A 113650-nucleotide genomic window follows, 5' to 3' on the forward strand; every position below is an offset into this window, starting at 1 on the left:
CTGTCCAAGGTGACCGGCGGCGGGCGCGCCTACCGTTACGGTGGCGAGGAATTCGCCCTGGTATTCGCCGCCAAGACCGCCGAAGAGTGCCTGCCGCACCTGGAGGCGGTGCGCGAGATGATCGCCAACTACGCCATCCAGTTGCGTGACCAGAACAGCCGTCCGCAGGATGATTCCGCGGGTCGCCAGCGCCGTGTCGGAGGGGCCAATACCACGGTGTCGGTAACCATCAGCATCGGCGTGGCCGAGCGCCAGGCCGAGCACCGCAACCCCGACGAAGTGCTCAAGTCCGCCGACCAGGCGCTGTACAGCGCCAAGGGCGCGGGGCGCAACTGTGTCATGACCTTCGGCCAGCAGTCGCGGCGCGGCGCCGTGCGCATGGCGTGAATTATCGTGTGACCATGTAAGACTATTCGGTCGCATGATGACCCTATGTCTCGTAAAAGTTGTTCGGTTACACTGCGGTCATCCCAGTGCCGCGGCCCCGACGGGCCGCCCCGACCCCGATAGCGAGAGGTTGTCATGGCTGAATATAAAGCGCCCCTGCGCGATATGCGCTTCGTCCTCAATGAAGTCTTCGACGTGGCCACGCTCTGGTCGCAACTGCCCGCCCTGGCCGAGGCCGTCGATGCGGACACGGCCATGGCCGTGCTGGAAGAGGCCGGCAAGGTCACCGGCAAGACCATCGCGCCGCTGAGCCGCGCCGCCGACGAAGAGGGCTGCCACTGGGACAACGGCTCGGTGCGTACCCCGGCAGGCTTCATCGAGGCCTACCAGACCTACGCCGAAGGGGGCTGGGTCGGCGTTGGCGGTGATCCGCTCTTCGGTGGCATGGGCATGCCCAAGGTCGTCTCGGCCCAGGTCGAGGAGATGGTCAACGCCTCGAGCCTGGCCTTCGGCCTGTACCCGATGCTGACCGCCGGCGCCTGCCTGTCGATCAACGCCCACGCCAGTGAAGCGCTCAAGGAACAGTACCTGCCGAACATGTACGCCGGCGTCTGGGCCGGTTCCATGTGCCTCACCGAACCCCACGCCGGTACCGACCTGGGCATCATCCGCACCAAGGCCGAACCCCAGGCTGACGGCAGCTACAAGGTCAGCGGCACCAAGATCTTCATCACCGGCGGCGAGCACGACCTCACCGAAAACATCATCCACCTGGTGCTGGCCAAGCTGCCGGATGCTCCGGCAGGCCCGAAAGGCATCTCGCTGTTCCTGGTGCCCAAGTTCCTGGTCAACCAGGACGGCAGCCTCGGCGCGCGCAACCCGGCCACTTGCGGCTCGATCGAGCACAAGATGGGCATCCAGGGCTCGGCCACCTGCGTGATGAACTTCGACGAAGCGGTCGGCTACATCGTCGGCGAGCCGAACAAGGGCCTGGCGGCCATGTTCACCATGATGAACTACGAGCGCCTGGGTGTCGGCATCCAGGGCCTGGCTTCGGCCGAGCGTTCCTACCAGAACGCCGTGGAGTACGCCCGCGACCGTCTGCAGAGCCGCGCCCCGACCGGCCCGCAGGCCAAGGACAAGGTGGCCGACCCGATCATCGTCCACCCGGACGTGCGCCGCATGCTGCTGACCATGAAGGCGCTGACCGAAGGCGGTCGCGCGTTCTCCACCTATGTGGCGATGCAGCTCGACAGCGCCAAGTACAGCGAAGACGCCGCGACCCGCAAGCGCAGCGAGGAGCTGGTGGCGCTGCTGACCCCGGTGGCCAAGGCCTTCCTCACCGACCTGGGCCTGGAGTGCACCGTGCATGGCCAGCAGGTCTTCGGTGGCCATGGCTACATCCGCGAATGGGGCCAGGAGCAGCTGGTGCGCGATGTGCGTATCACCCAGATCTACGAAGGCACCAACGGTATCCAGGCACTGGACCTGGTAGGCCGCAAGGTGGTGGCCAGCGGCGGCGCCTACTACACGCTGTTCGCCGACGAGATCCGCCAGTTCATCGCCACTGCCGGCGGCGAGCTGGGTGAATTCACCAAGCCGCTGGCGGCATCCCTTGACCAGCTCGATGAGCTGACCGCCTGGGTGCTGGACCAGGCCAAGGGCAACCCCAACGAAATCGGCGCGGCCTCGGTCGAGTACCTGCACGCATTCGGCTATGTCGCTTACGCCTACATGTGGGCATTGATGGCACGGGCGGCCAAGGCCGGTGAAGGGGATGCCGACTTCTACGGCGCCAAGCTGGGCACGGCACGGTTCTACTTCGCACGTTTGCTGCCACGGGTTCACTCGCTGGTGGCATCGGTGAAGGCGGGGAGCGAGTCGCTGTACCTGCTGGACGCTGCGCAGTTCTGACCATTTTGGGGCTGCGTTGCAGCCCATCCGGCCGGTCCGACGCCTCGGCGAGGCCGCTCCTACAAGGGGGATGCAATCCGTCTGTAGGGGCGGCCTTTTGTTTTATCAGGGCGGCGTGTTTGTAAATGGGCTGCTTTTGTAAGCTTTGGCTTACACGACGTGGTGACGTTTCGCCTCTTTCCTAAGATTGGATCCACGGTTACTCTTTCTTACATGGACGTAGCGCAGGATGCGCAATGGACAGAGCAGGACGCCTTACAAGGAAGTAGCGCAGGAAGCGCGAAAAGCTAGAACAGGGACACGAAGGATTTCCTGCCAGGACGGCGGGATGATAGGGATGTCGAAGGGAAACAGTCTGGAAAACCCCGCTTAGGCGGGGTTTTCTTTGTGCGCGTGTTTTTCAGCCGAGCACGTCCAGAGGCGAGACGCCCAGCTGACGCGGGTCGGCTTCTTCCTCCAGCAAGGTCCGCAGCAGCTCCACCGAAGCCTGCTGGCGCTGGGCATCGCGGAACACCAGGCCAACCTTGAGTGGCACCCGCGGCTCGCTCAGGGGCTTCCACAGCAGTTCCTGATCGTCCTGTGCGGCATCCTTGGCCCTGCCCGGCAGGATGGTTGCCAGCGCCGTGTGCGCCAGGCTGTCGAGGATCCCCGCCATGTTGTTCATCTCGGCCTGTACCTGGGGCCTGGCGACCCTGGCTGGCCAGTTGCGCCTTCCAGATCTGGCGGATCTGGAACTCCTCGCCGAGCATCAGCATCGGCAGCTCCGCCGCCTGGCGGATCGAGACCTTCTTGAAGTCTTTGAGCGGGTGGGTCCTGGGGATCACCAGCTGCAGTTCATCCTCGTACAGCAGCAAACCATGCAGCCCGGGCTGGCGCGGCGGCAGGTAGCTGATGCCGATGTCCAGGCCGCCATTGAGCAGGCGCCGCTCGATCTCCGACCCCGACAGTTCATAGATCTGCACCACCAGATGCGGCTGGGCCTTGCGCACCCGTTCCAGCAACTGCGGCACCAGGCTTGGCCGCACGGTCTGCAGCACGCCGATGGCCAGGGTGCGCAGCGACTGGCCCTTGAAGTTGCCCATGGCTTCATGGGCCCGTTGCAGGCCGTCGAGCAGGGGCACGGCATGGTTGTACAGGGTGTGGGCGGCCAGCGTGGGCAGCAGGCGCTTGTTGCTGCGTTCGAACAGGCTCAGGTCAAGGCTGTGTTCCAGTTGGCGGATCTGCTGCGACAGTGCCGGCTGTGACAGTGACAGACGCTCGGCGGCACGGCCCACATGGCCCTCTTCGTAGACCGCGACGAAGTAACGCAGTTGGCGAAAATCCATAAGTGATACTTATCGAAAAAGCTGGAAAAACGAAATGGCCGGGAACCGACCGCAAGCCTAGTCTATCGCCGTATTCCAAAGGGTTACAGCGGCTATTCAGGCGATTGTTACCCCGGATGAAAAACACTTTTGATAGGCAAGGCAAAATATCCGATTCCGGCGCCAGACCGGAACCTTGACCGCCCACCCGTGATTGGCCGGAGCCCTGATGAACCTGTTCAACCTGCGCCGTTCGGCGCCCGCCGTCGCCGAGCCCAAGCGTGCTCCGGTGATCGAGCCGGCCGGCGCGCAGCTCTCCCGCGAGCGGCTGATGCCCAGCACCGAGCGTGCGCCGCAGGTGTTCGTGCGTGGTCAGGGTTCCTGGCTGTGGGACAGCGAGGGGCACGCCTACCTGGACTTCACCCAGGGCTGCGCGGTCAACAGCCTGGGCCACAGCCCGAGCGTGCTGGTCAAGGCGCTGGGCAACCAGGCCCAGGCGCTGATCAATCCCGGCGCCGGCTATCACAGCCGCGGCCTGCTGAGCCTGGTCGAGCTATTGTGCCAGCGTACCGGCAGCGACCAGGCCTACCTGCTCAACAGCGGTGCAGAAGCCTGCGAGGGCGCGATCAAGCTGGCGCGCAAGTGGGGCCAGCTGCACCGCAACGGCGCCTATCACATCATCACCGCCAGCCAGGGCTGCCATGGTCGCACCCTGGGGGCCTTGTCGGCCTCCGACCCGCTGCCGTGCAACCGCTGCGAGCCCGGCCTGCCGGGCTTCAGCAAGGTGCCGTTCAACGACCTGGCGGCGCTGCACGCGGCGGTCGACTCGCGCACCGTGGCGATCATGCTCGAGCCGATCCAGGGAGAGGCCGGCGTGATTCCGGCCACCCGTGATTACCTCCAGGGTGTCGAGCGCCTGTGCCGTGAGCTGGGCATCCTGCTGATCCTCGATGAAGTACAGACAGGTGTAGGACGCTGCGGCGCCCTATTGGCAGAAGAGTCCTACGGCGTACGGGCCGACATCATCACCCTCGGCAAGGGCCTGGGCGGCGGCGTGCCCCTGGCGGCGCTGCTGGCCCGTGGCCGCGCCTGCTGCGCCGAACCGGGCGAGCTGGAAGGCAGCCACCATGGCAACGCGCTGATGAGCGCCGCCGGGCTGGCCGTGTTGCAGACCGTGCTGGAGGCGGGCTTCTTCGAGCAGGTGCTGGACAGTGGCCGGCACCTGCGCGATGGCCTGAGCCGCCTGGCGGGTCGCTACGGCCAGGGCGAGGTGCGTGGCGAGGGGCTGCTGTGGGGCCTGCAACTGCGTGAAGACAGCGCGGCGCAATTGGTCGAGGCCGCGCTGCAGGAGGGCTTGCTGCTCAATGCGCCGCAGGCCGACGTGGTGCGGTTCTCGCCGGCGCTGACCGTGAGCAAGGGCAATATCGACGAGATGCTCCTGCGCCTGGCCCGGGCCTTCGCCCGCCTGCATGCCCAGCAGCATAACCGCCGCGAAGTGCCGGCCTGACCGGTTGCTCCGGCGAACAGAATTTCAACGAACCGTCTGGCGTTCCTGCGCATCGCCCCTGGCCTGAAATACATGGCCCGGGGCGTTTTTTTTGCCCGGTGGAACCTCTGCCAGGCACGGCTAGTCTGTGTTGATACACCCTCAAGGAGCGCAGCACATGGACTTCATCCGCATCATCATCGCCATCATCCTGCCGCCGCTGGGCGTGTTCCTCCAGGTGGGGTTCGGTGGCGCGTTCTGGTTGAATATCCTGCTGACCTTGCTGGGTTATATCCCCGGGATCGTGCACGCGGTGTATATCATCGCCAAGCGCTGAAGACTCCCGCCGGGGACACGCGGACCGCTGTAGGAGCGGCCTTGTGTCGCGAAAGGGCTGCAAAGCAGCCCCAGGATCTCAGCGACAAGGCAGATATCGCCGGGGCCGCTTCGCGGCCCTTTCGCGACACAAGGCCGCTCCTACAGGGATGGCGTTGCCTGGGCTAGCAACCGGCAGTAGAACTTCCACTCTTGCTCAAGCGCATGCGCCAGGTTCGCCGCCTGGCGAAAACCATGCCGCTCGCCCGCGTAGAAATGCCCCTCGGCCGCAATGCCATTGGCCTTGAGCGCTTCAAGCATGCTGCGGGTCTGCTCCGGCACCACCACCGCGTCCAGCTCACCCTGGAAGAAGATCACCGGTACCTTGATCCGCCCGGCGTGCAACAGCGGCGTGCGCTGGCGATAACGCTCGGCATCGCGCCGGGGGTCGCCGATCAGCCAGTCCAGGTAGTCGCCTTCGAACTTGTGGGTAGCCCGGCCCAGCGCCTCGGGGTCGCTGACACCGTACAGGCTGGCGCCGCCGCAGAAGACATCGCGAAAGGCCAAGGCGCACAGGGTGGTGTAGCCGCCGGCGCTACCGCCACGAATGAAGGCCTGGTCAGGGTCGATCAGGCCCTGGCCGGCAAGATAGGCGACCGCCGCGCAGGCATCTTCCACATCACTCGCTCCCCAGTTCAGGTGCAGTGCCTGGCGGTAGACGCGACCATAGCCGCTGCTGCCCCGGTAGTTGAGGTCGGCGACGGCAAAGCCGCGCTGAGTCCAGTACTGGATGCGCGGGTCGAGCACCGGGTAGCAGGCCGAAGTCGGGCCGCCGTGAATGAACACCACCAGCGGCGATGGCCCATCCGAGCCTTGCATGGCCGGGTAGAAGAATCCGTTGGCCTCGCCTTCGCCACTGGCGTAACGGATCGGCTGTGGGAGGCTGATGTCCTCGGCGGGCAGCACCTCGGCGCCACCTGCCAGCACCTGGACTTCGTGGCTGCGCCGGTCGATGGCGATCACGGCCGCTGGGCTGATCGGCGAGGCGGATACGGCGTAGAGCTGTCCGTCATCCAGCGCCAGGCTACGGAAACGCGTGTACGCACTGGCATAACGCTCCACTTCGCCATCGGCGCGGCGCAGCCCCAGTTGCCCGAAACCGTCCTCGAACCAGCTGGCCAGATAGCTGGCGGGGCCAAGGGCCAGCCAGGTGCTGGCGCCCAGTTGCCAGGGGGCGGCGGCATGGTCGGCGAGCGCGGCGGGCAGGCGTTGCCAGTGGCCGTCGAGTTCGCCCCAGGGCTGCCAGAAACCGTCGCGGTCGGACAGGCAATACAAGCGGCCTTGTTCGTCGAAGCGTGGCTGTTGCAGCGATTCGTCCTGCCCGGCGATGCAGCGTGCCGGGCCCCAGGCGCCAGACGGTTCGCGTTCCCGGCACATCAGGCGGGTGACGGTCCAGGGTTGGGCCGGGCGGTCCCACTCGATCCAGGCCAGGCGTTCCCCATCGTGGCTCAGCGTGGGCGAGGCGTAGAAGTCGGCCCCTTCGGCCAGGATTTGTCGATGCTCCGGCGAGAGGCTCACCAGGCGATGCACGACCTGTTCGCCATGCTGCTCTTCGACGGCCAGCACCTGGCCGGCCTGCCACTGCACATCGCCATAGCGGCAGTCGTCGGCGTGGGTAAGCGGGCGCGGTGGGCTGCCATCCAGGGCCTGCAGGTAGACCTGTTGGTCCTTTTCGTTGACGAATACCAGCCCGTCGTCGCCCAGGCAGAAGCTGCCGCCACCGTACTCATAGACCCGGCTGCGCACACTGAATCCGTCCGGGGTCAGGCAGCGGGCCTGCTGATCGCGCCAGTGCCAGACCCGGCAGGCGCCATCGGCGGGGCGGAACTCATTCCAGAACACACCTTGCGCGCCGACCTTGAGCTCGGCGAAGTCGGTACCGGCGGCCACCGCCTGGGCGGCGCTGAACTCAGCCACGGGCGATGACATGGGAATTGCGCTCGTTGCGGAAGGTCATCTGTTCGATCTCCAGCGTTGCGTGTTCGGCCTCCTCGCGGGCCTTGAGGATGATGCCATGGTCCGGCGACTTGGCGCACACCGGGTCCGCCTTGCTGGCGTCGCCGGTGAGCATGAAGGCCTGGCAACGGCAGCCGCCGAAGTCCTTTTCCTTCTCGTCGCATGAGCGGCACGGTTCGGGCATCCAGTCATAGCCACGGAAGCGGTTGAAACCGAACGAGTCGTACCAGATATGCCGCAGGTCGTGGTCGCGCACATTGGGGAACTGCACCGGCAGCTGGCGCGCGCCATGGCAGGGCAACGCGGTGCCATCCGGCGTGATGGTCAGGAACAGGCTGCCCCAGCCGTTCATGCAGGCCTTGGGGCGCTCTTCGTAGTAGTCCGGGGTGACGAAGATCAGCTTGCACGGCTTGCCTTCGGCCTTGAGCTTGTCCCGGTACTCGTTGGTGATGCGCTCGGCCCGCTCCAGCTGGGCGCGGGTCGGCAGCAGGCCCAGGCGGTTGAGGTGCGCCCAGCCGTAGAACTGGCAGGTGGCCAGCTCTACGAAGTCGGCTTCAAGGGCCAGGCACAGCTCGATGATGCGGTCGATCTTGTCGATATTGTGCCGATGGGTGACGAAGTTGAGCACCATCGGGTAGCCATGGGCCTTCACCGCCCGGGCCATCTCCAGCTTCTGCGCGAAGGCTTTCTTCGAGCCGGCCAGCAGGTTGTTCACCTGCTCGTCGCTGGCCTGGAAGCTGATCTGGATATGGTCCAGCCCGGCCTGCTTGAACGCGGCGATCTTCTGCTCGGTCAGGCCGATGCCGGAGGTGATCAGGTTGGTGTAGTAGCCCAGGCGCCGGGCTTCGCCGATCAGCTCGGCGAGGTCCTGGCGCACCAGCGGCTCGCCGCCGGAAAAGCCGATCTGCGCGGCGCCCATCTCGCGGGCTTCGGCCATCACCTTGAACCACTGCTCGGTGCTCAGCTCCTTGCCCTGCTCGGCGAAGTCCAGCGGGTTGGAGCAGTACGGGCACTGCAGCGGGCAGCGGTAGGTGAGTTCGGCCAGCAGCCACAGCGGCAGGCCTACCGGTACCTCAGGCGAGGGTGATCCAGTGTTCGGCACGGGCCACCTCCATGAATTGCTCGATGTCGTCGGCGACTTCGGGCACACCGGGGAACTGCTGCTCGAGTTCGGCGATGATCAAAGCGACACTGCGCTGGCCATCGATGAGCCCGCCGATCAGCCCGGCGCTGTCGTTGAGCTTGATCATCCCCTCGGGGTACAGCAGCACATGGCCCTTCTGCGCCGGCTCGTACTGGAAACGGTAGCCGGGGCGCCAGGCGGGCACCTGTTGACGGTCGAAACTCATAGGATGATCCCCTTGTGCCAGACCCGCTCGCGGGTGACGCTGTGATAGGGCGGGCGGTTCAGTTCATAGGCCATGCTCATGGCGTCGAGCATGCTCCACAGGATATCCAACTTGAACTGCAGGATCTGCAGCATGCGTTCCTGCCCCTCGCGGGTGGTGTAGTGCTGCAGGGTAATCGCCAGGCCGTGCTCCACATCGCGCCGGGCCTGGCCCAGGCGGGTGCGGAAGTATTCGTAGCCGGCCGGGTCGATCCACGGATAGTGCTGCGGCCAGCTGTCCAGGCGCGACTGGTGGATCTGCGGGGCGAACAGTTCGGTCAGCGAGCTGCTGGCGGCTTCCTGCCAGCTGGCGCGGCGGGCGAAGTTGACGTAGGCGTCGACCGCGAAGCGCACGCCGGGCAGCACCAGTTCCTGGCTGCGCAGCTGGTCGGGGTCCAGGCCCACGGCCTGGCCGAGGCGCAACCAGGCCTCGATGCCGCCGTCCTCGCCGGGCGCGCCATCGTGGTCGAGCAGGCGCTGGATCCACTCGCGGCGCACTTCGCGGTCCGGGCAGTTGGCCAGGATCGCCGCATCCTTCATCGGGATGTTGACCTGGTAGTAAAAGCGGTTGGCCACCCAGCCCTGGATCTGCTCGCGGCTGGCGCGGCCTTCATACATCGCCACATGGTAGGGGTGATGGATGTGGTAGTAAGCGCCCTTGGCGCGCAGGGCCTGCTCGAACTCGGCAGGGGACAGGGGCATTGCATCGCTCATGGAGGGCTCCTGTGATGGTTCGTTGTACGTGGGAGCGGGCTTGACCCGCGACGGCGGCGTCAGACTCACCATCGCTATCGCGGGTCAAGCCCGCTCCCACGTTGTGCAAGGGCTGCCCTTACAACTCGATGCTCATGCCATCGAAGGCGACTTCCACTCCGCGGCGGACCACTTCGGCACGCTCGGGGGAGTCCTCATCGAGGATCGGGTTGGTGTTGTTGATGTGGATAAGCACTTTGCGCTGGCGCGCGAAGCCGTCCAGCACCTCGAGCATGCCGCCCGCGCCGTTCTGCGCCAGGTGGCCCATCTCGCGGCCGGTGCGGGTGCCGACGCCGCGGCGCTGCATCTCATCATCCTCCCACAGGGTGCCGTCGACCAGCAGGCAGTCGGCGCCGTGCATCATCTCCAGCAGCTTGGCGTCGACCTGGCCCAGGCCCGGCGCGTAGAACAGCTTGCCGCCGGTGCGGGTGTCCTCCACCAGCAGCCCGAGGTTGTCGCCCGGGTGCGGGTCGAAGCGGTGCGGGGAGTAGGGCGGCGCGGCGCTGCGCAGCGGGAAGGGGGTGAGGCGCAGGTTCGGGCAGGCGTCGATGACGAAGCTGCCTTCGAGCTCGATGCGGTTCCACACCAGGCCGCCGTTCCAGTGGCTGAGCATGTTGAACAGCGGAAAACCGGTGGTCAGGTCCTGGTGGACCATGTCGGTGCACCACACCTGGTGCGGGCAGCCCTCGCGCAGGCTGAGCAGGCCGGTGGTGTGGTCGATCTGGCTGTCGAGCAGGACGATGGCGTCGATACCGGTGTCGCGCAGGGCGCGTGCCGGCTGCATCGGCGCGAACGCCTGGAGCTGTGCGCGGATGTCCGGCGAGGCATTGCACAGGATCCAGTGCTCGCCGTCGTCGGACAAGGCGATGGACGACTGGGTGCGCGCCGTGGCACGCAGGGTACCGTCACGGTAGCCCTTGCAGTTGGCGCAGTTGCAGTTCCACTGGGGGAACCCGCCACCGGCGGCGGAACCGAGGATCTGGATGTACATGGGTACTCTCTAGCCGCAAAGGTTAGCCCGAAAGCCGTATCGGAAAAACGCAAACGCCCCGGCGGGCCGAGGCGTCGAACCGCGCAGACGCTTAACGGTTGGCGAAGTACATGGTCACTTCGAAGCCGATACGCAGGTCAGTGTATGCAGGTTTGGTCCACATGGGCTTGCTCCTTCCGGATGGGGTTTGGGGTGGTCGGCTCACTATTGGGTACTCCCCGGAGAGAGAGGTTCCATTGGCCGAGATTGCGCTATCTTACAAGAAAAATTTGTACCGAAAGGTTAATTCTTCGAAAAGCGCCATTGCATTTGCGGTAACAATCCCGCCTTTTTTCATAACCATTCGGCGTCCGGGGCGGCGGCATTGGCCAAGCACAACCAACCGTGCCTGGCTTCGATCAACTGCTGGAGCAATTCGTCCAGCTGGCCTTGTTCGACATTGAGGATAGACCCTCGCATGCGCGACAGGTCGGCATTGTGTGTCGCGATATGTGCCTGCCAGGCCCATTGCGTGATATCGGCGTTGGCCATCGCTGTCTCGTCGAACTGATCGGCCAGCTGCGCTCGCGCCGCTGGGGCCAGTGCGACGTCCTGGCGCAGCAGGTCCAGCAGATGGCCGAGGATCTGTGCGTGGTCGGCGTGCGGCGATTGCACGCCGAACAGCAGCCCGGCGTAGCCTTCGATCTGACGAAAGGCGCTGAACACGGCGTAACCCAGCTGCAGCTCGACGCGCAGGCGCTGATAGAACGGGCCTTGCAGCACGTGGGCGAGCAGGCGACCGGCGGCCTGCAGATCAGCCGGCAGCGGACAGAACAGCAACAGCGCGGGCTCGCTGCCCGAAGTCGGGACCTGCTGCCAACGGCGTCCGAGGATCGGGCGCGCTGGCGAGGCGGCGATCGGTTGTCCCATGAGGTCTTGCAGTGCCGTGCCCAGGGCGCCCTGTTGGGCGGGGGTGAACCCTTGCGCCAATCCCTGCCAGCGTGCCTGCTGCCAGAGTGTGTCGAGCCGCGACTGGTCCAGGGTGCAGGCTGGCTGCGATTGACCCTCACCCTTCAGTAAGGCGTCCGGCAGTGCCTTCAGCAGGGCACGGATCGGAATCAGCGGCGCTTCGGCTGCCGCTGGCGAGTGCCAATGCTCTCGGGCCGGCGCGCGCAGCAAGGTCAGGGCTTCCTGCGTGGCAATGATCACGGCCAGCGGATGCCCCGCCAGGCGCAACTGCCAGTACTCGCCAAGGGTCTCGAAGCCCAGTTGCAGCGCCGCCTGCGTGGCCCGCTCGCGCAGGGGTTGCAGGCTGTGTTGCAGAACGACCTGCATGCGCTGACGCAGCGGCGAAGGAATGTGCCAACGCAGGTCGAGGGTCGCAAACTGGCGAGAGGGCGGCAGGCAGTCGCCGATATCGAGCCCTGCTGGCAACGGCGTGCTGGTCGCGGGTAGTTCGGTTGCCAGCAGCGCTTCATCGGGGGGCAATTGCCAGTCTCCGGCATTAGAGAAAGGCAAGTCCCACAGCAGTGCAGTGAGGGCGTCCAGACCTTGTGTCCCGAGCCCTGCGAAAGGCCGGTCGGCACTGTCGCGCTGGGCCAGTTCGAGTGCGCTGGCGGCCTGTTCATGGCGTTGCTGCAGGCGGGTGAAGCGGTCGTTCAGCTGTTTGTGGTCCTGTTGTCGTAGAAAGCCCAGCCAGCCGTGCAGCAACTCCCGGGTCTTGTCCAGGCAGGCCTGGTCCGACAGCTGCAGCTGGACATGCCAGAGCAACTGCCCGGCATGGGCGTGGAGTTGTTGCGCCTTGCAGCCCTGCAGCCAGCCGCGCTGGCGCAAGGCATCCAGCCAACCGCCGGGTCGGCTGTCGGTGAGCTGGGTCAGCAGCAGCTCGAGCGCCTGCTCCGCGCCGTCCGGCAGTCCGTCATGGGCGAACAGCAGGTCGTGGCGGTTGCCCCAGGCTTCTGGTTGGCGCAGTGGCGCGCCGAGCAAGGCGGGTGGCTGTACCCGGGCGACGCGTGCGCCGTTTGCGAACAGGCCACCGAACTGCCTGCCCAGGTGCGCCAGTTCATCCAGCGACTGCGGGCCAGCCAGGCTCAGGGTGAGTTGCCCGCCTTGGTAGAAGTCGTGGTGGAACTGTCTCAGACTTTGCTGGAAAGCCTGGCTTTCCAGCGGCAGGCTGTGCCGGTTGCCGGCGTGAAAGCCGCTCAGCGGATGGCGTGCCGACACCGACTGCAACAGGGCGAACTGGCGCTGGGCCTCGGGGTTGCGCGACCAGGCGATGAACTCGGCATGGATCACCTCGCGCTCGCGGCGCTGGCGTTCGATGGCGAAGTCCGGTTCGGCGAGCATCTGGCACAGACGCTCCAGCCCACCAGCCAGCGCCACGGGGGGCACTTCGAAGAAGAAGTCGGTGGTGCGCTCGCGGGTGCTGGCGTTGACCTGGCCACCCAGGCCCTGGACGTAGCGCATCAGGCCGTCGTCCAGCGGAAAACGCCTGTTACCGAGGAAGAACAGGTGTTCGAGAAAGTGCGCCAGGCCCGGCCAGCGCGCTGGTGCGTCGTGGCTGCCGGCATGCACCCGCAGCGCAGCCGCCGCGCGCTTGAGGCGTGGCGCGTGGCGCAGGGTCAGGTGCAGGCCGTTGGCGAGGGTGAGGTGGCGAATGGCATCGGACATGACGCCATGCTAGCGCGCAATGCCGAGGTTGTCTGTTCTGGCCTTTTCGCGGCACAAGGCCGCTCCTACAGGCGACCGCGCCCCCTGTAGGAGCGGCCTTGTGCCGCGAAAGGGTCGCAAAGCGACCCCGGCAAATCCAAGCCGAGCGCCAATTGACAACACCTTGAAAGGGCCGACTGTTAATGCAGATCCCGACGCAAGTCCGCCAGGTAGGGAAACGCCTCCCGCCCTTTCAATACCCGCTCGTGTTGCAGGTCCGCCAGCAACAGCCCCTCTTCGTCCCCAGCCATCACCAGCACATCACCATCCGGCCCGACGATGCTGCTCTGCCCGCAATACCGGATCTCGCCTTCGCTGCCGCAGTAGTTGGCGTACACCAGATAACACTGGTTCTCCTGCGCCCGCGAGCGCACGGTCACCTGGCAGACGAAGTCATAAGGCGCCATGTTCGCCGTCGGCACCAGGATCAGCTCGGCACCGTTCAGCGCCAGGCGCCGGGCGTTTTCCGGGAACTCGATGTCGTAGCAGATCAGCAGCCCGACCTTCCAGCCGTCCAGCTCGACCACCGGGAAGTGATCGGCGCCGGGGCTGAACATCGAGCGGTCCAGCTCGCCGAACAGGTGGGTCTTGCGGTAGTTGCACAGGCTGCGGCCATGGGCGTCGATCAGTTGCACGCTGTTGTGGATCGACCCGTCCTCGGCCCGTTCCGGGTAGCCATAGACGATGGCGATCCGGTGCGCCTGGGCGATCTCGACGACGCTCATGGCCGAGGGGCCGTCCTCGGCCTCGGCCAGGCGTTCCACCTGGTCCAGGCCGATGTTGTAGCCGCTGAGGAACATCTCCGGGCACACCAGCAACTGCGCGCCACGGGCGGCCGCCTGCTGGGCCTGGTGCTGCAGGCGCTCGAGATTGCCGGGCACGTCCAACGGCTTGGGCGTGCCCTGGAACAGGGCGATGCGCATGAGGCTACTCCTACGCTCAGTCGGCCAGGGCGATTGGGCCGATCTCGTGGAACACATCGCCCGGGCCGGGGTTGTCCGGGTGGGTCTGGCCACCGAAGTGGTTGATGATACCCCACACCGCGTTCAGCGAAGTCTGCACCGCGCCTTCCACCCAGGCCGGGGTCCACGACACATCGTCACCGGCGATGAAGATGCCGCGCTGTTCGGCGGGCATGTCCTGCTGCATGAAATGCGCGTACATGCGCTGGTTGTAGCGGTAGTGGCCCGGCAGCGCGCCCTTGAAGGCGCCGAGGAAGTGCGGGTCGGCCTCCCACGAGATGGTGATCGGGTCGCCGATGATATGCCCGGCGATATCGGTCTTGGGGTAGATCTTCTTCAGCGCGTCGAGGGCCAGTTGCACGCGTTTTTCGGTCGGGTGCGGCAGCATCTTCAGGGCGTCGCTCATCCAGGCGTAGGACAGGCAGATCACCCCTGGCTTGTCGTCGCCGTTGTCGAACAGGTAGGTGCCGCGGGTCAGGCGATCGGTGAGGGTCATGCTCATCAGGTCGCGGCCGGTCTCCGGGTCCTTGTCCTTCCAGAACGGCCGGTCGACCATGACGAAGGTCTTCGACGACTGCATGTAGCGGGTGCGGTCCAGGGCCATCCACATCTTCTGCGAGAACAGCGACTCCTCGCAGTCGATCTGGGTGGTCAGCAGCCAGCTCTGGCAGGTGGTGAGCACCGCCGCGTAATGGCGCACGTCGCCGTAGTTGTCGGTGACCGCCAGGCGGCCATCGGCGGCGCGGGCGATGCGCTTGACCCCGGTGCGCGGCGCGCCGCCGTGCAGGCCGCTGAGGCTGGTGCCGGCCGGCCAGTGGGCGCAACGCTCCGGCACATGGCGCCAGATGCCCTGCGGTACCTGCTCGACGCCGCCGACCACCAGGTGCTGGTGATCGTCGCAGTTGGTCATCACCACGCGGAAGATTTCCAGCATCGAGTTGGGGAAGTCCGAATCCCAGCCGCCGGTGCCGAAACCGACCTGGCCGAACACTTCGCGGTGCTGGAAGCTCAACTTGGCGAACGAGCGCGAGGTGGCGACGAAGTCATAGAAGGTGCGGTCGTCCCACAGCGGTACCAGCTTGTTCCACAGGTCCTTGAGGCGCGGCACGTCGCGGTCGCGGATGGCCTGCTGGATATCACCGAACTGCGCGCCGCTCTCCAGGGCGTCGGCCCAGGCCTCGGCCACTTCGTGGAACAGCTGCGGCAGGTCGGCGGATTTCTCGGCGTAGTAGGTCTGGCCTTCCAGGTCGATGACCGTGCTGCCCGATGCCGGGGTCAGCGGGTTGGGGGAAGGGCTTGGTCTCCAGGCCCAGCTTGTCGACGTAGTGGTAGAACGCCGTGGACGACACCGGGAAGCGCATGCCACCCAGTTCGGCGACGATGCCGTCGGTGCCGTTGAACGCCTGCGAGCGCAGCCGGCCACCCAGCTTGGAGGCTTCATACACCACGGGCTTGAGGCCCAGCTTCATCAGCTCGTAGGCCGCCACCAGCCCGGCGATACCGCCACCGACGATCGCCACCTCTTCGCCATGGCGCTCCTTGGGAATGCTGCCCAGGCCGGCCGGGTGCTCCAGCCAGTCGTCGAAGGCGAAGGGGAAGTCGGGGCCGAAGATGGTGATGGGTTTCTTGCCGTCGGCGGGGTGGCGGTTTTTCTTGTTCATGTAATGACCTTGCCAGGGGCTGCGCAGGGGGCGGAGCCTGAGTATAGAGAATGCCTGGTGGCCATTTTATGAAGTGGGGTGCTCGTTATTAAGGTGCAGAGTGGCGTCGTTATGTGCTTTGTTTCGTCTTAATGATTCATGTTTATTCAATACTGACGAATCAGCTCAGCGATGCCAGATGCTCGACGGTTTCAGGGTACTTCTGCACCAGTCGAATCAGCGCCACGGCCTGGGCGTTGGGCTTTGAGCGGCCCTGTTCCCAGCTCTCCAGGGTGCGGGCGTTGGTGCGCAGGTAAGCGGCAAACACCGCCCGGGACATGTTCAGGCGCTGGCGCAGTTCGGTCAGTTCGTTGGGGGCCAGCGGGACAAGCTCCTCGAAGGTCACCTTGTGCGAGCGCAGGGTCAGTTTGCCGGCGCGCTCATCGGCGAGGGCGTCGAAGCCTTCGGTGAGTTCAGTGAAGATGTTGCGTGGCATTGGTCGTCCTCATTAGGTATTCGCGTTCAAGCAGGTGCTTCAAAGCCTGGCGTTGCTGCGGTGTCAGATCATCCTGGAGTTCCTTTCCGTACAGCGTGAAAAGCCAGAATTGCAGACCGGCCTGCCACCAGTAGTAGATGATCCGGGTGCCGCCTCGCTTGCCTTTTTGGCGCAGTGCATCGGCGAAGCGCATCTTCCTGAGGCCACCCGTTCCCTTGATGACGTCACCCGCATGGGGATGCAGAAGCAGTACGCGTTGCAGAGACCGAAAATCTTCATCGTCCAGATACTGGCTGCGAAAGCGCTCGAAGGCGGGTAGTTCGACAAATAGGGCATCCATGATTTGTACGTGATCCGCGTATAGTTTGTGATGAGGTCGCCGCTACGTCAATAGGGCGGACTGTCATCAGCCTAAACGTGGATTGAGGGCGTAGTGGCAGGGGAGGGTTGCCGGATATGTCATTGGGGGACAGGTAGGTCTTTGTTTGTCAGACCATTTCCTACAGACGTGAAATTTAACGAGACCTATCCTACAAGCCCTGTCGCTCCGGTCTGGCTGTGTGGGTAAGTCTTCGCGGTTAACTTCAGCCGGTCACCGCCTATTCGGTGATCGGGCGTGAGAACCCGGCGATCAAATTGGAGGCATGCTGTCATGGCAGCTGTGCGCGGGCAGGTTCTGCCTGGCCGGAATGTAGCCTCCAACTTCGCCGGTTCTCACCCCGCGCATGGCTGCCACCCATTCCCGTGAGAAGGTTGCGTGGTGGCCTCCTTGAGCCGGTAATGGAGGCAATACCCATGAAAAAGATCGTCCCCGACCCACCCCTCTCCCTGAACCCAACCACCGAGCAGTCCTTCTGCTCCTGCCAGTCCAGTCATCCCCCGATCTTCACTGTGCGCCCCGGTGTCGATGCCGCCGACGCCCAGGTCCACGCCAGCATGCTGGCCCGGGCCATCCAGGAAATCGCCGATGAATACGCCCAGCACCATGCCCCCGAGGCGGGGCGGGCGATGATCTGGTCGATCCTGCATTCGGCGGAAACGGTGCGCGCGCTGCTGGACGGGCTGCTCGACGCGATGGAGGCCTGAGGGCCGGGCGCCGCGGTCAGCCCGGCTGGCCGCGGTCCACCTTGCTGCTGAGGATGATCGACGTGGTGGTTTTCTCCACCCCGTCGAGGCTGCCGATCAGGTCGAGCAACTGGTCCAGTTGCTCCGGCGAGTCGCTGAGCAGCCAGGCCACGTAGTCGAACTCGCCACTGACCGCGCACAACTGCTGGACCTGCCCCATGGCGCTGAGGTGGCGCACGATGTCCTTGCCCGAGCGCGGCTGCGCCTTGATCCCCACGTACGCCTGCAGGCCGCCGCCGATCAGGCGCTGGCCCAGGCGCACGCCATAGCCGGTGATCACCTTGTTGCGCTCCAGGCGCTCGAGCCGCGAGTTCACCGTGGTGCGGGCGATGCCCAGCTGGCGGGCGAGGGTGGCGACGCTTTCGCGGGCATTGATCTGCAGCAGCGCGATCAACTGGCGATCGATGGCGTCAAGGGCGATGGAGGAGGTGGCCGGCATGGTAGGTCTCTTTTGTCGAGCTGCTAGCCTATGCAAGCGCGACCGCTTCGCGCAAGGCGCACAGAGGCGTCCGGGGCTGGTATTGCGCCGACAAGACGGTACGATGGCAGGCCGCTGCCATCGGGCAGCCTGGACCATGGCAGGAGTGATTGACCCATGAAGTTCAAGGACTGGTACTGGCGGCGATGGATTCGCCAACACGGTTGCAAGGTGAGCACAGGCATTTCCAAGTTCGGCAAGCGGGCGAAGCTGGCGCTCGAAGCCGAAGTGCGCATGGGCGATGTGGCGGTCAGCGCCGCCACCCTCGACGTCGCGATCGGGGCTCATACCTATATCCGCAGCGGCGGTTCGCTGCAGGTGGTCGAATCGATCGGGCGTTACTGCTCCATTGGCAGTGCGGTGGTCATCGGCCAGGAAAAATACGCCCACCCGACCGACTGGCTGAGTTCCCACCCTTTCCAGTTCACCGGCACCCAGTGGCAATACGAACCGCCGAGCACACCGGCGCGTATCGGCCACGATGTGTGGATCGGCGAGGGCGCGATGATCATGGAAGGTGTCGAGGTGGGCACGGGCGCGATCATCGCCACCCGCGCCCTGGTCACCCGGGACGTACCGCCCTACGCCGTGGTGGCGGGCTTTCCGGCCAAGGTCGTGCGTTTTCGATACCCGGAAGCGATGATCGAGCGCCTGCTGGCATCGCGCTGGTGGGAGCGCGATACCCGGCAGTTGCTGGAACTGCCGCTGCACGACCCTGCCGCCTGCCTTGACCGGATCAGCGGGCTGGGTGAGGCCAGTTACTCGCGGATCGAGATCTCGCGGCGCGGGTGCAAGGTGCTGGCGTCTGCTTGAGTCGCCGCGAGACTGAATCGACTGGGGCTGCTGCGCAGCCCATCGCGGGCAAGCCCGCTCCCACAGGCTTCGCGCATTGGCGGGCGAATGCGTGGGAGCGGGCTTGCCCCGCGATGGGCCGCAAAACGGCCCCGGTAGGTTTCGATCAACGCGCGGCGCTGGTCTGCGCCGTGGTGGCACAAGGCGACTTCAGGCCAGCGGTCATGCTTTCGACGTTGTCGAGCATCTGGTTGCCCTTGTTGACCTTCTGGGCGTTCTCCGCCAACTGCATGCGCTGGTCATAGGTGGCCGAGGTGCCGTTCATGCTGTTCTTGGTTTCCAGCACCGAGTTGGCGATGCTCAGCAGGCTGCGGCCGGTGGAGATCAGGTTGTCGGTCGCACTGGGCGTGCAGGGCGCGTTGCCGCCGGCCATCTGGTTGGTCTGTGGGCCCTGGTTGTAGGCGCCCGGCGCCACGCAACCGGCGAGCGTTACCAGCATGGGTGCAATGAGCAGGGCCCTAAGCGTTCCTTGGATGTTCATGTGACGTTCCCTCGATCACCGGGCTCCGACCCGGTGCCGAAGCGATGGAGTGATTCTAGAAACGGGGCCGTGGCGGCGAAATAGAACGGGTGTGCTAAAGGCACTTTGCCGCTGCCAGGCCTGTGGCACATCAGCCTTGTTCGAGAAAGCACCGCTTACATTTCTCGGGGTGAGCAGCGTGCGCAGCAGTGGTAGTGTTCAGTGCAACCATTGCACTCTATGCTCGACCATGCCTACCATCCAAAGACTGTCCGATTGCTCGATATGTACGCCGCTGATCATCCGCCACCTCATTTCCACGTGCGGTTCAGTGATGGCCGTCAGGCGCTGATCACCATCGAGGAACTGGCACCCCTGACTGGATTAGGTGGCGCGCGCGTTTCCAGACGCGCTTTGAGCGAGGTGCTTGGCTGGGCCTCGGCCAACAAAGTCCAATTGCTTGCCAAGTGGAAGGAGTTGAATCCATGACCAGTAGGCATTTCTTGCTGACCGATGTTGCCGTTACTGCCCCCGGCAGCTTGTTGCTGAGTTATGCGGATGGTGAACGGCTGCCAGTCAACCTCCATGAGATCATCGCTCGTCACCCGACCCTGCAAGCACTAGGCGACCCGAAGGTTTTTGCCACCGCCGCACTCGGAGAGTGGAGAGATAGTGTTATCTGGATGGATGACGATAATCTCGAACTGGCGTCGGATAATCTGCGTGCACGCGTTCTGGAGCAAGCAGGCGAATGCTCTCATGAAGTGATCCTTGATTGGATGGCGAAGCACGGTCTCACACTTGACAGTGCGGCGCAGGAACTGGGGTTGAGCAGGCGGATGCTGGCGTATTACCGGAGTGGCGCAAAGCCTGTGCCTCGGATAGTTGCATTAGCCATGAAGGGGTGGGAGAGGCAGGAAGTTGAAAGGGACAGTGCCAGATCAGTGGCTACCTCTAATCCAATCAAGTTAAACGTTGAGAAGTTGGGTAAGAGTGTTAGTCCATCTTCCAGTCCGCCTAGGAAACGAGCCTGACTCCTCGAAGGCAGTACGCAAAAAGCCGCGCAAAAGCGCGGCTTTTTTGTTTGGTGGGCCCACACGGACTCGAACCGTGGACCAAAGGATTATGAGCGAGCTATGGTGGCATTTCTCGGTGTCGCTTACCGTTCCTGCTATTCCATAAAATCCAGTAAAAACAGCTAGTTTCCACGTTCCTTTGTTTTCCGGCGTTTCAGTCAGTACCCTAGTTTTTCGTCCGAAACGGGGAAGGAACGGGGAAGGCAATGGCAAAACGTGCAAGATTGACCGACCTGGAAGCTCATGCGGTCAAGACCAGGAAGTCGGAGCCAGTCGGTTCGCGAGGCAAAGGAACGTTGCTCCTGGAGCGCAAGGCATCCGGTGCCATTAACGCCTACTACCGTGAGAGAACACCCACCAGCGATCAGCGTCTGCCGCTTGGCACGCTAGCCCGCAAGCCCCGACCAGGAACAGGCGAGCGAACATTAGATGAGCTGAGATCTGATGCTATGCGCCTGGCTGGCGAGGTAGGGGCCGCAGGCGGTATTGGAAAGTACCTGGAACAGCTGGCAGAGCATAGCGCGGCGATGGAGGTGGAAAGGCTTCGGCTACAGCGCCAGGCGGAGGCTTTGGCGCGGCGCGGCACCTTTGGTGAGCTGCTGGATAGCTACGTGAGCAAAATGGTGGCAGAGGGCAGGGTAAGCGCCAAGGAAATCGAGAACATGTTTCGACTGCATGTGAAGGACTACCATCCGGGGCTGGTAGACCGTGTGGCTGCCGACATCGAGCCAGAGGATATACAGCTCATCTTGGCAGGCGTGCTGGGTCGTAAACCCAAGGGGCGGGGGATTGGCCATAAGGCTGCGGGGACATCGGCCAACGGCATGCGCACGACGTGTGACAAGCTACGCCGCTACCTGCAAGCCGCCTTCAGTCATGCTGCAAAAGCCCACCTTGCTCCTGAGCGGATAGCCAATGAGGGCAAGGTCTTTTCGATCCGCTCCAACCCAGTGAGAGACATCCCTGTCACTCAAGGAACTGGGGCCGGTGACACCGAGTCGCTCACACCTGATGAGTTGGGAGCCCTTCTGAGGCACCTCGACACACTGCCCGTCAGGCACGCGGCGATCGCCAAGGCAGCCATTTACCTGGGTGGTCAACGCCTCACCCAGCTATGCACTGTGCCTTGGGAGGCCGTCACAGACGACACGCTGTGCCTTATGGACGGGAAAGGGCGCAAGCTTCAAGCGTGGGAGCATTTGCTACCGATCACCGAGCGAATCGGCCAGATCCTCGAGCCGCTGCTAGATGACCGCATTGGCCCTGGGCCTTTCTCGCTGACGCTCGGGAAGTCTGCTAATCCAAATACTGTCTCGGCCATGTTTATCGATGCAGGTCGATCACTTTCGGCAGCCGGTAAGTCCCGTGCGTTCACCTGGAAGAATGTTCGCGTGACGGCTGAATCACTCCTGGCACACCTAGGCGTCGGCGCTGAGGTGCGGGCTTGGCTGCTATCACATGGCCGCAGTGGAGTGCAGGCAAAGCACTACGACCGTTATAGCTACCTGCCTGAGAAGCGCGCGGCTCTGGAGCAGTGGGGTAGGTACTTAGATGGCCTGGTCAACGGCGATTCACCTGCCAATGTGGTGCTGTTAACCCGTCGCTCAAAAAAATCCGACGAACGGTAGTTTCGTCTCGGTTAATGGATATGTGGCCCACATATCCGTGCATATCCCCCAGAGTGATAACCAGAAAGCTAAAACCCTTCTAAATCAGCTGCTTGACTGGCTTCTCTCCGCTCTCTGCGCATTGTTTTAAGTGAGAAACCGTAGATACCATTCGATCACTGGATGACCTCCACGAACAGCTCTGAAACATCCGAATTAGACGGTGCTGACCGGAATGACTTCGTGGATTTGTGTGTACTGCAGGCAAAAGAAACCCCGGTATTTGCCGTACCGGGGCTTATCAGATGAAGGCGATATCAGCGCCCTCCTGCGTACATGGAAAAACCAGTACACGTTCCGAGAGGTGAAGCGGTTGCAGAGATTTCGACTTGGGTCGTAAGCCCAGCCGGAACTGTATTGCGAGTGGGAGGGCCATGCAACATCTGCCTTCCACCCATGCTCCACCGTCTCGGTTTTTCATAGCGCTTAGAGAGATCGACGATGACACCCGCCATTGACAATGCACCAGTTCCGAATGTTCCGCGTGCTGGTATCCGCGCCACCACCGAACAGCTATGCACTCTCTACCAGATCAGCCGTACCACCTTTTGGCGCTGGACGAAAGCCGACAACTTCCCCGTACCGATTCGTGCTGGTCGCGTCCTGCGCTGGGATGCAGAAGCCATAGACGCCTTCCTCACCAACAGGAAGGGTTGAGCCATGCCGATTCGTACAGCGACCCCATCGAGGGTTGCAAAGTCACGCGTGCGCCGCTATCGTTCGTTCGTCGCTGCCAATTCAGCGACCGGGTTTGGCGACCCGACTACTGTTAGGCGCACAAGCGCCCCCATCACGATTGCAGGCGCTTTTTTTGTGCCTGCACATCCTGTTTATGGTGGCTGTGCGCGGGAGACCCTCGGGTCTGCCGGGTGCCTAACGTCCCGGTTCGCCAACCTGCGCACAGCTGCCACCCTAAATCGTTTGGCGACGATCAGTGGCAGCTCCAACGCTACGTTAGGAGTACCACCAATGAAAGCCCTCATTCCGCCCGCAATCCGCGCACTCGCTCACCGTCGCATGGCCTTGAGCGCCCTCCGCGCAAATTCGTCCCTTTCTGTACGTCTCAAGCGCTACAACGACCACATGAACATTGTTCGAACCCTGGAAAGCCAAGGTTGCGCAATGAGCAAGCAACAAATCAACAACCCTGATGCCTTCGCCCCTGCGGGGCTCAGCTCGCTACGCTCGACTCTTTACCAGCGTGGGCTGCTCGCCCACACCCCGGCAGGGCAGTGCCCTGCACCCATGGGCTGCAAATCGCCGCTGCTGAATCCGGCCGATTGATCACCTGGGGCACTGGTTGCCATTGATTCGAGCTGTTGCGAAGCGGGTTACAGGCGTATCAGCCCTGTGATCTTCCTCCCCTCATTACGGGACGATTGAGATGAACATTTTCAAAGAGCGCAGTGATGCGCTGACGGGTTCGGCTTGCCTGGAAAAAGCCTTTGATGTGTTGCACCTGGGCGCGCACAGCGCTCAAGTCGGGTATGTGAAGCCCATTCGGACATATCGCTTGGTCGGTGACCAAGATAGCGTCCAGGCGGGCGACTACGGAACGGCAATTGGCGGGGACAGTGGCACTGCCATGACCGGGGAAAGCGGAATGGCAGTCGTGGGCGATCGGGGCTCAGCGCTGGCAGGAATGTTCGGGACGGCAAGTGCTGGAGAGTGGGGACGTGCCACCGCTGGTGATGGCGGTGTGGCCTCTGTTCTTACTTGCGGTATCGCCATTGCTGGCCATTGTGGGGTAGCAAATGCCGGTGATTACGGTACTGCCTCTACCGGTGACAAGGGTACGGCCAGCGCAGGAATTGGGGGAGCGGTCTGTGCCGGCGAGCAGGGGGAAATTCGCCTCAAGTATTGGGATGGTCGGGCGCAGCGCTATCGGACTGCTGTTGGTTACATAGGTGAGAAAGGTTTAGTAGCCGGAGTTTTTTACAGGCTGGACAAAAACCATCGCTTCATCGCCGTGGGTGCTTCCCAAGGGGGTGTCCAATGAAAATTGGCGTTAAAAGCTCCCCGCTTACGATAGAGCAGCTATCGCAGCTCTCTGGACAGTCCATCTCTTCTATCCGTCGTGAGATCAAGAATGGGGCCTATCGCACCATTCCAAAGACTGACGGCACAAAAGGCGTGCTCATCGACATGGAAGACTTGGCGCAGCAAGCAACGCAGCAAGCCGAAGAAGCTCTACGCCAAGCCCGAGGGACAAGCCTTCTCCGAAAGGAGCAGAAATGATGAGCCACTTGCGACCTGTTGAATTGATCCGTCATGCAGCAGCTGGAGCCCTGAGTGCGGCTGATGTGCTTTTGGCCGAATGGCTTCCTGAAGGCAAACGTAAAGGCCGCGAATGGGTGGCGGCGAACATCGCTCGCGGGGATCGGCAAGCCGGTTCCTTCGGTGTATCGCTCGACACAGGCCGGTGGAATGATTTCGCTGACAGCGGTGCCCATGGCGGCGACCTGGTGTCGCTGCTGGCCTATCTGCGCGGATGCGGTCAACTGGATGCGGCCAAGGAAGTGGACGAGCGCCTGGGCCTGGGCCTCTTCAAGCTTACGGTCACGGATGCTCAGCAGCTACAGGAACGCCAACAAGTGTCCGAGCGCGAGCGTGCATCTTGGCGCCTGCGTGAACAACAGCTTCAGGAGGAAAAGCAGCTCCAGGCTGCCCGTGAAGCCGCGCAGCTCTGGAAAGTAGCGAAGGCCGCCGATCCACTGCACACCTACCTGTTGGCCAAGGGGGTGAAACCGTACCTGGTGCGCCAGTTGGGACAAGGACGGTTGGTGGTGCCGCTCTGTGATAACGGGCGCTTGGTGAACCTGCAGATCATTACGCCGGATGGCAGCAAACGCTTTCTGATGGGGGGGCGTGTACAAGGTTGCTATTCGCCACTGGGCAAACTCTCCGAGGGATGCCGCCTGTATGTGTGTGAGGGTTGGGCAACGGGCGCCACGCTGCACCAAACCACCGGGTGTCCGGTGGTCTGTGCGATGAATGCCGGAAACCTTAAGGCTGTAGCCATGGCCATGCGTGAGCGCTATGGCGCCACGCTTGACCTAGTTATTGCCGGTGACGATGACCGCAGCACGGCTAGTAATCCGGGAAAGCGTGCTGCCAACCAAGCCGCACGTGCTGCCGATGCTCGTGTGGTTTTCCCTGAGTGGCCCTCTGACGCCCCCTCCGCCCTATCCGATTTCAACGACCTGCACCTCTGGCTTGCGGGTCGATCCAACAAGAGCTGCAAGCCATGAGCACACATGAAAAGCCTCCGACCTTGAGCCTGGTGGGCGAGCCACAAGCACCTGCATTCGAAAAGCTGGAGCGGCCCCGCTACGCCGTTTACGAGCACCCTTGCACTGTGGAGGGCAAGCTCTACAAGGCCGGCACCTGGTATCACGGATTGAAGCAAAGCGGGCCTGACGAGAAGGCCATTCCGGTCGATCACTGGATCTGTGCCCCCTTGAATGTGGAAGCTGAAACGATTAATTCAGAGGATGGCACCATAGGCCGCTTGCTGTCGTTCACTCACCGGGGACGGCGCATCGAATGGGTCATGCCTATGGAGGCATTGGGTGGGAAGGGTGATGAGGTATTGAAGGTGTTGCTGAGTCGCGGGCTGGTCATCGAGCACCACCAGCGCCGCCAGATCGTGCCCTACTTGGCCAGCCACCAGTCACCTGAGTTGGTGATCGCTACCACCAGCAAGCCGGGCTGGCATGAGTCGGGGGCGTTTGTACTACCGTCTCGCGTCATTGGCGGGGACAACGTGCGTTTCCAAGACTCTGGCAGGGCGGCCAACATTTTCACCAGCAAGGGCACCGTCGACGGCTGGCAGACCGAAATTGCCGCCCGGTGTGTGGGCAACCCCGTGTTGATCCTGTCAGTTTGCTGTGCCCTGGCGGGCCCTTTGCTCGCCAAGGTGGGGGTGAATGGCGGCGGCGTACACCTGGTGGGTGATTCGTCGAGTGGTAAATCCCTTGCCCAGCTCCTCGCAGCGTCCGTATGGGGCAATCCTGGGGCGTTCGCTGCTTCCTGGGACGTATCGAAGGGCGGTATTGAGATCGAGGCCGCATCGCGTAATGACACCATCCTGATCTTGGACGAAATCAAGCGGGCTGACCCGAAGCGGGTTCAGGAAATGGCGTATGCCATCGCCAACGGCATGGGTAAGGGCACCATGACCAGGGAGCGAGAGGGCCGTGCCAAACTGACCTGGCGTGTCCTGGCGCTATCCAGCGGGGAGCGTTCACTGTCAGACCACGCCGCCATTGGTGGCAGCAACGCCCACGCCGGTGCCGAGCTGCGCATGGTGGATGTCAATGCGGGTACTCGCGCACACCGCGCTTTTGATGACGTGCATGGGTTGACGGGGCAGGAGTTTCACCGGGTTGTGAGCGATGCCGTCACTCAGCATTACGGCCACATAGGCCCGGCGTTCGTGGAGTCGCTCATTCAGCATCCGGAAGATCTGCACAGCGCATTCCGGCAAGTACGGGAAGCCTTTGCCACCGAGAGTTCACAGGCAGGCCGGGTAGCGGATCGCTTCGCAATCATGGCGCTGGCTGGTGAATCGGCTATTCGCCGCAAACTGCTGAAATGGCCGAAAGGGACTGCCATCAAGGGCTGCCAAACGCTGTTCAACGAATGGCTGCAAACGATGGGTGACGGTAGTGCAGAGGATCGGCAGATACTCAGTGGTATTAGCGAATTTATCGCCCTACACAGTGACAGTCGTTTCTCAGACATATGCGCGGAACATGCCAATGTAACTGTTCGTGAACGCGCTGGTTATTACCAGGTTGAATCCGATAAGCGTCTCTATTTGTTTAACCCTCCAGGTCTTAAAGAGGCTGCCTCGGGTTTTAGCCAGGCACGAATCGTACGCGCCTTGATCGGCGTGGACGCTCTGGTGCAAAAGGATAGTGAAGACAACCGGTGGACGAAAAAGCGACGCACGCCAGGTGGTGGGAATTCCCGTTTTTACGTGATTGACCCCGATAGGCTAGAGAAAGAGGGGTAAGCCGGCCGCGCTACCCCACAAGGCATGCGCGCAGAGCTATTTTTGATCGGGAACACCGGGAACACCGGGAACGGTCAGAGAATACGGGGCTTCTGGCGTTCCCATTTAAAACACAAGAGTGGGAACATGGGAACACAACTCTGTTTAATAGGGTACGTCCAACCCATTTTGTTCCCGGTCAAAAAATTGCGGGAACAGAAAAATGCTCTGGAGGCCGCATTCTAGAAGGGTTTTCCCGAAAATCCCGCGTTCCCCAATTTTTTGAAATCAGACGCGGTAAATAGGGGGGGCGGTGGTTTGTGTTGACAGGTATCTGAAGCTTTGACCTATGCGAGTGTTTTGCACGCCAGGTGGTGGGGTTGAGGCAAGCCGCCGACCGTGACCCCCACCCCCTTGGCGAGCCGCTTTTGAGCCGTGCCGTCTGGCCTCAAATGATGTCTGCCCCATACTTATCATCGCTGCCCGGTTTTATACCGCCCGCCTGATTGATTAGATCGATAGTTGTCCAGGGGCCCGAGCGACCACGGAATATCCTGACCCCTTGTTCTATTAAGCACCGCTCAACATCGGAGCGCCGTTGATAACCTGTAACTTGCTGAAGGTCCTGGAACGTCAGCACACCAGGTACGGCCCTAGTCATGTCAATAAGTCCAGCTGCTGGAGTATCTGTCTTTGCTGCTCCTCAGTGAGTTTCAAAATTCGATCAATCACTGTGTTACCTACTGTTTTTGAATTTGGAGATTTTAGTGTGTGAGAAAAACTGAACTCTGAAACAAAGCTGTGCCCGCAGTGCGGCTCAAGACACATGCAATAGAGTTTTGCATAGGTAGGTGATTCTTCTTCAACTCTGGAAATACGTGCCTTATTTCCACAAGATCCACAATAAATCCGCATTCATTGCGCCTCAAAAGGACGGATAGCTGTCTGCTGTATGTTAATATTAACATGCTGGTGCGACATGCTGCGCATGTTTCCAGCGTTGCACTTTTAGAAAAACTTTCTTCGCTAAGTGAGGCTCTTAATGCCCCGATCACTTGTTACTTCCTGGAAGCGTGTCGCTACGAGTGGGCCGACTGCTGACGGGCGAGAAATCAAAGCGCAGGATTTACGTGACTGTGCCGAAACCTATTCGCCATCTAAATACACCGCTGTTATCTGGGTCGATAACCAGCGCGGCAGTGGCGCGCACGGTACAGTTTACTCTGTGCGCTTGGTCGATAATGATACTGGGCTTGCAAAGGGCCAAGTAGCATTAGAAGTACAGATGAAGCCAAACGCCCGCTTGCTCCAGTTGAATCGCGACGGAGAAAAGTTGTTTTCTAGCGTCGAGATAACGCCAAATTTTGCTGGGTCTGGTCGGGCTTATATGACAGGCCTTGCTGTTACTGATGAGCCCACCAGTCTCGGAACCCAGGAACTCTATTTCTCCAAGAAAGCGAATACTGCCACCTATCGCACAAACACCGTGCCGATGCGTACTGCCCCCATGAGCAAGGTGCTGGCCGCAAGCCTGAAGCGCGTTACGCGGGAGGTTAGCGTTCAGGTGAGGGCCTTCAAAGAACGTAAGTACCAAGTCAGGTCAACGAAAAGAGTGCTCTAACCAAGCTTTTATATGGTTGCGTTAAATCTCACATAAATATTTAGGAGTAATTCTGTGGATGCTAAATCCTTTGATATCGAAAGCCTGACACCTGAATTGCAGCATCGCGTAAATTGCTTTGAAGCTAATAAAACTGCGTATGTCGATCTGCAAAGTGAGCTCGTGGAAGTCACGCAAGAGAACCAACGTCTGCTACAGAAAGCCGCTGAACTTGAAGGGCAAGCTAATCGTACTGATGCGTCTTGGAAAAGGCTCGCAGGAATGGGGGGGATCGACCAGGCCAAAGTCAACGAAGAAATTGAACGCGCCGAAAAGCTTAGAAAGGAAGCCAAAGCCATGCGTGCCACTGTTGAGGCGCGGGCCAGTCTTGAGAAAAGTTTGATTCTGCAATTGGCAGAGGCGCGTAATAAATTTGGCAATGAGCATAATTCACTTAATAATGCGTATTGGCAAGCCCAGCTTGCAAGTATGCTTGCCCGTGACGGCTTGCGCGAAGAGCTGATGCAAATTTTTGCATTGTCCAGAGCGCTATCTATCCGCGATCTGGAAGTGAATGACGGTTTGTTGCGTAACTGTAACGGCTCGCGTGAGAGAGAAGAAAAGAAGAATGAACTTGTCTGGAGGGCATTCGGGAAAGAGTTCGAGAAGCTGTTCGGCGGTGCTGAGAAGGTCGCGCCACCGCCAGCCTTGGTTACTGTTCCTGGTTCACTCTCGAAAGAGGTGGCAGTGAACTCGCCCGCTGCGTTGCACAAGCTCAAGACCCTGAGCGCCAAACCCTGAGCCTACCCCCCACCTGGCGAGCAAAGCTGGTAGCACGATAGCTGCCGGGGCCGAGTGATCGGCCTCGGTGGCATTCGCGAATTTTTCGCAGTGTCCTTTAAGCGAGCCAAACTCATCATTCGGCGTCGCCGCAATCACCCCCTGACGTGCAGTTGAGTGCAACTGCCCAATCCCTAGCGTCAGGCCTGAAACCCCTGCAACCACGGGCTGCGCTCGATTCATCAGCGCCCATTGGATCAGAAAAAACAACGCCAAAATTGAGCGGTGTATTCTGAAAAAATCCGAGCGCACCCCTACTGCCATTGAGTCTAATGCCGCGGAGCGCGGCTACGAGCTGCCAGTTTCTCGTGCAATGGCTTTGCATTCCATTGCAAAACTTTGCACTCAGTGCAATAGCCGATCAGCTGCCAGAGCCCGTAGCGGACCTGGGCTGGGCGTTCAATTGCACTACCCACGGCCATTGCACTTTTTTGCGACGGGTAGTGCGTCGGCGGGAGGGGGATAAGTGATTTTTCAGTCCCAATTTTTTTGGCTGGCCTCTTGCGCCTATGGGTAGGGAACCACTACGAGCGCGTGATGCGCTAGGGCCCGACTTGGCCACGAAAAGCCCTGCGTGGCAGAGCATTTCTTCGTTCGACTTAAGGAGATTGTAAAAGCCTATAGATTTGGGTAATGATGCCATTTAGATATCATTTCGATATCGATTCAGGGAATGATGAAAAATGAGACTTCATAAACTAGAAATATCTGGATTTAAGCGCATCCACTCTGCGACTGTTGAGTTCGGCGAAGCGACATTCTTGATTGGGGCGAATAATGCAGGGAAGAGTTCGGTATTGCAGGCAGTAGAGTGGCTGCTATCGGCTAAGACTGTAATGGACCAGTCGTTCTATTGCTCAGAAGCTGATCCAGAAACCGGTGAAAATAAGATCACGTGTAAAACTATAACTCTCGAAGCTGAGTTCCGTAACGTTCCTGATAAGTCATCTGACTGGAGAGGATTCAAGGGCAGAGTCTTTACTTATGATCCAGGAGAATCAGGGGAGACAGGGAAGAGTATATTTTATCGGAAGACATATGCGCTGGGAGAAAGCGTTGTTACAGAGCTGAAATCCTTTGCGCGTACTCTCAATGAGAATTTCGCAGCAGTTACCAAACCGATGGATTTATTGGAGCGAGGTATTGACGAAGCGGTTGTTAGAGAATTATTCAAAGATGTGGATAAGAAGATTGGTGCCGCCGATCGTGCCAAGCTAGAGTTGATCGACGAGATATGGGACGTTTCAGAGGAAGAGGTGTGGGACAAAAACCCTGGTGGAATTAGCGGGGTGGTGCTTTCAAAATTACCCAATTTCTTGCTCATACCGGCCGAGTCGTCATCTCACGAGTTCGACAAGGCAGGTGTTTTACACAAAACTCTCAACGAACTTTTCAAAGATGTAAGAGAAACCTCCGAGCACTTCAGGACTGCTCAAGATAGTCTGAATCGTCTTGCGAAGGAGCTTGATCCTTCCGACGAAGCTTCGGAATTTGGAAAGATGATGCAAGAGCTGAACAAAGTCCTGAGTGGAGTATTTCCAGAATCGAGGATTTTTGCTACTGCAGATCTTTCCGGGCCAGAATCTCTCAACCCGGTCTTCGCGATTGAGATGTCGAGTAACATACGTACCACCATCGCTAACCAAGGTACGGGAATGGTACGAGCAGCGGTGTTCGGGCTTTTACGGTTCCGTCAGCAATGGCTCAAAAAAAGGGGCGGGAATGATGATCGTGGTCTCATAATAGGCTTCGAAGAGCCAGAAATATTCCTCCATCCAAGCGCAGCAAACCAAATGCGTGATTTGATTTACGAACTCTCGGGAGGTACATCTCAGATCGTTGCTACTACCCACTCTCCATACCTAATCGATTTGGCGAGAAGACCGAAACAGGTTTTGAACCGATTCCATTATGAACAAGGTCACTCCACGATACATGCTTTCTCAGTTTCCGAGAAATTTAGAGAGCTTCAAGGGAATGATAAGGATCAAGTAAAGATGCTTATTAAACTTGACGATCATGTGTCGCGTATATTCTTTACTCGCAAGGTGGTTGTGGTGGAGGGGGATACTGAGGAGGTTCTTATAAAAGAAGCTATCCGTAGGATGACCCCTTTGCAACGAGCTAAGATCCTGTCTGGTAGCGAAATAGTTAAAGCAAGAGGCAAGGCTGCAATAATTGGGTTGGTCAAATACCTTAAAGCGTTAGATGTAAATTTCTTTGTGATTCATGATAGAGATCAAGGTACCGCCGGCGCCGAGGTTTTTAATCAGCCAATTGCTGATGCTGTTGGAGACAACGAAAAGATCACAATGCTTCATGAATGTGTTGAAGATTTAATCGGTTATGCTGCTCCTACCTCAGAGAAGCCGTTCAAAGCATATCAAGAGACATTAAATTGGGAGGAGAATTGGGAGGGGGTCCCGCAAACGTTGAGAGATGTAATGGCGAAAGCGTTTAGTCCTTATGTCTAGTTAGTGTTTCGTATCCGCTCGATAACCAACACTAGGTTTGAAAGGTGGGCAGTCAAAGCCATGCAAACGTTGATCGGCACGGATGAGAATTCTTGAGCAGATCGAATGCAACTGGATGATAAGTGCAGTTCTGTAGCCCACTTCTGATACAGCGCGGGAGTGTGTCTGCGTTGCAGGGAGGGGCACAGACAGTAGCTCCTTCTTGCTCAAACCTGAGCTCGCCCCTGTGCTGACTCTCTGCTGCTGCCTGGTCAGACCTGCGTTTGATTTGTGCTAGGGGTAGGGTGGCCCACTAGGCAGCACACCGGGAGGATTGGAAACGGGGACAAAACGGGGAAAAACAGGAGGCTAAAACACAAATGGCTTACGCGGATTAGACGTAAGCCATTGATTTTATTGGTGGGCCCACACGGACTCGAACCGTGGACCAAAGGATTATGAGTCCTCTGCTCTAACCAACTGAGCTATAGGCCCTCAGCAGGTGCGCAGGATTATAACGAGGGTTTCGATAGCGTGCCATCCGAAAGATCCGTTTGTGCTATGCGAAGAAAGGTCGCCGCGAACTCGTTCGGTGGCAGTGGCAGGCTGACGATGTAGCCTTGGATCTGCTCGCAGCCTTCGGCGGCCAGGAAGCGTTGCTGCGCCTGGTTTTCCACGCCTTCGGCAATGATCGTCAGCTGCATGCTACGGCCCAGGGCGATGATGGCGCGGGCGATGGCGGCGTCGTGAGGGTCATCGGGCAGGCCGCGGATGAACGACTGGTCGATCTTGAGGATGTCCAGCGGCAGGCGCTTGAGGTAGCTGAGCGAGGAATAGCCGGTGCCGAAGTCGTCGATGGCCAGCTGCACGCCCAGCAGCTTGAGCTGGTGCAGCACGCTCAGCGCTTCCTCGGCCTGGCTCATGATGAAGTTCTCGGTGATCTCCAGCTGCAGGTCGCCGGCCTTGAGCTGGTAGCTGCGCAGCAGCTGCTCGATGCGCCGGGCCAGATTGGGCTGGCGCAACTGGGCGCCGGCCAGGTTGATCGAGAGCGGGCCGAAGGCGTGGTAGGCCTTCTTCCAGGCGTGCATCTGCCGGCAGGCCTGCTCCAGCACCCAGTCGCCGAGCTGCAGGATCGTGCCGTTCTCCTCGGCCAGGTGGATGAACTGCTCGGGCGGCACTTCGCCGAAAGTGGGATGGGTCCAGCGGACCAGCGCCTCGGCGCCGACCAGGCTCTGGGTCTTGAGGCTGAACTTGGGTTGGTAGCACAGGCTCAGCTCGTTGCGCTCGATGGCGCGGCGCAGCTCGTGCTCCAGGGCGATGCGTTCGCTGGCCTGGGTGGTGAGTTCGCGGGTGTAGGCCTCGACGCGGTTACGACCCTTGGCCTTGGAGCGGTACATCGCGGCGTCGGCGTTGCGGATCAGGCTGGCGACATCGGTGCCGTCCTGCGGGTACAGGCTGATGCCGATGCTGGCGCTGGTGAAGAACTCGTGCTCGCCGGCCTGGAACGGTGCGTGGAAGCCTGCCAGCAGCTTGTTGGCGATGGCGCTGGCATCACTGGGCTTGTGCAGGCCGGGCAGGAGGATGATGAACTCGTCGCCGCCCAGGCGGGCCACGGTGTCCACGTCGCGCACCTGCTCCTTGAGGCGCTGGGCGATGCCCTTGAGCAGCAGGTCGCCCACCGGGTGGCCGAGGCTGTCGTTGATGTGCTTGAAACGGTCGAGGTCGAGGAACAGCACCGCGCCCTGGCGGTTGGATACCTGGGCACAGTTCAGTGCAGCCTGCAGGCGGCTTTCGAACAGGGCGCGATTGGGCAGGCCGGTGAGCGGGTCGTGGTGGGCCTGGTAGTCGAGCTTGGCCTGGGCGTGCTTGAGGCTGGAGATGTCGGCGAACACGGCGACGAAGTGGGTGATTTCGCGCTCGTGGTTGCGCACGGCGCTGATGGTCAGCCAGCCGGGGTACAGCTCGCCGTTCTTGCGCTTGTTGAAGATCTCGCCCTGCCAGTGGCCCTCGGCGGTCAGCTGGTGCCACATGGCGGCGTAGAAGGCACTGTCGTGCTGGCCGGAGGCGAGCAGGCGCGGGGTCTGGCCGAGGGCTTCGATCTCGCTGTAGCCGGTGATCTCGCTGAAGGCGCGGTTGACCGCGCTGATGCGCTGGTCGGTGTCGGTGATCAGCACGCCTTCGGCGGTGTTCTCGAACACCGTGGCGGCCAGCTGCAGCTTTTCCTGCATCAGGTGGCGCTCGGTGATGTCGCGGGCGATGGTCAGCATGCAGTCGACGCCGCCGATCGGCAGTGGCCGGGCGGACAGCTCGCAGAGACGGATCTGCCCGTCACTGCGGCGGATGTGGCAGCTGAAGTCGCGCACGAAACCGTCGCGCTGCAGTTGATCGACCAGGCGCTGGCGCTCGTTGAGGTCGACCCAGATGCCCAGGTCCAGCGAGGTCTGGTCGACCGTGGTGCTGATGTCGTAGCCGGTCAGGCGGCAGAAACCTTCGTTGACCTCCAGCAGCAGGCCGTCGCTCTGGCGCGACAGCAGCAGGCCGTCGGGGGAGGCGTGGAAGGCCTTGGCGAACTTCTCCTCGGAGGTCTGCAACTGCTGCTGGGTTTCCTTGAGCTGGCTGATGTCGCGGATCGCCACCACCAGTGCCGGCATGTTGTCCAGTTCGAAGGTTTCAGCGGATGTCAGGCCGGTGAACAGTTCGCCGTTACTACGGCGGAAGGTCATTTCCAGGTTGCGGATGCCGCCCCGGTGCAGGCGTTCGAGCAGCGCCGGGCCGGTGCCGGCCACACCCCATAGGCCGAGTTCGGTAGCGGTGCGGCCGATGACTTGCGCAGGATTGAGGCCGATCAGTTCTTCAAAGGCTTCGTTGACCTCCAGCAGGCAACCGTCGCTGTGCCGGGCAATGACCAGGATGTCCGGACACTGCTGGAACACCGAGGCGAACTTCTGCTCCGACAGGCGCAGGGCATCCTCGGTGTGCTTGGTTTCGCTGATGTCGATCATCAGCCCGCGCATCAGCGGCTTGTGGCCGTGCTCGATCATGCTGACGATGTTGCGTACCCACAGGGTATGGCCGTCGGCGCGGATCACCCGGTAATCGAGGCTGTGGTCGCGCCCGGCCGCCGTTTCGCTATCACAGTAGGCTTGCGCCCACAGGGCATCCTCCGGGTGCAGGATGCTGCGCCAGAAGCCGGGCTTGAGCCATTCGCCCGTGGGGTAGCCGAGCAGGTCCTCGGCGTGGGGCGAGACATAGCTGTAGCTGAAGTCGTTGGCATCGGCCTCCCAGGCCACCGCCGACAGGCTCTCGACCAGGCCACGGTAGTGATACTCGCTGCTGCGCAGTTCCTGCTCCAGGGCGATGCGCCGGGAAATTTCCGAGCTCAGGCGCCGGTTGATGCGGATCACCACCGCCAGGATGGCCATCAGCACCAGCACCGCCGGCAGGCCATAGAGCAGGACATCGTGCCAGAAGGTCCGTTGGTCGACGACGTTGCCCACCCAGCGTTGCTGGATTCGGCTGACTTCGCTGCTGCTCATATCGGCCATCACCTTGTCGAGGATGCCGACCAGCACCTTCTGCTGCCGGGGCACGGCCATGGCCAGCTGGTAGCGGTAGGGCGTTTCGCCGCTGACGTACAGGCCGTCCAGCTTGAGCTGGCGCAGGCTCCAGATACTCGAGGCGAGGTCGCCGACCACCGCGTCCACCTCGTCAGTGGCCAGGGCCTGCAGGGTCGAGCTGACGTTGGGCATGGCCACCAGGTTGAGGTCCGGGTGGTGGGTGCGCAGCAGTTCGTGGGGGGCGTAGTTTTCCACCACGGCGATCTTCAGGCCGTAGAGGTCCTTGAGGTTGCGCGGTTGCGCGCCGCCGGAGTGGGCGAGGATGACGATCGGGAAGTCCAGGTAGGGACGGGTGAAGGCCAGGTAGTTCTGGCGCTCCGGGGTGGACATGATCCCGGGGAGCAGGTCGAGGCGGTTGCTGCGCGCCTGTGCGAGCACTTCGGTCCAGCTGCTGGGCTCGATCGGCTTGAGGGTGATCCCCAGGCGTTCCTGGATCAGGGCGATGTAATCGGCGGCCAATCCCTGGTAGCGACCTTCCTGGTCGCGAAATTCGAACGGCGGCCATGAAGCATCGACGCCCAGGCGCAGCTGCGGGTGGGCGCTGAGCCAGGCTTGTTCCTCGTCGGTCAGGGTCAGGGCGCCGGCCGTTGTGTTCCAGGCGAGCAGGAGCAGCAACAGGAAGGCCGGCATCATGGGCATAGCGGCCTCTCGATCAGGGGGACTGATTCGAGTGTAGACGGCCATCTCGCCCGCTGGGTAGACAGTGGCAACGACCTTCTGTCACATAAGAAAAACCCCGGCCTGGGCCGGGGTTCGTCTTTACTCGTCGAGGAAGGAGCGCAGATGCTCGCTTCGCGTCGGGTGGCGCAGCTTGCGCAGCGCCTTGGCTTCGATCTGACGGATCCGCTCGCGGGTCACGTCGAACTGCTTGCCTACCTCTTCGAGGGTGTGGTCGGTGTTCATGTCGATGCCGAAACGCATGCGCAGCACCTTGGCTTCGCGCGCGGTCAGGCCCGAGAGCACGTCACGGGTCGCTTCCTTGAGGCTTTCGACCGTGGCCACGTCGATTGGGGACTGCATGGTCGAGTCCTCGATGAAGTCGCCCAGGTGCGAATCTTCGTCGTCACCGATCGGGGTCTCCATGGAGATCGGCTCTTTGGCGATCTTCAACACCTTGCGGATCTTGTCCTCAGGCATCTCCATGCGCTCGCCCAGCTCTTCCGGGGTCGGTTCGCGACCCATTTCCTGCAGCATCTGCCGGGAAATACGGTTGAGCTTGTTGATCGTCTCGATCATGTGCACCGGGATACGGATGGTGCGCGCCTGGTCGGCGATCGAGCGGGTGATCGCCTGGCGGATCCACCAGGTGGCGTAGGTCGAGAACTTGTAGCCGCGACGGTATTCGAACTTGTCCACCGCCTTCATCAGGCCGATGTTGCCTTCCTGGATCAGGTCGAGGAACTGCAGGCCGCGGTTGGTGTACTTCTTGGCGATCGAGATCACCAGACGCAGGTTCGCCTCGACCATTTCCTTCTTGGCGCGGCGGGCCTTGGCTTCGCCGATGGACATGCGGCGGTTGATGTCCTTGATCTCGGCGACGGTCAGGCCGGTCTCGGTCTCGAGGTCGATCAACTTCTGCTGGCAGGCAACGATGGCTACGTCCTTTTCACCCAGGGCGGCGGCCCACTTGGTGTTGCGCTTGGCCAGGTCACCGGACCAGGTCTGGTCGGTTTCGTTGCTCGGGAACAGGCGCAGGAAGTCGGCGCGCGGCATGCGCGCGTCACGCACGCACAGCTGCATGATGGCGCGTTCTTGCTGGCGCAGGCGGTCAAGGGCGCCGCGTACACGCTCGACCAGTACGTCGAACTGCTTCGGTACCAGCTTGATCGGCATGAACAGGTCAGCCAGGGCCTGCATGGCGCCGATGCTGTCCTTGTGGCCTCGACCGTGCTTCTTCAGCACCTTGAGGGTGTCGACCAGCTGATCCTTGACCGCACCGAAGCGCTGCGCGGCAACGACCGGATCCGGACCGCTTTCGGTCTCTTCCTCGTCATCGCTGTTTTCAGCGTTTTCGTCGTCGTCGTCTTCCTCTTCCTTCGCAGCGGCGGCCTTGGCACCTGGAATCGGTACTTCTTCGGTCGGCGCGGCGATGTTGTCGTCAGGGTCGATATAACCGCTGAGGACATCGGACAGACGGCCGCCTTCGACGGTGACGCGGTCGTATTCGCTGATGATGTAGTCGACGGTGCCCGGGAAGTGAGCGATGGCGCCCATGACTTCACGGATGCCTTCCTCGATACGCTTGGCGATTTCGATCTCGCCTTCGCGGGTCAGCAGCTCGACGGTACCCATTTCGCGCATGTACATGCGCACCGGGTCGGTCGTGCGGCCGATATCGGTCTCTACTGCCGCCAACGCTGCGGCGGCTTCTTCGGCTGCGGCTTCGTCGGTGTCGGCTTCCGCCAACAACAGGGCATCCGCATCCGGAGCACTCTCGAATACGTTGATCCCCATGTCGTTGATCATGCGGATGATGTCTTCCACCTGTTCCGGATCTGAAATATCCTCAGGCAGGTGGTCGTTGACCTCCGCGTAAGTCAGGTAGCCCTGCTCACGACCGCGGGTGATCAACTCTTTGATACGAGATTGCTGTTGCGCTTTTCCGGACATAACACCCTATCCACTGAAGGTCTTGGCGGGCAAAAAACAAGCCGAGGATTATACCCGAACCTGGACCTCACGCGCCAGATGAGGTCGGGTTTTGTGCGGGAACATTGCGGCTCAGCAAGGCGAGCAGCTGAGATTTTTCCTCTGTGCTCAGTTCGCTTAGACGCGCTTTCCTGAGCAGATGTTCCAGGCTGCGCTCGCGTTGGCGAGCGGACAAACTAGTTATAGTGTCGAAAAACTGTTGTTCAAGGTTGTCGGCATCGATCAACCACTCCTTTTCTGCCAGGGCGCGCAACAGGCGGCCCTGTTCGGTGCCGTGCCAGCGTGCGATCAGCTGCATAGAGCTTAGCTTAGGATTCTTCTGCGCGGCCTCGATCAGTGCCACCAGCAGCTGGCTGTACAATTGTTCTTCGTCGGCGAAGTGACTGGCGTCCTCGACCTTGCCGGCCAGCAACGGGTGGTGCAGCAGGGTGCGCAGGGCCGACAGCGTCGGCGGCTCGACCGGCGCCGGTACCCGTGGCGGGGCTTCGCCGCGCTGACCGTCGCGTTGCCAGGGCTTGCCGCCTTTCTTGTCCCACGGCTTACCGTCCCATTGTTTCTTGCCGCCGCCCTTGTTCGGCGTCCAGGGGCGTTGCTCCTGTTGCGCCGGGGCGTAGTCGGGCTGGTAGTGCAGTTCGCCATGGTCCGGCGTGTAGCTGGCCATTGCGTCGTAGTCGTAGCCGGGGTCGTAATCCGGCACGCTGGGCGTCGGTGCGCTCTGCGCCAACTGCTCCATCTGTTGCGGGTCGAGGCCGGTGATGTCCTTCAGGCGGTTGCGCATCAACTGGCGCAGATTGGCGCCCGGCACCTTTTCGATCAGTGGTGCGGCGAGGGTGACCATGTGCGCCTTGCCTTCCAGCGAGCGCGGGTCGGCCTCGTTGCTCAACTGTTCGAAGAAGTAGTCGGCCAGTGGCTGGGCGTGCTGGTTGATGCGGGCCTGGAAGGCGTCGGTGCCTTCTGCGCGTACCAGGCTGTCCGGGTCTTCGCCCTCGGGCAGGAACAGGAAGCGCGCACGGCGGCCGTCCTGCAGGCTCGACAGGGTCGCCTCCAGGGCGCGCCAGGCAGCCTTGCGTCCGGCCTGGTCGCCGTCGAAGCAGAACAGCACGCTGGGCACCACGCGGAACAGGCGCTTGAGGTGCTCCTCGCTGGTGGACGTGCCGAGGGTGGCCACCGCGTTGCGCAGGCCCTGCTGGGCCAGGGCGATGACGTCCATGTAGCCCTCGACCACGATGATCTCGTCGAGGTTGCGGTTGTGCTTGCGTGCCTCGTACAGGCCGTACAGTTCCTGGCCCTTGTGGAACACCGGGGTTTCCGGGGAGTTCAGGTACTTGGGCTTGTCGTCGCCCAGTACCCGGCCGCCGAAGGCGATAACCCGGCCACGGCTGTCGCGGATCGGGAACATCACCCGGTCGCGGAAGCGGTCGTAGCGCTTGCCGCTTTCGGCATTCTCGATCAGCAGGCCTGCGTCGATCATCACTTTCTGCTGCAGCGAGTCGGCGCCCAGGTGCTTGAGCAGGTTGTCCCAGCCCGGCGGGGCGAAGCCCAGGCCGAAGTCGCGGGCGATCTCGCCGGACAGGCCGCGGCCCTTGAGGTAGTCCACCGCCGCCTTGCGGGTGGCGTGGCCGCGCAGGGCCTGGCGGTAGAACTCGCTGGCCGCTTCCAGCAGCGGGTACAGCGGTGAATCGGTTGGCTGGCGCGGCTTCTGTCCGCGACGGCCTTCTTCCCGGGGTACTTCCATGCCGGCCGCGCGGGCCAGTTCCTCGACCGCCTGGGGGAAGTCCAGGTTGTCGTGGTCCATGATGAAGCCAAGCGCGTTGCCGCCGGCGCCGCAGCCGAAGCAGTAGTAGAACTGCTTGTCGGGGCTGACGGTGAAGGAGGGGCTCTTTTCCTTGTGGAACGGGCAGCAGGCGGACAGGTTCTTGCCGGTCTTCTTCAGCTGGACGCGCGAACTCACCACATCGACGATGTCGGTGCGGTTGAGAAGGTCATCGATGAAGCTCTGGGGAATCAGCCCGGCCATGGCAGTCTCGTCATCTGGCAGCTGGCAAGTCTAAACGCTTGTGCGCGGGTTTGGCGTGGGGTATCTAGCAGGAAGAGGAGTGTGCTCGTCACCAGCCCATGAAGGGCTCGTCAGAAAGGACGTGCACGCCTGGTCAAGGACCAGTTCTGACGCGTTGATGCAGGTTGCCCATGGCTTTTGCCGGGGCACCCAAGGCGCATGGCCAAGGGTTTGAAGCGACCGCTGCCATCAGCCCGGCACGAGGCCGGGCATGGCAGAAGCTTTGCGTAGAACGGCTGTACTTAGTACAGACGAACGGCGCGGCGCTGTTCGCGCTGAACCTTCTTGGCGTGACGCTTTACAGCGGCAGCGGCTTTGCGCTTGCGCTCGGCGGTCGGCTTCTCGTAAAACTCGCGGCTACGAACTTCAGCCAGTACACCGGCTTTTTCGCAGGAGCGCTTGAAACGACGCAGAGCTACGTCGAAGGGTTCGTTCTCTTTAACTTTGACGGCTGGCATCCAGGGCTACCTTAATTCATTACCGGGGTAGACGTGCTCCTGGCAAAACATAAGGTGTGCTGGAGAACGTCGGTTTTCAAGGGTTGCGGATGTTAACCCTTAGCTGGCCGGAATGCAAAGCCTCTGATCGAAAACCGCTGGTCGGCACCGGACACGGGGACTATCATGCGCGCCTTCGAATTCAGCCTCGACAAGGCACGGACCCATGCTAGTACTGGGATTGGAAACATCCTGCGACGAAACTGGCGTCGCATTATACGACAGTGAGCGCGGCCTGCTGGCCGACGCGCTGTTCAGCCAGATCGACCTGCATCGCGTCTACGGCGGCGTGGTGCCCGAGCTCGCCTCGCGCGACCACGTCAAGCGCATGCTGCCGCTGATTCGCCAGGTGCTGCAGGAAGCCGACTGCGTCGCCACCGAGATCGACGCGATCGCCTACACCGCGGGTCCTGGCCTGGTCGGCGCGCTGCTGGTGGGCGCCTCCTGCGCCCAGGCGCTGGCCTTCGCCTGGGATATTCCGGCGATCGGCGTGCACCATATGGAAGGCCATCTGCTGGCGCCGATGCTCGAGGAGCAGCCACCGGAGTTTCCGTTCGTCGCTTTGTTGGTGTCGGGCGGCCACACCCAGCTGGTGCGGGTCGATGGCATCGGCCAGTACGAGCTGCTGGGCGAGAGCCTGGACGACGCCGCTGGCGAAGCCTTCGACAAGACCGCCAAGCTGATCGGCCTCAATTATCCGGGTGGACCGGAAATCGCCCGCCTGGCCGAGCAAGGCACGCCCGGGCGCTTCGTGTTCCCGCGGCCGATGTGCGATCGGCCAGGCCTGCAGTTCAGTTTCAGCGGCCTCAAGACCTTCGCCCTGAACACCTGGCAGCAATGCCGCGACGCCGGGGACGACAACGAGCAAACCCGTTGCGACGTGTCGCTGGCGTTCCAGCAGGCGGTGGTGGAGACTCTGACCATCAAGTGCAAGCGCGCCCTCAAGCAGACAGGCCTCAAGCGTCTGGTCATCGCCGGCGGCGTGAGTGCCAACACCGCCTTGCGTGCTTCGCTGGAAGACATGCTGGCCAGCATCAAGGGCAATGTCTATTACGCCCGTCCACGGTTCTGCACTGACAACGGCGCGATGATCGCCTACGCCGGTTGCCAGCGCCTGCTGGCCGGGCAGCAGCAGGACCTGGCCATCAGCGTGCAGGCGCGCTGGCCGATGGAGCAGTTGCCGGCGGTGTGAGCCGCGCCGGGGTCATGCGCGCGCCTCAGAAATGGCGTTCGCGCCCGGCGAACAGGTCACGCAGGTTGTTGCGGTGGCGCCAGACGATCAGGATCGTCAACACCGTCATCGGCAACAGCGCTTCGGGCTCGCGCCAGGCCAGCAATGGCAGCGTCAGCGGCGTGGCGATCAAGGCTGCCAGCGAGCTGGTGCGGGTCAGGTAGAAGGTCAGCAGCCAGGCGCCGATGGCCAGCAGTGCGGCGGGAAAGTACAACGCCATGAGCATGCCGGCGGCGGTGGCCACGCCCTTGCCGCCCTGGAAACGGAAGTACACCGGGAACAGGTGGCCGAGCACCGCGCAGATGCCGACCCAGGCCTGTTCCTGCTGGTCGAGCCCGGCCAGGCGGGCCAGCAGTACTGGCAACATGCCCTTGCACAGGTCGCCGAGCAGCGTCAGGATCGCCAGCTTGCGGCCTGCCAGGCGTAGCATGTTGGTCGCGCCGGCATTGCCCGAGCCGCTGGAGCGCGGGTCGGGGCTGCCGCTGAGGCGGCTCAGGACGATGGCGAAGGACAGAGAGCCGAGCAGGTAGGCAAGCAGCGCCAGTGACCAAAACATGCTAACTATTCCGGGCGAGGACGCCCTGATTCTAACGGCGCCCGTCGCCCTTGTCGTGCTGTGGAGAGAAGTGCTTGGACAGAGTGTTCATCGAAGGCCTGGAAGTCGATACCGTCATCGGTGCCTATGACTGGGAGCGGGATATTCGCCAGTGCCTGCGCCTGGACCTGAGTTTCGCCTGGGACAACCGCCCGGCGGCGGCCGGTGACGACCTGTCACTGGCGCTGGACTATGCCAGTGTCTCGGCGCGCGTCCAGGCCTTTGCCGAGCAGGCGCGCTTCGAGCTGGTGGAGACCTTCGCCGAGCGTCTGGTGGCGGTGCTGATGGCCGAGTTCAACATCCCCTGGGTGCGGCTGAAGCTGACCAAGCCGGGCGCGGTGCCTGCGGCCCGTGGCGGTGTAGGCGTGGAGATCGAGCGCGGATGTCTCTGAGTACGGTATATCTCGGGCTGGGCAGCAACATCGACCGCGAGCGGCACTTGTGTGCGGGGCTTGATGCGTTGGCTGGCATGCTCAGTGACATGCACTGCTCCGCAGTGTTCGAGAGCCAGGCCGTGGGAATCAAGAGCGGCCCGTTTTACAACCTGGTGGTGCGCGGATGCACCGACCTGCCACTGCTGGAACTCGACCGCCGGCTCAAGTTCATCGAGGCCGAAAATGGCCGCTACGCCCCGGATCGCAAGGGGCTGCCGCTGGATATCGATGTACTGATGTTCGATGACCTGTGTGGCACGTTCAATGGTCTGGTGCTGCCGCGGGCGGAGATCGTGAAGAACGCCTTTGTGCTGTGGCCGTTGTCGTTGCTGGCACCGGAACTGGTGCATCCGGGCGAGGGCAAGTCCATGGGGCAGCTGTGGCGGGAGGCGAGCATTGAACAGGTACTGGCGCCGGTGCCGTTCGAATGGCGAGGGTTGCAGCTGACTCTGATGTAAGCCAGTACCGCCCTCTTCGCGGGTAAACCCGCTCCCACAGGTATCGCGCCGCTGTTGAGGGCGGTGAAAAACCTGTGGGAGCAACTGTCTTGCTCAATTTTTAGAATCTGGCGCGATCCCTGTGGGAGCGGGTTTATCGGACCGCCGCACCGCCGCGAAGCAGGCTACGCGGTACCTGGCACCGGCTGCGCCGGTGTTCGCGGCTGAAGCCGCTCCCACAGCGACCGCGCAGCCCTCAAGCCACGCGCCACGCCTGTGGGAGCGGGTTTAGCCGCGAAGGGCGGGGGCAGATCAAGCTGATTGGTATGCTTCGAGCGCCTTCAGCCGTTTGTCTTTCAGTGCGTCACCCAAGGCCTTTCCGGTCAGTCCTTTCTCAACCAGCGACTTCACCTCCACTGCCCGCGCCGCTTCAGCGGCTCCCCGCAGGTACATGCCCTGAGGGTACGCCGAGCCTGGCGCAGCCATTTCGCACGCGGCGATGAAATCCTCGAAGCGTTGCGGTCGTCGATACACATCGAACTTCTGCAGCAACTCCAGCAGGCTTGTCGGCTCCAGTGCCTGGGCTTCATCGGCCCGTTCGGCGAACTCTCCTACCAGTACTGCCAGTTCCTGGCATTCGCGCGGGACCTTGAAGCGCTGGTTGAGTGCCTTGATCGCCGTTGGCTGCAACCCGCGCAGCAGGCATGCCCAGCGCACCGGCAGTGGTTGCTGGTGCCTGGCCGCCTGGTGCAACGCAGCCAGTGTATCGGCGCCGTGCTCCAGCTCTGGCATCAGCTCGTTCAGCGCGCCGCAACTGAGCAGCACCTCGATGAACACCTGTGGCTCGCTTTCCATCAATGCCCGTTCGATCTCCTTCCAGCTGCGCTCGGCGGTCAGCGCCTGCAGCTCGCCCGACTCGGCGATCTGGCGCATCAGCTTCAAGGTGTCGTCGGCGACGTGGAAACCCAGGGGCGCGTAGCGGGCCGCAAAGCGCGCAACACGTAGAACTCGAAGCGGATCTTCAGCGAACGCCGGGGAAACATGACGCAGGATCCGCTGCTCGAGATCGGCCTTGCCGTGATAGGGATCGTGCAGTACGCCGTGTTCATCCTCGGCCATGGCATTGATGGTCAGGTCGCGACGAACCAGATCTTCTTCGAGGGTGACTTCGGGGCTTGCGTGAAAGGTGAAACCGCCATAACCGCGCCCGCTCTTGCGCTCGGTACGGGCAAGGGCATATTCCTCACCGGTCTTCGGGTGCAGGAACACCGGGAAATCGGCCCCGACCGGGCGGAATCCCTGGGCCTGCATCTGTTCGACGGTGGCGCCAACCACCAGCCAGTCGACGTCGCTGACCGGGCGGCCAAGCAGGCGGTCGCGCACAGCGCCGCCAACCTTGTAGATCTGCATGTGAAACCTCCATTTCTGCCGACAGGATACCTTGTCGGCAGCCATGGAGGTGGGTGATGGCTAGAGGTGGTGCACCACGGCCAGGTCCATGCGCCCGTAGTCGCCGGCCTCGCTGTGCTCGCTGCGGGGCGGCATGTGGTGGGTCTTCATCACCTGGTCGCCCTGCACGGTCTCCAGGTGGATATCGAAGCCCCACAGGCGATGCAGGTGCTTGAGCACCTCCTCGGTGGAGTCGCCCAGCGGTTTGCGGTTGTGCTGCTGGTGACGCAGGGTCAGCGAGCGGTCGCCGCGCCGGTCGATGCTCCAGATCTGCACGTTGGGTTCGCGGTTGCCCAGGTTGTACTGCGCGGCCAGCTGCTCGCGGATGGTGCGGTAGCCGTCCTCGTCATGGATCGCCGGCACCAGCAGGTCGTCACGCTGGTCGTCATCGAGGATGCTGAACAGCTTGAGGTCGCGCATCACCTTGGGTGACAGGTACTGCAGGATGAAGCTTTCATCCTTGAAGCTGCTCATGGCGAACTTGATCGTCGACAGCCAGTCGCTGCCGGCGATCTCCGGGAACCAGCGGCGATCCTCATCGGTGGGGTACTCGCACATGCGGCGGATGTCGGTGTACATGGCAAAGCCCAGGGCATAGGGGTTTATGCCGCTGTAGTAGGGGCTGTCGAAGCCAGGCTGGAACACCACGCTGGTGTGCGACTGCAGGAACTCCATCATGAAGCCTTCGGTGATCAGCCCCTCGTCGTACAGGTCGTTCATCAGGGTGTAGTGCCAGAAGGTCGCCCAGCCTTCGTTCATCACCTGAGTCTGGCGCTGCGGGTAGAAATACTGGGCGATCTTGCGCACGATGCGCACCACTTCGCGCTGCCAGGGCTCCAGCAGCGGGGCGTGCTTCTCGATGAAGTAGAGGATGTTCTCCTGGGGCTCGGCCGGGAAGCGTGCGTCGTCTCTCTCGCCGCCTTTTTCGGCGCCCTTGGGGATGGTGCGCCAGAGGTCGTTGATCTGCCGTTGCAGGTGCTCCTCGCGCTCCTTCTGCCGACGCCGCTCTTCCTCGGCGGAAATGGGGTAGGGGCGCTTGTAGCGGTCCACGCCGTAGTTCATCAGGGCGTGGCAGGAGTCGATCAGGTCCTCGACGGCATCGATGCCGTGGCGCTCCTCGCATTGAGCGATGTACTGCTTGGCGAACACCAGGTAGTCGATGATCGAGCTGGCGTCGGTCCAAGTGCGGAACAGGTAGTTGCCTTTGAAGAAGCTGTTGTGGCCGTAGCAGGCGTGGGCGATCACCAGTGCCTGCATGCACATGGTGTTCTCTTCCATCAGGTAGGCGATACACGGATCGGAGTTGATCACGATCTCGTAGGCTAGGCCCATCTGGCCACGGCTGTAGGACTTCTCGGTGCTGAGAAACTGCTTGCCGTAGGACCAGTGGTGATAGCCCAGCGGCATGCCCACCGAGGCGTAGGCGTCCATCATCTGCTCGGCGGTGATCACTTCGATCTGGTTGGGGTAGGTGTCCAGGGCGTAGCGAGCGGCCAGGCGACTGATCTCGCGGTCGTAGGTCTGGATCAGCTCGAACGTCCATTCGGAGCCGGTGGAGATGGGCTGGCGTCTCTGCTCTCTGGCGGTCATGTGGCTAACCTGCGCTGGAAGAGTTCACGGAAGACCGGGTAGATATCGCCGGCCGATACCAACTGCTGCTGGGCGAAGGTGTCGGGGAACGCTTCGCCGATGCGCTCGTACTCGTACCACAGCGCCTGGTGTTCGCGTGGGGTGATCTCGACGTAAGTGTAGTACTGCACGTGCTGCATGATCTGGTTGGCGAGGATGTCGCGGCAGATCGGCGAGTCGTCGTTCCAGTTGTCGCCGTCCGAGGCCTGGGCGGCGTAGATGTTCCAGTCGCTGGCCGGATAGCGCTCGGCCATGATCTCCTGCATCAGCTTGAGCGCGCTGGAGACGATGGTGCCGCCGGTCTCGCGGGAGTAGAAGAACTCTTCCTCGTCCACTTCACGGGCGCTGGTGTGGTGGCGGATAAACACCACCTCGATGCGGTCGTAGTTGCGCTTGAGGAACAGGTACAACAGGATGAAGAAGCGCTTGGCGATGTCCTTGGTGGCCTGGGTCATGGAGCCGGACACGTCCATCAGGCAGAACATCACCGCCTTGGAGCTGGGGTTGGGCTGCTTGACCAGCAGGTTGTACTTCAGGTCGAAGGTGTCGAGGAACGGCAGGCGGTTGATGCGCGCCTTGAGCCGCTCGATCTCGATCTCGGTGTCCTGGATGTCGGTGAAGTTGTCCGGTTCCTCGACCTTGAGCCGGTCCAGCTCCTTCTGCGCCTCGCGCAGCAGGGCGCGGCTGCTGCCGGTCAGGGCGATGCGCCGGGCGTGGGCCGAGCGCAGGGTGCGGACGATGTTGATGCGCGACGGGTTGCCCTCGTTGGCAATGCCCGCGCGTACGGTCTTGAAGGTGTCGGCACCGGTCAGGTGGCGCTTGACCAGGTTAGGCAGCTCCAGGTCCTCGAACATGAATTCGAGGAATTCTTCCTGGGTGATCTGGAACACGAAGTCGTCCATGCCCTCGCCGGAGTTGCCGGCCTTGCCGCGGCCACTGCCACCGCCGCCACCTTGTGGCCGGGCGATGTGTTCGCCGGCGGTGAATTCCTTGTTGCCGGGGTGGACGATGGTCTGCTTGCCGCCACGACCGTGGTGCAGCACCGGTTCGTCGATGTCACGACCCGGGATGCTGATCTGTTCGCCATGCTCCATGTCCATGATGGAGCGGCGGCTCACGGCCTCTTCGACGGCCTTCTTGATGTGTTCACGGTAACGCCGCAGGAAGCGCTGGCGATTGACCGTGCTCTTGTTCTTGCCGTTCAGGCGTCGGTCGATTACGTAGCTCATGGTCCCTCCGGTAGCTGGGAACAGCTGCATGCTTCAAGCTACGAGCTGCGCGTAAAAGCAGCCGCCGCCGTCCGGGCCGGCAAGGCCAGCCTCGGACGCACGGCGTGTAGCGTGTCGCCTTATTGCGATTTCCTGACCCGCAGGTACCATTCCGACAGCAGTCGAACCTGCTTGTCGGTGTAGCCACGCTCCACCATCCGGGTGACGAAGTCGTTGTGCTTCTGTTGATCCTCCTTGCTGGCCTTGGCGTTGAAGCTGATGACCGGCAGCAGGTCCTCGGTGTTGGAGAACATCTTCTTCTCGATCACCACCCGCAGCTTCTCATAGCTGAGCCAGCTGGGGTTCTTGCCGTTGTTGTTGGCCCGGGCGCGCAGCACGAAGTTGACGATCTCGTTGCGGAAATCCTTCGGATTGCTGATGCCGGCCGGCTTCTCGATCTTCTCCAGCTCTTCGTTGAGGGCGATGCGGTTGAGGATCTCGCCGGTTTCCGGGTCGCGGTACTCCTGGTCCTGGATCCAGAAGTCGGCGTACAGCACGTAACGGTCGAAGATGTTCTGGCCGTACTCGCTGTAGGACTCCAGGTAGGCGGTCTGGATTTCCTTGCCGATGAACTCGATGTAGCGCGGTGCCAGGTATTCCTTCAGGTAGCGCAGGTAGCGCTCGCGCACCTCGGCGGGGAACTGCTCCTGCTCGATCTGCTGCTCCAGCACATACAGCAGGTGCACTGGGTTGGCCGCCACCTCGTGAGGGTCGAAGTTGAACACCTTGGAAAGGATCTTGAAGGCGAAGCGGGTCGACAGGCCGTTCATGCCCTCGTCGACACCCGCAGAGTCGCGGTACTCCTGGATCGACTTGGCTTTCGGGTCGGTGTCCTTGAGGTTCTCGCCGTCGTACACGCGCATCTTCGAGTAGATGTTGGAGTTCTCGGGCTCCTTCAGGCGTGAGAGCACGGTGAACTGGGCCAGCATCTTCAAGGTGTCCGGCGCGCAGTGCGCCTTGGCCAGGGAGCTGTTGATCAGCAGCTTGTCGTAGATCTTGATCTCGTCGCTGACGCGCAGGCAGTACGGCACCTTGACGATGTAGATCCGGTCGATGAACGCCTCGTTGTTCTTGTTGTTGCGGAAGGTGTGCCACTCCGATTCGTTGGAGTGGGCCAGCAGGATCCCGGAGTAGGGGATCGCGCCCAGCCCCTCGGTGCTGTTGTAGTTGCCTTCCTGGGTCGCGGTGAGCAACGGGTGCAGGACCTTGATCGGCGCCTTGAACATCTCGACGAATTCCATCAGGCCCTGGTTGGCCCGGCACAGGGCGCCCGAATAGCTGTAGGCGTCGGCGTCGTTCTGCGGGAATTCCTCGAGCTTGCGGATATCCACCTTGCCCACCAGGGCAGAGATGTCCTGGTTGTTCTCGTCGCCCGGCTCGGTCTTGGCGATGGCGATCTGGTTGAGGATGGACGGGTAGAGCTTGACCACCCTGAACTTGCTGATGTCGCCGCCGAACTCCTGCAGGCGCTTGGTGGCCCAGGGCGACATGATGGTGTTGAGGTAGCGGCGCGAGATGCCGTATTCCTCTTCGAGGATCTGGCCGTCCTCGGCGGCATTGAACAGGCCCAGGGGCGATTCGAATACCGGCGAGTCCTTGATGGCGTAGAACGGCACCTTTTCCATCAGTTGCTTGAGTTTCTCGGCCAGCGACGATTTACCGCCGCCCACCGGGCCCAGCAGGTAGAGGATCTGTTTCTTCTCTTCCAGGCCTTGGGCGGCATGGCGGAAGTAGGAGACGATCTGGTCGATGCACTCTTCCATGCCATGGAAGTCGGCAAAGGCCGGATAGCGGCGGATCACCTTGTTGGAGAAGATCCGCGACAGCCTGGAGTTGCTTGAGGTGTCGATCAGCTCTGGTTCGCCGATGGCCAGCAACAGCCGCTCGGCCGCCGAGGCATAGGCGCTGCGATCCTCTTTGCACAGCTCGAGGTACTCCTGCAGCGAAAGTTCTTCCTGGCGGGTGGACTCGAAACGTTGTTGGAAGTGGCTAAAAATGCTCATGACGTCACCTCGCTCGATACGTGGAGACGACGCCGGATCAGTCAGCTGATGCTGGCATGCAACCGGGCTCGCCGATTGCTGTATACCCCCCAGAACACCTTGGAACGCTACCGATGACCCGCACGCCGGTGTACCGGCTCTCCCCTTTTTTGGATGGCCTGGGCTTAAGGATAGTTGGTTATACGCAAGGTCAAGGGCGGGGAGCCGAGAAGAGGCCTGCGACCGTTCGTCAGGTCGGGCGCAAGCCCGCGCCAAGCGCGGGCTGGAGGAAAAATGAAAAAATTATTCGGCGCTGCCCTGGGCGGTTTCCGCCGGGTAGGTGTTGCGCCACAGCTCGAAGCCACCGTCGATGCTGTAGACGTTGGAGAAGCCCTGGCCGACCAGGTAGGCGGCAGCGCTCTGGCTGGAATTGCCGTGGTAGCAGACAACCAGTGTAGGCGCGTCCAGGTCGGCGTTGCGGATGAAATCGGCAACCGAGTGATTATCCAGATGAGTGGCGCCGGCGATGTGCCCGGCGGCATAGGCCTGCGGGTCGCGAATGTCGACCACGACCGCGCCTTGCGCACGCAGGGCGAGGGCTTGCTCTGGGGTAATGCGCTTGAATTCGCTCATGGGTGCGGTTCCTTCAGGGGTGTTCGTTGAGTGGAGCCGGCGGGCGCGGGGTGCCCTCGCGGGTGCAGTCGCAGCGGTGGAACTCACCACTGTCGACATTGTACAGGGTCATCGCGCCGCCCCAGACGCAGCCGGTGTCCAGGGCGATCACGCCGGGCACATCAACGCGGCCTTCGAGGGCGGCCCAGTGGCCGAAGATGATCTTCACATGACGCGAGCGGCGGTCCGGGTGATCGAACCACGGCTTGTAACCCTTGGGGGCGCTGTCGGCGCCCTCCTTGGTCTTGAGGTCGAGTTTGCCGGCGGCGGTGCAGAAGCGCATGCGGGTGAAGTAGTTGGTGATCACGCGCAGGCGCTCGACGCCGGCCAGGTCCTTGCTCCACTTGTTCGGCTCGTTGCCGTACATGCCGTCCAGGTACAGCTTCAGGCGGCCGTCGTCGCGCAGCACTTCCTCGACCTCGGCCGCGAGCTCCAGCGCCTTGCCCAGGGTCCATTGCGGTGGAATGCCAGCATGGACCATGGCGATGCCGCGGGCCTCGTCGTAGTGCAACAGCTTCTGCTGGCGCAGCCAGTCGAACAACTGGTCGGCGTCCGGGGCCTCGATGATTTCGCGCAGGGTGTCGCTTTTCTTCAGGCGCTCGACGTTGTGCCACGCCGCCAGCAGGTGCAGGTCGTGATTGCCCAGCACGCAGACCAGCGCATGGCGGATCGAATACAGGTAGCGCAGGGTCTCGAGGGACTCGGGGCCGCGGTTTACCAGGTCACCCACCAGCCACAGGCGGTCGACGGCCGGGTTGAAGCGTACGCGTTCGAGCAGGCACTTGAGCGGTTGCAGGCAACCTTGCAGGTCGCCGACCGCATAGGTGGCCATCAGTGCAGGGCCCCGGGCACGGCCAGGCGGAACGGGGCGATCGTGGCGTCGAAGCGCTTGCCGTCCTCGGCGAACATCTGGTAGCTGCCCTGCATGGTGCCGACGCGGGTGCTGATGACTGCGCCGCTGCTGTAGGTGTGGCTCTGGCCGGGCTCGATCAGCGGTTGCTGGCCGATCACGCCGGCGCCGCGCACTTCCTCGACCTCGCCGTCACCGTTGGTGATCAGCCAGTGGCGGGACATCAGCTTGGCCGTGACCGTGCCGTTGTTCTGCACGGTGATGGTGTAGGCGAAGGCGAAACGGCTGCTTTCGGGGTCGGATTGGTCTTTGAGGTAGCGGGTCACGACGCTGACGTCGATCTGATAGCGGGGGTCGGACATGCAAGGGCCTTGGGCGAACTGACGCAATAACGCAGTCTAGGCCATTGAGAGGGGGGAGGGCCAGCGGGGTGGGGCTTGAGATCGTTGTTATCAGTACCGGCCTCTTCGCGGGTAAACCCGCTCCCACAGGAATCGCACGCGGTCACTGTGGGAGCGGGTTTACCCGCGAAGAGGCCGGTACAGGCGATATCAGGCTTGCTGATCAGCCAACTGGTCAGCCAGGCGCACGAAGGCGGCCAGGTCCAGCTGCTCGGGGCGCAGGCTGCCGTCCACACCGGCGGCTTCGATGGCCGCGCTGTCGAGCAGACCTTTCAGGGTATTGCGCAGGGTCTTGCGGCGCTGGTTGAACGCCTCGCGTACCACCTGTTCCAGCAGTCGCGCATCCTTGGCCGGATGAGGCAGCACTGCGTGCGGCACCAGGCGGACGATGGCCGAGTCCACTTTCGGCGGCGGGTTGAAGGCGCCAGGGCCAACGTTGAACAGGTGCTCGACCCGGCAGTGGTACTGCACCATGATCGACAGGCGCCCCCAGTCACCGCCACCCGGGCCGGCAGCCATGCGCTCGACCACTTCCTTCTGCAGCATGAAGTGCATGTCGCGGATCAGCCCGGCGTGGCTGAGCAGATGGAAGATCAGCGGGGTGGAGATATTGTAGGGCAGGTTGCCGACCACCTTCAGGCTACGCTCTGGCACGCCCAACTGGTTGAAGTCGAACTTCAGGGCATCACCCTGGTGCAGGCGGAAGTTGTCGCGCCCGGCGAACTTGTGTTGCAGGATCGGCACCAGGTCCTTGTCCAGCTCCACCACGTCCAGCTGTGCGCCGCTGCCCAGCAGACCCTCGGTCAGGGCGCCCTGGCCCGGGCCGATTTCAAGCAGGTGTTCGCCGGCCTTGGCGTTGATTGCCCGCAGGATGCGGTCGATGATTCCGGCGTCATGCAGGAAGTTCTGGCCGAAGCGCTTGCGCGCCCGGTGTTGGTAGTGCTCGGTCATGGTCGGTTCTCGGCCATCTGGTAGGCGGTTTCCAATGCGACGCGCAGGCTGCCGGTATCGATTCGACCGGTGCCGGCCAGGTCCAGGGCAGTGCCGTGGTCGACCGAGGTACGGATGATCGGCAGGCCCAGCGTCACGTTGACCGCGGCGCCGAAGCCCTTGTACTTGAGTACGGGCAGGCCTTGGTCGTGGTACATCGCCAGCACCGCATCGCAGTGCTCCAGATATTTGGGGGTAAACAGGGTATCGGCCGGCAGCGGACCGCGCAGGTCCATGCCTTCGGCGCGCAGGCGCTGCAGCGCCGGCTCGATGATGTCAATTTCTTCGCGGCCCAGGTGGCCGCCTTCTCCGGCATGCGGGTTGAGCCCGCAGACCAGGATGCGTGGGTTGGCGATGCCGAACTTGTCGCGCATGTCCGCATGCAGGATGCGGGTGACGCGCTCCAGGCGTTCGCCGGTGATGGCGTCGGCAATATCGCGCAGGGGCAGGTGGGTGGTCACCAGGGCCACGCGTAATCCTCGGGTGGCCAGCATCATCACCACTTGCGCGGTATGGGTGAGGTCGGCGAGGAATTCGGTGTGACCGGAGAAGGCAATGCCACACTCGTTGATCACACCCTTGTGCACGGGGGCGGTGATCATCCCGGCGAACTGCCCGTCGAGGCAGCCCTGGCCGGCCCGGGTCAGCGTCTCCAGCACGAACGCGGCGTTGGCTTTGTCCAGCTGTCCGGCCACCACCGGGTTGGCCAGTGGTGTGTCCCAGACGTACAGGCTGCCGGCGGGGGCTGGCAGGCTGGGGAAACTGTCGGGGGTGACGGGCAGCAGGCTGACGGCCAGCCCCAGCTGCGTGGCCCGCTCGGCGAGCAGGTCACGGCTGGTGATGGCGATCAGGGGGTGGGGCTGGGCCTCGGCGGCGAGCAGCAGGCACAGGTCGGGACCTATGCCGGCCGGCTCGCCGGGCGTGACGGCGAAGCGCTGGGGCTTCACTGGGCGGCCTGGTCGACGCCAGGCAGCTTGATTTCAACGTAGGCTTCGTCGCGGATCTGGCGCAGCCAGTTCTGCAGCTCTTCGTCGTACTTGCGGTTACGCAGGACGTTCATGGCCTGCTGCTCGCGCGCCTGCTCGGTGCTGTCGGTGGCGCGGCGGCCCAGGACTTCCAGCACATGCCAGCCGTACTGGGTCTTGAATGGCTTGGTCACCACGCCTTGCTGGGCGTTGGCCATCTGCTCGCGGAACTCCGGCACCAGGCTGTTCGGGTCGACCCAGTTGAGGTCGCCGCCGTTGAGCGCGGAGCCCGGGTCTTCCGAGAAGCTCTTCGCCAGTTCGGCGAAGTCTTCACCGTTCTGGATCCGGTCGTACAGACGCTCGGCCAGTTGCTCGGTGGCGGCTTCGCTGCGGATCTCGCTCGGCTTGATCAGGATGTGGCGTACATGCACTTCGTCGCGCAGGATGCTCTCGCTGCCACCGCGCTTCTCCTCGAGCTTGAGGATGATGAAGCCGTTGGGGATGCGGATCGGTTGGGTGATATCGCCAATGGCCATGCTGCTGAGCATCTTGGCGAAGTCAGGTGGCAGCTGGCCAGCCTTGCGCCAGCCCATCTCGCCGCCTTCCAGGGCGTTCTCGCTGGCGGAACGCTCAATGGCCATCTGGCCGAAGTCCTTGCCCTGCCGGAGTTGCTGGTAGACATCGCCGACCTGGCGGGCGGCAGCCTGGATGGCGTCCGAGTTGGCGCCTTCCGGTGTCGGGATGAGGATGTTGGCCAGGCGGTACTCTTCGGACATCTGCATCTTGCCCAGGTCCGAGTTGAGGAAGTTCTTCACTTCCTGCTCGGACACCTGGATACGCTCGGCTACCCGGCGCTGACGCACGCGGCTGATGATCATCTCGCGCTTGATCTGCTCGCGGGCATCGTCGTACGACAGGCCGTCGTGGGCCAGGGCGGCGCGGAACTGCTCCAACGACATGCCATTGCGCTGGGCAATGGTGCCGACGGCCTGGTTCAGTTCTTCGTCGGTGATGCGGATACCCGAGCGCTCGCCGATCTGCAGTTGCAGGTTTTCGACGATCAGGCGTTCCAACACTTGCTGTTCCAGCGCGCTGGTTGGCGGCACACCGCCGCCACGCTTGGCGATGGTCTGCTGCACTTCGCGCACGCGCTGGTCCAGCTGGCTCTGCATGACCACGTCATTGTCGACGGTGGCCACGATGCGGTCGATGGGTTGCACCGCGGCATGCACCGCGCCACTCAGCATTGCGGCGCCCAGCATCAGCGGGCGCAGACGATCAATAAGCTTGCTCTTCACGTGTACGGTAACCTTGAATGCCTTGGTCCAGGAACGATTCGACCTTGTTGCCGACTACACCACCGAGCCCTTTGAGCACGATCTGCAGGAAGATCCCGTGGTCGCCCTTTTCGTTTTCAGGTATTGCCTGGCTGAAGTCGTCGTAGTCCATCCAGTAGCGATTGATCAGGCGCAGTTTCCAGCAGCAGTTGTCGTACTCGAAGCCGCCCATCGCTTCCAGCGTGCGGTTACGGTTGTAGTCATGCTGCCAGCGGGCAATGACGCTCCATTGCGGCACGATCGGCCAGATGACCGAGAAGTCGTGCTGCTGGATCTTGTAGTAGTCCTTGATGTAGCCCGGCGTGCCCGGCGTACCGTAGTCACCACCGCCGACCTTCCAGTTACCGGTCTGCGAGTCGTAGGTGATCAGGTCGTTGCGGTAGCGATAGCCGAGGTTGACGACCTTGTTCGGGTTGTCCTCGGGCTGGTAGTGGAACATCGCGCTGCCCGAACGAGGGCTGTGGGTGTCCGGATCCCAGTTGTAGTCCGAATTGAAGCGCCAGTCGCGGTTGAAAGCGTATTCGTATTCAAGCGCGTACGGCGAGACATCCGACTTGCTGTCCACTCGGGTGCGGTAGTCGATACCTGGCAGCTGGACCTTGCGATCCTTGAAGTAGAAAGCCTGGCCGATACTGAAGCGCTGGCGCTGGAAACCGTTGTCTTCGATCCAGCGGTTGGTCACGCCCAGCGACAGCTTGTTCTCGTCGCCGATGCGGTCGGTGCCGGTGAAGCGGTTGTCGCGGAACAGCGACGAGTAGTTGAAGGTGCTCTCGCCGGAGTCGAACAGCGGGATGTCGGTCTGGTCCTTGTACGGCACGTAGAGGTAGAACAGACGCGGTTCGAGGGTCTGGCGGTAGTTGGTCCCGAACAGCTGTGTATTGCGATCGAAGTACAGGCCACTGTCGACACTGAAGACCGGAATATCGCGGTTCTGATTGCTCTTGAAGTCGCCATACACGTCGAGCATGCCCGGGTTGTCGGCGAGGTCTTTCTTGCCCTTGCTGTCGAGGTCGAGGTCATAGTGCGTGTAGACGTACTTCAGCTTGGGCGTGACATAGCCGTAGCTGGCCTCGAGCGGCAGGCTGATCGAGGGTGCGAAGTTGAGGCGGGTGCCGTTGGAGCGGGCAACGCCGAAGAGGTTTTCATCCAGCCGGCGGCCAGGGAGGCCGGCAGAGGCATCCGGATTACCATCTTTGTCCAGGACGAAGTCATTCTTCAGGTCACGATCGAAGCGTACCGCCTCGGCTTCGTAACCAAAGTCCAGGCCGCCCGGGTGGAATGGCAGCATGCCGTTGAGGGTCAGCTGAGGCAGGCGGTCGTAAGGCGTGATCTGCGAAATGGTTGCCAGCTCATAGGCGTGCACGTTCAGGCCAGCGGTGTAGGAGTCGCCACGGTAGGTGAGCGTGCCACGCTGGTTGATGTAATCACGGCTCTGCACGCCGATCTGGTCGGTTTCCAGGTCCTGGAAGTAGAACGGGTCGCTGATGTCGGTGTAGTCGACCTCGGCCATCAGGCGCTGGTCCAGGCCGCCCTTGTGCTGCCAGTTGACCATCCAGCGATCTTTCTTGTAGTCCGTCTGCAGTTCGCGGTCGTTGTCCTTGTCGTTCAGGAAAGCGCCGCCGAACTGCCCTTCGCTGGACTTGGTCAGGTAGCGGAACTCGCCTTCCATCAGCATGCCGCGCTTGGCCATGTAGCGCGGGTACAACGTGGCGTCGTAGTTAGGCGCCAGGTTGAAGTAGTACGGCGTGACCAGCATGAAGCCGGTGTCGCTGCTGGAGCTGAACGACGGCGGCAGGAAGCCGGACTGGCGACGGTCGTCGATCGGGAAGTAGATGTACGGTGTGTAGAACACCGGGAAATCCTTGACCCGCAGCGTCACGTTGGTCGCGGTGCCGAAGCCGGTGGCCGGGTTCAGGGTGATGTTGTTGCCCTTGAGCTGCCACGCGTTGCTGCCCGGCTCACAGGTGGTATAGGTACCGTCCTTGAGGCGGATGATCGCGTTCTCGGCGCGCTTGGCGTACAGCGCGTTGCCGCGGATGTGCGACTTGTGCATCACGTATTCGGCGTTGTCGACCCGGGCTTCGCCGGTGTCGAGCTGGATCTGCGCCTCGTCGCCGACCACCAGCGAGCCGTTGTCGCGGATCTTGACGTTGCCCTTGAGCTCGCCGCGGTTCTCGGCCTGGTACAGGTTGGCCTCGTCCGCCTCGGCCTGCATGCTGCCCTGGCGCATGACCACGTCACCGGCGAGGGTGGCGATCTGCTGCTCCTGCTGGTACTTGGAGACCTTGGCGTTGATGTAGGTGGGCGACTCGTCCTTGGGCGTGGAGTCGTTCATGCCTGGGCGGGTCGGCTCGATGTAGGCGCCGCCGCAGTACGGGCCGGTCTCGGCCAGCTGCGCAGCGGTGAGCTTCTCGCGCGGGACCCAGTCCAGGTGGCTGTAGTCTTCGCTGCGCGATTTCAGGCCGCGGCCCTTGGCCTCGGTGACCAGCATCGGCTTCTCGGCCTCGGTCGCGGCGGCTTCGCCAGGCGCTTCGGCGCCCGAGCTGGCAGCGGCAGCACCCGGATGAACCGGGCGCGGAGGCAGGTTGGCGGAGGTCTTGGGCTTGCAGTCCCAGCCACCGGAAGCGGAAACTTGGCAGTCGAACTGCTCGGCCGCCACCACGTACGACGTGGCCAGGGGTTGCAGGGCCAGCAGACCGCCTGTCACCAGCAATGGAAACTTTCTACGAAACGCGGGGGATTTCAATGCCATCTTATTAGTCCGGGCTTCCTGCGTGCCATCTGCCCGCGTGTGGGGGCCGCACGCCTCTCGATGGTCTGAAAAAGATGCTGGATAATAAAGCATGACCCGCTTGACGGCTAGGGCCGTCGGAGAACCCTTGTAATGCCCGATCACGATGTACGCCTGCAACAACTGACCGCCTGGCTTGCCGGGCAACTGGAGAGCCTGTTCCGTAGCAACGCCTGGGGCGAAGTACCCCCCGGCAGCCTGACCGCCGCCAGCAGCGATGCGAGTTTCCGCCGTTATTTCCGCTGGGAGGAGCGCCGGCCACAGCTTCGTGATCATGGATGCGCCGCCGCCGCAGGAAAATTGCCGTCCGTTCGTCGATATCGACCACCTGCTGGCCACGGCGGGCGTGAACGTGCCGGTCATTCATGCCCAGGACCTGGAGCGTGGTTTCCTGTTGTTGGGCGATCTGGGCCGTCAGACATACCTGGACATCATTGGCCCGGACAACGCCGACGCGCTGTTCGCCGATGCCATCGATGCGCTGCTGGCGTTCCAGCGGCTGCCGATGGACGCGCCGCTGCCCAGCTACGACGTTGCCCTGCTGCGCCGCGAGGTGGAGCTGTTCCCCGAGTGGTACGTGGGTCGCGAGCTTGGCCTGGGCTTCAGCGAAGCACAGCAGGCCACCTGGCAACGGGTCAGCCAGGTGCTGATCGACAGCGCCCTGGCCCAGCCCAAGGTGCTGGTGCACCGCGACTACATGCCGCGCAATCTGATGCAGAGCACCCCCAACCCGGGCGTGCTGGACTTCCAGGATGCCGTCTACGGCCCAGTCACCTACGACATCACCTGCCTGTTCAAGGACGCCTTCCTTAGCTGGCCGCAGCCGCGCGTGGAAGGCTGGCTGCGTGGTTATTGGAAGAAGGCCCGCGCCGCCGGTATCCCGGTGCAGTCCGAGTTTGAAGCGTTCCATCGCGCCAGTGACCTGATGGGCGTGCAGCGCCACCTCAAGGTCATCGGTATCTTCGCCCGCATCTGCCACCGTGACGGCAAGCCGCGTTACCTCGCTGATGTGCCGCGTTTCTTCGCCTATATAGATGAAGTGGTCGCTCGCCGTCCCGAACTGGCCGAGCTGGGGCAACTGATTGCCGAGCTCAAGGGCGAGGCGCGTTCATGAAGGCGATGATCCTGGCGGCAGGCAAGGGCGAGCGCATGCGCCCGCTGACCCTGCATACGCCCAAGCCACTGGTGCCCGCCGCCGGCAAGCCGCTGATCGAATACCACCTCGAGGCACTGGCCCGCGCCGGTATCCGTGAAGTGGTCATCAACCACGCCTGGCTCGGCCAGCAGATCGAGGACCACCTGGGCGACGGCAGCCGTTTCGGACTGAGCATCCGCTACTCCCCGGAGGGCGAGCCACTGGAAACCGGTGGCGGGATCTTCAAGGCGCTGCCGCTGCTTGGGGATGCGCCGTTCCTGCTGGTCAACGGTGATGTCTGGACCGACTACGACTTCACAGGCCTGAATGCTCCCCTGCAAGGGCTGGCGCACCTGGTGCTGGTGGACAATCCCGGCCATCACGGCCGTGGCGACTTCCGCCTGGCGGATGGCCAGGTGAGCGATGGTGACGAAGCGCCGGGAACGCTGACCTTCAGCGGCATCTCGGTGCTGAGTCCGGCCCTGTTCGAGGGTTGCCAAGCCGGCGCGTTCAAGTTGGCCCCGCTACTGCGCAAGGCCATGGCCGAGGGGCGGGTGAGCGGTGAGCACTATCGTGGCCACTGGATCGATGTCGGCACCCTCGAGCGCCTGGCCGATGTCGAGCGCCTGATCGGCGAGCGTGCCTGACATGTGGTGGCCGAGCACAGTGATTGGTGCCGGTGCCGGTTTCGCCGTGGCCAGCATCCCGGGGGCATTGCTGGGGGCGTTGCTGGGACAGGCCATGGATCGGCGCCTGCGACTGCAGGGTTGGGAGGATGTGCGCGAGCGCCTGGGTGGGCGCCCGGCGCTGCGTGACGAGGAACTGCTGTTTGTCCTGCTCGGACGCCTGGCCAAGAGCGACGGCCGGGTGCTCGAGGGGCATATCCAGCAGGCGCGTCAGGAGATGTCGCGGCTGGACCTGGCCGAGCCTGCGCGGATGCGGGCGATTGCCGCGTTCAACCGCGGCAAGTCGGGCAAGGGCCGGCTGGGTCACTACCTGCGCCGGATCAAGCTGCAGCCTCACGCTGCCGAGGGTACCCTGCGTGCCTGTTGGCGCATGGTCTGGGCCGACGGCAAGGCAGGGCGCCAGGAGCGCGACCTGCTGTTGGGCTGGGGGCAGCAGTTGGGGCTCAGTCGCAACCAGGTGCAGGCCATGTCGCTGGAGTATGAACCGCGCAAGTCGGCGGTCGAGGGCGGTGCGATGACCTATGCCGCAGCGTTGAGGCTGCTGGGGGTGGAACCGGATACCGAGGCGGACAAGGTCAAGCAGGCCTACCGGCGTTTGCTCAGCCGACATCACCCGGACAAGCTGGTGGGCAGTGGCGCCAGTGAGGCCAAGGTGCGCGAGGCGACCGAGCATACCCGCGAGTTGCATCAGGCCTATGCCATGATTCGCAAGCGGCGCGGGCTTTAGGTTTGCCATCGCAGGGCAAGCCCGCTCCCACGTTGTTGGAGTTGGCTTGTCCCTCGATACGCGTCACTCTTCCTTGGGCTTCAGCCAGCCGCGTACCCTGCGCAGCAATTGCTCCTGCTCGGCGGCCTTGTTGCCTGGAACGACCATCAGCGACAGCTGCCGGTACTGGCTGTTTTTCTCGCGCTTGCTGGCTTGCAGGCGTTGTTGGGCAGCCAGTCGATCCTGGCTGCGGGTTGTGTAGTACAGATCAGCCGTTGGTACTTTCAGGGTCGGCGTCAGGCTCAGCAGGTCGTGCTCCACCCGCGCCGGCGTCTGTGCGGCGACCATCACCAGTTTCTGCACCTGGGGCGGCTGCTTCTCGCTGAGGTAGCGCGCGGCCCAGTACGCGCCACTGCCGTTACCCAGCAGCACGATGCTGCGCGCTTTCTGCTGCTGGGCATAGGCCACGGCGGCGTCGAGGCGGGCGAAGATACGTTCGGCATCCTCCTCACTGGTGTGCTGGTCGGCCTCGACCGCGTCGGTGCTGTCGGCCGCATCCGCCTCGGGCGCGGTGGCCTGGGCGACATTGGCATTGGCGTCTGCTGGCGTGTCCTTGGCTGGAGCCGACTCGCCTTCTTCCTTTTTCGGTTCGACCACCGGCTTGGCTTCGACCCGGGCCTGCGGGCGTTCTGCAAGCAGATCGGGCAGGCTCAGGCTCAGGGTGCTCCAGCCGACATCGGGGAAGCCACGGCGCAGCGGGCCGACGGTGGTTGGCCAGTCAGCACTTTCGCCGGCACCGGGAACAATGATCACCGCGCCTTGCGGATCGCTGTCGTTGGCCGGCTTCCACAGCGCCAGGAAGTTCTCGCCATTGGCCTGCAAGGTCTGTTGCTCGGCCTTGGGCACCTGGCGCTCAAGGGCCAGGGCGTCGTCCTGGCTGCGTTCAAGCAGCGCTGGTCGGGGAGCGGGGGCCGCAGTTTCGGCGGCATCCTGCGGTTTTTCGGCGTCGGCGGCCCGAGCGCCGAACGGCAGGAGCGAAGCCAGGCAGAACATTGCCAGCGTCGTGCGATAAAGTGTGAACATCGATCAATCCAAGGCCAGAATCATACCGGCAGCCTAATGGTATTTGCCCGCGACGGCCACGCCAGGCGGCCGTCATTGCCAAGACGAGCGTAGAGATGAAGCGAGTGCGTTGCCTGTGGGTTATCGGCTGGTTGTGTCTACCCTTGATCGCCCTGGCAAAACCGGAGGCGCCGCCACCCGTGGTGCTGGAACCGGCCCAGCAGCAGTGGCTGGACGAACACCGCGACCTGCGCGTCGGTCTGGTGCTGCAGGCGCCCTATGCCCAGTTCGACCGCCGACTGCAGCAATTCTACGGGGCCAACGTCGAACTGATCGGCGCCCTGTCCCAGGCACTGCGGCTGGACCTGACCTGGCGTGGCTTCCCGGATCAGGCGGCGCTGGAGCACGCGTTGCAGGCGGGCGAGATCGATTTCGCCCCCGGCTTGACCCAGACACCCACCAGTCTGCGGCTGTGGCTGTTCAGTGACCCTTACATGCGTGTGCCGCAACTGGTGGTGGGGATGCGCAGCGGCGCGGTGGCCGTGGAGCTGGAGAAGCTGACCGCCAACGAGCGGATGGCTGTGCGCATGCCAGGTGCCCTGGCGGACTACCTGCGGAGCAATTACGGCAACCTCAATCTGCAGGGCGTGCCCAACGAGCGTGAGGCGCTGCAGCTGGTGCTGGGCGGCCAGGCCAGCTTCGCCGTGTTGGATGAGGCGCAACTCAGCCGGCTTTCCCGCGAAGGCGAGTTCGCCGACCTGGCGGTAGTGGGTGACATCGGTTTGCCGCAGTTGCTGCGTGTCGGTTCGCGACGCGACTGGCCCGTGTTCGCCGATATCCTCGAGCGCGCCTTGCAGGCCCTGCCGGCCAAGACCCTGGAGCAGATGCACCAGCGCTGGTTGCAGCCCAAGTACCCACGCTTTTCCGAGTCCGCCGGCTTCTGGCAGAACCTCGCCTTGCTGTTCGGCCTGCTGCTGTTGTGTGCCCTGGCCACCCTGGTCTGGCAGCGTCGCCAGCAGCGTAGTCTGGAGCGGGGGTTGCTGGCGGCCCGCGAGAGCCTGGTGGAGCGCCAGGTGCGCGAGGAAGCCTTGCGCCTGAGCCAGTTCTCCATCGACCAGAGCACGGTGGGCATCCTCTGGGTCAACTGGGACAGCCATGTGCGCTACGCCAACCATGCCGCCGAACGCATGCTGGGCTATTCCGAGGGGGCATTGCTGGAGCGGCCGCTGGTGGATATCGAACCGAATCTGAAGATGGATCGCTGGTTGGAGTTGTGGAGGCGCGCCCGCACCGGGGATGGCGCCGAGCAGCAGTTCGAAAGCCAGTGCCGGCGCGCCGACGGCAGCCTGTTTCCGGTCGAGTTGTCGTTGTCGTTCCTGCGTTTTCGCGATGCAGAGTATCTGGTGGTGTTCCTCGCCGATGTCACCGAGCGCCAGCGCGACCTGGCCGCGTTGCGCGAAAGCGAGGCGCGGCTCAAGGGCATTGCCGGCAACGTGCCGGGGCTGGTGTTCCGCCTGGAGCGCGACCCGGCCGAGGGCGATCCGGAGTTCCCCTACATCAGTGAAGGCAGCGAGGCGCTGGTCGGCTATACCCCGGCGGCGATCCAGCACCCGCAGATGGGGTTGCGCAACCTGGTCCACCCCCAGGACCGCGCCGACTATCACCGGGTCCAGGACCTGGCCCTGGCCAGCGACCAGGACTGGTCGTGGCAGGGCCGTATCCTCACCCGCCAGGGCGAACAGCGCTGGGCCGACATCAAGGCGACCACACGCCGCCTGGCCGATGGGCGCATGGTGTGGGATGGTGTGGTCTGGGACATCACCCAGGGCAAGCAGGCCGAGCTGGCCCTGGCCGCCTCCCAGGAGCAGCTGCGCGAATTGTCGGCGCACCTGGAAAGCGTGCGCGAGGAGGAAAAGGCCCGCATCGCCCGCGAGGTGCATGACGAGCTCGGGCAGATGCTCACGGTGCTCAAGCTCGAGGTGTCGATGTGCGAGCTGGCCTATGCCGAGTTGGACGCCGGGCTGCATGAGCGCCTGGCCAGCATGAAGCGCCTGATCGCCCAACTGTTCCAGCTGGTGCGTGACGTGGCCAGCGCGTTGCGCCCGCCGATTCTGGATGCCGGGATCGCCTCGGCCATCGAGTGGCAGGCGCGGCGTTTCGAGGCCCGCACGCAGATCCCCTGCCTGGTCGAGGTCCCGGAGCAACTGCCGCCCTTGAGCGATGCCAAGGCCATCGGCCTCTTCCGCATCCTTCAGGAGGCGCTGACCAACGTCATGCGCCATGCCCGGGCGCACACCGTGCAGATCGCCCTGGTCGAGGAAGGCGGGCAGTTGCGCATGACGGTCATCGACGATGGCGTGGGGTTCGCCGTCGATGCGGCCCGGCCGACTTCGTTCGGCCTGGTGGGGGTGCGTGAGCGCGTGCTGATGCTGGGCGGCGACATGACCCTGGAGAGCGAGCCCGGCGAAGGCAGCAGCCTGAGCGTGGCGATTCCTTTGGCGTAGGAGAGAACGATCGTGATTCGAGTGCTGGTGGCGGAAGACCACACCATCGTCCGTGAGGGCATCAAGCAGTTGATTGGCCTGGCCAAGGACATGCAGGTCGCCGGCGAGGCGGGCAACGGCGAGCAGTTACTGGAGACCCTGCGCCATACCCCTTGTGAGGTGGTGCTGCTGGATATCTCCATGCCGGGGGTGAATGGCCTGGAGGCCATCCCGCGGATCCTGGCATTGAGCAACCCGCCGGCGATCCTGATGCTGTCGATGCATGATGAAGCGCAGATGGCTGCGCGGGCGCTGAAGGCCGGGGCGGCGGGCTACGCCACCAAGGACAGCGACCCGGCGCTGCTGCTCACCGCGATTCGCCGGGTTGCCGGTGGCGGGCGCTATATTGACCCGAGCCTGGCCGACCGCATGGTCTTCGAGGTGGGGTTGACCGAAACCCGGCCGTTGCACACGCTGCTGTCCGAGCGCGAGTTCTCGGTGTTCGAGCGCCTGGCCCAGGGCGCCAACGTCAATGACATCGCCCAGCAGTTGGCGCTGTCGAACAAGACCATCAGCACCCATAAGGCGCGCTTGATGCAGAAGCTCAAGGTCAACTCGCTGGCGGAGCTGGTGAAGTACGCGATGGAGCACAAGCTGGTCTGATTGCGACATGCCCGGTTTTTTGTAGGAGCAGCCCCTGGGCTTCAGCTTATATTGCCGGGGCTGCTCTGCAGCCCTTTCGCGGCGCAAGGCCGCTCCTACAAGGGAATGTGTCTGTCCTGAAAGCGCCATCCTTGTAGGGCAATCCCTACAGCAAGTCTTCCATGCGGATGATGGCAATCTCTCAGCCCCCCCGATTTTCGGGCGCTTGCGCCTCTTCTACGCTGTGCCCACGCAGTCATTCCAACAAGAAGGTGCAGGGCATGAGCGAGGCGAATTCGAACGAGACGCTGGTCAGCTTCCGAGGTGTGCAGAAGAGCTACGACGGCGAATCGCTGATCGTCAAGGACCTCAACCTGGACATCCGCAAGGGCGAGTTCCTGACCCTGCTCGGCCCGTCCGGCTCGGGCAAGACCACCAGCCTGATGATGCTGGCCGGCTTCGAGACCCCCACCGCCGGTGAAATCCTGCTGGCCGGACGCTCGATCAACAATGTGCCGCCGCACAAGCGTGACATCGGCATGGTGTTCCAGAATTACGCGCTGTTCCCGCATATGACCGTGGCCGAGAACCTGGCATTCCCGCTGACCGTGCGCAACCTGAGCAAGACCGACATCAGCGAGCGGGTCAAGCGCGTGCTCGGCATGGTCCAGCTCGACGCCTTCGCCAAGCGCTATCCCGGACAGCTGTCCGGCGGTCAGCAGCAGCGCGTGGCCCTGGCCCGTGCCCTGGTGTTCGAGCCGCAGCTGGTGCTGATGGACGAACCGCTCGGCGCCCTGGACAAGCAACTGCGCGAACACATGCAGATGGAGATCAAGCATATCCACCAGCGCCTGGGCGTGACCGTGGTCTACGTGACCCACGACCAGGGCGAGGCGCTGACCATGTCCGACCGGGTGGCGGTGTTCCACCAGGGCGAGATCCAGCAGATCGCCGACCCGCGCACCCTCTACGAAGAGCCGCGCAACACCTTCGTCGCCAACTTCATCGGCGAGAACAACCGCCTCAACGGCACCCTGCTGGCCAGTGACGGCAAGCGCTGCCAGGTGCAACTGGCCCGTGGCGAGCGGGTCGAGGCGCTGGCGGTGAACGTCGGCCAGGCCGGCGAGCCGGTGACCCTGTCGATCCGCCCGGAGCGCGTGCGCCTGAACGGCCACAGCGAAAGCTGCGTGAACCGCTTCTCCGGCCGCGTGGCCGAGTTCATCTACCTGGGCGACCACGTGCGGGTGCGCCTGGAGGTGTGCGGCAAGGCCGATTTCTTCGTCAAGCAGCCGATCGCCGAGCTCGACCCGGCCCTGGCCGTGGGCGATGTGGTGCCGCTGGGCTGGGAGGTGGAACACGCCCGCGCGCTCGATCCGATTGCCGAAGCCCATTGATGGTTTGCTTCACCAACCCTGAACTGTGGAGAGAATAATAATGCGCAAGCAGTTGAAACTGACCGCCCTGGCCCTTGGCCTGTTCGCCGCCGGGCAGGCCCTGGCGGCCGACCTGACCGTGATCTCCTTTGGCGGCGCCAACAAGGCGGCCCAGACCAAGGCGTTCTACGAGCCATGGGAGAAGGCTGGCAAGGGCAAGATCGTCGCCGGTGAGTACAACGGCGAGATGGCCAAGGTGAAGGCCATGGTCGACACCAAGAGCGTGTCCTGGAACCTTGTGGAAGTCGAGTCGCCGGAGCTGGCCCGTGGATGCGACGAAGGCATGTTCGAGGAACTCGACCCGGCCCTGTTCGGTGATGAGGCTGACTACGTACCGGGCGCCATCCAGCCATGCGGCGTCGGTTTCTTCGTGTGGTCCACGGTGATGGCCTACAACGCCGACAAGCTCAAGACCGCCCCGACCAGTTGGGCCGACTTCTGGGACACCAAGAAATTCCCGGGCAAGCGCGGCCTGCGCAAGGGCGCCAAGTACACCCTCGAATTCGCCCTGATGGCCGACGGCGTCGCGCCAAAAGAAGTGTACAAGGTGCTCGGCACCAAGGAAGGTCAGGACCGCGCCTTCAAGAAACTCGATCAGCTCAAGCCAAGCATCCAGTGGTGGGAAGCTGGTGCCCAGCCACCGCAGTACCTGGCCTCGGGTGACGTGGTCATGAGCTCGGCCTACAACGGCCGGATCGCCGCGGTGCAGAAAGAAAGCAACCTGAAGGTGGTGTGGAACGGCGGCATCTACGACTTCGACGCCTGGGCCATCCCGAAAGGCGCCAAGGATGTGGAAGAAGCGAAGAAATTCATCGCCTACACCGTCCAGCCCGAACAGCAGAAGACCTATTCCGAGAACATCGCCTACGGCCCGGCCAATTCCAAGGCCGTCCCGCTGCTGGCCGATGCGGTGAAGAAGGACATGCCGACCACGCCTGAGAACATCGCCAACCAGGTGCAGATCGACGTGGCCTTCTGGGCCGACAACAGCGAACAGCTGGAGCAACGCTTCAACGCCTGGGCGGCGAAGTAGTAGGGACACAATCCCTGATGTCTGTAGGAGCGGCCTCGTGCCGCGAAAGGGCTGCAAAGCAGCCCCCAGCATCTTGTGCATCACGGCTGAGATCCAGGGGCCGCTTCGCGGCCCTTTCGCGGCACGAGGCCGCTCCTACAGTTAGCGCGTCAAGCCTGAGGTCACCGCTGTCATTGTAAAGCGGCCTCGATGTTTCCCTGATTTCCCGGAGTTCGCCATGGCCATTGCAGTGCCCCTCAACGAAGGCGCGGGTAAAAGCCTCAAGCAGCGCCTCAAGCATGCCGAGCGGGTCAACCGCTGGAAGGCCCAGGCGTTGATCGCGCCGCTGGCGCTGTTCCTCCTGCTGGTGTTCCTGGTGCCGATCGCGGCGCTGCTGTACAAGAGCGTCGGCAACCCCGAGGTGGTCGCTGGCCTGCCGCGCACCGTCGAGGCGGTGGCGCAGTGGGACGGCAAGAGCCTGCCCGGCGAGGAGGTCTACAAGGCCCTCAGCCAGGACCTGGCCGAGTCGCGCAAGAACCAGACCCTGGGCGACCTCTCCAAGCGCCTGAACATGGAGCTGGCCGGCTACCGCAGCCTGCTGGCCAAGACCGCGCGTGCGCTGCCGTTCAAGGCCGAGCCCGCGTCCTATAAAGATGCCCTGCAAGCGCTGGATGAGCGTTGGGGTGACCCGGCCTACTGGCAGGCGATCCGCCGCAACACCAGCACGGTCACCTCTTTCTACCTGCTGGCCTCCGTCGATCACCGCATCGACGACCTCGGCGAACTGGCCAAGGCCACGCCGGACCAGGCCATCTACCTGGATATCTTTGCCCGCACCCTGTGGATGGGCGTGGTGATCACCGCCATCTGCCTGGTGCTGGCCTACCCGCTGGCGTACCTGCTGGCCAACTTGCCGACCCGGCAGAGCAACCTGCTGATGATCCTGGTGCTGCTGCCGTTCTGGACCTCGATCCTGGTGCGGGTGGCGGCGTGGATCGTGCTGTTGCAGTCGGGCGGGCTGATCAACAGCGCGCTGATGGCCATCGGCATCATCGACCAACCGCTGGAGCTGGTGTTCAACCGCACCGGCGTGTACATCTCGATGGTGCACATCCTGCTGCCGTTCATGATCCTGCCGCTGTACAGCGTGATGAAGGGTATTTCGCCCAGTTACATGCGCGCGGCGATTTCCCTGGGTTGCCATCCGTTCGCCAGTTTCTGGCGGGTGTACTTCCCACAGACCTATGCCGGTGTCGGCGCCGGTTGCCTGCTGGTGTTCATCCTGGCCATCGGCTACTACATCACCCCGGCGCTGCTGGGCAGCCCGAACGACCAGATGGTCAGCTACTTCGTCGCCTTCTACACCAACACCAGCATCAACTGGGGCATGGCCACCGCCCTGGGCGGGCTGTTGCTGCTGGCGACCGTGCTGCTGTACCTGATCTATAGCTGGCTGGTCGGCGCCAGCCGCCTGCGCCTGAGCTGAGGAGCGTTGTCATGCTGAGCCCCTACATGTCGCCCGTGGAACGGGTGTGGTTCTACAGCCTGCGCATCCTGTGCGGCCTGATCCTGCTGTTCCTGGTACTGCCGGTACTGGTGATCATCCCGCTGTCGTTCAACAGCGGGAGCTTCCTGGTGTACCCGCTGCAAGGTTTCTCGCTGCACTGGTACCAGGACTTCTTCGCTTCCGCTGAATGGATGCGCGCCCTGAAGAACAGCATCATCGTCGCCCCGGCGGCCACGGTGCTGGCCATGGTGTTCGGCACCCTGGCGGCCATCGGCCTGACCCGCGGCGACTTTCCCGGCAAGTCGCTGGTGATGGCGCTGGTGATTTCGCCGATGGTGGTGCCGGTGGTGATCATCGGCGTGGCCAGCTACCTGTTCTTCGCCCCGTTGGGCATGGGCAACAGCTTCACCTCGTTGATCCTGGTGCACGCGGTGCTGGGTGTGCCGTTCGTGATCATCACCGTGTCGGCCACGCTGCAGGGCTTCAACTACAACCTGGTGCGCGCGGCGGCCAGCCTCGGGGCCTCGCCATTGCTGGCCTTCCGTCGGGTGACCTTGCCGCTGATCGCCCCCGGGGTGATCTCCGGCGCGCTGTTCGCCTTCGCCACGTCGTTCGATGAGGTGGTGGTGACCCTGTTCCTCGCCGGGCCCGAGCAGGCGACCCTGCCACGGCAGATGTTCAGCGGCATTCGCGAGAACCTGAGCCCGACCATCGCGGCGGCGGCCACCTTGCTGATCGCCTTTTCGGTGATCCTGCTGCTGACCCTGGAGTGGCTGCGTGGGCGCAGCGAGAAGCTGAGGACCCAGCAGCCGGCCTGACTGCCGGGAGGGCTTTGCCCTCCTTTCGCGGCGCAAGGCCGCTCCTACAAGGGATCGCGGTCTCCTGTAGGAGCGGCCTTGTGCCGCGAAAGGGGGGCCAATTGATACCAATCAGCCCTCATCCGCTTCCCTGAGTTACAATGCGCGCCACCGTGATTCTGCCCAACAGGTGCGCCATGCAGCCCTTCGCTATTGCCCCCTCCATTCTGTCCGCCGATTTCGCCCGCCTGGGCGAGGACGTCGACAAGGTCCTGGCCGCCGGGGCCGACATCGTCCACTTCGATGTCATGGACAACCACTACGTGCCCAACCTGACCATCGGCCCGATGGTCTGCAGCGCCCTGCGCAAGTACGGCGTGACCGCGCCGATCGACGTGCACCTGATGGTCAGCCCGGTCGACCGCATCATCGGCGACTTCATCGAGGCCGGCGCCACCTACATCACCTTCCACCCGGAAGCCTCCCAGCACATCGACCGCTCGCTGCAACTGATCCGCGACGGCGGCTGCAAGGCCGGCCTGGTGTTCAACCCGGCCACCGGCCTGGATGCGCTGAAGTACGTGATGGATAAGGTCGACATGGTCCTGCTGATGAGCGTCAACCCAGGCTTCGGCGGGCAGAAGTTCATCCCCGGCACCCTCGACAAGCTGCGCGAAGCCCGCGCGCTGATCGACGCCAGTGGCCGTGACATCCGCCTGGAGATCGACGGCGGCGTCAACGTGGGCAATATCCGCGAGATCACCGCCGCCGGCGCTGACACCTTCGTGGCCGGCTCGGCGATCTTCAACGCCCCGGACTACAAGGAAGTCATCGACAAGATGCGTGCCGAAATGGCGCTGGCACGCGCATGAGCGGTTTCGAGCAGCTGTTCCCGGGGACACTGCCCAGGCTGGTGATGTTCGATCTGGATGGCACCCTGATCGATTCGGTACCCGACCTGGCCGCAGCTGTCGACCGCACGCTGCTCGAACTCGGGCGACCGCCCGCAGGCCTGGAGGCCGTGCGCCACTGGGTCGGCAACGGCGCCCAGGTGCTGGTGCGCCGGGCCCTGGCCGGCGATATCGATCACACCGCGGTGGACGACGAGCTGGCCGAACGCGCGCTGGCGCTGTTCATGGAAGCCTATGCCGACAACCATGAACTCACCGTGGTCTACCCCGGTGTACGCGATACCCTGCGCTGGCTGCGCAAGCAGGGCGTGGAGATGGCGCTGATCACCAACAAGCCTGAACGCTTCGTCGCCCCCTTGCTCGACCAGATGAAGATCGGCCGCTATTTCCGCTGGATCATCGGCGGTGACACCCTGCCACAGAAGAAACCCGACCCGGCGGCGCTGTTGTTCGTCATGAAAATGGCCGGCGTCAGTGCCGAACAATCGCTGTTCGTCGGCGATTCGCGCAGCGACGTGCTGGCCGCCAAGGCCGCCGGCGTCAAGTGCGTTGGCCTGAGCTACGGCTACAACCATGGCCGGCCGATCGGCGACGAGTCACCCAGCCTGGTCATCGACGACCTGCGCCTGCTGTTGCCCGGTTGCTTAGTCACCGACACTGGGATAACGTTGGCGGACCTTCAAGCCCCGCAAAGCAGAGACAACAACGTGGTGGTTACCGGCAAATTCTGGATGAAAGTCATCAAGGCCCTGGCCCGCTGGCGCTGGCGCGCCTGACTCCTGCCCACCGGCGCCTGCCGGTATATCCATTTGCCCGCCCCCATTGCTGCTTGCCCCGAGGCTACACATGACCCGCGAAGAATTCCTGCGCCTGGCCGCTGCCGGCTACAACCGTATTCCCCTGGCCTGCGAAACCCTGGCCGACTTCGACACGCCGCTGTCGATCTACCTGAAGCTGGCCGACCAGCCCAACTCCTACCTGCTCGAGTCCGTGCAGGGCGGCGAAAAATGGGGCCGCTATTCGATGATCGGCCTGCCGTCGCGCACCGTGCTGCGTGTGCACGGCTACCACGTCAGCATCCTGCAGGATGGCGTCGAGGTGGAAAGCCACGACGTCGAGGATCCGCTGGCCTTCGTCGAGACGTTCAAGGACCGCTACAAGGTCGCCGACATTCCCGGCTTGCCGCGTTTCAACGGCGGCCTGGTGGGCTATTTCGGCTATGACTGCGTGCGTTACGTGGAAAAACGCCTGGGCGCCAGCCCCAATCCGGATCCGCTGGGGGTGCCGGATATCCTGCTGATGGTCTCCGATGCCGTGGTGGTGTTCGACAACCTGGCGGGCAAGATGCACGCCATCGTGCTGGTCGACCCGGCCGAGGCGCAGGCCTTCGAGCAAGGCCAGGCTCGCCTGCAGGGGCTTCTGGACACCCTGCGCCAGCCGATCACTCCGCGTCGTGGCCTGGACCTGAGCGGGCCGATGGCCGCCGAGCCGGCATTCCGCTCCAGCTACACACAAGCCGACTACGAAAACGCCGTGGGCCGCATCAAGGAATACATCCTGGCCGGTGACTGCATGCAGGTGGTGCCGTCCCAGCGCATGTCCATCGACTTCAAGGCCGCGCCCATCGACCTGTACCGGGCGCTGCGCTGCTTCAACCCGACGCCGTACATGTACTTCTTCAATTTCGGCGACTTCCATGTGGTCGGCAGTTCGCCGGAAGTGCTGGTGCGGGTCGAGGACAACCTGGTCACCGTGCGCCCGATCGCCGGTACCCGCCCACGCGGGACCACCGAAGAAGCCGACCGGGCGCTGGAAGACGACCTGCTGTCGGACGACAAGGAAATCGCCGAGCACCTGATGCTCATCGACCTGGGCCGCAATGACGTGGGCCGGGTGTCGGCCACCGGCAGCGTGCGCCTGACCGAGAAAATGGTGATCGAGCGGTACTCGAACGTCATGCATATCGTGTCCAACGTCACCGGCCAACTGCGTGACGGGCTGACGGCCATGGACGCGCTGCGGGCGATCCTGCCGGCCGGCACCCTCTCCGGTGCGCCGAAGATCCGTGCCATGGAGATCATCGACGAGCTGGAGCCGGTCAAGCGCGGCGTCTACGGTGGCGCGGTGGGCTACTTTGCCTGGAACGGCAACATGGACACCGCCATCGCCATCCGCACCGCGGTGATCAAGGACGGCGAACTGCATGTGCAGGCCGGTGGCGGCATCGTCGCCGACTCGGTGCCGGCGCTGGAGTGGGAAGAAACCATCAACAAGCGCCGGGCGATGTTCCGCGCGGTGGCGCTGGCCGAGCAGACCTCCGTCAAGTAGATCGATTGGGGCTGCTTTGCAGCCCATTCGCGGCTAAAGCCGCTCTCACAGGTTGGCGTAGTACCTGTAGGAGCGGCTTTAGCCGCGAATGGGCCGCAGAGCGGCCCCAAAGAGCTAGAAGTCGACGCTGACCCCCAGGCTCACCCCTTGCTGGGTCAACTCATCACTCTTGCGCCAGTTATAGTTCCCCCGCAGGTTCACCCCCGGCACCAGTTCATGGGTCAGCCCCAGGCTGGCGCGGGTCAGGTTGCTGTGCGGCGTATACCCGGTCAGGGTGAAGTCGTTCGCCGGCAGGCTGGTCAGGTGCAGGCGCAGGTCCTGCTGATCGTCCTCGAACTCGTGCTCGTGGGCCACCTCGGCAAACAGCCTGGTCGTCGGCAGGAGCTGCACGCTCCCCAGCAGGCCGGCCCCCAGCCGGCGCGATGTGCGCTCCTGATCGTCGAAGCCGAGCGCCGTGGAGCGGCCGCTTTTCTCGTCATACCCATCGACCTTGACCCGCGCATAGTCGGCGCTGATGAACGGTGCCAGTTGCCAGCGGCTGCTCTCGGCCGCCAGGTTGTAGCCCACCCGGCCGGTGACGGCCCAGGCTTCGCCATTGGAATCGCCTTTCTCGCTGCGGTCATTCACCCCCAAGGCGAAGGTGCGTTTGAGGTCGCGATAGTCCAGGTGCCCGGCGGTCAGCGCCGCGTCGGCCCACCAGCGATCCTGGCGGAACTGGGCGAAGGCACTGGCAAGGTAGCTGTCGAGCTTGTAGTCGGAATCCTCCTGGCCGGCCTCGAGCTTTTGCCGGTACACGCCCGCTGCCAGCCCCACGCGCCAGGCGTCATCCAGCCGATAGCTGCCGCCGAGGGTCAGGTTGTAGCCGCGCCCGTCGCCACTGGCGGCGCTGCGCTGGCTGCCGAAATCCAGGTCCTGGCCGCCGGTGGCGACGAACGCCTGCCATTGACCGACCGCCTGCCAGGGCGTCTGCCACTGGTTGCGCAGTTCATCCTGGTGGGCGCGGATACTGGCGTGGGCGATTTCCGGCAGCAGGGTCAGTTCCCAGGGCGCGGCGAGGATCGAATAGGCGTAGTCGGCAATCAGTTGCTGACCGGCGATGGTCGGGTGCACCGAGTCGTTGAACAGCAGCCGGGTCGGGTCCGGCGTCGTGCCGTTCGCCCCGTAGACCGGGTTGCCCACGCAGCCGTCGCCGCTGTAGCAGGTGCCGACCAGGTTCTGGTCGGCGGCCAGGCCGAACTGGGCGGGGCTGGCCAGGGCCTCGCGTAGCAGTACTGGGACATTGAGCGGGATGATCTCGGCGTCGATCTGCCCGAGCCGGTTGACCAGCGACTGGTTGAACACGCCGGACAGTTGCGACAGCGGCCCTTGCTGGGGCGTGCCGCTGAAGTTCGGTGTCTGCCCCAGGTCCGGCAGCAGCCAGACCATGATGTAGCGCGCGCCGCCCTGTTGCAGCGCCTGCGCACTGGCCGCCAGGCGGGCACCGGCGGCGGCCGCGTCGGCGGGGCTGTTGACCAGGCCCTGGAGGAAGTCGTTGCCGCCACCGGTCAGGTAGTACAGGGCATTGGGATCGGCCCGCAGGCCGTTGGCCAGGTAACCGTCACGCTCGCGCAGAACCGTGCCGGCGCCGGGTCGACCGGGTGGGATGACGGCTTGCGAGGTGTCGGTGATCGAGTCGAGGATCTGCTGCGTGGTGTAGCCGCCCACGGCCCAATTGTTGCCGTCCGGGGTGCCTTGCAGCTGGTTGGTCAGCGACGTCGAGGGCCCCAGGCTTGTGCCGGAAAAGCCCAGCCTGCCACCCAGGATCATCGGCGACACCGGCGCGTAGTTGCCATTGGCATCGCGGTTGGTGAAGCGCATGCCTGGCGTGCCGCCGGTCAGGTCGGGGAACTGCCCGGCGTCGCTGAGGCTGTCACCGAAGACGATGAGTGATGCGTAGGGGGAGGGCGCGGCCATGATGGCCTGGCTGCAGGTGAGGGCGAGCATGCCGAGGGTGACGTGCAGGAATGGGGTCTTGCGCATGCATGAATATCCTTTTCGTTGTTTTTATTAAGGCAAGCCGCATGAACATAGCAAATCGCCGGTCTTTGCCCAGCATGGCAATGTTTTTCCAGTGTTTAGGGGCATATTGCACCCGCCGCCCCGGTAGGTTACTGTCCCGGAACGTATGAACGAGACCTACCCTGTGTTGATCGTCAGCAAACTCTTGATGCGCGTTATCAAGGCCGTCGCCCGTTGGCGTTGGCGCGCCTGACTTTTTCTCCTGCCGGTTCGCCCGGCCCGTCCCCGTTTGCCTTCCCCACTTGTTCCGTCAACCGCCCCGTGCGGGATCGGCCGCATTCATGAGCGGCAGCGGAAGGCTCGAATCAAAAGTCAGTATTCAAGAGGTTCGTTGCAGATGTTACTGATGATCGACAACTACGACTCCTTCACCTACAACGTCGTGCAGTACCTTGGCGAGCTGGGTGCCGAGGTCAAGGTCATTCGCAATGACGAAATGACCATCGCCCAGATCGAAGCCCTGAACCCCGAGCGCATCGTCGTCTCCCCGGGCCCGTGCACGCCGAGCGAAGCCGGGGTCTCCATCGAGGCCATCCTGCACTTCGCCGGCAAGCTGCCGATCCTGGGCGTCTGCCTGGGCCACCAGTCCATCGGCCAGGCCTTCGGCGGCGACGTGGTACGCGCCCGCCAGGTGATGCACGGCAAGACCAGCCCGGTGCTGCACCGTGACCTGGGCGTGTTCGCCGGCCTGAACAACCCGCTCACCGTGACCCGCTACCACTCGCTGGTGGTCAAGCGCGAAACCTTGCCCGATTGCCTGGAAGTGACCGCCTGGACCGCCCACGAAGATGGTGCCGTCGACGAAATCATGGGCCTGCGTCATAAAACCCTGAACGTCGAAGGGGTACAGTTCCATCCCGAATCCATCCTCACCGAGCAGGGCCACGAGCTGTTCGCCAATTTCCTCAAGCAGACCGGCGGACGCCGTTAAGGACCGATCATGGATATCAAGACCGCTTTGAGCCGTATCGTCGGCCACCTGGATTTGTCCACCGAGGAAATGCGCGACGTCATGCGCCAGATCATGACCGGCCAGTGCAGCGAGGCGCAGATCGGCGCCTTCCTCATGGGCATGCGCATGAAGAGCGAAAGCATCGACGAGATCGTCGGCGCGGTGTCGGTGATGCGTGAGCTGGCCGACAAGGTCGAGCTGAAGACCCTCGACGGCGTGGTCGACATCGTCGGCACCGGCGGTGATGGCGCCAACATCTTCAACGTGTCGACTGCTTCGGCCTTTGTGCTGGCTGCAGCTGGTTGCACCGTGGCCAAGCATGGCAACCGTGCGGTTTCCGGCAAGAGCGGCAGCGCCGATCTGCTGGAAGCCGCCGGTATCTACCTGAACCTGACCCCGGTCCAGGTCGCCCGCTGCATCGATAGCCTCGGCATCGGTTTCATGTTCGCCCAGACCCATCACAGTGCCATGAAGCACGCCGCCGGCCCGCGTCGCGACCTGGGCCTGCGCACCCTGTTCAACATGCTCGGCCCGCTTACGAATCCGGCCGGTGTGAAACACCAGGTGGTCGGGGTCTTCACCCAGGCCCTGTGCCGCCCGTTGGCCGAGGTGCTACAGCGCCTGGGCAGCAAGCATGTGCTGGTGGTGCACTCGAAGGACGGTCTGGACGAGTTCAGCCTGGCCGCGCCGACCTTCGTCGCCGAACTGAAGAATGACCAGATCACCGAGTACTGGGTCGAGCCGGAAGACCTCGGCATGAAGAGCCAGAGCCTGCATGGCCTGGCGGTCGAGGGGCCGCAGGCATCGCTGGAGCTGATCCGTGACGCCCTGGGCCGGCGCAAGACCGAGAACGGCCAGAAGGCCGCCGAGATGATCGTGCTCAACGCTGGCGCGGCGCTGTATGCCGCCGACCACGCGATGACCCTGGCCCAGGGTGTCGAGCTGGCCCACGATGTGCTGCACACCGGGCTGGCCTGGGAGAAACTGCAGGAGCTGGGCGCCTTTACCGCGGTATTCAAGGTGGAGAACGAAGCATGAGCGTACCGACGGTGCTGGAAAGGATCATCGCCCGCAAATTCCAGGAAGTGGCCGAGCGCAGCGCGCGGGTCAGCCTGGCTGAACTCGAGCGCCTGGCCAAGGCGGCCGATGCGCCCCGTGGCTTTGCCAGGGCATTGATCGAGCAGGCTGCGCGCAAGCAGCCTGCGGTGATCGCCGAAATCAAGAAGGCCTCGCCAAGCAAGGGCGTGATCCGCGAAAACTTCGTACCGGCGGAGATTGCCGTCAGCTACGAGAAAGGCGGGGCGACCTGCCTGTCGGTGCTGACCGACGTGGACTACTTCCAGGGTGCCGACGTCTACCTGCAGCAGGCGCGCGCCGCCGTTTCGCTGCCGGTGATCCGCAAGGACTTCATGGTCGATCCGTACCAGATCGTCGAAGCCCGTGCGCTGGGCGCCGACTGCGTGCTGCTGATCGTCTCGGCGCTGGACGACGTGAAGATGGCCGAGCTGGCCGCCACCGCCAAGGACGTCGGCCTCGACGTGTTGGTCGAAGTGCATGACGGTGATGAGCTGGAACGTGCGTTGAAGACCCTCGACACCCCGTTGGTCGGGGTCAACAACCGCAACCTGCATACCTTCGAAGTCAGCCTGGAGACTACCCTCGACCTGCTGCCACGCATCCCCCGCGATCGCCTGGCCATCACCGAGAGCGGCATCCTCAACCGTGCCGATGTCGAGCTGATGGAAATCAACGAGGTGTATTCGTTCCTGGTCGGCGAGGCGTTCATGCGCGCCGAGCAGCCAGGGTTGGAGCTGCAGCGGCTGTTCTTCCCCGAACAGGTGAAGAAGACTGTTCAGCAACTGGACTGATTTAAACGAAGCCGGCGTTACGCCGGCTTTTTTGTAGGCCTGCCCCGGCCCTTTCGCGGGTAAACCCGCTCCCACAGGACTTCTGTCGCTCTCAAGGAGTGTGCAGCACCTGTGGGAGCGGGTTTACCCGCGAAGAGGCCATAGAATCCAACATCAATGGTGGATCAATGACCGATCAACCCCTTGCCCTCACCGTCGAACAAGGCCTGCACGCCGAACAGGACCTGCTGGCCGCCGTCTGCCGCGGCGAGCGCGAATCCGGCGTGCTGTTCTGGCGCCCGACCGACCATGCCCTGGTCATGCCCCGGCGCATGAGCCGCCTGGACAACTTCGAGGCCGCCTGCGCCGAGCTGGCCATCGCCGGCTGGCCGGTGCTGCTGCGCGAAACCGGTGGCGAGCCCGTGCCGCAATCCCATGCGACGGTCAACGTGGCACTGGTCTATGTGGCACCGCGCAGCGAGGGTGACCACGGCCGCATTGAGAATGCCTACGAGCGTCTGTGCCTGCCGCTGTGCGATGTCCTGCGCGAATGGGGCGGTGTCGCTTCGGTGGGGGAGATCGACGGCGCCTTCTGCGATGGCCGCTACAACGTCAACCTCAATGGCCGCAAGCTGGTCGGCACGGCCCAGCGCTGGCGCCAGGGGATGGGGGGCAAGCGCCCGGTGGTGTTGGTGCATGGCGCGCTGTTGCTGGACAACGAACGCGAATCGATGGTCGCGGCGGTCAACCGCTTCAATGAGTGCTGCGAGCTGGACCAGCGCTGCCGCGCCGACAGCCATATCGCCCTGCACGAGGTGGCGCCTACCGCCCCTTGGTTCGAGCGCTTGAGCCAGGCCTATGAGCAAGTGTTGGCGGAGCTGCCACAGGATTAACGGGTGCCGTAGACCACCATGGTCTTGCCCTTGACCTGCACCAGGCTGCGCTCCTCGAGGTCCTTGAGGACGCGGCCGACCATCTCCCGTGAACAACCGACGATACGACCGATCTCCTGGCGGGTGATCTTGATCTGCATGCCGTCGGGGTGGGTCATGGCGTCGGGTTGCTTGCACAGGTCGAGCAGGCAGCGGGCAACTCGGCCGGTGACATCGAAAAACGCCAGGTCGCCGACCTTGCGGGTGGTGTTGCGCAGGCGCTGGGCCATCTGGCTGCCCAGGGCATAGAGGATTTCCGGCTCCAGGCGTACCAGCTCACGGAATTTGTCGTAGCCGATCTCGGCCACTTCGCACTCGGTCTTGGCACGCACCCAGGCGCTGCGTTGATGTTCCTGGCCTGCCGGCTCGAACAGCCCCAGCTCACCGAAGAAATCGCCACTGTTGAGGTAGGCGATGATCATTTCGTGGCCGTCGTCGTCCTCGATCAGGATGGTCACCGAGCCCTTGATGATGAACGACAAGGTCTCGGCCCGGTCGCCGGCACAGATGATGTTGCTCTTGGCGGCGTAGCGACGGCGCTGGCAGTGGGCCAGCAGCTTGTCGATGTTCTTGATCTTGGGTGGCAGGGCTGAGGAGACCATCACGAAATCCTGTTCGATGCGACGCATTGGCTTTTTATAGAGGCGCCTGGCAGCACGCGCCAGTCATTTGGCGCCAGCTTATCAGACACTTCAACCTGAATCGGCACAAAAGCGACGCGGCTTGAGCTTTTCCGACAGCCTCGCAAGGTCTAAGCTGACACCCTTTTACGAAATCGGGAGTCCGGATAGATGAAGGCACGCATCCAGTGGGCCGGTGAAGCGATGTTCCTCGGCGAGTCGGGGAGCGGCCATGTCGTGGTCATGGATGGCCCACCCGAAGCCGGAGGTCGCAACCTGGGCGTGCGCCCGATGGAGATGCTCCTGCTCGGCCTGGGTGGCTGCAGCAGTTTCGACGTGGTCAGCATCCTCAAGAAGTCGCGCCAGGCCGTGGAAAGCTGCGAGGCCTTCCTGGAAGCCGAACGCGCCAGTGAAGACCCGAAGGTGTTCACCAAGATCCACCTCAACTTCGTGGTCAAGGGCCGCGGCTTGAAGGAAGCGCAGGTCAAGCGTGCGGTCGAGTTGTCGGCAGAGAAGTACTGCTCGGCCTCGATCATGCTGGATCGCGCGGGCGTCGAGATCACGCACGGTTACGAAATCGTCGAACTCGGTTGATCGAAGGCAGCGCCTGCCGGTCAGGCGCTTTGCTTGTGCAGGTGTTCGACACCTAGCAGCAACGCGAGCCCCGGGATCAGCGCAAGCACCAGCCAGGGCGTATTCACCCCGAGCAGGATGAGGATTTCGCTGCTGCTCCACGTGGTGCCGAAGTGTTCGGCAAACACCTGGCACTGCAACCACGCAGCCAAAGTGCCAGCGAGCACGAACGTGCCGACCAGCAGTTGGCGGCTGGCTAAAAACACGCTGGGCAGCAGGAACAGCAGCTGCGCGGGCAGTGTGCCGAGCATCAGCTCGGCGCTGCTGTTGCTGTCAGGGTCGGTAAGCGTCGGCAGTTCCAGGCTGAAAGTGCTTTGCCCGACACTGGCGACCATCAGGCAAACGAACAGATAGGCGACCGGGATCAGGCCAAGGCTCTGCAGCAGCCGGATGAGCGATCGTCCCATGTTCAGCGACGCAATGCCGGCAGCAGTTGCAACAGGCGTTCGGGTAGCTGTGCCCGAAGCTGCTCGCTCAATGCCTCACGTCGCTTCTGGTACAGCACGCCGAGACCGATCACGCCGAGGCCGATCAAGGTCAGTATGACCGGGAACAGCAGGGAATCGGCGAACACCTCGTAGGACAGATAGCCCAGATAGGCCGCCACCCCCATTGCCCCGAACACCATGAACACGGGGCGGCGCAGCAGGACGGCCAGGCCCATCAGCCCCAGGTTGATCAGGCAGTACAGCGCCTTGCCCCACTCGCTGCCGCTGTCCATCAGCGTCAGCCCGCCCCAGAACGCCGCCAGGCCGGCGAGATAGCCCCAGAAGGCATAGTCCCGGCGGGTGCGTCCGTCGATCACCAGGAATACCAGCAGCAGGCCCAGGCCGAACCACAGCGAGACCGTGCGCCGTTGCTCCCAGCTGAACAGGTCGCCATGGAACCACTCGCTCAGGTCCATGGACATGAACCACAGGGCCACCGCGATCGGCATGACGATGAAAGGGAAGGGAATCAGGCGAAGCATCAGCAGCCCGGCCAGTACCGTCGCCGCCTCCATTGCCAACCAGCCACCCTGCACGTAGGTGTAGTACTGGTGGTAGTCGCCCTGGGCGTCGTCCAGTGGCCACCAGCCTGCCAGGCGCTCGATGGCGAACACCGCCAGCGGCACGATGCTGACCGCCACGGCGGCCAGCACGCCGGCGGCGACAGGCTGGTTGCGTCGTTGCAGCGACAGGGCGAACAGGGTGATCCCGGCGATGTAGAGCAGGGCGATGGCCAGCAGTGCACCGTCGCCTATGCGCATCCAGGCCTCGGTGAGCAGCCAGCCCATGGCACCCATGATCAACAGTGCGCCGAAGTAGAACGCCACATGGGCCAGCTGGAAGCTGGCGCGGCTTTCCGGTTGCTGGCGCAGGAAGGCCAGCAAGGCCTGGTCCTGCCCCGGCTGCAGCACGCCGGCGCTCACGGCGCGTGCCAGGTCCCTGGCGTCGAAACGTTCCATGGTGCGCGTCTCAGATTCGGTAGGTGCTCTTGGTCATGACCTTGGCCAGCAGGCTCATGCCAAAGCGCACGGGGGCCGGAAAACGGTACCCGCCGGCTTCCAGCGCGGATTCGGCGTGGTGCTCCTCGTCGACACGCATCTGCTCGAGGATGGCGCGGGACTTGCCGTCGTGCTCGGGGATCTGCTCCAGGTGTTCGTCCAGGTGCTTGCACACCTGATGCTCGGTGGCGGCGACGAAGCCGAGGCTGACCTTGTCGCTGACCAGCCCGGCGAGGGCGCCGATGCCGAACGACAGGCCGTAGAACACAGGGTTGAGCACGCTGGGGTGGCTGTTGAGCTGGCGAATGCGCTGCTCGCACCAGGCCAGGTGGTCGATTTCTTCTTCCGCCGCATGCTCCATGGCCTTGCGCACCTGGGGCAGCTTGGCGGTCAGGGCCTGGCCCTGGTACAGCGCCTGGGCGCAGACTTCGCCGGTGTGGTTGATGCGCATCAGGCCGGCGATATGGCGGGTCTGCTGCTCGTCGAGTTCGGCGTCCGGCTGGATGATTGCCGGGGATGGGCGGGCGGGTTGGCCGCTGAAGGGCAGCAAGGTGCGCATGGCGGTATCGGCCTGCAGCAACAAGCGGTCGAGCGGCGAGTAGTGACGTTCGGTAGCCATCGGGCACCTCCGCTGAAGTGATGCCCGACAGTCTACCTCAATACCCCTGGGCAGGCTTGCCTTGGATCAGCCCGGCGGCCAGTGCATCTGGCGCTGGCCAAGCACGTGCATGTGGATGTGGTAGACGGTCTGGCCGCCCTGCTCGTTGCAGTTCATCACCACGCGGAAGCCCTCTTCGCAGCCGAGTTCCCGGGCCAGGCGCTGGGCGGTGAACAGGATGTGGCCGGCCAGGCCTTTGTCCTCTTCGGTCAGGTCGTTGAGGGTGCGGATGTGTTTCTTCGGGATGACCAGGAAATGGACCGGGGCCTGGGGGGCGATATCGTGGAAGGCCAGGACCTGGTCGTCTTCGTAGATGATCTTCGCCGGGATCTCCCGGTTGATGATTCTGAGGAATAAATCGTCCACAGCACGTGCTCCATGGTGAGTGTCGGGGCTGAGTGTACTGAGCCCGCCGCCGCTCGCCCAGTGGCTATTCCATGCCGATCGGGCAATAGCGGCGATGGATCATCCCGGCCAGCTTGCGTGTCAGCCAGCGCGGCAGCAGGCGCGGGGCGAAGGCCAGCCAGCGGTTGCGCCGGCCGGGCAGGATCAGCGCGCGGTTGCGGTCCAGGGCGCGGACGGTGTACAGGGCGATTTCCTCGGGGCTCAGGCAGCGGCTGTTGCCATCGAGCCGGGGGATGCGGCGCCTGGCCGAGCGCACCGGCCCCGGGCACAGCACCGAGACCTTGATCCCGGTCCGTCGCAGTTCCTCGCGCAGGGCCTCGGAGAAACTCAGCACATAGGCCTTGCTCGCCGCGTAGGCAGCCATCCACGGGCCTGGTGCGACGCCGGCCAGCCCCGCGACGTTGAGGATCTGCCCGCCGCCCTGGATCGCCATCAGGTTGCCAATGGCATGGCACAGGCGGCTCAGGGCAAGGATATTGACCTCGAGCAGGTCCTGTTCATCGGCCCACTCATGGGCCAGGAACGGCCCATAGGTACGCTGCCCCGCGCAATTCACCAGCAGGTCGATGCGCCGCTCGCCTTCCTCCAGCTCGAGGACGAAGCCAGACAGGCGTAGAGGCTGGCTGAGGTCGCAGGCACGGAACAGCACTTCCACGCCAAAGCGTTGGGTGAGCTCGATGGCCACCGGCTCCAGCGTCTCGCGCTGGCGCGCCACCAGGATCAGGTTGCGCCCGCGCCGTGCCAGGGCTTCCGCCAGGGCCAGGCCCAGGCCGCTGGAAGCTCCGGTGATCATGGCGTAACGGGTCATGCAAGGCTCCTGGGGCGAAAGGGGCGCCTAGTTTACAGCGTGGCCGAATTGCTACAAGGCGTTGCCGTGCAGCTGCTGGCTACGCTCCAGGGCTGTCCGGTATTCGTTGTGCAAGCGCCCGATCAGTTCGCCGGCCGTGGGCAGGTCATGGATCTCACCGACCCCCTGGCCGGCCGACCAGACGGTCTTCCAGGCCTTGGCCTCTTCATCCAGGGGTTTGAGCTTGCCGGCTTCATGGCCACTCTTCAGTGCCGCCAGGTCGTAGCCGGCCTGCTCCAGGCTCTGGCGCAGGAAACTGGCGGGGATGCCGGACACCGCCGGGGTATGCACGATATCGGCGGCCCCGGCACCCAGGATCATCTGCTTGTAGGCGTCCTGGGCCTGGCTCTCGCGGGTGGCGATGAAGCGGGTGCCCATGTAGCCGAGGTCGGCCCCCGCAATTGCGCAGCCAGCAGTTCATGGCCATGGTTCAGGCAACCGGCCAGCAGCAGGGTCTTGTCGAAGAACTGGCGGATCTCCGCGACCAGGGCGAACGGGCTCCAGGTCCCGGCATGCCCGCCGGCGCCGGCGGCCACGGCGATCAGCCCGTCGACGCCGGCCTCGGCGGCCTTCTCGGCGTGGCGACGGGTGGTCACGTCATGGAACACCAGGCCACCATAGCTGTGCACCGCGTCGACCACCTCCTTCACCGCGCCGAGGCTGGTGATGACGATGGGCACGCGATGTTCGACGCACAGTGCCAGGTCGGCCTGCAGGCGCGGATTGGTCGGGTGCACGATCAGGTTGACCGCATAGGGCGCGGGCGCCTGCAGCTCGGCCAGTCCGGCCTCGATCTCCTCCAGCCAGGCCTTGAACCCTGCGCTGTCACGCTGGTTCAGGGCCGGGAAGCTGCCCACCACGCCATTGGCGCAGCAGGCGAGCACCAGCCGGGGGTTGGAGATCAGGAACATCGGCGCCGCCACCAGGGGCAGGCGCAGGCGTTGTTCGAGCGAGGCGGGCAGGGACATGGCGAAACTCCTGTAGGCGGGTGGATATCGTCAGAACGGTTTGACCACCACGAGAATTACGACGCCCAGCAGCATCAGCACCGGTGCCTCGTTGAACCAGCGGTAGTACACATGGCTGCGGGTGTTGGTGCCGGCGGCGAAGCGTTTGCGCTGGGCGCCGCACATGTGATGGTAGACGGTGAGCAGGACCACCAGGGTGAGCTTGGCGTGCAGCCAGCCCTGGCTCAGCCAACCGGGGTTCAGGTACAGCATCCAGCCGCCGAATACATAGGTGGCGATCATCGCCGGGTTCATGATGCCCCGGTACAGCTTGCGCTCCATGGTGGTGAAGCGCTCGAGGCTGATGCTGTCCTGGCTCTGGGCGTGATAGACGAACAGGCGTGGCAGGTAGAACAGGCCGGCGAACCAGCAGACCACGCTGACGATATGCAGCGCCTTGATCCATAGATAGAGCATGGGGAGTTCCTTCAGGTTTTCACGGTCGTCAGATAGTAGAGGCCAAGGGCCCGAAGGGTCATCCCAAGAGTTGTTACAGGCGCCCTTGGCCCCTATTATCGTGCGCTTTCCAGTGGTCTCGTTGATAAGGGGCAAGCGTCATGATCAAGGTCGGTATCGTCGGCGGCACGGGTTACACCGGTGTCGAACTGCTGCGTCTGTTGGCGCAGCACCCTCAGGCCGAAGTGGCGGTCATCACTTCGCGCTCCGAAGCGGGCGTGGCGGTTGCCGACATGTACCCGAACCTGCGCGGCCATTACGATGGCCTGGCGTTCAGCGTGCCGGACAGCAAGACCCTGGCGGCCTGCGACGTGGTGTTCTTCGCCACGCCCCACGGCGTCGCCCACGCCCTGGCGGGCGAACTGCTGGCGGCCGGCACCAAGGTCATCGACCTGTCCGCCGACTTCCGCCTGCAGGACGCCGCCGAATGGGGCAAGTGGTACGGCCAGCCCCATGGTGCGCCTGAGCTGCTCAAGGACGCCGTCTACGGCTTGCCCGAGGTGAACCGCGAGAAGATCCGCCAGGCGCGCCTGATTGCCGTGCCGGGTTGCTACCCGACCGCCACCCAGCTGGGCTTGCTGCCACTGCTGGAAGCCGGCCTGGCCGACCCGTCGCGACTGATCGCCGACTGCAAGTCGGGCGTCAGCGGTGCCGGCCGCGGCGCTGCGGTAGGTTCGCTGTTCTGCGAGGCCGGTGAAAGCATGAAGGCCTACGCGGTCAAGGGCCACCGTCACCTGCCGGAGATCAGCCAGGGCCTGCGCCAGGCGGCGGGCAAGGACATCGGCCTGACTTTCGTGCCGCACCTGACCCCGATGATCCGTGGCATCCATGCCACCCTGTACGCGACGGTCGCCGATACCTCGGTCGACCTGCAGGCGTTGTTCGAGAAACGCTACGCCAACGAACCGTTCGTCGACGTCATGCCGGCCGGCAGCCACCCGGAAACCCGCAGCGTGCGCGGTGCCAACGTCTGCCGCATCGCCGTGCACCGGCCTCAGGGCGGTGACCTGGTGGTGGTGCTGTCGGTGATCGACAACCTGGTCAAGGGCGCGTCGGGCCAGGCGGTGCAGAACCTCAACATCCTGTTCGGTCTCGACGAGCGCATGGGCTTGTCCCACGCCGGGCTGCTGCCGTAAGCCGGCCGTCGTTGCCAAGGCCCGCCTCGTGCGGGCCTTTTTCATGGGGGCGACTAAAGCCGCACAATTCTTGACCGATTTTCTCGGACAAGCGGATAATACCCGCCATCGAGTTTTATGGCGGCACTGCGCCGGGAGAATCAACATGAGCGTCGAAACCTTCACCCCCACGGCTTTGGAGTTCACTCCAGGGGCTGCGCACAAGGTGAAAACCCTGGTCAGCGAAGAGGGCAACGAGCGGCTGAAGCTGCGTGTGTTCGTGACCGGCGGCGGCTGCTCGGGCTTCCAGTATGGTTTCACCTTTGATGAAGACGTGGCCGACGACGACACCATCGTCGAGCGCGAAGGTGTTGCGCTGGTCGTCGACCCGATGAGCTACCAGTACCTGGCGGGCGCCGAAGTCGACTACCAGGAAGGCCTGGAAGGTTCGCGCTTCGTGATCAAGAACCCGAACGCCACCACTACCTGCGGTTGCGGTTCGTCGTTCTCGATCTGATCCGCGCCCCGCTGTGAAAACGCCGCGCAATTGCGCGGCGTTTTGCATGCTGGGGGGTCAGGCGGGGTAGATCGCGCCGAGGATGCGCAGGCCGCGGGCGGCGGTCACGCTGGGGCGGTTGGCCGGGATGCCCTCCAGGCAGCAATGGGCCAGCCAGGCGAAGGCCATGGCCTCGACCCAGTCGGGGTCCACGCCATGTGCCGCGGTGCTGGCGACCTTGGCGCTCGGCAGCAGGGCCGCCAGGCGCGCCATCAATGCGCCGTTGCGCGCACCTCCACCACAGACCAGCAAGGCCTCGGTGCCGTCCTGGGCCTGGCGCAGCGAGTCGATGATGCTGCTCGCCGTCAGTTCCAGCAGGGTGGCCTGGACATCTTCGTCACGGTAGGCCGGCAGGCGCGCCAGGTGTGCATCCAGCCAGGGCAGGTTGAAGACCTCGCGGCCGGTGCTCTTCGGGCCGTTGCCGGCGAAGAACGGGTCGCTCAGCAAAGCGTTCAGCAGGTCCTGGCGGACGCTGCCGCTGGCCGCCCAGGCGCCATTGGCATCGAAGGCCTGGCCCCGCTTGCGTTCGATCCATGCGTCCAGCAGCACGTTACCCGGGCCGCAGTCGAAGCCGTGTACCGGTTGGTCGCGCTCGATCAGGCTCAGGTTGCTGAAGCCCCCGACGTTCAGGATTGCCAGGCGCTGGCCGAGGTGACCGAACAACGATTCGTGGAATGCCGGTACCAAGGGCGCACCCTGGCCGCCAGCTGCCACGTCGCGGCGGCGAAAATCGCCTACTACGCAAATACCGGTGAGCTCGGCCAGCAGGGCCGGGTTGCCGATCTGCACGGTAAAGCCACGGGCCGGCTCATGGCGAACCGTCTGGCCGTGGCTACCGATGGCACGGATGGCGTCGGGCGCCAGGCCCTGGGCGGCCAGCAGATGATTGATGCCCTGTGCTGCCAGGGTGGCCCAGCGGTTTTCCGCCAGGGCCGCGCGGGCGATCTCGTCGGGGCCGCTGGCGCAGAGGCCGAGCAGGTCCTGGCGCAGGTCGACGGGCATGGGGATGTAATGGGTGGCGAGCAGCCGCAGCTGCTCGTCTTGCTCGATCAGGGCGATGTCCAGGCCATCAAGGCTGGTGCCGGACATCACCCCCAGGTAGAGCGCCATGTCAGCGCTTGTTGGCGGCGAGCAGGGTGGCCTTTTCCTGATCCATGCGGGCGATCAGGGGCTGGCTCTGCTGGTTGAAGCGCTGGCGCTCGGCCTTGGCGATCGGGTCGGCCATCGGCACCTTCTGGCTCAGCGGGTCGACGTGGACACCGTTGACCTGGAACTCGTAGTGCAGGTGCGGGCCGGTCGACAAGCCGGTGGTGCCAATGTAGCCGATGATCTGACCCTGCTTGACGCTGGAGCCGGTCTTGATGCCCTTGGCGAAGCCCTGCATATGGCCGTAGAGGGTCTTGTACGAATTGCCATGGGCGATGATCACGGTGTTGCCGTAGCCGCCGCGGCGGCCGGCCAGCTCGATGCGACCGTCGCCGGCGGCCTTGATCGGCGTGCCACGTGGCGCGGCGTAGTCGACGCCCTTGTGCGCACGGATCTTGTTGAGGATCGGGTGCTTGCGCCCGGCCGAGAAGCGCGAGCTGATGCGGGCGAAGTCCACCGGGGTGCGGATGAACGCCTTGCGCAGGCTGTTGCCGTCAGCGGTGTAGTAGTTGGTGTTGCCCTGCTTGTTGGTGTAGCGCACGGCGGTGTAGGTCTTGCCGCGGTTGGTGAAGCGGGCGGACAGGATGTTGCCGGTGCCGACCACCTTGCCGTCCATCATCTTCTGCTCGTAGACCACGTCGAATTCGTCGCCAGGGCGGATGTCCTGGGCGAAGTCGATGTCGTAGCCGAGGATCCGCGCCATGTCCATGGTCATGCTGTGGGACAGGCCGGCGCGCTGGGCGGAGGCGGACAGCGAGCTCTTGATCACGCCGTGGGCGTAGGCGGTACGGACCACCGGCTTGCTGACCTCGCGTTCGAAGGCGAAGCCCTTGTCGGTCCTGTTCAGGCGGATGGTCTCGAGGTTGCTGACCTTGCTGTGCAGGCTGGTCAGCTGGCCGTCCTTGTCCAGTTCGAACTGCAGCACCTGGCCGTGCTTGAGCTGGCTGAACTGCTTGGCCTGCTTGTTGCTCGCCAGGACGTCATGGACGGCGTTGGCCGGCAGGCCGACCTTGTTGAACAGGGTGGAAAGCGTATCGCCGCGGCTGACCACTACTTCACGGTGGCCTGGGGCCTTCTCTTCCGGCTTGGCGGCGGGGGCCGGCGCCGGTTCCGCCTTGGCGGTCTCGGGCTCGGCGCCGTCGATCTGGGCGAATGGCGAGTCGCTGCTCTGCCCGGCCTCCACCAGGGGGGCGCTGCGGGACTCGTCCTTGAGCTGTTCTGCCGGGCTTTCGAGCTCCAGGCTGAGGGTGGTTTTCTTGGCTTCCACTTCGCTGGAAGGGAAGACCAGCAAGGCCAGGCTGAGGAGGGCGGCAATGCCGCTTGCGGCCAACAGATGGCTTTTCGGATAAAGCGGGGGCGCTTTAGGCGTTTCGTTGGTCATAGATAAGGTGACTTTGAAAAGGTGAAATGGAAAAGATGAATGACATGATGAAGATGAAATAACTGTATAAAATATAACCAAATCCATTCTCACGCAAGGGCGCGTAGACGTTGCGGTGCGCCGTTCGGGTCACAATCCTTTGCGAAACTTGTATTTGATGGCCGATCTTGTATGGTTGGCTCCCCTTGAATCCTAGCGTTGCGGGTCTGTCTATGAAGTCGGTTGAAGAGCAGCTGGCGCTTATCAAGCGCGGTGCGGAAGAGGTACTGGTCGAATCGGAACTGGTGGAGAAGCTCAAGCGCGGCCAGCCGCTGCGCATCAAGGCGGGCTTCGACCCAACCGCGCCCGACCTGCATCTGGGGCACACGGTGCTGATCAACAAGCTGCGCCAGTTCCAGGAACTGGGGCATCAGGTCATCTTCCTGATCGGCGACTTCACCGGCATGATCGGCGACCCGAGCGGCAAGAGCGCCACCCGCCCACCGCTGACCCGCGAGCAGGTGCTGGACAACGCCGAGACCTACAAGCAGCAGGTGTTCAAGATCCTCGACCCGGCGAAGACCGAGGTGGCGTTCAACTCCACCTGGATGGACAAGCTCACGCCTGCCGATTTCATTCGCCTGGCCTCGCAGTACACCGTGGCGCGCATGCTCGAGCGCGACGACTTCGACAAGCGCTACACCACCAACCAGCCGATCGCGATCCATGAGTTCCTCTATCCGCTGGTGCAGGGTTACGACTCCGTCGCCTTGAAGGCCGATGTCGAGCTGGGCGGCACCGACCAGAAGTTCAACCTGCTGATGGGGCGCGAGTTGCAGCGCGCCTACGGTCAAGAGGCGCAGAACATCGTCACCATGCCGCTGCTCGAAGGGCTGGATGGCGTGAAGAAGATGTCCAAGTCGTTGGGCAATTATGTCGGTATCCAGGAAGCGCCTGGGGTGATGTACAGCAAGCTTGTGTCGATTCCCGACACCTTGATGTGGCGTTACTTCGAGCTGCTGAGCTTCCGTTCGATGGAAGAGATCGATCAGTTCCGGGCGGATGTCGAGAACGGCGTCAACCCGCGCGACATCAAGATCAAGCTGGCCGAGGAGATCGTGGCTCGCTTCCATGGTGAAGAGGCTGCGGCCAATGCGCACCGTGCCGCGGGCAACCGCATGAAGGAAGGCGAGTTGCCGGAGGATCTGCCGGAGATCGAAGTGGCCGCTGCTGAAGATCTGCCGATCGCTGCTGTGTTGAACCGGGCTGGCCTGGTGAAGAACTCGGCGCAGGCACGGGATCTGCTCGGCGCTGGTGCGGTCAAGGTGGATGGTGCGGTGGTCGACCGTGACTTCATGTTTGTGGTTGGTGCGACCCATGTGTGCCAGGCGGGCAAGAAGGCGTTTGCCCGGGTCAGCCTCAAGGCGGAGTGATCGCCTGGTGGTGTAGCTATATAGAAGCGGGGAGGCCGGTAGGTCTCCCCGCTTTTGTTTTTGGGGGTTGCTTATATAGGTGTCGGGGCTGGAGGGTGCCTGTCTTGGGGTTGGGTTGTGTGTGCGGGGTGTTCGCCTTGGGATTGCGTTGTGTCTCAGAGGTGTCCGCCGAGGGTTCTCTGGCGCCTATGAGATCGAGCGCCGCCCGCGCGGCGCATCGCGACGCAAGGCCGCTCCTACATTTGTTGCAACGTACCGAACCTGTCAGGCCATGGTTGCCCGCCTTGGTGCATGCCTTGAGACAGGTGGGGCGGCAGTGGTGCCCATATTGAAATCGCGTCGAATCAACAAGGCGGACCCGGTGATGGCCCAGGAGGGATTGGCCCGAAACAAATAATGAAATGGCTACCCCCGCCCCACCCTGTGTCAGCCCTCTAAGCTTTCACAGGGTGCCTATCGGAGTGCAACGCCATGAACACTGTCGCCATCATCGCCATCGACCTGGGAAAGTTGAGCTTCCATGTACACGCTCAGGATGATCGGGGTCATGAGCTCTATCACCGCAGGTTCAACCGTGAGTCACTCATCCGCCACCTTGCCAATCTTGCGCCCTGCACGGTGGCGATGGAGGCCTGTGGTGGCTCTCATTTCATGGCGCGAGAGGTGACGAGACAGGGTCATACGCCCAAACTTATTCCCGCACAGTTCGTTCGCCCCTACGTGAAAAGCAACAAGAATGACTTTGCCGATGCTGCCGCTATCGGTGAGGCGGCAACCCGCGATCAGATGCGCTTCGTGCCTCCCAAAACCGAGGCCCAGCAGGCGCTGGCGATGCTCAATTCACTGCGCGACAGCTTCATCAGAGACCGTACTGCCACCATGAACCGCATCCACGCTTATTTGCTCGAGGTGGGGGTCAGTTTGGCACCCACCTTCAAGGCGGTCCGGGAGCTCCCCATTCTGCTGGACGACAGTACCTTCTCACCGTTGATCAAGAAGCTGTTGCTGGACCTACATGCCCACTTCCGCTATCTCGATGATCGGATCAAGGCTCTGGACAAGGAAGTGCATAGCCAGGCCGTTAGCGATGATCTTGCTTCCCGTTTGATGTCGATACCTTGTATTGGCCCGATCACCGCTACCGCCCTGGCTGCGGAATTGGGTGATGGTAAGCAGTTCCGCTGTGGGCGAAATTATTCAGCCTCCATAGGCCTGGTTCCCAGGCAGCACACGACAGGCGGCAAACCTTGCCTGGGGCGAATCAGCAAGCGGGGCGACGGCAATCAGCGACGACTGCTGATCCAGTGCGCGAGGGTCTATCTGATTGGGCTGGAGCGCAAAACCGGCAAGCTGGCGGACTGGGTACGTGGCTTGCTACGTGTTCACCACCCCAACCTGGTGGTGTGCGCTATCGCCAACAAACTGGCCCGAATCGCCTGGGCCATCACGGCACACCACAGCGAATTTGATGCAGGGTCAAGCGCCATGAACGCTTGACCCTGCAGACACACGAGTAACAACCCACCTGGTTTTGCGATGCTGCACACAGATGACGTGAACGGTATACCGGCCTGGCGATCAACCTGAGCTCCTACTCGGCTTCAGAAGCCGAACAAATATCTAGGCTCGTCGGGCGCGATTTTCATCGAGGCGCGGGACCAACCTCCCACACGACGCCGTATAGATTGACGCAAACCAAACTCACGCACATCTCAGTACAGTATTGCAGAAATGGGGGTAACCATAGATGTAGGAGCGGCCTTGCGTCGCGATGCGCCGCGCGGGCGGCGCTCGATCTCACAGGCGCTGCAAGGGTCGTGGCGAACACCTTGAGGCCCTGACGCGGTCTTTTTCCCCGATATTTCACTTTAATGAAATTAACGGTTGACGCCCTGTCAGATCCCCTTATAATGCGCCCCACTTCCAGCGACATCGGAACGAAAAACTCCTTGAATATCAATGGGTTGATTGTTGAAGAGGGTGGCGGAGGTGCTTCGATCATCTGATCGGCAGCGGTGAGAAAGGCAGTTGACAGCAGGTTGTAACGCTGTATGATTCGCCTCCCGCTACGAGAGATCGCAGCGAGTCAAGTGTTTGAAGTTGAACGAAAAACTTCAAAATAAACGCTTGACACGAAATGAGGAAAGCGTAGAATGCGCGCCTCGGTTGAGACGAAAAGCTCTTAGCCAAACGCTCTTTAACAAATTGAATCAAGCAATTCGTGTGGGTGCTTGTGAGTACGGACTGATAGTCGCCAAGATTATCAGCATCACAAGTGGCCATGCGAGAAATCACATAGTCATTTGAGATTGCTGAGCCAAGTTTAGGGTTTCTTAAAAACCCAAGCAGTATTGAACTGAAGAGTTTGATCATGGCTCAGATTGAACGCTGGCGGCAGGCCTAACACATGCAAGTCGAGCGGATGAGAGGAGCTTGCTCCTTGATTCAGCGGCGGACGGGTGAGTAATGCCTAGGAATCTGCCTGGTAGTGGGGGACAACGTTTCGAAAGGAACGCTAATACCGCATACGTCCTACGGGAGAAAGCAGGGGACCTTCGGGCCTTGCGCTATCAGATGAGCCTAGGTCGGATTAGCTAGTAGGTGAGGTAATGGCTCACCTAGGCGACGATCCGTAACTGGTCTGAGAGGATGATCAGTCACACTGGAACTGAGACACGGTCCAGACTCCTACGGGAGGCAGCAGTGGGGAATATTGGACAATGGGCGAAAGCCTGATCCAGCCATGCCGCGTGTGTGAAGAAGGTCTTCGGATTGTAAAGCACTTTAAGTTGGGAGGAAGGGTTGTACGTTAATACCGTGCAATTTTGACGTTACCGACAGAATAAGCACCGGCTAACTCTGTGCCAGCAGCCGCGGTAATACAGAGGGTGCAAGCGTTAATCGGAATTACTGGGCGTAAAGCGCGCGTAGGTGGTTTGTTAAGTTGGATGTGAAAGCCCCGGGCTCAACCTGGGAACTGCATCCAAAACTGGCAAGCTAGAGTACGGTAGAGGGTGGTGGAATTTCCTGTGTAGCGGTGAAATGCGTAGATATAGGAAGGAACACCAGTGGCGAAGGCGACCACCTGGACTGATACTGACACTGAGGTGCGAAAGCGTGGGGAGCAAACAGGATTAGATACCCTGGTAGTCCACGCCGTAAACGATGTCAACTAGCCGTTGGAATCCTTGAGATTTTAGTGGCGCAGCTAACGCATTAAGTTGACCGCCTGGGGAGTACGGCCGCAAGGTTAAAACTCAAATGAATTGACGGGGGCCCGCACAAGCGGTGGAGCATGTGGTTTAATTCGAAGCAACGCGAAGAACCTTACCAGGCCTTGACATGCAGAGAACTTTCCAGAGATGGATTGGTGCCTTCGGGAACTCTGACACAGGTGCTGCATGGCTGTCGTCAGCTCGTGTCGTGAGATGTTGGGTTAAGTCCCGTAACGAGCGCAACCCTTGTCCTTAGTTACCAGCACGTTATGGTGGGCACTCTAAGGAGACTGCCGGTGACAAACCGGAGGAAGGTGGGGATGACGTCAAGTCATCATGGCCCTTACGGCCTGGGCTACACACGTGCTACAATGGTCGGTACAGAGGGTTGCCAAGCCGCGAGGTGGAGCTAATCTCACAAAACCGATCGTAGTCCGGATCGCAGTCTGCAACTCGACTGCGTGAAGTCGGAATCGCTAGTAATCGCAAATCAGAATGTTGCGGTGAATACGTTCCCGGGCCTTGTACACACCGCCCGTCACACCATGGGAGTGGGTTGCACCAGAAGTAGCTAGTCTAACCTTCGGGAGGACGGTTACCACGGTGTGATTCATGACTGGGGTGAAGTCGTAACAAGGTAGCCGTAGGGGAACCTGCGGCTGGATCACCTCCTTAATCGAAGACATCAGCCTGCTGATGAGCTCCCACACGAATTGCTTGATTCATATGTGAAGACGATCAAGACCCTATATAGGTCTGTAGCTCAGTTGGTTAGAGCGCACCCCTGATAAGGGTGAGGTCGGCAGTTCAAATCTGCCCAGACCTACCAATATGCGGGGCCATAGCTCAGCTGGGAGAGCGCCTGCCTTGCACGCAGGAGGTCAGCGGTTCGATCCCGCTTGGCTCCACCACTTTCTGTTGTGTCTACTTGATCAGAACTTAGAAATGAACATTCGGTGATGAATGTTGATTTCTGACTTTTGTCAGATCGTTCTTTAAAAATTCGGATATGTGATAGATAGACTGAATGCCAGTTTCACTGCTGGTTATTCAGGCTAAGGTAAAATTTGTGAGTTCTGCTCAGCAATGAGCGAAATGCGAATTTTCGGCGAATGTCGTCTTCACAGTATAACCAGATTGCTTGGGGTTATATGGTCAAGTGAAGAAGCGCATACGGTGGATGCCTTGGCAGTCAGAGGCGATGAAAGACGTGGTAGCCTGCGATAAGCTTTGGGGAGTCGGCAAACAGACTGTGATCCAGAGATCTCTGAATGGGGGAACCCAGCCAGCATAAGCTGGTTATCTTGTACTGAATACATAGGTGCAAGAGGCGAACCAGGGGAACTGAAACATCTAAGTACCCTGAGGAAAAGAAATCAACCGAGATTCCCTTAGTAGTGGCGAGCGAACGGGGACCAGCCCTTAAGCTGGTTTGAGATTAGTGGAACGCTCTGGAAAGTGCGGCCATAGTGGGTGATAGCCCCGTACACGAAAATCTCTTGCCAGTGAAATCGAGTAGGACGGAGCACGAGAAACTTTGTCTGAACATGGGGGGACCATCCTCCAAGGCTAAATACTACTGACTGACCGATAGTGAACCAGTACCGTGAGGGAAAGGCGAAAAGAACCCCGGAGAGGGGAGTGAAATAGAACCTGAAACCGTATGCGTACAAGCAGTGGGAGCCTACTTTGTTAGGTGACTGCGTACCTTTTGTATAATGGGTCAGCGACTTATATTCAGTGGCGAGCTTAACCGAATAGGGGAGGCGTAGCGAAAGCGAGTCTTAATAGGGCGCTTTAGTCGCTGGGTATAGACCCGAAACCGGGCGATCTATCCATGGGCAGGTTGAAGGTTAGGTAACACTGACTGGAGGACCGAACCGACTACCGTTGAAAAGTTAGCGGATGACCTGTGGATCGGAGTGAAAGGCTAATCAAGCTCGGAGATAGCTGGTTCTCCTCGAAAGCTATTTAGGTAGCGCCTCATGTATCACTGTAGGGGGTAGAGCACTGTTTCGGCTAGGGGGTCATCCCGACTTACCAAACCGATGCAAACTCCGAATACCTACAAGTGCCGAGCATGGGAGACACACGGCGGGTGCTAACGTCCGTCGTGAAAAGGGAAACAACCCAGACCGTCAGCTAAGGTCCCAAAGTCATGGTTAAGTGGGAAACGATGTGGGAAGGCTTAGACAGCTAGGAGGTTGGCTTAGAAGCAGCCACCCTTTAAAGAAAGCGTAATAGCTCACTAGTCGAGTCGGCCTGCGCGGAAGATGTAACGGGGCTCAAACCATGCACCGAAGCTACGGGTATCACCTTTGGTGATGCGGTAGAGGAGCGTTCTGTAAGCCTGTGAAGGTGAGTTGAGAAGCTTGCTGGAGGTATCAGAAGTGCGAATGCTGACATGAGTAACGACAATGCGAGTGAAAAACTCGCACGCCGAAAGACCAAGGTTTCCTGCGCAACGTTAATCGACGCAGGGTTAGTCGGTCCCTAAGGCGAGGCTGAAAAGCGTAGTCGATGGAAAACAGGTTAATATTCCTGTACTTCCAGTTATTGCGATGGAGGGACGGAGAAGGCTAGGCCAGCTTGGCGTTGGTTGTCCAAGTTTAAGGTGGTAGGCTGAGATCTTAGGCAAATCCGGGATCTCAAGGCCGAGAGCTGATGACGAGTGCTCATTAGAGCGCGAAGTGGTTGATGCCATGCTTCCAAGAAAAGCTCCTAAGCTTCAGATAACTGGGAACCGTACCCCAAACCGACACAGGTGGTTAGGTAGAGAATACCAAGGCGCTTGAGAGAACTCGGGTGAAGGAACTAGGCAAAATGGCACCGTAACTTCGGGAGAAGGTGCGCCGGTGAGGGTGAAGCACTTGCTGCGTAAGCCCACGCCGGTCGAAGATACCAGGCCGCTGCGACTGTTTATTAAAAACACAGCACTCTGCAAACACGAAAGTGGACGTATAGGGTGTGACGCCTGCCCGGTGCCGGAAGGTTAATTGATGGGGTTAGCGCAAGCGAAGCTCTTGATCGAAGCCCCGGTAAACGGCGGCCGTAACTATAACGGTCCTAAGGTAGCGAAATTCCTTGTCGGGTAAGTTCCGACCTGCACGAATGGCGTAACGATGGCGGCGCTGTCTCCACCCGAGACTCAGTGAAATTGAAATCGCTGTGAAGATGCAGTGTATCCGCGGCTAGACGGAAAGACCCCGTGAACCTTTACTATAGCTTTGCACTGGACTTTGAGCTTGCTTGTGTAGGATAGGTGGGAGGCTTTGAAGTGGGGACGCCAGTTCTCATGGAGCCATCCTTGAAATACCACCCTGGCAACCTTGAGGTTCTAACTCAGGTCCGTTATCCGGATCGAGGACAGTGTATGGTGGGTAGTTTGACTGGGGCGGTCTCCTCCCAAAGAGTAACGGAGGAGTACGAAGGTGCGCTCAGACCGGTCGGAAATCGGTCGTAGAGTATAAAGGCAAAAGCGCGCTTGACTGCGAGACACACACGTCGAGCAGGTACGAAAGTAGGTCTTAGTGATCCGGTGGTTCTGTATGGAAGGGCCATCGCTCAACGGATAAAAGGTACTCCGGGGATAACAGGCTGATACCGCCCAAGAGTTCATATCGACGGCGGTGTTTGGCACCTCGATGTCGGCTCATCACATCCTGGGGCTGAAGCCGGTCCCAAGGGTATGGCTGTTCGCCATTTAAAGTGGTACGCGAGCTGGGTTTAGAACGTCGTGAGACAGTTCGGTCCCTATCTGCCGTGGACGTTTGAGATTTGAGAGGGGCTGCTCCTAGTACGAGAGGACCGGAGTGGACGAACCTCTGGTGTTCCGGTTGTCACGCCAGTGGCATTGCCGGGTAGCTATGTTCGGAAGAGATAACCGCTGAAAGCATCTAAGCGGGAAACTTGCCTCAAGATGAGATCTCACTGGAGCCTTGAGCTCCCTGAAGGGCTGTCGAAGACTACGACGTTGATAGGTTGGGTGTGTAAGCGCTGTGAGGCGTTGAGCTAACCAATACTAATTGCCCGTGAGGCTTGACCATATAACACCCAAGCAATTTGCGCTGAGGCCAAATTGTGGTGGTGAAGACGAAAGAACCGAAAGTTCGCGACGAACCACAAAGATCACATATCCGAATTGGCTGGAGTATCCATCTGGATGTTCTGGCAACAGAATTTCTTGACGACCATAGAGCATTGGAACCACCTGATCCCATCCCGAACTCAGCAGTGAAACGATGCATCGCCGATGGTAGTGTGGGGTTTCCCCATGTGAGAGTAGGTCATCGTCAAGATTCATTTCGCAAAACCCCTATCTGCGCGAGCAGGTAGGGGTTTTGTCTTTTCCGCGTTTCAAAATCAACACCCCCCCCCCCTGTAGGAGCGGCCTTGTGTCGCGAAAGGGCCGCAAAGCGGCCCCGGCAATCTGTGCATCAACACTGAAATTCTGGGTCTGCTTCGCAGCCCTTTCGCGGCACAAGGCCGCTCCTACACAGGCATCGCGCCGGCGGCAAGCCCGGCGGTAGCCCTTTTCCTATGCAAGCCCTCGGGGCGTGGCTATCATGCCAGCCTTATTCCAAGTCGAGACTGGCATGCTGAAGTTGTTGAATCTCCTCAAGGATGGCCGGTTCCATTCCGGTGAAGCCCTGGGGGCCGCCCTCGGGGTAAGCCGCAGCGCCGTCTGGAAGCAGCTGCAGCACCTTGAGAGCGAACTGAACCTGACCATTCACAAGGTCCGTGGCCGTGGCTATCAGCTGGCAGCGCCGCTGAACCTGCTTGAATCGCAGGCGATCGCCGGGTTCTCGGAAGCTGAGGCGTGGCCGACCTTCATTCACGACACCATCGACTCCACCAATGCCGAGGGTCTGAGGCTCGCCGCCCAGGGGCAAGCCGCGCCGTTCCTGGTGCTGGCCGAGCGCCAGAGCGCCGGGCGCGGACGTCGTGGCCGCCAATGGGTCAGTCCGTTCGCCGAAAACCTCTATTACAGCCTGGTACTGCGCATCGATGGTGGCATGCGCCAGCTCGAGGGCTTGAGCCTGGTGGTTGGCCTGGCGGTCATGCGCACGCTGAAGGCGTTCGGCCTGAAGGATGTCGGGCTGAAATGGCCTAATGATGTATTAGCCAGCGGGCGCAAGATCACCGGCATCCTCCTGGAGCTGGTCGGCGATCCGGCGGATGTCTGTCATGTGGTGCTGGGCATCGGTATCAATGTGAACATGCAGGGCGGGGATCAGATCGACCAACCCTGGACCTCCATGCGCGGCGAGACCGGACAACTGGTGGACCGTAACCGCTTGGTGGCGGAGCTCAGCCAGCAGCTGCAGCACGAGCTGGCTCGTCATCGCCGCTATGGTTTCGCCGCGTTCCAGGAAGAATGGGAGCAGGCGCACCTGTGGCAGGGGCGCAAAGTCTCGCTGGTCGCCGGCACCACTCGCGTCGATGGGGTGGCGTTGGGTGTGGATGGACAAGGCGGCTTGCGTCTCGAGGTGGAAGGTGTGGAAAAGAGCTTCAGCGGTGGCGAGCTCAGTCTGAGGTTGCGTGATGATTCTTGAGCTCGATTGCGGAAACAGCTTCATCAAGTGGCGCGTCATCCATGCGGCCGACGCCACCATCAATGGTGGTGGTATCGTCGACTCCGACCAGGCGCTGGTTGCGGCCGTCGCGGCGCTTTCATCCCTGCGCCTGATCGGCTGTCGCATGGTCAGTGTGCGCAGTGAAGAAGAAACTTCGGCGCTGTGCGCGTTGATCCTGTCTTCGTTCGGGGTCGAAGTACGCGTGGCCCAGCCGGTGAAAGAAATGGCCGGCGTTCGCAATGGCTATGAGGACTACCAGCGCCTGGGTATGGATCGCTGGCTCGGCGCGCTGGGCGCCTATCACCTGGCGGGTCGCGCCTGCCTGGTCATCGACTTCGGTACCGCGGCCAAGGCCGACTATGTCGCGGCCGACGGTGAGCACCTCGGTGGGTATATCTGTCCGGGCATGCCGCTGATGCGTAGTCAGCTGCGCACCCACACCCGGCGAATCCGCTATGACGATGCCTCGGCCGAGCGTGCCCTGGGCAGCCTGGCACCGGGGCGCTCCACGGTCGAAGCGGTCGAGCGTGGTTGCGTGCTCATGCTCCAGGGGTTTGCCCGTACCCAGATCGAGCAGGCCAGGGGGCTTTGGGGTGAGGACTTCACGGTCTTCCTGACCGGGGGCGATGCGCCGCTGGTGCAGGACGCCGCACCGCAGGCGCGCATCGTGCCGGATCTGGTCTTTGTCGGCCTGGCCATGGCCTGCCCAATTGAGTCGAGGTGACTATGCGCTGGTTATTTCTGCTGTTGGTGGTGCTCAACGTCGTCTATTACGTATGGCATCAGCAGGAGGCTCCACTTAAGGTCAAGGAAGTCGCCCCGTTATCGTTGTACAAAGGTTCCCAGCAGGAAATACGCCTGCTGCGCGAGACCGGGGCCGCAGCACCGGCCAGGCGGCGCGACGAATGCCTGGTGGTGGGCGGGCTGGCCGCACGCGAGCAGCTCGATGCCCTGCGTCAGCGCCTGCTCAGCCTGGATATCGCCGCCCTGCCGGTGGTTGGGCAGCTGCCGGGAGCCGAGGGTTTCTGGCTCAAGGTAGCCCCTGAAAGCGAGCGTTTGTTGGACCCTGCGGTGCTCTCGACTCTTTCCAAGGATTTCAAAGACTTAAAACACAAAATTATTTTGTGCGAGGGTATTGCAACTGCTGAATAGCTTGATAGAATGGCGCCCGCTTCACAGGGAACACCACCGAGGTGGTAGAGCTGGAGGCGGTGTCAAAGCAGCTAAGTTTCAGATTTGATTGAAAAAATTTGAAAAAATGCTTGACACTAGGGCGGCAGGCAAATAGAATGCCGGCCACATCTGGAGGGATTCCCGAGCGGTCAAAGGGGACGGACTGTAAATCCGTTGCGAGAGCTTCGAAGGTTCGAATCCTTCTCCCTCCACCAGTTTTAGCGAGAGCCGCAAGCTCCGCGGGTATAGTTTAGTGGTAGAACCTCAGCCTTCCAAGCTGATGATGCGGGTTCGATTCCCGCTACCCGCTCCAAGTTTGCTGTTGTTGCACAAAGTGTTTCGCTCTTGTAGCTCAGTTGGTAGAGCACACCCTTGGTAAGGGTGAGGTCAGCGGTTCAAATCCGCTCAAGAGCTCCATATAAACAAGGCAGATATGAAAATATCTGCCTTTGTTTTATAGGCTGTATGACTATTTCTTCTGCGGAGGACTGTATCGATGGCTAAGGAAAAGTTTGATCGTTCGCTACCTCACGTTAACGTCGGCACTATCGGCCACGTTGACCACGGTAAGACCACTCTGACTGCAGCGCTTACTCGCGTTTGCTCCGAGGTTTTCGGTTCGGCAATCGTTGAGTTCGACAAGATCGACTCGGCTCCGGAAGAAAAAGCGCGCGGTATTACCATCAACACCGCTCACGTTGAGTACAACTCGACCATTCGTCACTACGCTCACGTTGACTGCCCAGGTCACGCTGACTACGTGAAGAACATGATCACCGGTGCTGCCCAGATGGACGGCGCGATCCTGGTTTGCTCGGCCGCCGATGGTCCGATGCCACAAACCCGTGAGCACATCCTGCTGTCCCGTCAGGTTGGCGTTCCGTACATCGTGGTCTTCCTGAACAAGGCTGACCTGGTAGACGACGCCGAGCTGCTGGAACTGGTCGAGATGGAAGTTCGCGACCTGCTGTCCACCTACGACTTCCCAGGCGACGACACTCCGATCATCATCGGTTCCGCTCGTATGGCCCTGGAAGGCAAAGACGACAACGAAATGGGCACTACCGCTGTCAAGAAGCTGGTAGAGACTCTGGACAGCTACATTCCTGAGCCAGTTCGTGCCATCGACCAGCCGTTCCTGATGCCGATCGAAGACGTATTCTCGATCTCGGGTCGTGGTACCGTTGTTACTGGTCGTATCGAGCGTGGTATCGTCCGCGTTCAGGATCCGCTGGAAATCGTTGGTCTGCGTGACACCACCACCACCACCTGCACCGGTGTTGAGATGTTCCGCAAGCTGCTGGACGAAGGTCGTGCTGGCGAGAACTGCGGCGTTCTGCTGCGTGGTACCAAGCGTGACGACGTTGAGCGTGGCCAGGTTCTGGTCAAGCCAGGTTCGGTCAAGCCGCACACCAAGTTCACCGCAGAAGTCTACGTCCTGTCGAAGGAAGAAGGCGGCCGTCACACTCCGTTCTTCAAAGGCTACCGTCCTCAGTTCTACTTCCGTACCACTGACGTGACCGGTAACTGCGAACTGCCGGAAGGCGTTGAGATGGTAATGCCAGGTGACAACATCCAGATGACTGTCACCCTGATCAAGACCATCGCGATGGAAGACGGTCTGCGCTTCGCCATCCGTGAAGGCGGTCGTACCGTCGGCGCCGGCGTCGTAGCGAAAATTATTGAATAAGTAGTTGATTTACTTGATCAGGCCGGTATAATGGCCGGCCTGATACAGCGTTATAGGTCAGTAGCTCAATTGGCAGAGCGACGGTCTCCAAAACCGTAGGTTGGGGGTTCGATTCCCTCCTGACCTGCCATTCACCTCGGTGTGATGGCTTTCTTCTCACAGGATCCTCCTCGATGACTCCCAAAACTGAAGCCCAAGAATCGCGTTTTGATCTGTTCAAGTGGCTCGCTGTTGTCGCATTGGTAGTCGTTGGTGTCGTGGGTAATCAGTATTACTCCGCTTCTCCGATCCTGTATCGCGTACTTGTCCTGCTTGCCCTGGCTGCTGTCGCTGGCTTCGTTGCCCTGCAGACCGCCAAAGGCAAGTCGTTCTTTGCGCTGGCGAAGGAAGCTCGTACCGAGATCCGTAAAGTCGTGTGGCCGACCCGCCAAGAAACCACTCAGACCACGCTGATTGTCGTGGCTGTAGTTCTGGTCATGGCGTTGCTGTTGTGGGGTCTTGATTCCCTGCTCGGCTGGTTGGTCTCCTTGATCGTTGGCTAAGGGTGTCTCGTGGCTAAGCGTTGGTATGTTGTGCATGCTTACTCGGGTTACGAGAAGCATGTAATGCGCTCCCTGATCGAGCGCGTCAAGCTGGCTGGCATGGAAGACGAATTCGGCGAGATCCTGGTCCCGACCGAAGAAGTCGTCGAAATGCGCAATGGCCAGAAGCGCAAGAGCGAGCGTAAGTTTTTCCCTGGCTATGTATTGGTCCAGATGGAAATGAACGAAGGGACTTGGCACCTTGTCAAGGATACCCCTCGAGTCATGGGTTTCATTGGTGGTACCGCGGACAAGCCTGCGCCGATCACCGATAAAGAAGCTGAGGCCATCCTGCGTCGCGTTGCCGACGGCAGTGACAAGCCGAAGCCGAAGACGCTGTTCGAGCCGGGTGAAGTGGTTCGCGTCATTGACGGTCCATTTGCCGACTTCAATGGCAGTGTCGAAGAAGTTAACTACGAGAAGAGCCGCCTGCAGGTTGCAGTGCTCATTTTCGGTCGCTCCACCCCGGTGGAGCTCGAGTTCAGCCAGGTCGAAAAGGTCTAGCGGAACGCAGCATCCCATACCCCGCAGCCCTATGTGCTGCGGGGTTTTGTCGTCACTGGGATAAAACGCAAGTCATACGGGGAGCCATCAGGCGTTCGTACCCGAATTTGGAGTAGCTCATGGCTAAGAAGATTCAGGCTTACATCAAGCTGCAAGTAAAGGCCGGCCAGGCCAACCCAAGCCCACCCGTTGGTCCAGCACTGGGTCAACACGGTGTGAACATCATGGAATTCTGCAAGGCCTTCAACGCCCGTACCCAGGGTCAAGAGCCAGGTCTGCCGACTCCAGTGATCATCACTGTCTACAGTGACCGTAGCTTCACCTTCGAGACCAAGAGCACCCCTGCCTCGGTTCTGCTGAAGAAAGCTGCTGGCCTGACCAGCGGTTCGGCTCGTCCGAACACCGTCAAGGTCGGTACCGTTACCCGTGCTCAGCTGGAAGAGATCGCCAAGGCCAAGCAGGCCGATCTGACCGCCGCTGACATGGACGCTGCTGTACGCACCATCGCCGGCTCCGCCCGCAGCATGGGCCTGAACGTGGAGGGTGTGTAATGGCTAAGCTGACCAAGCGCCAAAAGGCTATCGCCGAAAAAATCGAAGCAGGCAAGGCCTACAACTTCGAAGAAGCCGCAACCCTGCTGGCTTCGCTGCCGGCCGCCAAGTTCGTCGAGTCGTACGACATCGCCGTCAACCTCGGTGTAGACCCACGTAAATCCGACCAGGTCGTTCGTAGCGCTACTGTGCTGCCACACGGCACTGGCAAGACCGTACGTGTTGCCGTCTTCACCCAGGGTCCAGCTGCTGAAGCCGCTCTGGCTGCCGGCGCTGATCGCGTAGGTATGGACGACCTGGCTGCCGAAATGAAAGGCGGCGACCTGAACTATGACGTCGTCATCGCATCGCCTGATGCCATGCGCGTTGTGGGTCAGCTGGGTCAGGTTCTGGGTCCTCGCGGCCTGATGCCTAACCCGAAAGTTGGTACCGTGACCCCAGACGTAGCCACTGCCGTGAAGAACGCCAAGGCTGGTCAGGTTCGCTACCGTACCGACAAGAACGGTATCATCCATACCTCCGTTGGTAAGATCGGCTTCGAAGCCGGCAAGCTGAAGGAAAACGTTGAAGCCCTGATCGCTGATCTGAAGCGTATCAAGCCGGCTTCCTCGAAAGGTATCTACGTCAAGCGCGTTACCCTGAGCACCACCATGGGCCCAGGTCTGATCATCGATCAGAGCTCGCTGGACGTGTAATGCTCGGTCGGTGCGACCTGGTCGCACCGACTATTAAATTGGGGTCCCTGCCTGGCGGGGGCTATCCAAGACCGTAGGCGGCGCAAGCCTTAAACCTAAAGCCTACGCAGATGGTGCTCCCGATTCGTTCGCGAATCAGACACCAAAACGACATCCGGCTCCGGCCAGATGAAACGGTAGAAACCAGGAGTAAACCCGTGGCAATTAAACTCGAAGACAAGAAGGCCATCGTCGCTGAAGTCAACGAGGCTGCCAAAGTCGCTCTGTCCGCTGTCGTGGCTGATGCCCGTGGTGTGACTGTAAGCGCAATGACCGGACTCCGTAAAGAGGCCCGCGAGGCTGGCGTTTACGTGCGTGTCGTACGTAATACCCTGCTCAAGCGCGCTGTTGAAGGCACCGAATTCTCGATCCTCAACGACGCGTTCAAAGGCCCGACCCTGATTGCTTTCTCCAACGAACACCCGGGCGCTGCTGCTCGTCTGTTCAAAGAGTTCGCCAAGGGTCAGGACAAGTTCGAGATCAAGGCAGCTGCGTTTGACGGCAATTTCATTGCCGCCAACCAGATCGATGTACTGGCTACCTTGCCGACCCGTGACGAAGCTATCGCACGTCTGATGAGCGTTATTCAAGGCGCCACCAGCAAGCTGGCTCGTACTCTGGCGGCCGTTCGCGACCAGAAAGAAGCTGCTGCTGCCTAAGGCCGCGTAACCTCTTTCAAAATCATATGTTTAATTTGATGGCTGCGTAGGCTGTCACCCCAATACAGGATTTAAGTCATGTCCCTGACTAACGAGCAAATCATCGAAGCAATCGGCCAGAAAACCGTTCTGGAAGTTGTTGAGCTGATCAAAGCCATGGAAGAAACCTTCGGCGTTACCGCTGCTGTTGCCGCTGCTGGCCCAGCTGCTGCTGCTGCCGTTGTTGAAGAGCAGACCGAGTTCAACGTTGTTCTGGTTGAAGCCGGCGACAAGAAAGTGAACGTGATCAAGGCCGTTCGCGAGCTGACCGGTCTGGGCCTGAAAGAAGCCAAAGAGAAAGTCGATGGCGCTCCTCAGGTTGTAGCTGAAGGCGTTTCGAAAGAAGCCGCTGAAGACGCTAAGAAGAAGCTGGAAGAAGCAGGCGCCAAAGTCGAGCTGAAGTAATTTCGACTTTGCGACTCCAGTCCGAGCGTTAAGCGAAGGGCTGATGGCTGGTGGCTTATGCCACCGGCCTTTTTCCGTTATTGGCGGCCGATCAGGTCGGCCCCGATAGCGAAGTGGCAACCACCATATCGGTGGCGCAAACCATGGGGTTTGCACGATTTTCTGGCTGCTCCCGCCGGGAGATGCCAAACAAGCAGGTGACCAAGCTGGGGAATGCTGATGGCTTACTCATACACTGAGAAAAAACGTATCCGCAAGGACTTTAGCAAGTTGCCGGACGTCATGGATGTGCCTTACCTCCTGGCCATCCAGCTGGATTCGTATCGCGAATTCCTGCAGGCGGGAGCATCCAAGGATCAGTTCCGCGACGTCGGCCTGCATGCGGCCTTCAAATCGGTATTCCCGATCATCAGCTACTCCGGCAATGCTGCCCTGGAGTACGTCGGCTATCGCCTGGGCGAGCCGGCGTTCGATGTGAAGGAATGTGTCCTGCGTGGTGTGACCTTCGCGGTCCCGCTGCGGGTGAAGGTGCGCCTGATCATCTTCGACAAGGAATCGTCGAACAAAGCGATCAAGGACATCAAAGAGCAAGAAGTCTACATGGGTGAAATCCCCCTGATGACTGAGAACGGTACCTTCGTAATCAACGGTACCGAGCGTGTGATCGTGTCTCAGCTGCACCGCTCGCCGGGTGTGTTCTTCGACCACGACCGTGGCAAGACCCACAGCTCGGGCAAGCTGCTTTACTCCGCGCGCATCATCCCTTACCGCGGTTCCTGGCTGGACTTCGAGTTCGACCCGAAGGACTGCGTGTTTGTGCGTATCGACCGTCGCCGCAAACTGCCGGCCTCGGTACTGCTGCGCGCGCTGGGCTACAGCACCGAAGAAGTACTCAACACCTTCTACACCACCAACGTGTTCCACCTGTCCGGCGAGAAACTGAGCCTGGAGCTGGTGCCTCAGCGTCTGCGTGGTGAAGTTGCGGTCATGGACATCCATGACGGCAGCGGCAAGGTCATCGTCGAGCAAGGCCGCCGTATCACTGCGCGCCACATCAACCAGCTGGAAAAGGCTGGCGTGAAAGAGCTGGACGTGCCGCTGGAGTACGTACTGGGTCGCACCACCGCCAAGGCGATCGTGCATCCTGCCACCGGCGAGATCATCGCCGAGTGCAACACCGAGCTGACCACCGACCTGCTGGTGAAGATCGCCAAGGCCCAGGTTGTCCGCATCGAGACCCTGTACACCAACGACATCGACTGCGGTCCGTTCATCTCGGACACCCTGAAGATCGACACCACCAGCAACCAACTGGAAGCGCTGGTCGAGATCTACCGCATGATGCGTCCAGGCGAGCCGCCAACCAAGGACGCCGCCGAGACCCTGTTCAACAACCTGTTCTTCAGCGCCGAGCGTTACGACCTGTCGGCCGTTGGTCGCATGAAGTTCAACCGTCGTATCGGTCGCACCGAGATCGAAGGTTCGGGCGTACTGAGCAAGGAAGACATCGTCGAGGTCCTCAAGACCCTGGTCGACATCCGTAACGGCAAGGGCATCGTCGACGACATCGACCACCTCGGTAACCGTCGCGTCCGTTGTGTCGGCGAGATGGCTGAGAACCAGTTCCGCGTTGGCCTGGTGCGCGTCGAGCGCGCGGTCAAAGAGCGTCTGTCGATGGCTGAAAGCGAAGGCCTGATGCCGCAGGACCTGATCAACGCCAAGCCGGTTGCGGCGGCGGTGAAAGAGTTCTTCGGTTCCAGCCAGCTCTCGCAGTTCATGGACCAGAACAACCCGCTCTCCGAGATCACCCACAAGCGCCGTGTCTCCGCACTCGGCCCTGGTGGTCTGACCCGTGAGCGCGCCGGCTTCGAAGTCCGTGACGTACACCCGACCCACTACGGCCGTGTGTGCCCGATCGAGACCCCTGAAGGTCCGAACATCGGTCTGATCAACTCCCTGGCGGCCTATGCCCGCACCAACCAGTACGGCTTCCTGGAAAGCCCGTACCGCGTGGTGAAAGAGGGTGTGGTCAGCGACGACATCGTGTTCCTGTCGGCGATCGAAGAAGCCGATCACGTCATCGCCCAGGCTTCGGCCGCGATGAACGAGAAGAAGCAGCTGATCGACGAGCTGGTAGCCGTTCGTCACCTGAACGAATTCACCGTCAAGGCGCCGGAAGACGTCACCCTGATGGACGTTTCGCCGAAGCAGGTAGTTTCGGTCGCAGCGTCGCTGATTCCGTTCCTCGAGCACGACGACGCCAACCGTGCGTTGATGGGTTCGAACATGCAGCGTCAGGCTGTACCGACCCTGCGTGCCGACAAGCCGCTGGTAGGTACCGGCATGGAGCGCAACGTCGCCCGTGACTCCGGTGTCTGCGTGGTTGCTCGCCGCGGTGGTGTGATCGACTCGGTCGACGCCAGCCGTATCGTTGTTCGCGTGAACGATGATGAAGTCGAGACCGGTGAAGCAGGTGTGGATATCTACAACCTGACCAAGTACACCCGCTCCAACCAGAACACCTGCATCAACCAGCGTCCGCTGGTCAGCAAAGGTGACAAGGTTCAGCGCAGCGACATCATGGCCGATGGTCCGTCCACCGACATGGGTGAGCTGGCACTGGGTCAGAACATGCGCATCGCCTTCATGGCGTGGAACGGCTTCAACTTCGAAGACTCCATCTGCCTGTCCGAGCGTGTGGTCCAGGAAGACCGCTTCACCACGATCCACATCCAGGAACTGACCTGTGTGGCCCGTGACACCAAGCTTGGCCCAGAGGAAATCACCGCGGACATCCCGAACGTGGGTGAGGCTGCGCTGAACAAGCTGGACGAAGCCGGTATCGTCTACGTGGGTGCCGAAGTCGGCGCTGGCGACATCCTGGTCGGCAAGGTCACTCCGAAAGGCGAGACCCAGCTGACGCCGGAAGAAAAACTGCTGCGTGCGATCTTCGGCGAGAAGGCCAGCGACGTCAAAGACACCTCCCTGCGCGTGCCGACCGGCACCAAGGGTACCGTCATCGACGTCCAGGTCTTCACCCGTGACGGTGTCGAGCGCGACAGCCGCGCCCTGGCCATCGAGAAGATGCAGCTGGACGAGATCCGCAAGGACCTCAACGAAGAGTTCCGCATCGTCGAAGGCGCGACCTTCGAGCGTCTGCGTTCTGCCCTGAACGGCCAGGTGGTCGACGGTGGCGCGGGCCTGAAGAAAGGCACCGTGATCACCGACGACGTGCTGAACGGTCTGGAGCACGGCCAGTGGTTCAAACTGCGCATGGCCGAAGATGCACTGAACGAGCAGCTGGAAAAGGCTCAGCAGTACATCGTCGATCGCCGTCGCCTGCTGGACGACAAGTTCGAAGACAAGAAGCGCAAGCTGCAGCAAGGCGATGACCTGGCTCCGGGCGTACTGAAGATCGTCAAGGTCTACCTGGCAATCCGTCGTCGCATCCAGCCGGGCGACAAGATGGCCGGCCGTCACGGTAACAAAGGTGTGGTCTCGGTGATCATGCCGGTCGAAGACATGCCGCATGATGCCAACGGTACTCCGGTCGACGTCGTTCTGAACCCGTTGGGCGTACCTTCGCGTATGAACGTCGGTCAGATCCTCGAAACCCACCTGGGCCTCGCGGCCAAGGGTCTGGGCGAGAAGATCGACCGCATGATCGAAGAGCAGCGTAAAGCCGCTGAACTGCGCACCTTCCTCACCGAGATCTACAACGAGATCGGTGGTCGTCAGGAGAACCTGGAAGAGTTCACCGACGAAGAGATCCTCGCCCTGGCGAACAACCTGAAGAAAGGCGTGCCGATGGCCACCCCAGTCTTCGACGGTGCCAAGGAGCGTGAGATCAAGGCCATGCTGAAACTGGCAGACCTGCCAGAAAGCGGCCAGATGGTGCTGTTCGATGGCCGTACCGGCAACAAGTTCGAGCGTCCTGTGACCGTGGGTTACATGTACATGCTCAAGCTGAACCACTTGGTGGACGACAAGATGCACGCGCGTTCCACTGGTTCCTACAGCCTGGTTACCCAGCAGCCGCTGGGTGGTAAGGCGCAGTTCGGTGGTCAGCGTTTCGGGGAGATGGAAGTGTGGGCGCTGGAAGCATACGGCGCGGCATACACCCTGCAAGAAATGCTCACAGTGAAGTCGGACGACGTGAACGGCCGTACCAAGATGTACAAGAACATCGTGGATGGCGATCACCGTATGGAGCCGGGCATGCCCGAGTCCTTCAACGTGTTGATCAAAGAGATCCGTTCGCTCGGTATCGACATCGATCTGGAAACCGAATAACACGTGACGCGAAGGGGAGTGGGGCAGGCAATGCCCGCTCCCTGCTCCGCCAGGAGGAAAGGCCTTGAAAGACCTACTGAATTTGCTGAAAAACCAGGGTCAAGTCGAAGAGTTCGACGCCATCCGCATCGGTCTGGCGTCGCCTGAGATGATCCGTTCGTGGTCGTTCGGTGAAGTTAAGAAGCCGGAAACCATCAACTACCGTACGTTCAAGCCTGAGCGTGACGGCCTGTTCTGCGCCAAGATCTTTGGCCCAGTCAAGGACTACGAGTGCCTGTGCGGTAAGTACAAGCGCCTGAAACACCGTGGTGTGATCTGCGAGAAGTGCGGCGTCGAAGTCGCCCTGGCCAAGGTTCGTCGTGAGCGCATGGCGCACATCGAACTGGCTTCGCCAGTTGCCCACATCTGGTTCCTGAAGTCGCTGCCGTCCCGTATCGGCCTGCTGATGGACATGACCCTGCGTGACATCGAGCGCGTGCTCTACTTCGAGAGCTACGTCGTAATCGACCCGGGCATGACCACCCTCGAGAAGGGTCAGCTGCTCAACGACGAGCAGTACTTCGAAGCGCTGGAAGAGTTCGGTGACGACTTCGACGCCCGTATGGGTGCCGAGGCTGTCCGCGAGCTGCTGCACGCTATCGACCTGGAGCACGAGATCGGCCGCCTGCGCGAAGAGATTCCGCAGACCAACTCGGAAACCAAGATCAAGAAGCTGTCCAAGCGCCTGAAGCTGATGGAAGCTTTCCAGGGCTCGGGCAACCTGCCTGAGTGGATGGTCCTGACCGTCCTGCCAGTACTGCCGCCGGACCTGCGTCCGCTGGTGCCGCTGGATGGCGGCCGCTTCGCGACCTCCGACCTGAACGACCTGTATCGTCGGGTGATCAACCGTAACAACCGTCTGAAGCGCCTGCTCGATCTGTCGGCGCCGGACATCATCGTGCGCAACGAAAAGCGCATGCTGCAGGAAGCGGTCGACGCCCTGCTCGACAACGGCCGTCGCGGTCGCGCCATCACTGGCTCGAACAAGCGTCCGCTGAAGTCCCTGGCCGACATGATCAAAGGTAAGCAAGGTCGCTTCCGTCAGAACTTGCTCGGCAAGCGCGTGGACTACTCCGGCCGTTCGGTAATTACCGTAGGTCCGACCCTGCGTCTGCACCAGTGCGGTCTGCCGAAGAAAATGGCCCTCGAGCTGTTCAAGCCGTTCATTTTCGGCAAGCTGGAAATGCGTGGTCTGGCGACCACCATCAAGGCCGCCAAGAAAATGGTCGAGCGCGAGCTGCCAGAGGTGTGGGACGTTCTCGCCGAAGTGATTCGCGAACACCCCGTACTGCTCAACCGTGCACCGACCCTTCACCGTCTGGGTATCCAGGCGTTCGAGCCTGTGCTCATCGAAGGTAAGGCGATTCAGCTGCACCCGCTGGTCTGCGCCGCGTACAACGCCGACTTCGACGGTGACCAGATGGCCGTTCACGTGCCGCTGACCCTGGAAGCCCAGCTCGAAGCGCGCGCGCTGATGATGTCGACCAACAACATCCTGTCGCCAGCCAACGGTGAGCCAATCATCGTTCCGTCGCAGGACGTTGTACTGGGTCTGTACTACATGACCCGCGAAGCCATCAACGCCAAGGGCGAAGGTCGCGTGTTCGCCGACCTGCAGGAAGTCGACCGCGTATTCCGCGCCGGCGAAGCCGCCCTGCACGCGAAAATCAAGGTCCGTATCAACGAGACCGTGAAAGATCGTGATGGCAGCATCACCAAGAACACCCGTATCGTCGACACCACTGTCGGCCGTGCGCTGCTGTTCCAGGTTGTGCCTGCCGGCCTGCCGTTCGACGTGGTCAACCAGTCGATGAAGAAGAAGGCGATCTCCAAGCTGATCAACCAGTGCTACCGCGTGGTTGGTCTGAAAGAGACCGTGATCTTCGCCGACCAGCTGATGTACACCGGTTTTGCCTACTCGACCATTTCCGGCGTTTCGATCGGTGTCAACGACTTCGTTATCCCGGATGAAAAAGCCCGCATCATCGGTACCGCCACCGACGAAGTGAAGGAAATCGAGAGCCAGTACGCCTCCGGCCTGGTCACCCAGGGCGAGAAGTACAACAAGGTCATCGACTTGTGGTCCAAGGCGAACGACGAAGTGTCCAAGGCGATGATGGCCAACCTCTCGAAAGAGAAGGTCATCGACCGCGAGGGCAAGGAAGTCGAGCAAGAGTCCTTCAACTCGATGTACATGATGGCCGACTCCGGTGCGCGTGGTTCCGCTGCGCAGATCCGTCAGCTGGCCGGTATGCGTGGCCTGATGGCCAAGCCGGACGGCTCGATCATCGAGACGCCGATCACTGCGAACTTCCGTGAAGGTCTGAGCGTACTCCAGTACTTCATCTCGACCCACGGTGCTCGTAAGGGTCTGGCGGATACCGCACTGAAGACCGCTAACTCCGGTTACCTGACTCGCCGTCTGGTAGACGTTGCCCAGGATCTGGTAGTTACCGAGATCGACTGCGGCACCGACCAGGGCCTGCTGATGACTCCGCACATCGAAGGCGGTGACGTTGTCGAGCCGCTGGGTGAGCGCGTACTGGGTCGTGTCATCGCCCGTGACGTGTTCAAGCCGGGCACCGAGGACGTCATCGTTCCTGCCGGTACCCTGGTGGATGAGCAGTGGGTCGAGTTCATCGAGCTGAACAGCATCGACGAAGTGATCGTGCGTTCGCCGATCAACTGCGAAACCCGCTACGGCATCTGCGCCAAGTGCTACGGTCGTGACCTGGCTCGCGGTCACCAGGTGAACATCGGTGAAGCTGTCGGCGTTATCGCTGCGCAGTCGATCGGTGAGCCGGGTACCCAGCTGACCATGCGTACGTTCCACATCGGTGGTGCTGCAAGCCGTACCTCGGCTGCCGACAGCGTCCAGGTTAAGAACGGCGGTATGGTGCGTCTGCACAACCTGAAGCAGGTCGAGCGTGCCGACGGCAACCTGGTTGCAGTTTCCCGTTCGGGTGAGTTGGCGATTGCCGATGAATTCGGCCGTGAGCGCGAGCGTTACAAGCTGCCGTACGGTGCGGTGATTTCGGTCAAGGAAGGTGAGAAGGTCGAAGCTGGCGCCATCGTCGCCAAGTGGGACCCGCACACCCACCCGATCGTTACCGAGCTGAAAGGTACCGTGACCTTCGTGGGCATGGAAGAAAACATCACCATCAAGCGTCAGACCGACGAACTGACCGGCCTGACCAACATTGAAGTCCTGGACGTCAAGGATCGCCCTGCCGCTGGCAAGGAAATCCGTCCGGCAATCAAGATGGTCGATGCCAACGGCAAGGACCTGTACCTGCCAGGTACCGACGTACCTGCCCAGTACTTCCTGCCGGCCAACGCCCTCGTCGGTGTGGCTGACGGTGCCCAGATCGGCGTCGGTGACGTTATCGCGCGTATCCCGCAAGAAACGTCGAAGACCCGTGACATCACCGGTGGTCTGCCACGCGTTGCCGACCTGTTCGAAGCGCGTCGTCCGAAAGAAGCCTCGATTCTGGCTGAAGTCAGCGGCACCATCGCGTTCGGTAAAGAGACCAAGGGCAAGCGTCGTCTGGTCATCACTCCGACCGATGGTAGCGATCCGTATGAAGAGCTGATTCCGAAGTGGCGCCACCTGAACGTCTTCGAAGGCGAACAGGTAAACCGCGGCGAAGTCATCTCCGACGGCCCGAGCGATCCGCACGACATCCTGCGTCTGCTGGGTGTGAGCGCGCTGGCGAAGTACATCGTCAACGAGATCCAGGACGTTTACCGTCTGCAAGGCGTGAAGATCAACGACAAGCACATCGAGACCATCCTGCGTCAGATGCTGCGCAAGGTCGAGATCTCCGAGTCGGGCGATTCCAGCTTCATCAAGGGCGACCAGATGGAACTGACCCAGGTACTGGTAGAGAACGAGCGTCTCGCCGGCGAGGACAAGTTCATCTCCAAGTTCACCCGCGTGCTGCTGGGTATCACCAAGGCCTCGCTGTCCACCGAATCGTTCATCTCGGCGGCTTCCTTCCAGGAAACCACTCGCGTACTGACCGAAGCGGCGGTAACCGGCAAGCGCGATTACCTGCGCGGCCTGAAAGAGAACGTGGTCGTGGGTCGTCTGATCCCGGCCGGTACTGGTCTGGCCTACCACAGCGAGCGCAAGCGTCGCCGTGATGCCGACAAGCCGCTGCGCGTAAGTGCCAGTGAGGTGGAAGCCGCACTGACCGAAGCGCTGAATTCCAGCGGTAACTAAGTACAGGGCAGGGC

At 62.0% G+C, this 113650-nt stretch carries 93 protein-coding genes, 7 tRNA genes, 3 rRNA genes and 5 pseudogenes (1 of these 108 only partly in view); 63 read left to right on the forward strand and 45 right to left on the reverse strand.

Features of this window, described 5'->3' with window-relative positions; translation table 11 throughout:
- Both ACZ899_RS21240 and ACZ899_RS21245 read left to right on the forward strand, forming a co-directional pair.
- Positions 1–387: the end of a GGDEF domain-containing protein gene (locus ACZ899_RS21240; protein ID WP_203649858.1), read on the forward strand. It extends 897 nt beyond the left edge of the window; the window shows 387 of its 1284 coding nt (coding positions 898–1284); its start codon lies off the left edge, out of view; its stop codon occupies positions 385–387.
- Positions 388–522: 135 nt separating this feature from the next.
- Entirely contained in the window at positions 523–2301 is a 1779-nt protein-coding gene (locus ACZ899_RS21245; RefSeq protein ID WP_232855060.1) for an acyl-CoA dehydrogenase C-terminal domain-containing protein, read from the forward strand.
- 400 nt (positions 2302–2701) lie between these two features.
- Here the strand turns inward: ACZ899_RS21245 and ACZ899_RS21250 are convergent.
- Positions 2702–3626: pseudogene (locus tag ACZ899_RS21250) on the reverse strand (LysR family transcriptional regulator).
- Between the two features lie 208 nt (positions 3627–3834).
- On the opposite strand from ACZ899_RS21250, the gene ACZ899_RS21255 reads away from it, so the two are divergent.
- Positions 3835–5112 carry an aspartate aminotransferase family protein gene (locus ACZ899_RS21255; RefSeq protein WP_203649862.1) on the forward strand — a complete coding sequence of 426 codons (1278 nt, stop codon included), beginning with the start codon at positions 3835–3837 and terminating at the stop codon, positions 5110–5112.
- A 157-nt stretch (positions 5113–5269) separates the two neighbouring features.
- Complete coding sequence (locus tag ACZ899_RS21260) at positions 5270–5428, forward strand: YqaE/Pmp3 family membrane protein (RefSeq protein WP_009681539.1); 159 nt, start codon at positions 5270–5272, stop codon at positions 5426–5428.
- Positions 5429–5568: 140 nt separating this feature from the next.
- Here the strand turns inward: ACZ899_RS21260 and ACZ899_RS21265 are convergent, their stop codons facing one another.
- The 11 genes and pseudogenes from ACZ899_RS21265 to ACZ899_RS21315 all read right to left on the reverse strand — a co-directional run bounded on the left by ACZ899_RS21265 (position 5569) and on the right by ACZ899_RS21315 (position 16679).
- Positions 5569–7395, reverse strand: a complete 1827-nt coding sequence (locus tag ACZ899_RS21265) for a S9 family peptidase (protein ID WP_234561415.1) — start codon at positions 7393–7395, stop codon at positions 5569–5571.
- Positions 7376–8524, reverse strand: coding sequence for a pyrroloquinoline quinone biosynthesis protein PqqE (gene pqqE, locus ACZ899_RS21270; protein WP_234561414.1), 1149 nt, complete (start codon positions 8522–8524; stop codon positions 7376–7378). Before pqqE ends, ACZ899_RS21265 begins: the two co-directional genes overlap by 20 nt.
- Complete coding sequence (pqqD, locus tag ACZ899_RS21275; protein ID WP_203649868.1) at positions 8496–8771, reverse strand: pyrroloquinoline quinone biosynthesis peptide chaperone PqqD; 276 nt, start codon at positions 8769–8771, stop codon at positions 8496–8498. Before pqqD ends, pqqE begins: the two co-directional genes overlap by 29 nt.
- Positions 8768–9523: a pyrroloquinoline-quinone synthase PqqC gene (pqqC, locus tag ACZ899_RS21280; protein WP_234561413.1), complete on the reverse strand. Its 756-nt coding sequence runs from the start codon at positions 9521–9523 to the stop codon at positions 8768–8770. Before pqqC ends, pqqD begins: the two co-directional genes overlap by 4 nt.
- A gap of 118 nt (positions 9524–9641) precedes the next feature.
- Positions 9642–10553, reverse strand: a complete 912-nt coding sequence (pqqB, locus tag ACZ899_RS21285; protein ID WP_234561412.1) for a pyrroloquinoline quinone biosynthesis protein PqqB — start codon at positions 10551–10553, stop codon at positions 9642–9644.
- 91 nt (positions 10554–10644) lie between these two features.
- Positions 10645–10716, reverse strand: coding sequence for a pyrroloquinoline quinone precursor peptide PqqA (gene pqqA, locus ACZ899_RS21290; protein WP_003243383.1), 72 nt, complete (start codon positions 10714–10716; stop codon positions 10645–10647).
- Between the two features lie 170 nt (positions 10717–10886).
- A complete protein-coding gene (gene pqqF / locus ACZ899_RS21295) occupies positions 10887–13202 on the reverse strand; it encodes a pyrroloquinoline quinone biosynthesis protein PqqF (RefSeq protein ID WP_234561411.1) in 2316 nt (771 codons plus the stop codon).
- A 179-nt stretch (positions 13203–13381) separates the two neighbouring features.
- Positions 13382–14164, reverse strand: coding sequence for a carbon-nitrogen hydrolase family protein (locus ACZ899_RS21300; protein WP_234561410.1), 783 nt, complete (start codon positions 14162–14164; stop codon positions 13382–13384).
- A gap of 16 nt (positions 14165–14180) precedes the next feature.
- A pseudogene (locus tag ACZ899_RS21305) lies at positions 14181–15864 on the reverse strand (flavin monoamine oxidase family protein).
- A gap of 160 nt (positions 15865–16024) precedes the next feature.
- Positions 16025–16339 carry a helix-turn-helix domain-containing protein gene (locus tag ACZ899_RS21310; protein WP_198742843.1) on the reverse strand — a complete coding sequence of 105 codons (315 nt, stop codon included), beginning with the start codon at positions 16337–16339 and terminating at the stop codon, positions 16025–16027.
- Positions 16317–16679 (reverse strand): toxin, encoded by a 363-nt coding sequence (locus ACZ899_RS21315; RefSeq protein ID WP_096049207.1) that lies wholly within the window; start codon positions 16677–16679, stop codon positions 16317–16319. The genes ACZ899_RS21310 and ACZ899_RS21315 overlap by 23 nt, the downstream gene beginning before the upstream one ends.
- Before the next feature lie 455 nt (positions 16680–17134).
- Here ACZ899_RS21315 and ACZ899_RS21320 point away from each other — a divergent pair, with 455 nt between their 5' ends.
- On the forward strand, positions 17135–17425 hold the full coding sequence (locus ACZ899_RS21320) for a hypothetical protein (RefSeq protein ID WP_234561409.1): 291 nt from the start codon (positions 17135–17137) through the stop codon (positions 17423–17425).
- Positions 17426–17441: 16 nt separating this feature from the next.
- Here ACZ899_RS21320 and ACZ899_RS21325 read toward each other — a convergent pair whose 3' ends face one another.
- On the reverse strand, positions 17442–17903 hold the full coding sequence (locus ACZ899_RS21325) for an Lrp/AsnC family transcriptional regulator (RefSeq protein WP_088852407.1): 462 nt from the start codon (positions 17901–17903) through the stop codon (positions 17442–17444).
- Positions 17904–18059: 156 nt separating this feature from the next.
- Between ACZ899_RS21325 and ACZ899_RS21330 the strand changes: the two genes are divergently transcribed.
- Entirely contained in the window at positions 18060–18755 is a 696-nt protein-coding gene (locus tag ACZ899_RS21330; protein ID WP_234561408.1) for a CatB-related O-acetyltransferase, read from the forward strand.
- A 145-nt stretch (positions 18756–18900) separates the two neighbouring features.
- Here the strand turns inward: ACZ899_RS21330 and ACZ899_RS21335 are convergent, their stop codons facing one another.
- A complete protein-coding gene (locus tag ACZ899_RS21335) occupies positions 18901–19275 on the reverse strand; it encodes a hypothetical protein (protein WP_234561407.1) in 375 nt (124 codons plus the stop codon).
- 219 nt (positions 19276–19494) lie between these two features.
- On the opposite strand from ACZ899_RS21335, the gene ACZ899_RS21340 reads away from it, so the two are divergent.
- From ACZ899_RS21340 to ACZ899_RS21380, 9 genes are all read left to right on the forward strand, one after another.
- Entirely contained in the window at positions 19495–19743 is a 249-nt protein-coding gene (locus ACZ899_RS21340; RefSeq protein ID WP_234561406.1) for a DUF4160 domain-containing protein, read from the forward strand.
- Positions 19740–20288: a DUF2442 domain-containing protein gene (locus ACZ899_RS21345; protein WP_234561405.1), complete on the forward strand. Its 549-nt coding sequence runs from the start codon at positions 19740–19742 to the stop codon at positions 20286–20288. Before ACZ899_RS21340 ends, ACZ899_RS21345 begins: the two co-directional genes overlap by 4 nt.
- Positions 20289–20536: 248 nt before the next feature.
- Positions 20537–21958, forward strand: coding sequence for a tyrosine-type recombinase/integrase (locus ACZ899_RS21350; RefSeq protein WP_234561404.1), 1422 nt, complete (start codon positions 20537–20539; stop codon positions 21956–21958).
- A gap of 480 nt (positions 21959–22438) precedes the next feature.
- Entirely contained in the window at positions 22439–22654 is a 216-nt protein-coding gene (locus tag ACZ899_RS21355) for a helix-turn-helix transcriptional regulator (RefSeq protein ID WP_234561403.1), read from the forward strand.
- Positions 22655–22966: 312 nt separating this feature from the next.
- A complete protein-coding gene (locus ACZ899_RS21360; protein ID WP_234561417.1) occupies positions 22967–23281 on the forward strand; it encodes a hypothetical protein in 315 nt (104 codons plus the stop codon).
- Positions 23282–23381: 100 nt separating this feature from the next.
- A complete protein-coding gene (locus tag ACZ899_RS21365) occupies positions 23382–23996 on the forward strand; it encodes a YdhT family protein (RefSeq protein WP_234561402.1) in 615 nt (204 codons plus the stop codon).
- Positions 23993–24235 carry a hypothetical protein gene (locus ACZ899_RS21370; RefSeq protein ID WP_110679026.1) on the forward strand — a complete coding sequence of 81 codons (243 nt, stop codon included), beginning with the start codon at positions 23993–23995 and terminating at the stop codon, positions 24233–24235. The genes ACZ899_RS21365 and ACZ899_RS21370 overlap by 4 nt, the downstream gene beginning before the upstream one ends.
- On the forward strand, positions 24232–25248 hold the full coding sequence (locus ACZ899_RS21375; protein WP_234561401.1) for a toprim domain-containing protein: 1017 nt from the start codon (positions 24232–24234) through the stop codon (positions 25246–25248). Before ACZ899_RS21370 ends, ACZ899_RS21375 begins: the two co-directional genes overlap by 4 nt.
- Entirely contained in the window at positions 25245–27017 is a 1773-nt protein-coding gene (locus ACZ899_RS21380) for a DUF927 domain-containing protein (protein WP_234561400.1), read from the forward strand. The genes ACZ899_RS21375 and ACZ899_RS21380 overlap by 4 nt, the downstream gene beginning before the upstream one ends.
- Positions 27018–27444: 427 nt before the next feature.
- Here ACZ899_RS21380 and ACZ899_RS21385 read toward each other — a convergent pair whose 3' ends face one another.
- Entirely contained in the window at positions 27445–27657 is a 213-nt protein-coding gene (locus tag ACZ899_RS21385; RefSeq protein ID WP_234561399.1) for a DUF4224 domain-containing protein, read from the reverse strand.
- Positions 27654–27911 carry an ogr/Delta-like zinc finger family protein gene (locus ACZ899_RS21390; protein WP_234561398.1) on the reverse strand — a complete coding sequence of 86 codons (258 nt, stop codon included), beginning with the start codon at positions 27909–27911 and terminating at the stop codon, positions 27654–27656. The genes ACZ899_RS21385 and ACZ899_RS21390 overlap by 4 nt, the downstream gene beginning before the upstream one ends.
- A 127-nt stretch (positions 27912–28038) precedes the next feature.
- Here ACZ899_RS21390 and ACZ899_RS21395 point away from each other — a divergent pair.
- From ACZ899_RS21395 to ACZ899_RS21405, 3 genes and pseudogenes are all read left to right on the forward strand, one after another.
- Positions 28039–28491, forward strand: a pseudogene (locus ACZ899_RS21395) (GPO family capsid scaffolding protein); the annotation flags it as partial.
- A 180-nt stretch (positions 28492–28671) separates the two neighbouring features.
- A complete protein-coding gene (locus tag ACZ899_RS21400) occupies positions 28672–29397 on the forward strand; it encodes a hypothetical protein (protein ID WP_234561397.1) in 726 nt (241 codons plus the stop codon).
- 722 nt (positions 29398–30119) lie between these two features.
- A complete protein-coding gene (locus ACZ899_RS21405) occupies positions 30120–31910 on the forward strand; it encodes an ATP-dependent nuclease (protein WP_234561396.1) in 1791 nt (596 codons plus the stop codon).
- 397 nt (positions 31911–32307) lie between these two features.
- On the opposite strand, the gene ACZ899_RS21410 is transcribed toward ACZ899_RS21405, so the two are convergent.
- The 5 genes from ACZ899_RS21410 to rpsU form a co-directional block, all read right to left on the reverse strand.
- A tRNA-Ile gene (locus ACZ899_RS21410) sits at positions 32308–32384 on the reverse strand.
- Between the two features lie 17 nt (positions 32385–32401).
- Positions 32402–36145, reverse strand: coding sequence for an EAL domain-containing protein (locus ACZ899_RS21415; RefSeq protein WP_234561395.1), 3744 nt, complete (start codon positions 36143–36145; stop codon positions 32402–32404).
- A 120-nt stretch (positions 36146–36265) separates the two neighbouring features.
- Positions 36266–38116, reverse strand: a complete 1851-nt coding sequence (rpoD, locus tag ACZ899_RS21420; protein ID WP_234561394.1) for an RNA polymerase sigma factor RpoD — start codon at positions 38114–38116, stop codon at positions 36266–36268.
- A 67-nt stretch (positions 38117–38183) separates the two neighbouring features.
- Positions 38184–40172 (reverse strand): DNA primase, encoded by a 1989-nt coding sequence (dnaG, locus tag ACZ899_RS21425; protein ID WP_234561393.1) that lies wholly within the window; start codon positions 40170–40172, stop codon positions 38184–38186.
- Between the two features lie 281 nt (positions 40173–40453).
- Positions 40454–40669 (reverse strand): 30S ribosomal protein S21, encoded by a 216-nt coding sequence (gene rpsU / locus ACZ899_RS21430; protein WP_003255575.1) that lies wholly within the window; start codon positions 40667–40669, stop codon positions 40454–40456.
- A gap of 205 nt (positions 40670–40874) precedes the next feature.
- Between rpsU and tsaD the strand changes: the two genes are divergently transcribed.
- A complete protein-coding gene (gene tsaD / locus ACZ899_RS21435; RefSeq protein ID WP_203649916.1) occupies positions 40875–41900 on the forward strand; it encodes a tRNA (adenosine(37)-N6)-threonylcarbamoyltransferase complex transferase subunit TsaD in 1026 nt (341 codons plus the stop codon).
- Positions 41901–41925: 25 nt separating this feature from the next.
- Here the strand turns inward: tsaD and plsY are convergent, their stop codons facing one another.
- Positions 41926–42495 (reverse strand): glycerol-3-phosphate 1-O-acyltransferase PlsY, encoded by a 570-nt coding sequence (plsY, locus tag ACZ899_RS21440; protein WP_050703505.1) that lies wholly within the window; start codon positions 42493–42495, stop codon positions 41926–41928.
- Between the two features lie 74 nt (positions 42496–42569).
- On the opposite strand from plsY, the gene folB reads away from it, so the two are divergent.
- The gene (gene folB / locus ACZ899_RS21445; protein WP_110994292.1) at positions 42570–42926 is read left to right on the forward strand and encodes a dihydroneopterin aldolase; all 357 of its coding nucleotides are present in this window, start codon (positions 42570–42572) and stop codon (positions 42924–42926) included.
- Positions 42917–43426 carry a 2-amino-4-hydroxy-6-hydroxymethyldihydropteridine diphosphokinase gene (gene folK, locus ACZ899_RS21450; RefSeq protein ID WP_203649918.1) on the forward strand — a complete coding sequence of 170 codons (510 nt, stop codon included), beginning with the start codon at positions 42917–42919 and terminating at the stop codon, positions 43424–43426. Before folB ends, folK begins: the two co-directional genes overlap by 10 nt.
- Positions 43427–43717: 291 nt before the next feature.
- On the opposite strand, the gene ACZ899_RS21455 is transcribed toward folK, so the two are convergent.
- From ACZ899_RS21455 to ACZ899_RS21505, 11 genes are all read right to left on the reverse strand, one after another.
- On the reverse strand, positions 43718–44815 hold the full coding sequence (locus ACZ899_RS21455) for a tRNA nucleotidyltransferase/poly(A) polymerase-related protein (RefSeq protein WP_234561416.1): 1098 nt from the start codon (positions 44813–44815) through the stop codon (positions 43718–43720).
- A gap of 60 nt (positions 44816–44875) precedes the next feature.
- Positions 44876–46444: a SpoVR family protein gene (locus ACZ899_RS21460; protein WP_203649922.1), complete on the reverse strand. Its 1569-nt coding sequence runs from the start codon at positions 46442–46444 to the stop codon at positions 44876–44878.
- Positions 46441–47712 carry a YeaH/YhbH family protein gene (locus ACZ899_RS21465; RefSeq protein WP_203649924.1) on the reverse strand — a complete coding sequence of 424 codons (1272 nt, stop codon included), beginning with the start codon at positions 47710–47712 and terminating at the stop codon, positions 46441–46443. The genes ACZ899_RS21460 and ACZ899_RS21465 overlap by 4 nt, the downstream gene beginning before the upstream one ends.
- A gap of 119 nt (positions 47713–47831) precedes the next feature.
- The gene (locus ACZ899_RS21470) at positions 47832–49754 is read right to left on the reverse strand and encodes a PrkA family serine protein kinase (RefSeq protein ID WP_234561392.1); all 1923 of its coding nucleotides are present in this window, start codon (positions 49752–49754) and stop codon (positions 47832–47834) included.
- Between the two features lie 282 nt (positions 49755–50036).
- A complete protein-coding gene (gene glpE, locus ACZ899_RS21475; protein ID WP_050703512.1) occupies positions 50037–50366 on the reverse strand; it encodes a thiosulfate sulfurtransferase GlpE in 330 nt (109 codons plus the stop codon).
- A 13-nt stretch (positions 50367–50379) separates the two neighbouring features.
- Entirely contained in the window at positions 50380–51237 is an 858-nt protein-coding gene (locus tag ACZ899_RS21480) for a symmetrical bis(5'-nucleosyl)-tetraphosphatase (RefSeq protein ID WP_234561391.1), read from the reverse strand.
- On the reverse strand, positions 51237–51617 hold the full coding sequence (gene apaG, locus ACZ899_RS21485; protein WP_186712684.1) for a Co2+/Mg2+ efflux protein ApaG: 381 nt from the start codon (positions 51615–51617) through the stop codon (positions 51237–51239). Before apaG ends, ACZ899_RS21480 begins: the two co-directional genes overlap by 1 nt.
- A 189-nt stretch (positions 51618–51806) precedes the next feature.
- Positions 51807–52607, reverse strand: a complete 801-nt coding sequence (rsmA, locus tag ACZ899_RS21490) for a 16S rRNA (adenine(1518)-N(6)/adenine(1519)-N(6))-dimethyltransferase RsmA (protein WP_232855077.1) — start codon at positions 52605–52607, stop codon at positions 51807–51809.
- On the reverse strand, positions 52604–53593 hold the full coding sequence (gene pdxA, locus ACZ899_RS21495) for a 4-hydroxythreonine-4-phosphate dehydrogenase PdxA (protein WP_234561390.1): 990 nt from the start codon (positions 53591–53593) through the stop codon (positions 52604–52606). Before pdxA ends, rsmA begins: the two co-directional genes overlap by 4 nt.
- Positions 53590–54909 (reverse strand): peptidylprolyl isomerase, encoded by a 1320-nt coding sequence (locus tag ACZ899_RS21500; RefSeq protein WP_234561389.1) that lies wholly within the window; start codon positions 54907–54909, stop codon positions 53590–53592. The genes pdxA and ACZ899_RS21500 overlap by 4 nt, the downstream gene beginning before the upstream one ends.
- A complete protein-coding gene (locus ACZ899_RS21505; RefSeq protein ID WP_234561388.1) occupies positions 54890–57700 on the reverse strand; it encodes an LPS-assembly protein LptD in 2811 nt (936 codons plus the stop codon). Before ACZ899_RS21505 ends, ACZ899_RS21500 begins: the two co-directional genes overlap by 20 nt.
- Before the next feature lie 132 nt (positions 57701–57832).
- On the opposite strand from ACZ899_RS21505, the pseudogene ACZ899_RS21510 reads away from it, so the two are divergent.
- The 3 genes and pseudogenes from ACZ899_RS21510 (at position 57833) to ACZ899_RS21520 (ending at position 60287) form a co-directional block, all read left to right on the forward strand.
- Positions 57833–58853 (forward strand): annotated as a pseudogene (locus tag ACZ899_RS21510) (aminoglycoside phosphotransferase family protein).
- Positions 58850–59521 (forward strand): N-acetylmuramate alpha-1-phosphate uridylyltransferase MurU, encoded by a 672-nt coding sequence (murU, locus tag ACZ899_RS21515; RefSeq protein ID WP_234561386.1) that lies wholly within the window; start codon positions 58850–58852, stop codon positions 59519–59521. The pseudogene ACZ899_RS21510 and the gene murU overlap by 4 nt, the downstream one beginning before the upstream one ends.
- Position 59522: 1 nt before the next feature.
- Positions 59523–60287 carry a TerB family tellurite resistance protein gene (locus ACZ899_RS21520; RefSeq protein ID WP_203649933.1) on the forward strand — a complete coding sequence of 255 codons (765 nt, stop codon included), beginning with the start codon at positions 59523–59525 and terminating at the stop codon, positions 60285–60287.
- 63 nt (positions 60288–60350) lie between these two features.
- Here the strand turns inward: ACZ899_RS21520 and ACZ899_RS21525 are convergent, their stop codons facing one another.
- Complete coding sequence (locus ACZ899_RS21525; protein ID WP_234561385.1) at positions 60351–61349, reverse strand: alpha/beta hydrolase family protein; 999 nt, start codon at positions 61347–61349, stop codon at positions 60351–60353.
- 95 nt (positions 61350–61444) lie between these two features.
- Here ACZ899_RS21525 and ACZ899_RS21530 point away from each other — a divergent pair, with 95 nt between their 5' ends.
- From ACZ899_RS21530 to trpE, 9 genes are all read left to right on the forward strand, one after another.
- Positions 61445–63832 carry a PAS domain-containing sensor histidine kinase gene (locus ACZ899_RS21530; protein ID WP_234561384.1) on the forward strand — a complete coding sequence of 796 codons (2388 nt, stop codon included), beginning with the start codon at positions 61445–61447 and terminating at the stop codon, positions 63830–63832.
- 9 nt (positions 63833–63841) lie between these two features.
- Entirely contained in the window at positions 63842–64474 is a 633-nt protein-coding gene (locus ACZ899_RS21535) for a response regulator (RefSeq protein ID WP_203652578.1), read from the forward strand.
- Positions 64475–64734: 260 nt separating this feature from the next.
- Positions 64735–65847 carry an ABC transporter ATP-binding protein gene (locus ACZ899_RS21540; protein WP_234561383.1) on the forward strand — a complete coding sequence of 371 codons (1113 nt, stop codon included), beginning with the start codon at positions 64735–64737 and terminating at the stop codon, positions 65845–65847.
- 40 nt (positions 65848–65887) lie between these two features.
- Complete coding sequence (locus tag ACZ899_RS21545; RefSeq protein WP_203649941.1) at positions 65888–66919, forward strand: ABC transporter substrate-binding protein; 1032 nt, start codon at positions 65888–65890, stop codon at positions 66917–66919.
- A 217-nt stretch (positions 66920–67136) separates the two neighbouring features.
- Positions 67137–68384 carry an ABC transporter permease gene (locus ACZ899_RS21550; protein ID WP_186731676.1) on the forward strand — a complete coding sequence of 416 codons (1248 nt, stop codon included), beginning with the start codon at positions 67137–67139 and terminating at the stop codon, positions 68382–68384.
- 11 nt (positions 68385–68395) lie between these two features.
- A complete protein-coding gene (locus tag ACZ899_RS21555) occupies positions 68396–69223 on the forward strand; it encodes an ABC transporter permease (protein ID WP_028689019.1) in 828 nt (275 codons plus the stop codon).
- Between the two features lie 176 nt (positions 69224–69399).
- Complete coding sequence (rpe, locus tag ACZ899_RS21560; protein WP_203649945.1) at positions 69400–70074, forward strand: ribulose-phosphate 3-epimerase; 675 nt, start codon at positions 69400–69402, stop codon at positions 70072–70074.
- Entirely contained in the window at positions 70071–70889 is an 819-nt protein-coding gene (locus ACZ899_RS21565) for a phosphoglycolate phosphatase (protein ID WP_203649947.1), read from the forward strand. The genes rpe and ACZ899_RS21565 overlap by 4 nt, the downstream gene beginning before the upstream one ends.
- A 70-nt stretch (positions 70890–70959) precedes the next feature.
- Positions 70960–72441: an anthranilate synthase component I gene (gene trpE / locus ACZ899_RS21570; protein WP_232855086.1), complete on the forward strand. Its 1482-nt coding sequence runs from the start codon at positions 70960–70962 to the stop codon at positions 72439–72441.
- Between the two features lie 114 nt (positions 72442–72555).
- Here the strand turns inward: trpE and estP are convergent, their stop codons facing one another.
- The gene (gene estP / locus ACZ899_RS21575; protein WP_234561382.1) at positions 72556–74460 is read right to left on the reverse strand and encodes an esterase EstP; all 1905 of its coding nucleotides are present in this window, start codon (positions 74458–74460) and stop codon (positions 72556–72558) included.
- A gap of 376 nt (positions 74461–74836) precedes the next feature.
- On the opposite strand from estP, the gene ACZ899_RS21580 reads away from it, so the two are divergent.
- The 4 genes from ACZ899_RS21580 (at position 74837) to ACZ899_RS21595 (ending at position 78191) form a co-directional block, all read left to right on the forward strand.
- The gene (locus ACZ899_RS21580) at positions 74837–75430 is read left to right on the forward strand and encodes an aminodeoxychorismate/anthranilate synthase component II (RefSeq protein ID WP_186712698.1); all 594 of its coding nucleotides are present in this window, start codon (positions 74837–74839) and stop codon (positions 75428–75430) included.
- A 9-nt stretch (positions 75431–75439) separates the two neighbouring features.
- Complete coding sequence (gene trpD, locus ACZ899_RS21585; RefSeq protein WP_186731674.1) at positions 75440–76489, forward strand: anthranilate phosphoribosyltransferase; 1050 nt, start codon at positions 75440–75442, stop codon at positions 76487–76489.
- Positions 76486–77319, forward strand: coding sequence for an indole-3-glycerol phosphate synthase TrpC (trpC, locus tag ACZ899_RS21590; protein WP_234561381.1), 834 nt, complete (start codon positions 76486–76488; stop codon positions 77317–77319). Before trpD ends, trpC begins: the two co-directional genes overlap by 4 nt.
- Before the next feature lie 167 nt (positions 77320–77486).
- On the forward strand, positions 77487–78191 hold the full coding sequence (locus tag ACZ899_RS21595; RefSeq protein ID WP_232855090.1) for a lipoate--protein ligase family protein: 705 nt from the start codon (positions 77487–77489) through the stop codon (positions 78189–78191).
- Here the strand turns inward: ACZ899_RS21595 and crp are convergent.
- Complete coding sequence (gene crp, locus ACZ899_RS21600; RefSeq protein WP_050703538.1) at positions 78188–78832, reverse strand: cAMP-activated global transcriptional regulator CRP; 645 nt, start codon at positions 78830–78832, stop codon at positions 78188–78190. The two genes, ACZ899_RS21595 and crp, sit on opposite strands and share 4 nt — an antisense overlap.
- 189 nt (positions 78833–79021) lie before the next feature.
- On the opposite strand from crp, the gene ACZ899_RS21605 reads away from it, so the two are divergent.
- Complete coding sequence (locus tag ACZ899_RS21605) at positions 79022–79444, forward strand: OsmC family protein (protein WP_028689009.1); 423 nt, start codon at positions 79022–79024, stop codon at positions 79442–79444.
- Positions 79445–79464: 20 nt separating this feature from the next.
- Here ACZ899_RS21605 and ACZ899_RS21610 read toward each other — a convergent pair whose 3' ends face one another.
- From ACZ899_RS21610 to hemJ, 7 genes and pseudogenes are all read right to left on the reverse strand, one after another.
- A complete protein-coding gene (locus ACZ899_RS21610) occupies positions 79465–79890 on the reverse strand; it encodes a hypothetical protein (RefSeq protein ID WP_234561380.1) in 426 nt (141 codons plus the stop codon).
- Between the two features lie 2 nt (positions 79891–79892).
- Positions 79893–80930 carry a DUF2157 domain-containing protein gene (locus ACZ899_RS21615; protein ID WP_234561379.1) on the reverse strand — a complete coding sequence of 346 codons (1038 nt, stop codon included), beginning with the start codon at positions 80928–80930 and terminating at the stop codon, positions 79893–79895.
- Between the two features lie 10 nt (positions 80931–80940).
- Positions 80941–81588 carry a 2-polyprenyl-3-methyl-6-methoxy-1,4-benzoquinone monooxygenase gene (coq7, locus tag ACZ899_RS21620; protein WP_198742874.1) on the reverse strand — a complete coding sequence of 216 codons (648 nt, stop codon included), beginning with the start codon at positions 81586–81588 and terminating at the stop codon, positions 80941–80943.
- Between the two features lie 66 nt (positions 81589–81654).
- On the reverse strand, positions 81655–81993 hold the full coding sequence (locus ACZ899_RS21625; RefSeq protein ID WP_110734636.1) for a histidine triad nucleotide-binding protein: 339 nt from the start codon (positions 81991–81993) through the stop codon (positions 81655–81657).
- 64 nt (positions 81994–82057) lie between these two features.
- Positions 82058–82840 (reverse strand): SDR family NAD(P)-dependent oxidoreductase, encoded by a 783-nt coding sequence (locus ACZ899_RS21630; RefSeq protein ID WP_110734638.1) that lies wholly within the window; start codon positions 82838–82840, stop codon positions 82058–82060.
- 51 nt (positions 82841–82891) lie between these two features.
- Positions 82892–83847: pseudogene (locus ACZ899_RS21635) on the reverse strand (NAD(P)H-dependent flavin oxidoreductase).
- A 30-nt stretch (positions 83848–83877) separates the two neighbouring features.
- Positions 83878–84303: a protoporphyrinogen oxidase HemJ gene (hemJ, locus tag ACZ899_RS21640; RefSeq protein ID WP_203649978.1), complete on the reverse strand. Its 426-nt coding sequence runs from the start codon at positions 84301–84303 to the stop codon at positions 83878–83880.
- 140 nt (positions 84304–84443) lie between these two features.
- Here hemJ and argC point away from each other — a divergent pair, with 140 nt between their 5' ends.
- Both argC and erpA read left to right on the forward strand, forming a co-directional pair.
- A complete protein-coding gene (argC, locus tag ACZ899_RS21645; RefSeq protein WP_186731668.1) occupies positions 84444–85478 on the forward strand; it encodes an N-acetyl-gamma-glutamyl-phosphate reductase in 1035 nt (344 codons plus the stop codon).
- 145 nt (positions 85479–85623) lie between these two features.
- Positions 85624–85974: an iron-sulfur cluster insertion protein ErpA gene (gene erpA, locus ACZ899_RS21650; protein ID WP_050703544.1), complete on the forward strand. Its 351-nt coding sequence runs from the start codon at positions 85624–85626 to the stop codon at positions 85972–85974.
- Between the two features lie 57 nt (positions 85975–86031).
- On the opposite strand, the gene ACZ899_RS21655 is transcribed toward erpA, so the two are convergent.
- Both ACZ899_RS21655 and ACZ899_RS21660 read right to left on the reverse strand, forming a co-directional pair.
- Positions 86032–87123 (reverse strand): anhydro-N-acetylmuramic acid kinase, encoded by a 1092-nt coding sequence (locus ACZ899_RS21655; protein WP_203649980.1) that lies wholly within the window; start codon positions 87121–87123, stop codon positions 86032–86034.
- A gap of 1 nt (position 87124) precedes the next feature.
- Entirely contained in the window at positions 87125–88540 is a 1416-nt protein-coding gene (locus ACZ899_RS21660; protein WP_198742877.1) for a peptidoglycan DD-metalloendopeptidase family protein, read from the reverse strand.
- Positions 88541–88752: 212 nt separating this feature from the next.
- Between ACZ899_RS21660 and tyrS the strand changes: the two genes are divergently transcribed.
- From tyrS to rpoC, 23 genes are all read left to right on the forward strand, one after another.
- On the forward strand, positions 88753–89952 hold the full coding sequence (gene tyrS, locus ACZ899_RS21665; RefSeq protein WP_234561378.1) for a tyrosine--tRNA ligase: 1200 nt from the start codon (positions 88753–88755) through the stop codon (positions 89950–89952).
- Positions 89953–90423: 471 nt separating this feature from the next.
- Positions 90424–91449, forward strand: a complete 1026-nt coding sequence (locus tag ACZ899_RS21670; RefSeq protein ID WP_203646634.1) for an IS110 family RNA-guided transposase — start codon at positions 90424–90426, stop codon at positions 91447–91449.
- A gap of 856 nt (positions 91450–92305) precedes the next feature.
- Positions 92306–93842 (forward strand): 16S ribosomal RNA (locus tag ACZ899_RS21675).
- 77 nt (positions 93843–93919) lie between these two features.
- Positions 93920–93996: transfer RNA gene (locus ACZ899_RS21680), tRNA-Ile, on the forward strand.
- 6 nt (positions 93997–94002) lie between these two features.
- Positions 94003–94078 (forward strand) — tRNA-Ala (locus tag ACZ899_RS21685).
- A 242-nt stretch (positions 94079–94320) separates the two neighbouring features.
- Positions 94321–97213: ribosomal RNA gene (locus ACZ899_RS21690) — 23S ribosomal RNA — on the forward strand.
- 136 nt (positions 97214–97349) lie between these two features.
- Positions 97350–97465, forward strand: a 5S ribosomal RNA gene (gene rrf, locus ACZ899_RS21695).
- The 16S, 23S and 5S rRNA genes sit together here with 2 tRNA genes alongside, the layout of an rRNA operon.
- Before the next feature lie 297 nt (positions 97466–97762).
- Positions 97763–98722, forward strand: coding sequence for a bifunctional biotin--[acetyl-CoA-carboxylase] ligase/biotin operon repressor BirA (gene birA / locus ACZ899_RS21700; protein WP_232857802.1), 960 nt, complete (start codon positions 97763–97765; stop codon positions 98720–98722).
- Positions 98712–99467 carry a pantothenate kinase gene (locus ACZ899_RS21705; protein WP_234560552.1) on the forward strand — a complete coding sequence of 252 codons (756 nt, stop codon included), beginning with the start codon at positions 98712–98714 and terminating at the stop codon, positions 99465–99467. The genes birA and ACZ899_RS21705 overlap by 11 nt, the downstream gene beginning before the upstream one ends.
- A gap of 2 nt (positions 99468–99469) precedes the next feature.
- Positions 99470–99895: a hypothetical protein gene (locus ACZ899_RS21710; RefSeq protein ID WP_110739041.1), complete on the forward strand. Its 426-nt coding sequence runs from the start codon at positions 99470–99472 to the stop codon at positions 99893–99895.
- Positions 99896–100047: 152 nt separating this feature from the next.
- Positions 100048–100131: transfer RNA gene (locus ACZ899_RS21715), tRNA-Tyr, on the forward strand.
- A gap of 24 nt (positions 100132–100155) precedes the next feature.
- A tRNA-Gly gene (locus tag ACZ899_RS21720) sits at positions 100156–100229 on the forward strand.
- Between the two features lie 28 nt (positions 100230–100257).
- Positions 100258–100333 (forward strand) — tRNA-Thr (locus ACZ899_RS21725).
- Positions 100334–100412: 79 nt separating this feature from the next.
- On the forward strand, positions 100413–101606 hold the full coding sequence (gene tuf, locus ACZ899_RS21730) for an elongation factor Tu (RefSeq protein WP_003255489.1): 1194 nt from the start codon (positions 100413–100415) through the stop codon (positions 101604–101606).
- 54 nt (positions 101607–101660) lie between these two features.
- A tRNA-Trp gene (locus ACZ899_RS21735) sits at positions 101661–101736 on the forward strand.
- Positions 101737–101779: 43 nt separating this feature from the next.
- A complete protein-coding gene (gene secE / locus ACZ899_RS21740) occupies positions 101780–102148 on the forward strand; it encodes a preprotein translocase subunit SecE (protein ID WP_011531879.1) in 369 nt (122 codons plus the stop codon).
- A gap of 9 nt (positions 102149–102157) precedes the next feature.
- Positions 102158–102691, forward strand: coding sequence for a transcription termination/antitermination protein NusG (gene nusG / locus ACZ899_RS21745; RefSeq protein ID WP_011531880.1), 534 nt, complete (start codon positions 102158–102160; stop codon positions 102689–102691).
- A gap of 119 nt (positions 102692–102810) precedes the next feature.
- Positions 102811–103242 carry a 50S ribosomal protein L11 gene (gene rplK, locus ACZ899_RS21750; RefSeq protein ID WP_028692261.1) on the forward strand — a complete coding sequence of 144 codons (432 nt, stop codon included), beginning with the start codon at positions 102811–102813 and terminating at the stop codon, positions 103240–103242.
- Positions 103242–103937: a 50S ribosomal protein L1 gene (rplA, locus tag ACZ899_RS21755; RefSeq protein WP_023628747.1), complete on the forward strand. Its 696-nt coding sequence runs from the start codon at positions 103242–103244 to the stop codon at positions 103935–103937. Before rplK ends, rplA begins: the two co-directional genes overlap by 1 nt.
- A 197-nt stretch (positions 103938–104134) precedes the next feature.
- Positions 104135–104635 carry a 50S ribosomal protein L10 gene (rplJ, locus tag ACZ899_RS21760; RefSeq protein ID WP_008089133.1) on the forward strand — a complete coding sequence of 167 codons (501 nt, stop codon included), beginning with the start codon at positions 104135–104137 and terminating at the stop codon, positions 104633–104635.
- Positions 104636–104713: 78 nt separating this feature from the next.
- The gene (gene rplL / locus ACZ899_RS21765) at positions 104714–105079 is read left to right on the forward strand and encodes a 50S ribosomal protein L7/L12 (RefSeq protein ID WP_003255496.1); all 366 of its coding nucleotides are present in this window, start codon (positions 104714–104716) and stop codon (positions 105077–105079) included.
- A 219-nt stretch (positions 105080–105298) separates the two neighbouring features.
- The gene (rpoB, locus tag ACZ899_RS21770) at positions 105299–109372 is read left to right on the forward strand and encodes a DNA-directed RNA polymerase subunit beta (RefSeq protein ID WP_203649991.1); all 4074 of its coding nucleotides are present in this window, start codon (positions 105299–105301) and stop codon (positions 109370–109372) included.
- Between the two features lie 64 nt (positions 109373–109436).
- Positions 109437–113636: a DNA-directed RNA polymerase subunit beta' gene (gene rpoC, locus ACZ899_RS21775; protein ID WP_234560553.1), complete on the forward strand. Its 4200-nt coding sequence runs from the start codon at positions 109437–109439 to the stop codon at positions 113634–113636.
- Positions 113637–113650: the final 14 nt, after the last annotated feature.

It is taken from the genome of Pseudomonas sp. TE31087 (genome assembly GCF_057284075.1).

Excerpts from the sequence above, each read along its gene's own strand:
- pqqD (WP_203649868.1), bottom strand. The coding sequence starts at position 8,771 with ATGAGTTTCGACCGTCAACAGGTGCCCGCCTGGCGCCCCGGCTACCGT.
- ACZ899_RS21545 (WP_203649941.1), top strand. The coding sequence starts at position 65,888 with ATGCGCAAGCAGTTGAAACTGACCGCCCTGGCCCTTGGCCTGTTCGCC.
- crp (WP_050703538.1), bottom strand. The coding sequence starts at position 78,832 with ATGGTCTCCTCAGCCCTGCCACCCAAGATCAAGAACATCGACAAGCTG.
- ACZ899_RS21355 (WP_234561403.1), top strand. The coding sequence starts at position 22,439 with ATGACACCCGCCATTGACAATGCACCAGTTCCGAATGTTCCGCGTGCT.
- pqqB (WP_234561412.1), bottom strand. The coding sequence starts at position 10,553 with ATGTACATCCAGATCCTCGGTTCCGCCGCCGGTGGCGGGTTCCCCCAG.
- ACZ899_RS21530 (WP_234561384.1), top strand. The coding sequence starts at position 61,445 with ATGAAGCGAGTGCGTTGCCTGTGGGTTATCGGCTGGTTGTGTCTACCC.
- ACZ899_RS21630 (WP_110734638.1), bottom strand. The coding sequence starts at position 82,840 with ATGACCCGTTACGCCATGATCACCGGAGCTTCCAGCGGCCTGGGCCTG.
- rpsU (WP_003255575.1), bottom strand. The coding sequence starts at position 40,669 with ATGCCAGCCGTCAAAGTTAAAGAGAACGAACCCTTCGACGTAGCTCTG.
- ACZ899_RS21655 (WP_203649980.1), bottom strand. The coding sequence starts at position 87,123 with ATGGCGCTCTACCTGGGGGTGATGTCCGGCACCAGCCTTGATGGCCTG.
- ACZ899_RS21335 (WP_234561407.1), bottom strand. The coding sequence starts at position 19,275 with ATGAACATCCAAGGAACGCTTAGGGCCCTGCTCATTGCACCCATGCTG.
- ACZ899_RS21550 (WP_186731676.1), top strand. The coding sequence starts at position 67,137 with ATGGCCATTGCAGTGCCCCTCAACGAAGGCGCGGGTAAAAGCCTCAAG.
- erpA (WP_050703544.1), top strand. The coding sequence starts at position 85,624 with ATGAGCGTCGAAACCTTCACCCCCACGGCTTTGGAGTTCACTCCAGGG.
- ACZ899_RS21245 (WP_232855060.1), top strand. The coding sequence starts at position 523 with ATGGCTGAATATAAAGCGCCCCTGCGCGATATGCGCTTCGTCCTCAAT.
- ACZ899_RS21670 (WP_203646634.1), top strand. The coding sequence starts at position 90,424 with ATGAACACTGTCGCCATCATCGCCATCGACCTGGGAAAGTTGAGCTTC.
- glpE (WP_050703512.1), bottom strand. The coding sequence starts at position 50,366 with ATGAGCGAATTCAAGCGCATTACCCCAGAGCAAGCCCTCGCCCTGCGT.
- folK (WP_203649918.1), top strand. The coding sequence starts at position 42,917 with ATGTCTCTGAGTACGGTATATCTCGGGCTGGGCAGCAACATCGACCGC.
- pqqF (WP_234561411.1), bottom strand. The coding sequence starts at position 13,202 with ATGTCCGATGCCATTCGCCACCTCACCCTCGCCAACGGCCTGCACCTG.
- rsmA (WP_232855077.1), bottom strand. The coding sequence starts at position 52,607 with ATGACCGAGCACTACCAACACCGGGCGCGCAAGCGCTTCGGCCAGAAC.
- ACZ899_RS21520 (WP_203649933.1), top strand. The coding sequence starts at position 59,523 with ATGTGGTGGCCGAGCACAGTGATTGGTGCCGGTGCCGGTTTCGCCGTG.
- ACZ899_RS21360 (WP_234561417.1), top strand. The coding sequence starts at position 22,967 with ATGAAAGCCCTCATTCCGCCCGCAATCCGCGCACTCGCTCACCGTCGC.
- ACZ899_RS21605 (WP_028689009.1), top strand. The coding sequence starts at position 79,022 with ATGAAGGCACGCATCCAGTGGGCCGGTGAAGCGATGTTCCTCGGCGAG.
- ACZ899_RS21460 (WP_203649922.1), bottom strand. The coding sequence starts at position 46,444 with ATGACCGCCAGAGAGCAGAGACGCCAGCCCATCTCCACCGGCTCCGAA.
- ACZ899_RS21345 (WP_234561405.1), top strand. The coding sequence starts at position 19,740 with ATGACCAGTAGGCATTTCTTGCTGACCGATGTTGCCGTTACTGCCCCC.
- ACZ899_RS21255 (WP_203649862.1), top strand. The coding sequence starts at position 3,835 with ATGAACCTGTTCAACCTGCGCCGTTCGGCGCCCGCCGTCGCCGAGCCC.
- pqqC (WP_234561413.1), bottom strand. The coding sequence starts at position 9,523 with ATGAGCGATGCAATGCCCCTGTCCCCTGCCGAGTTCGAGCAGGCCCTG.
- rplK (WP_028692261.1), top strand. The coding sequence starts at position 102,811 with ATGGCTAAGAAGATTCAGGCTTACATCAAGCTGCAAGTAAAGGCCGGC.
- ACZ899_RS21580 (WP_186712698.1), top strand. The coding sequence starts at position 74,837 with ATGTTACTGATGATCGACAACTACGACTCCTTCACCTACAACGTCGTG.
- rpe (WP_203649945.1), top strand. The coding sequence starts at position 69,400 with ATGCAGCCCTTCGCTATTGCCCCCTCCATTCTGTCCGCCGATTTCGCC.
- tuf (WP_003255489.1), top strand. The coding sequence starts at position 100,413 with ATGGCTAAGGAAAAGTTTGATCGTTCGCTACCTCACGTTAACGTCGGC.
- ACZ899_RS21660 (WP_198742877.1), bottom strand. The coding sequence starts at position 88,540 with ATGACCAACGAAACGCCTAAAGCGCCCCCGCTTTATCCGAAAAGCCAT.
- ACZ899_RS21405 (WP_234561396.1), top strand. The coding sequence starts at position 30,120 with ATGAGACTTCATAAACTAGAAATATCTGGATTTAAGCGCATCCACTCT.
- ACZ899_RS21365 (WP_234561402.1), top strand. The coding sequence starts at position 23,382 with ATGAACATTTTCAAAGAGCGCAGTGATGCGCTGACGGGTTCGGCTTGC.
- ACZ899_RS21300 (WP_234561410.1), bottom strand. The coding sequence starts at position 14,164 with ATGCGCATCGCCCTGTTCCAGGGCACGCCCAAGCCGTTGGACGTGCCC.
- ACZ899_RS21565 (WP_203649947.1), top strand. The coding sequence starts at position 70,071 with ATGAGCGGTTTCGAGCAGCTGTTCCCGGGGACACTGCCCAGGCTGGTG.
- ACZ899_RS21310 (WP_198742843.1), bottom strand. The coding sequence starts at position 16,339 with ATGCCACGCAACATCTTCACTGAACTCACCGAAGGCTTCGACGCCCTC.
- dnaG (WP_234561393.1), bottom strand. The coding sequence starts at position 40,172 with ATGGCCGGGCTGATTCCCCAGAGCTTCATCGATGACCTTCTCAACCGC.
- ACZ899_RS21380 (WP_234561400.1), top strand. The coding sequence starts at position 25,245 with ATGAGCACACATGAAAAGCCTCCGACCTTGAGCCTGGTGGGCGAGCCA.
- ACZ899_RS21610 (WP_234561380.1), bottom strand. The coding sequence starts at position 79,890 with ATGGGACGATCGCTCATCCGGCTGCTGCAGAGCCTTGGCCTGATCCCG.
- ACZ899_RS21705 (WP_234560552.1), top strand. The coding sequence starts at position 98,712 with ATGATTCTTGAGCTCGATTGCGGAAACAGCTTCATCAAGTGGCGCGTC.
- rplA (WP_023628747.1), top strand. The coding sequence starts at position 103,242 with ATGGCTAAGCTGACCAAGCGCCAAAAGGCTATCGCCGAAAAAATCGAA.
- ACZ899_RS21615 (WP_234561379.1), bottom strand. The coding sequence starts at position 80,930 with ATGGAACGTTTCGACGCCAGGGACCTGGCACGCGCCGTGAGCGCCGGC.
- ACZ899_RS21350 (WP_234561404.1), top strand. The coding sequence starts at position 20,537 with ATGGCAAAACGTGCAAGATTGACCGACCTGGAAGCTCATGCGGTCAAG.
- ACZ899_RS21595 (WP_232855090.1), top strand. The coding sequence starts at position 77,487 with ATGACCGATCAACCCCTTGCCCTCACCGTCGAACAAGGCCTGCACGCC.
- ACZ899_RS21710 (WP_110739041.1), top strand. The coding sequence starts at position 99,470 with ATGCGCTGGTTATTTCTGCTGTTGGTGGTGCTCAACGTCGTCTATTAC.
- ACZ899_RS21470 (WP_234561392.1), bottom strand. The coding sequence starts at position 49,754 with ATGAGCATTTTTAGCCACTTCCAACAACGTTTCGAGTCCACCCGCCAG.
- plsY (WP_050703505.1), bottom strand. The coding sequence starts at position 42,495 with ATGTTTTGGTCACTGGCGCTGCTTGCCTACCTGCTCGGCTCTCTGTCC.
- birA (WP_232857802.1), top strand. The coding sequence starts at position 97,763 with ATGCTGAAGTTGTTGAATCTCCTCAAGGATGGCCGGTTCCATTCCGGT.
- ACZ899_RS21480 (WP_234561391.1), bottom strand. The coding sequence starts at position 51,237 with ATGGCCACCTATGCGGTCGGCGACCTGCAAGGTTGCCTGCAACCGCTC.
- ACZ899_RS21415 (WP_234561395.1), bottom strand. The coding sequence starts at position 36,145 with ATGCCCATGATGCCGGCCTTCCTGTTGCTGCTCCTGCTCGCCTGGAAC.
- ACZ899_RS21540 (WP_234561383.1), top strand. The coding sequence starts at position 64,735 with ATGAGCGAGGCGAATTCGAACGAGACGCTGGTCAGCTTCCGAGGTGTG.
- ACZ899_RS21260 (WP_009681539.1), top strand. The coding sequence starts at position 5,270 with ATGGACTTCATCCGCATCATCATCGCCATCATCCTGCCGCCGCTGGGC.
- ACZ899_RS21455 (WP_234561416.1), bottom strand. The coding sequence starts at position 44,815 with ATGCAGATCTACAAGGTTGGCGGCGCTGTGCGCGACCGCCTGCTTGGC.
- ACZ899_RS21525 (WP_234561385.1), bottom strand. The coding sequence starts at position 61,349 with ATGTTCACACTTTATCGCACGACGCTGGCAATGTTCTGCCTGGCTTCG.
- ACZ899_RS21330 (WP_234561408.1), top strand. The coding sequence starts at position 18,060 with ATGAAGTTCAAGGACTGGTACTGGCGGCGATGGATTCGCCAACACGGT.
- ACZ899_RS21385 (WP_234561399.1), bottom strand. The coding sequence starts at position 27,657 with ATGACTAGGGCCGTACCTGGTGTGCTGACGTTCCAGGACCTTCAGCAA.
- trpD (WP_186731674.1), top strand. The coding sequence starts at position 75,440 with ATGGATATCAAGACCGCTTTGAGCCGTATCGTCGGCCACCTGGATTTG.
- trpC (WP_234561381.1), top strand. The coding sequence starts at position 76,486 with ATGAGCGTACCGACGGTGCTGGAAAGGATCATCGCCCGCAAATTCCAG.
- secE (WP_011531879.1), top strand. The coding sequence starts at position 101,780 with ATGACTCCCAAAACTGAAGCCCAAGAATCGCGTTTTGATCTGTTCAAG.
- argC (WP_186731668.1), top strand. The coding sequence starts at position 84,444 with ATGATCAAGGTCGGTATCGTCGGCGGCACGGGTTACACCGGTGTCGAA.
- ACZ899_RS21325 (WP_088852407.1), bottom strand. The coding sequence starts at position 17,903 with ATGCCGGCCACCTCCTCCATCGCCCTTGACGCCATCGATCGCCAGTTG.
- ACZ899_RS21315 (WP_096049207.1), bottom strand. The coding sequence starts at position 16,679 with ATGGATGCCCTATTTGTCGAACTACCCGCCTTCGAGCGCTTTCGCAGC.
- estP (WP_234561382.1), bottom strand. The coding sequence starts at position 74,460 with ATGCGCAAGACCCCATTCCTGCACGTCACCCTCGGCATGCTCGCCCTC.
- coq7 (WP_198742874.1), bottom strand. The coding sequence starts at position 81,588 with ATGGCTACCGAACGTCACTACTCGCCGCTCGACCGCTTGTTGCTGCAG.
- ACZ899_RS21465 (WP_203649924.1), bottom strand. The coding sequence starts at position 47,712 with ATGAGCTACGTAATCGACCGACGCCTGAACGGCAAGAACAAGAGCACG.
- ACZ899_RS21265 (WP_234561415.1), bottom strand. The coding sequence starts at position 7,395 with ATGTCATCGCCCGTGGCTGAGTTCAGCGCCGCCCAGGCGGTGGCCGCC.
- murU (WP_234561386.1), top strand. The coding sequence starts at position 58,850 with ATGAAGGCGATGATCCTGGCGGCAGGCAAGGGCGAGCGCATGCGCCCG.
- ACZ899_RS21375 (WP_234561401.1), top strand. The coding sequence starts at position 24,232 with ATGATGAGCCACTTGCGACCTGTTGAATTGATCCGTCATGCAGCAGCT.
- rplL (WP_003255496.1), top strand. The coding sequence starts at position 104,714 with ATGTCCCTGACTAACGAGCAAATCATCGAAGCAATCGGCCAGAAAACC.
- ACZ899_RS21555 (WP_028689019.1), top strand. The coding sequence starts at position 68,396 with ATGCTGAGCCCCTACATGTCGCCCGTGGAACGGGTGTGGTTCTACAGC.
- ACZ899_RS21390 (WP_234561398.1), bottom strand. The coding sequence starts at position 27,911 with ATGCGGATTTATTGTGGATCTTGTGGAAATAAGGCACGTATTTCCAGA.
- tsaD (WP_203649916.1), top strand. The coding sequence starts at position 40,875 with ATGCTAGTACTGGGATTGGAAACATCCTGCGACGAAACTGGCGTCGCA.
- ACZ899_RS21370 (WP_110679026.1), top strand. The coding sequence starts at position 23,993 with ATGAAAATTGGCGTTAAAAGCTCCCCGCTTACGATAGAGCAGCTATCG.
- rpoB (WP_203649991.1), top strand. The coding sequence starts at position 105,299 with ATGGCTTACTCATACACTGAGAAAAAACGTATCCGCAAGGACTTTAGC.
- ACZ899_RS21340 (WP_234561406.1), top strand. The coding sequence starts at position 19,495 with ATGCTCGACCATGCCTACCATCCAAAGACTGTCCGATTGCTCGATATG.
- ACZ899_RS21320 (WP_234561409.1), top strand. The coding sequence starts at position 17,135 with ATGAAAAAGATCGTCCCCGACCCACCCCTCTCCCTGAACCCAACCACC.
- tyrS (WP_234561378.1), top strand. The coding sequence starts at position 88,753 with ATGAAGTCGGTTGAAGAGCAGCTGGCGCTTATCAAGCGCGGTGCGGAA.
- hemJ (WP_203649978.1), bottom strand. The coding sequence starts at position 84,303 with ATGCTCTATCTATGGATCAAGGCGCTGCATATCGTCAGCGTGGTCTGC.
- apaG (WP_186712684.1), bottom strand. The coding sequence starts at position 51,617 with ATGTCCGACCCCCGCTATCAGATCGACGTCAGCGTCGTGACCCGCTAC.
- rpoD (WP_234561394.1), bottom strand. The coding sequence starts at position 38,116 with ATGTCCGGAAAAGCGCAACAGCAATCTCGTATCAAAGAGTTGATCACC.
- ACZ899_RS21505 (WP_234561388.1), bottom strand. The coding sequence starts at position 57,700 with ATGGCATTGAAATCCCCCGCGTTTCGTAGAAAGTTTCCATTGCTGGTG.
- trpE (WP_232855086.1), top strand. The coding sequence starts at position 70,960 with ATGACCCGCGAAGAATTCCTGCGCCTGGCCGCTGCCGGCTACAACCGT.